This window comes from Alcaligenes faecalis, from assembly GCF_002443155.1.
Lineage (GTDB): Bacteria > Pseudomonadota > Gammaproteobacteria > Burkholderiales > Burkholderiaceae_B > Alcaligenes > Alcaligenes faecalis.
In genome coordinates this window covers 1,607,686-1,721,685 of sequence record NZ_CP023667.1, presented here as the reverse complement: position 1 = coordinate 1,721,685, position 114,000 = coordinate 1,607,686, and the positions used below count along the sequence as shown (strand labels likewise).

The 114,000-nt window shown below is 55.5% G+C and carries 111 protein-coding genes, 1 tRNA gene and 3 riboswitches (2 of these 115 cut by a window edge); of the genes, 38 read left to right on the top strand and 74 right to left on the bottom strand.

Annotated features, from left to right (window positions below):
• The 4 genes from CPY64_RS08050 to CPY64_RS08035 form a co-directional block, all read left to right on the top strand.
• On the top strand, positions 1–1,174 hold the 3' portion of the coding sequence (locus CPY64_RS08050; protein ID WP_096917382.1) for a TonB-dependent siderophore receptor. Its footprint begins 1,064 nt before the window's first position; only the last 1,174 of its 2,238 coding nucleotides appear in the window; the start codon falls outside the window, past its left edge; its stop codon occupies positions 1,172–1,174.
• Positions 1,175–1,382: 208 nt separating this feature from the next.
• Positions 1,383–2,141, top strand: a complete 759-nt coding sequence (dsrO, locus tag CPY64_RS08045) for a sulfate reduction electron transfer complex DsrMKJOP subunit DsrO (protein WP_042480510.1) — start codon at positions 1,383–1,385, stop codon at positions 2,139–2,141.
• A 9-nt stretch (positions 2,142–2,150) separates the two neighbouring features.
• Entirely contained in the window at positions 2,151–3,182 is a 1,032-nt protein-coding gene (gene nrfD / locus CPY64_RS08040) for an NrfD/PsrC family molybdoenzyme membrane anchor subunit (RefSeq protein WP_042480507.1), read from the top strand.
• A 36-nt stretch (positions 3,183–3,218) separates the two neighbouring features.
• Positions 3,219–6,344 (top strand): tetrathionate reductase subunit A, encoded by a 3,126-nt coding sequence (locus tag CPY64_RS08035; RefSeq protein WP_042480502.1) that lies wholly within the window; start codon positions 3,219–3,221, stop codon positions 6,342–6,344.
• A 200-nt stretch (positions 6,345–6,544) separates the two neighbouring features.
• Here CPY64_RS08035 and CPY64_RS08030 read toward each other — a convergent pair whose 3' ends face one another.
• The 4 genes from CPY64_RS08030 to CPY64_RS08015 all read right to left on the bottom strand — a co-directional run bounded on the left by CPY64_RS08030 (position 6,545) and on the right by CPY64_RS08015 (position 12,551).
• A complete protein-coding gene (locus CPY64_RS08030; protein WP_042480499.1) occupies positions 6,545–7,879 on the bottom strand; it encodes a sigma-54-dependent transcriptional regulator in 1,335 nt (444 codons plus the stop codon).
• Positions 7,864–9,597, bottom strand: a complete 1,734-nt coding sequence (locus tag CPY64_RS08025; protein ID WP_162178856.1) for a sensor histidine kinase — start codon at positions 9,595–9,597, stop codon at positions 7,864–7,866. Before CPY64_RS08025 ends, CPY64_RS08030 begins: the two co-directional genes overlap by 16 nt.
• Positions 9,598–9,744: 147 nt before the next feature.
• A complete protein-coding gene (locus CPY64_RS08020) occupies positions 9,745–11,064 on the bottom strand; it encodes a dicarboxylate/amino acid:cation symporter (RefSeq protein WP_042480493.1) in 1,320 nt (439 codons plus the stop codon).
• A gap of 47 nt (positions 11,065–11,111) precedes the next feature.
• On the bottom strand, positions 11,112–12,551 hold the full coding sequence (locus tag CPY64_RS08015) for an aspartate ammonia-lyase (protein ID WP_042480490.1): 1,440 nt from the start codon (positions 12,549–12,551) through the stop codon (positions 11,112–11,114).
• Positions 12,552–12,993: 442 nt separating this feature from the next.
• Here CPY64_RS08015 and CPY64_RS08010 point away from each other — a divergent pair, with 442 nt between their 5' ends.
• Positions 12,994–13,524, top strand: coding sequence for an AAA family ATPase (locus CPY64_RS08010; protein WP_042480487.1), 531 nt, complete (start codon positions 12,994–12,996; stop codon positions 13,522–13,524).
• Positions 13,525–13,713: 189 nt separating this feature from the next.
• Here CPY64_RS08010 and CPY64_RS08005 read toward each other — a convergent pair whose 3' ends face one another.
• The 5 genes from CPY64_RS08005 to CPY64_RS07990 form a co-directional block, all read right to left on the bottom strand.
• Positions 13,714–14,349 (bottom strand): riboflavin synthase, encoded by a 636-nt coding sequence (locus tag CPY64_RS08005; RefSeq protein ID WP_042480485.1) that lies wholly within the window; start codon positions 14,347–14,349, stop codon positions 13,714–13,716.
• Positions 14,349–14,516, bottom strand: coding sequence for a hypothetical protein (locus tag CPY64_RS18990; RefSeq protein ID WP_155274654.1), 168 nt, complete (start codon positions 14,514–14,516; stop codon positions 14,349–14,351). Before CPY64_RS18990 ends, CPY64_RS08005 begins: the two co-directional genes overlap by 1 nt.
• Positions 14,501–14,645: riboswitch (FMN riboswitch) on the bottom strand. Its footprint overlaps the gene before it by 16 nt.
• Positions 14,646–14,702: 57 nt before the next feature.
• Positions 14,703–15,452 carry an SDR family NAD(P)-dependent oxidoreductase gene (locus tag CPY64_RS08000; RefSeq protein ID WP_042480482.1) on the bottom strand — a complete coding sequence of 250 codons (750 nt, stop codon included), beginning with the start codon at positions 15,450–15,452 and terminating at the stop codon, positions 14,703–14,705.
• A gap of 152 nt (positions 15,453–15,604) precedes the next feature.
• Positions 15,605–16,897, bottom strand: coding sequence for an LLM class flavin-dependent oxidoreductase (locus CPY64_RS07995; RefSeq protein ID WP_042480479.1), 1,293 nt, complete (start codon positions 16,895–16,897; stop codon positions 15,605–15,607).
• A complete protein-coding gene (locus tag CPY64_RS07990) occupies positions 16,894–17,676 on the bottom strand; it encodes a 3-oxoacyl-ACP reductase (RefSeq protein WP_042480475.1) in 783 nt (260 codons plus the stop codon). The genes CPY64_RS07995 and CPY64_RS07990 overlap by 4 nt, the downstream gene beginning before the upstream one ends.
• A 50-nt stretch (positions 17,677–17,726) precedes the next feature.
• Positions 17,727–17,824, bottom strand: a riboswitch (TPP riboswitch).
• A gap of 66 nt (positions 17,825–17,890) precedes the next feature.
• Positions 17,891–17,998, top strand: a riboswitch (TPP riboswitch).
• A gap of 141 nt (positions 17,999–18,139) precedes the next feature.
• Here CPY64_RS07990 and CPY64_RS07985 point away from each other — a divergent pair.
• Entirely contained in the window at positions 18,140–19,579 is a 1,440-nt protein-coding gene (locus tag CPY64_RS07985) for a sodium:solute symporter family protein (protein ID WP_042482111.1), read from the top strand.
• A 78-nt stretch (positions 19,580–19,657) separates the two neighbouring features.
• On the opposite strand, the gene CPY64_RS07980 is transcribed toward CPY64_RS07985, so the two are convergent.
• The 3 genes from CPY64_RS07980 to CPY64_RS07970 all read right to left on the bottom strand — a co-directional run bounded on the left by CPY64_RS07980 (position 19,658) and on the right by CPY64_RS07970 (position 21,845).
• Positions 19,658–20,503, bottom strand: coding sequence for an OmpA/MotB family protein (locus tag CPY64_RS07980; protein WP_223254033.1), 846 nt, complete (start codon positions 20,501–20,503; stop codon positions 19,658–19,660).
• Between the two features lie 4 nt (positions 20,504–20,507).
• Positions 20,508–21,323, bottom strand: coding sequence for a motility protein A (locus CPY64_RS07975; protein WP_009454185.1), 816 nt, complete (start codon positions 21,321–21,323; stop codon positions 20,508–20,510).
• Between the two features lie 141 nt (positions 21,324–21,464).
• Complete coding sequence (locus tag CPY64_RS07970; protein ID WP_042480468.1) at positions 21,465–21,845, bottom strand: flagellar protein FlhE; 381 nt, start codon at positions 21,843–21,845, stop codon at positions 21,465–21,467.
• 247 nt (positions 21,846–22,092) lie between these two features.
• On the opposite strand from CPY64_RS07970, the gene pbpG reads away from it, so the two are divergent.
• The 6 genes from pbpG to CPY64_RS07940 all read left to right on the top strand — a co-directional run bounded on the left by pbpG (position 22,093) and on the right by CPY64_RS07940 (position 27,775).
• Positions 22,093–23,097, top strand: a complete 1,005-nt coding sequence (gene pbpG / locus CPY64_RS07965; protein ID WP_086060509.1) for a D-alanyl-D-alanine endopeptidase — start codon at positions 22,093–22,095, stop codon at positions 23,095–23,097.
• A 172-nt stretch (positions 23,098–23,269) separates the two neighbouring features.
• The gene (locus CPY64_RS07960; protein WP_042480466.1) at positions 23,270–24,184 is read left to right on the top strand and encodes a LysR family transcriptional regulator; all 915 of its coding nucleotides are present in this window, start codon (positions 23,270–23,272) and stop codon (positions 24,182–24,184) included.
• 157 nt (positions 24,185–24,341) lie between these two features.
• Positions 24,342–25,331: a Bug family tripartite tricarboxylate transporter substrate binding protein gene (locus CPY64_RS07955; RefSeq protein ID WP_042480463.1), complete on the top strand. Its 990-nt coding sequence runs from the start codon at positions 24,342–24,344 to the stop codon at positions 25,329–25,331.
• A 45-nt stretch (positions 25,332–25,376) separates the two neighbouring features.
• Entirely contained in the window at positions 25,377–26,324 is a 948-nt protein-coding gene (locus CPY64_RS07950; RefSeq protein WP_042480460.1) for a M14 family metallopeptidase, read from the top strand.
• A 141-nt stretch (positions 26,325–26,465) separates the two neighbouring features.
• Entirely contained in the window at positions 26,466–27,359 is an 894-nt protein-coding gene (locus tag CPY64_RS07945) for an NRDE family protein (protein ID WP_042480457.1), read from the top strand.
• Positions 27,356–27,775, top strand: coding sequence for a carboxypeptidase-like regulatory domain-containing protein (locus CPY64_RS07940; protein ID WP_042480454.1), 420 nt, complete (start codon positions 27,356–27,358; stop codon positions 27,773–27,775). Before CPY64_RS07945 ends, CPY64_RS07940 begins: the two co-directional genes overlap by 4 nt.
• On the opposite strand, the gene CPY64_RS07935 is transcribed toward CPY64_RS07940, so the two are convergent.
• Positions 27,762–28,376 carry a tRNA-uridine aminocarboxypropyltransferase gene (locus tag CPY64_RS07935; RefSeq protein ID WP_042480451.1) on the bottom strand — a complete coding sequence of 205 codons (615 nt, stop codon included), beginning with the start codon at positions 28,374–28,376 and terminating at the stop codon, positions 27,762–27,764. The genes CPY64_RS07940 and CPY64_RS07935 overlap by 14 nt on opposite strands.
• Positions 28,377–28,490: 114 nt before the next feature.
• Between CPY64_RS07935 and imuA the strand changes: the two genes are divergently transcribed.
• From imuA to CPY64_RS07910, 5 genes are all read left to right on the top strand, one after another.
• Entirely contained in the window at positions 28,491–29,228 is a 738-nt protein-coding gene (gene imuA, locus CPY64_RS07930; RefSeq protein WP_042480448.1) for a translesion DNA synthesis-associated protein ImuA, read from the top strand.
• On the top strand, positions 29,185–30,477 hold the full coding sequence (locus tag CPY64_RS07925) for a Y-family DNA polymerase (protein ID WP_042480445.1): 1,293 nt from the start codon (positions 29,185–29,187) through the stop codon (positions 30,475–30,477). Before imuA ends, CPY64_RS07925 begins: the two co-directional genes overlap by 44 nt.
• Positions 30,474–33,671, top strand: coding sequence for an error-prone DNA polymerase (locus CPY64_RS07920; protein WP_042480441.1), 3,198 nt, complete (start codon positions 30,474–30,476; stop codon positions 33,669–33,671). Before CPY64_RS07925 ends, CPY64_RS07920 begins: the two co-directional genes overlap by 4 nt.
• Before the next feature lie 64 nt (positions 33,672–33,735).
• The gene (locus CPY64_RS07915; RefSeq protein ID WP_042480438.1) at positions 33,736–34,197 is read left to right on the top strand and encodes a GatB/YqeY domain-containing protein; all 462 of its coding nucleotides are present in this window, start codon (positions 33,736–33,738) and stop codon (positions 34,195–34,197) included.
• Positions 34,194–34,613 carry a PaaI family thioesterase gene (locus CPY64_RS07910; protein WP_009454207.1) on the top strand — a complete coding sequence of 140 codons (420 nt, stop codon included), beginning with the start codon at positions 34,194–34,196 and terminating at the stop codon, positions 34,611–34,613. Before CPY64_RS07915 ends, CPY64_RS07910 begins: the two co-directional genes overlap by 4 nt.
• Before the next feature lie 180 nt (positions 34,614–34,793).
• Here the strand turns inward: CPY64_RS07910 and CPY64_RS07905 are convergent, their stop codons facing one another.
• Complete coding sequence (locus CPY64_RS07905; RefSeq protein WP_042480435.1) at positions 34,794–35,894, bottom strand: alkene reductase; 1,101 nt, start codon at positions 35,892–35,894, stop codon at positions 34,794–34,796.
• A gap of 156 nt (positions 35,895–36,050) precedes the next feature.
• Here CPY64_RS07905 and CPY64_RS07900 point away from each other — a divergent pair, with 156 nt between their 5' ends.
• The 5 genes from CPY64_RS07900 (at position 36,051) to CPY64_RS07880 (ending at position 40,174) form a co-directional block, all read left to right on the top strand.
• Entirely contained in the window at positions 36,051–36,704 is a 654-nt protein-coding gene (locus CPY64_RS07900) for a potassium channel family protein (protein WP_042480430.1), read from the top strand.
• Positions 36,705–36,707: 3 nt separating this feature from the next.
• Entirely contained in the window at positions 36,708–38,075 is a 1,368-nt protein-coding gene (locus CPY64_RS07895; RefSeq protein WP_042480428.1) for a TrkH family potassium uptake protein, read from the top strand.
• 132 nt (positions 38,076–38,207) lie between these two features.
• The gene (locus tag CPY64_RS07890; RefSeq protein ID WP_223254031.1) at positions 38,208–38,408 is read left to right on the top strand and encodes a hypothetical protein; all 201 of its coding nucleotides are present in this window, start codon (positions 38,208–38,210) and stop codon (positions 38,406–38,408) included.
• Positions 38,409–38,484: 76 nt separating this feature from the next.
• On the top strand, positions 38,485–39,096 hold the full coding sequence (locus CPY64_RS07885; RefSeq protein ID WP_042480424.1) for a hypothetical protein: 612 nt from the start codon (positions 38,485–38,487) through the stop codon (positions 39,094–39,096).
• Positions 39,097–39,250: 154 nt separating this feature from the next.
• Positions 39,251–40,174: a formylglycine-generating enzyme family protein gene (locus CPY64_RS07880; protein WP_042480422.1), complete on the top strand. Its 924-nt coding sequence runs from the start codon at positions 39,251–39,253 to the stop codon at positions 40,172–40,174.
• Between the two features lie 115 nt (positions 40,175–40,289).
• On the opposite strand, the gene CPY64_RS07875 is transcribed toward CPY64_RS07880, so the two are convergent.
• From CPY64_RS07875 to CPY64_RS07860, 4 genes are all read right to left on the bottom strand, one after another.
• Positions 40,290–40,892 (bottom strand): hypothetical protein, encoded by a 603-nt coding sequence (locus tag CPY64_RS07875; protein WP_226791353.1) that lies wholly within the window; start codon positions 40,890–40,892, stop codon positions 40,290–40,292.
• Positions 40,893–40,996: 104 nt separating this feature from the next.
• Positions 40,997–41,611: a helix-turn-helix domain-containing protein gene (locus CPY64_RS07870; RefSeq protein WP_042480416.1), complete on the bottom strand. Its 615-nt coding sequence runs from the start codon at positions 41,609–41,611 to the stop codon at positions 40,997–40,999.
• Positions 41,601–42,674, bottom strand: a complete 1,074-nt coding sequence (locus tag CPY64_RS07865; protein WP_042480414.1) for a YkvI family membrane protein — start codon at positions 42,672–42,674, stop codon at positions 41,601–41,603. The genes CPY64_RS07870 and CPY64_RS07865 overlap by 11 nt, the downstream gene beginning before the upstream one ends.
• A gap of 35 nt (positions 42,675–42,709) precedes the next feature.
• Positions 42,710–43,840: an NAD(P)/FAD-dependent oxidoreductase gene (locus tag CPY64_RS07860; protein WP_042480411.1), complete on the bottom strand. Its 1,131-nt coding sequence runs from the start codon at positions 43,838–43,840 to the stop codon at positions 42,710–42,712.
• Positions 43,841–44,296: 456 nt separating this feature from the next.
• Between CPY64_RS07860 and CPY64_RS07855 the strand changes: the two genes are divergently transcribed.
• From CPY64_RS07855 to CPY64_RS07830, 6 genes are all read left to right on the top strand, one after another.
• Complete coding sequence (locus CPY64_RS07855; protein ID WP_042480408.1) at positions 44,297–45,655, top strand: cytochrome c; 1,359 nt, start codon at positions 44,297–44,299, stop codon at positions 45,653–45,655.
• Entirely contained in the window at positions 45,648–46,562 is a 915-nt protein-coding gene (locus CPY64_RS07850; protein ID WP_042480405.1) for a c-type cytochrome, read from the top strand. Before CPY64_RS07855 ends, CPY64_RS07850 begins: the two co-directional genes overlap by 8 nt.
• A gap of 338 nt (positions 46,563–46,900) precedes the next feature.
• A complete protein-coding gene (locus tag CPY64_RS07845; protein WP_042480402.1) occupies positions 46,901–48,238 on the top strand; it encodes a D-serine ammonia-lyase in 1,338 nt (445 codons plus the stop codon).
• A 64-nt stretch (positions 48,239–48,302) separates the two neighbouring features.
• Positions 48,303–48,731 (top strand): DUF2946 family protein, encoded by a 429-nt coding sequence (locus tag CPY64_RS07840; protein ID WP_123794737.1) that lies wholly within the window; start codon positions 48,303–48,305, stop codon positions 48,729–48,731.
• A gap of 63 nt (positions 48,732–48,794) precedes the next feature.
• Positions 48,795–50,942: a TonB-dependent receptor family protein gene (locus CPY64_RS07835; protein WP_042480399.1), complete on the top strand. Its 2,148-nt coding sequence runs from the start codon at positions 48,795–48,797 to the stop codon at positions 50,940–50,942.
• Between the two features lie 171 nt (positions 50,943–51,113).
• The gene (locus tag CPY64_RS07830; RefSeq protein WP_052362855.1) at positions 51,114–51,590 is read left to right on the top strand and encodes a copper uptake system-associated protein; all 477 of its coding nucleotides are present in this window, start codon (positions 51,114–51,116) and stop codon (positions 51,588–51,590) included.
• A gap of 78 nt (positions 51,591–51,668) precedes the next feature.
• Here the strand turns inward: CPY64_RS07830 and CPY64_RS07825 are convergent, their stop codons facing one another.
• Positions 51,669–51,953, bottom strand: a complete 285-nt coding sequence (locus CPY64_RS07825) for a hypothetical protein (RefSeq protein WP_042480396.1) — start codon at positions 51,951–51,953, stop codon at positions 51,669–51,671.
• A gap of 242 nt (positions 51,954–52,195) precedes the next feature.
• On the opposite strand from CPY64_RS07825, the gene CPY64_RS07820 reads away from it, so the two are divergent.
• Positions 52,196–53,506 carry a ParB/Srx family N-terminal domain-containing protein gene (locus CPY64_RS07820; protein ID WP_042480394.1) on the top strand — a complete coding sequence of 437 codons (1,311 nt, stop codon included), beginning with the start codon at positions 52,196–52,198 and terminating at the stop codon, positions 53,504–53,506.
• 695 nt (positions 53,507–54,201) lie between these two features.
• Here CPY64_RS07820 and CPY64_RS07810 read toward each other — a convergent pair.
• Complete coding sequence (locus tag CPY64_RS07810) at positions 54,202–54,480, bottom strand: hypothetical protein (protein WP_042480388.1); 279 nt, start codon at positions 54,478–54,480, stop codon at positions 54,202–54,204.
• A 250-nt stretch (positions 54,481–54,730) separates the two neighbouring features.
• Here CPY64_RS07810 and CPY64_RS07805 point away from each other — a divergent pair, with 250 nt between their 5' ends.
• Positions 54,731–54,964: a hypothetical protein gene (locus CPY64_RS07805; RefSeq protein ID WP_042480384.1), complete on the top strand. Its 234-nt coding sequence runs from the start codon at positions 54,731–54,733 to the stop codon at positions 54,962–54,964.
• 1,082 nt (positions 54,965–56,046) lie between these two features.
• On the opposite strand, the gene CPY64_RS07800 is transcribed toward CPY64_RS07805, so the two are convergent.
• The 14 genes from CPY64_RS07800 to CPY64_RS07735 form a co-directional block, all read right to left on the bottom strand.
• Positions 56,047–56,123: transfer RNA gene (locus tag CPY64_RS07800), tRNA-Pro, on the bottom strand.
• Positions 56,124–56,336: 213 nt separating this feature from the next.
• Complete coding sequence (locus CPY64_RS07795) at positions 56,337–57,869, bottom strand: M81 family metallopeptidase (protein WP_042480380.1); 1,533 nt, start codon at positions 57,867–57,869, stop codon at positions 56,337–56,339.
• A gap of 19 nt (positions 57,870–57,888) precedes the next feature.
• On the bottom strand, positions 57,889–59,070 hold the full coding sequence (locus CPY64_RS07790; RefSeq protein ID WP_042480377.1) for a YgeY family selenium metabolism-linked hydrolase: 1,182 nt from the start codon (positions 59,068–59,070) through the stop codon (positions 57,889–57,891).
• Positions 59,061–59,996, bottom strand: a complete 936-nt coding sequence (locus tag CPY64_RS07785) for an N-carbamoyl-D-amino-acid hydrolase (protein WP_042480375.1) — start codon at positions 59,994–59,996, stop codon at positions 59,061–59,063. Before CPY64_RS07785 ends, CPY64_RS07790 begins: the two co-directional genes overlap by 10 nt.
• 119 nt (positions 59,997–60,115) lie before the next feature.
• On the bottom strand, positions 60,116–60,931 hold the full coding sequence (locus CPY64_RS07780; RefSeq protein WP_226791352.1) for an ABC transporter ATP-binding protein: 816 nt from the start codon (positions 60,929–60,931) through the stop codon (positions 60,116–60,118).
• Between the two features lie 622 nt (positions 60,932–61,553).
• Positions 61,554–62,114: a putative Fe-S cluster assembly protein SufT gene (gene sufT, locus CPY64_RS07775; protein WP_042480373.1), complete on the bottom strand. Its 561-nt coding sequence runs from the start codon at positions 62,112–62,114 to the stop codon at positions 61,554–61,556.
• Positions 62,115–62,129: 15 nt separating this feature from the next.
• Positions 62,130–62,582: a Fe-S cluster assembly sulfur transfer protein SufU gene (gene sufU, locus CPY64_RS07770; RefSeq protein ID WP_009454366.1), complete on the bottom strand. Its 453-nt coding sequence runs from the start codon at positions 62,580–62,582 to the stop codon at positions 62,130–62,132.
• Positions 62,583–63,830: a cysteine desulfurase gene (locus CPY64_RS07765; protein ID WP_042480370.1), complete on the bottom strand. Its 1,248-nt coding sequence runs from the start codon at positions 63,828–63,830 to the stop codon at positions 62,583–62,585.
• Positions 63,827–65,134, bottom strand: a complete 1,308-nt coding sequence (sufD, locus tag CPY64_RS07760; RefSeq protein WP_042480368.1) for a Fe-S cluster assembly protein SufD — start codon at positions 65,132–65,134, stop codon at positions 63,827–63,829. The genes CPY64_RS07765 and sufD overlap by 4 nt, the downstream gene beginning before the upstream one ends.
• Entirely contained in the window at positions 65,131–65,910 is a 780-nt protein-coding gene (gene sufC / locus CPY64_RS07755; RefSeq protein WP_009454372.1) for a Fe-S cluster assembly ATPase SufC, read from the bottom strand. Before sufC ends, sufD begins: the two co-directional genes overlap by 4 nt.
• Positions 65,911–65,923: 13 nt before the next feature.
• Positions 65,924–67,372, bottom strand: a complete 1,449-nt coding sequence (gene sufB, locus CPY64_RS07750; RefSeq protein ID WP_009454374.1) for a Fe-S cluster assembly protein SufB — start codon at positions 67,370–67,372, stop codon at positions 65,924–65,926.
• Complete coding sequence (locus CPY64_RS07745; RefSeq protein WP_003800349.1) at positions 67,369–67,863, bottom strand: SUF system Fe-S cluster assembly regulator; 495 nt, start codon at positions 67,861–67,863, stop codon at positions 67,369–67,371. The genes sufB and CPY64_RS07745 overlap by 4 nt, the downstream gene beginning before the upstream one ends.
• Positions 67,864–67,923: 60 nt before the next feature.
• Positions 67,924–69,720 (bottom strand): ABCB family ABC transporter ATP-binding protein/permease, encoded by a 1,797-nt coding sequence (locus tag CPY64_RS07740; RefSeq protein WP_165589467.1) that lies wholly within the window; start codon positions 69,718–69,720, stop codon positions 67,924–67,926.
• A gap of 181 nt (positions 69,721–69,901) precedes the next feature.
• Positions 69,902–70,120 carry a hypothetical protein gene (locus CPY64_RS07735; RefSeq protein ID WP_042480367.1) on the bottom strand — a complete coding sequence of 73 codons (219 nt, stop codon included), beginning with the start codon at positions 70,118–70,120 and terminating at the stop codon, positions 69,902–69,904.
• Positions 70,121–70,189: 69 nt separating this feature from the next.
• Between CPY64_RS07735 and CPY64_RS07730 the strand changes: the two genes are divergently transcribed.
• Complete coding sequence (locus tag CPY64_RS07730) at positions 70,190–71,899, top strand: anti-sigma factor domain-containing protein (RefSeq protein WP_052362854.1); 1,710 nt, start codon at positions 70,190–70,192, stop codon at positions 71,897–71,899.
• Here CPY64_RS07730 and CPY64_RS07725 read toward each other — a convergent pair.
• The 19 genes from CPY64_RS07725 to CPY64_RS07635 all read right to left on the bottom strand — a co-directional run bounded on the left by CPY64_RS07725 (position 71,874) and on the right by CPY64_RS07635 (position 89,434).
• Complete coding sequence (locus CPY64_RS07725) at positions 71,874–72,686, bottom strand: ferritin-like domain-containing protein (RefSeq protein ID WP_042480365.1); 813 nt, start codon at positions 72,684–72,686, stop codon at positions 71,874–71,876. The genes CPY64_RS07730 and CPY64_RS07725 overlap by 26 nt on opposite strands.
• A 68-nt stretch (positions 72,687–72,754) precedes the next feature.
• Positions 72,755–73,159, bottom strand: coding sequence for a MerR family transcriptional regulator (locus tag CPY64_RS07720; protein WP_003800357.1), 405 nt, complete (start codon positions 73,157–73,159; stop codon positions 72,755–72,757).
• Between the two features lie 77 nt (positions 73,160–73,236).
• Entirely contained in the window at positions 73,237–73,560 is a 324-nt protein-coding gene (locus tag CPY64_RS07715; RefSeq protein WP_009454385.1) for an integration host factor subunit alpha, read from the bottom strand.
• Positions 73,561–73,569: 9 nt separating this feature from the next.
• Entirely contained in the window at positions 73,570–75,975 is a 2,406-nt protein-coding gene (pheT, locus tag CPY64_RS07710; protein ID WP_042480360.1) for a phenylalanine--tRNA ligase subunit beta, read from the bottom strand.
• A 77-nt stretch (positions 75,976–76,052) separates the two neighbouring features.
• Positions 76,053–77,075, bottom strand: a complete 1,023-nt coding sequence (gene pheS / locus CPY64_RS07705; protein ID WP_003800363.1) for a phenylalanine--tRNA ligase subunit alpha — start codon at positions 77,073–77,075, stop codon at positions 76,053–76,055.
• A gap of 70 nt (positions 77,076–77,145) precedes the next feature.
• Entirely contained in the window at positions 77,146–77,505 is a 360-nt protein-coding gene (gene rplT / locus CPY64_RS07700; protein ID WP_009454390.1) for a 50S ribosomal protein L20, read from the bottom strand.
• 16 nt (positions 77,506–77,521) lie between these two features.
• Complete coding sequence (gene rpmI / locus CPY64_RS07695) at positions 77,522–77,719, bottom strand: 50S ribosomal protein L35 (protein ID WP_003800367.1); 198 nt, start codon at positions 77,717–77,719, stop codon at positions 77,522–77,524.
• A 329-nt stretch (positions 77,720–78,048) separates the two neighbouring features.
• Positions 78,049–79,569, bottom strand: coding sequence for a YifB family Mg chelatase-like AAA ATPase (locus tag CPY64_RS07690; protein ID WP_042480357.1), 1,521 nt, complete (start codon positions 79,567–79,569; stop codon positions 78,049–78,051).
• 107 nt (positions 79,570–79,676) lie between these two features.
• Positions 79,677–80,318, bottom strand: a complete 642-nt coding sequence (locus CPY64_RS07685) for a pentapeptide repeat-containing protein (protein WP_226791351.1) — start codon at positions 80,316–80,318, stop codon at positions 79,677–79,679.
• Between the two features lie 132 nt (positions 80,319–80,450).
• The gene (locus CPY64_RS07680) at positions 80,451–81,605 is read right to left on the bottom strand and encodes an MFS transporter (RefSeq protein ID WP_226348893.1); all 1,155 of its coding nucleotides are present in this window, start codon (positions 81,603–81,605) and stop codon (positions 80,451–80,453) included.
• Positions 81,606–81,692: 87 nt separating this feature from the next.
• Positions 81,693–81,980, bottom strand: a complete 288-nt coding sequence (locus CPY64_RS07675) for an accessory factor UbiK family protein (RefSeq protein ID WP_009454398.1) — start codon at positions 81,978–81,980, stop codon at positions 81,693–81,695.
• A gap of 106 nt (positions 81,981–82,086) precedes the next feature.
• On the bottom strand, positions 82,087–82,572 hold the full coding sequence (locus CPY64_RS07670) for a hypothetical protein (RefSeq protein WP_042480348.1): 486 nt from the start codon (positions 82,570–82,572) through the stop codon (positions 82,087–82,089).
• Between the two features lie 318 nt (positions 82,573–82,890).
• Complete coding sequence (ptsP, locus tag CPY64_RS07665; RefSeq protein ID WP_171902903.1) at positions 82,891–84,603, bottom strand: phosphoenolpyruvate--protein phosphotransferase; 1,713 nt, start codon at positions 84,601–84,603, stop codon at positions 82,891–82,893.
• A 60-nt stretch (positions 84,604–84,663) separates the two neighbouring features.
• Positions 84,664–84,933 carry an HPr family phosphocarrier protein gene (locus CPY64_RS07660; protein WP_003800381.1) on the bottom strand — a complete coding sequence of 90 codons (270 nt, stop codon included), beginning with the start codon at positions 84,931–84,933 and terminating at the stop codon, positions 84,664–84,666.
• A gap of 35 nt (positions 84,934–84,968) precedes the next feature.
• Complete coding sequence (locus tag CPY64_RS07655; RefSeq protein ID WP_009454402.1) at positions 84,969–85,376, bottom strand: PTS sugar transporter subunit IIA; 408 nt, start codon at positions 85,374–85,376, stop codon at positions 84,969–84,971.
• A complete protein-coding gene (gene gshB, locus CPY64_RS07650) occupies positions 85,373–86,335 on the bottom strand; it encodes a glutathione synthase (protein WP_042480343.1) in 963 nt (320 codons plus the stop codon). Before gshB ends, CPY64_RS07655 begins: the two co-directional genes overlap by 4 nt.
• Before the next feature lie 128 nt (positions 86,336–86,463).
• Entirely contained in the window at positions 86,464–86,988 is a 525-nt protein-coding gene (infC, locus tag CPY64_RS07645; protein WP_080584954.1) for a translation initiation factor IF-3, read from the bottom strand.
• A gap of 46 nt (positions 86,989–87,034) precedes the next feature.
• A complete protein-coding gene (gene thrS, locus CPY64_RS07640; protein WP_042480340.1) occupies positions 87,035–88,957 on the bottom strand; it encodes a threonine--tRNA ligase in 1,923 nt (640 codons plus the stop codon).
• Positions 88,958–89,188: 231 nt separating this feature from the next.
• Positions 89,189–89,434 carry a putative hemolysin gene (locus CPY64_RS07635; protein WP_042480338.1) on the bottom strand — a complete coding sequence of 82 codons (246 nt, stop codon included), beginning with the start codon at positions 89,432–89,434 and terminating at the stop codon, positions 89,189–89,191.
• 164 nt (positions 89,435–89,598) lie between these two features.
• Between CPY64_RS07635 and CPY64_RS18985 the strand changes: the two genes are divergently transcribed.
• Entirely contained in the window at positions 89,599–89,775 is a 177-nt protein-coding gene (locus CPY64_RS18985; protein ID WP_155274653.1) for a hypothetical protein, read from the top strand.
• A gap of 253 nt (positions 89,776–90,028) precedes the next feature.
• Here CPY64_RS18985 and CPY64_RS18980 read toward each other — a convergent pair whose 3' ends face one another.
• Positions 90,029–90,199: a hypothetical protein gene (locus tag CPY64_RS18980; protein WP_155274652.1), complete on the bottom strand. Its 171-nt coding sequence runs from the start codon at positions 90,197–90,199 to the stop codon at positions 90,029–90,031.
• 42 nt (positions 90,200–90,241) lie between these two features.
• A complete protein-coding gene (locus CPY64_RS07625) occupies positions 90,242–91,180 on the bottom strand; it encodes a carbohydrate kinase family protein (RefSeq protein WP_157766848.1) in 939 nt (312 codons plus the stop codon).
• A gap of 258 nt (positions 91,181–91,438) precedes the next feature.
• On the opposite strand from CPY64_RS07625, the gene CPY64_RS07620 reads away from it, so the two are divergent.
• The gene (locus CPY64_RS07620; RefSeq protein WP_042480326.1) at positions 91,439–91,732 is read left to right on the top strand and encodes a hypothetical protein; all 294 of its coding nucleotides are present in this window, start codon (positions 91,439–91,441) and stop codon (positions 91,730–91,732) included.
• 39 nt (positions 91,733–91,771) lie between these two features.
• Here the strand turns inward: CPY64_RS07620 and CPY64_RS07615 are convergent, their stop codons facing one another.
• From CPY64_RS07615 to CPY64_RS07585, 7 genes are all read right to left on the bottom strand, one after another.
• The gene (locus CPY64_RS07615; protein ID WP_042480323.1) at positions 91,772–92,011 is read right to left on the bottom strand and encodes a putative hemolysin; all 240 of its coding nucleotides are present in this window, start codon (positions 92,009–92,011) and stop codon (positions 91,772–91,774) included.
• Between the two features lie 45 nt (positions 92,012–92,056).
• The gene (locus tag CPY64_RS07610; protein WP_226791350.1) at positions 92,057–92,587 is read right to left on the bottom strand and encodes a WG repeat-containing protein; all 531 of its coding nucleotides are present in this window, start codon (positions 92,585–92,587) and stop codon (positions 92,057–92,059) included.
• Positions 92,588–92,666: 79 nt separating this feature from the next.
• Positions 92,667–93,425, bottom strand: a complete 759-nt coding sequence (locus CPY64_RS07605; protein WP_080723676.1) for a class I SAM-dependent methyltransferase — start codon at positions 93,423–93,425, stop codon at positions 92,667–92,669.
• 14 nt (positions 93,426–93,439) lie between these two features.
• Positions 93,440–93,901, bottom strand: a complete 462-nt coding sequence (locus CPY64_RS07600; RefSeq protein ID WP_042480320.1) for an NfeD family protein — start codon at positions 93,899–93,901, stop codon at positions 93,440–93,442.
• Positions 93,902–93,915: 14 nt separating this feature from the next.
• Positions 93,916–94,842, bottom strand: coding sequence for an SPFH domain-containing protein (locus CPY64_RS07595; RefSeq protein WP_009454414.1), 927 nt, complete (start codon positions 94,840–94,842; stop codon positions 93,916–93,918).
• A 224-nt stretch (positions 94,843–95,066) separates the two neighbouring features.
• Complete coding sequence (locus CPY64_RS07590) at positions 95,067–95,672, bottom strand: hypothetical protein (protein WP_052362853.1); 606 nt, start codon at positions 95,670–95,672, stop codon at positions 95,067–95,069.
• A 145-nt stretch (positions 95,673–95,817) separates the two neighbouring features.
• Positions 95,818–96,612 carry a hypothetical protein gene (locus CPY64_RS07585; RefSeq protein ID WP_042480316.1) on the bottom strand — a complete coding sequence of 265 codons (795 nt, stop codon included), beginning with the start codon at positions 96,610–96,612 and terminating at the stop codon, positions 95,818–95,820.
• Between the two features lie 195 nt (positions 96,613–96,807).
• Here CPY64_RS07585 and CPY64_RS07580 point away from each other — a divergent pair, with 195 nt between their 5' ends.
• The 4 genes from CPY64_RS07580 to CPY64_RS07565 all read left to right on the top strand — a co-directional run bounded on the left by CPY64_RS07580 (position 96,808) and on the right by CPY64_RS07565 (position 100,990).
• Positions 96,808–97,137, top strand: a complete 330-nt coding sequence (locus CPY64_RS07580; protein WP_042482096.1) for a DHCW motif cupin fold protein — start codon at positions 96,808–96,810, stop codon at positions 97,135–97,137.
• Between the two features lie 384 nt (positions 97,138–97,521).
• Positions 97,522–98,859, top strand: a complete 1,338-nt coding sequence (locus tag CPY64_RS07575; protein ID WP_042480313.1) for a uracil-xanthine permease family protein — start codon at positions 97,522–97,524, stop codon at positions 98,857–98,859.
• An 11-nt stretch (positions 98,860–98,870) separates the two neighbouring features.
• Positions 98,871–100,289 (top strand): amidohydrolase family protein, encoded by a 1,419-nt coding sequence (locus tag CPY64_RS07570; RefSeq protein ID WP_042482094.1) that lies wholly within the window; start codon positions 98,871–98,873, stop codon positions 100,287–100,289.
• Positions 100,286–100,990: a sulfite exporter TauE/SafE family protein gene (locus tag CPY64_RS07565; RefSeq protein WP_042480311.1), complete on the top strand. Its 705-nt coding sequence runs from the start codon at positions 100,286–100,288 to the stop codon at positions 100,988–100,990. Before CPY64_RS07570 ends, CPY64_RS07565 begins: the two co-directional genes overlap by 4 nt.
• On the opposite strand, the gene CPY64_RS07560 is transcribed toward CPY64_RS07565, so the two are convergent.
• The 8 genes from CPY64_RS07560 to CPY64_RS07525 all read right to left on the bottom strand — a co-directional run bounded on the left by CPY64_RS07560 (position 100,987) and on the right by CPY64_RS07525 (position 109,158).
• The gene (locus CPY64_RS07560; protein WP_042480309.1) at positions 100,987–102,024 is read right to left on the bottom strand and encodes a substrate-binding domain-containing protein; all 1,038 of its coding nucleotides are present in this window, start codon (positions 102,022–102,024) and stop codon (positions 100,987–100,989) included. The two genes, CPY64_RS07565 and CPY64_RS07560, sit on opposite strands and share 4 nt — an antisense overlap.
• Before the next feature lie 134 nt (positions 102,025–102,158).
• Positions 102,159–102,617 (bottom strand): PEGA domain-containing protein, encoded by a 459-nt coding sequence (locus CPY64_RS07555; RefSeq protein WP_042480308.1) that lies wholly within the window; start codon positions 102,615–102,617, stop codon positions 102,159–102,161.
• Positions 102,618–103,220: 603 nt separating this feature from the next.
• Entirely contained in the window at positions 103,221–103,841 is a 621-nt protein-coding gene (locus CPY64_RS07550) for a LysE family translocator (protein ID WP_042482092.1), read from the bottom strand.
• Between the two features lie 210 nt (positions 103,842–104,051).
• Positions 104,052–105,386 (bottom strand): MFS transporter, encoded by a 1,335-nt coding sequence (locus CPY64_RS07545; RefSeq protein WP_042480305.1) that lies wholly within the window; start codon positions 105,384–105,386, stop codon positions 104,052–104,054.
• Between the two features lie 71 nt (positions 105,387–105,457).
• Positions 105,458–106,228, bottom strand: a complete 771-nt coding sequence (locus tag CPY64_RS07540; RefSeq protein ID WP_042480302.1) for a 1,6-dihydroxycyclohexa-2,4-diene-1-carboxylate dehydrogenase — start codon at positions 106,226–106,228, stop codon at positions 105,458–105,460.
• A 64-nt stretch (positions 106,229–106,292) separates the two neighbouring features.
• The gene (gene benC / locus CPY64_RS07535; protein WP_042480299.1) at positions 106,293–107,300 is read right to left on the bottom strand and encodes a benzoate 1,2-dioxygenase electron transfer component BenC; all 1,008 of its coding nucleotides are present in this window, start codon (positions 107,298–107,300) and stop codon (positions 106,293–106,295) included.
• Between the two features lie 13 nt (positions 107,301–107,313).
• Positions 107,314–107,802, bottom strand: coding sequence for a benzoate 1,2-dioxygenase small subunit (gene benB, locus CPY64_RS07530; protein WP_042480296.1), 489 nt, complete (start codon positions 107,800–107,802; stop codon positions 107,314–107,316).
• A gap of 3 nt (positions 107,803–107,805) precedes the next feature.
• Positions 107,806–109,158: a Rieske 2Fe-2S domain-containing protein gene (locus CPY64_RS07525; protein WP_042480293.1), complete on the bottom strand. Its 1,353-nt coding sequence runs from the start codon at positions 109,156–109,158 to the stop codon at positions 107,806–107,808.
• Positions 109,159–109,610: 452 nt separating this feature from the next.
• On the opposite strand from CPY64_RS07525, the gene CPY64_RS07520 reads away from it, so the two are divergent.
• On the top strand, positions 109,611–110,549 hold the full coding sequence (locus CPY64_RS07520; RefSeq protein WP_042480292.1) for a LysR family transcriptional regulator: 939 nt from the start codon (positions 109,611–109,613) through the stop codon (positions 110,547–110,549).
• A gap of 230 nt (positions 110,550–110,779) precedes the next feature.
• On the opposite strand, the gene CPY64_RS07515 is transcribed toward CPY64_RS07520, so the two are convergent.
• The 4 genes from CPY64_RS07515 to CPY64_RS07500 form a co-directional block, all read right to left on the bottom strand.
• On the bottom strand, positions 110,780–111,841 hold the full coding sequence (locus CPY64_RS07515; RefSeq protein WP_042480290.1) for an NADH:ubiquinone reductase (Na(+)-transporting) subunit F: 1,062 nt from the start codon (positions 111,839–111,841) through the stop codon (positions 110,780–110,782).
• A gap of 15 nt (positions 111,842–111,856) precedes the next feature.
• Positions 111,857–112,219: a phenol hydroxylase subunit P4 gene (locus CPY64_RS07510; RefSeq protein WP_042480288.1), complete on the bottom strand. Its 363-nt coding sequence runs from the start codon at positions 112,217–112,219 to the stop codon at positions 111,857–111,859.
• Positions 112,220–112,284: 65 nt separating this feature from the next.
• Positions 112,285–113,790 (bottom strand): aromatic/alkene/methane monooxygenase hydroxylase/oxygenase subunit alpha, encoded by a 1,506-nt coding sequence (locus tag CPY64_RS07505; protein ID WP_021446663.1) that lies wholly within the window; start codon positions 113,788–113,790, stop codon positions 112,285–112,287.
• Positions 113,791–113,808: 18 nt separating this feature from the next.
• On the bottom strand, positions 113,809–114,000 hold the 3' portion of the coding sequence (locus tag CPY64_RS07500; RefSeq protein ID WP_003800437.1) for an MmoB/DmpM family protein. It continues 81 nt past the right edge of the window; only the last 192 of its 273 coding nucleotides appear in the window; its start codon lies beyond the right edge, outside the window — the gene reads right to left on this strand; its stop codon occupies positions 113,809–113,811.

Below are 114,000 nucleotides of genomic sequence, written 5' to 3'. Positions count from 1 at the left end.
TGGCACCGCAGACTTGACGACTCTTACGGCCCACGCCGAAGCCAGCCATCAATTCAAGACCGGCAGCGTTGAGCAGTACGCCACGATCGGCATGGAATGGGTAGGACAGGAGTTGAATGACCAGTCGTCAGATTTGGCACAGCGCAACCCGACTCGTATTCCAGGCGTCCCCAATAAATACAAACCCAAGTCACGGGCGAATATCTACTCTGTTTTTGCAGAAAACAATATTTATGCGACGGACAAGACGACCGTTACCCCCGGTCTGCGGTTTGACTATCACGACAAACACGGCAGCAATTGGAGCCCTTCGCTGAACCTGACGCATGCCGTGACGGATAACTGGTTGCTGAAAGCCGGTATTGCCCGCGCTTACAAGGCTCCCAACCTGTATCAAAGCAATGATGGCTACACCTTGTACAGCCTGGGTAACGGCTGCTGGGGCAATACCACGGGCAGCAGTACGGGTTGTTTCCTGCAAGGTAATTCGGACTTGAAGGCTGAAACCAGCATCAACAAAGAGCTGGGTGTCGAGTACGTGGGTGATAATGGCCTGGGTGCCAGCTTGACCTACTTCCACAACGATTACCGCAACAAAGTAGAAGCTGGTCGTTTTGCCGTGGATAGCTTTACGGCCTTGAACAATCAGCAATTGATCCTGCAATGGGAAAATATTCCCAAAGCCGTGGTTTCTGGTCTGGAAGGTAACTTGACCCTGCCTCTGGCTGAAAACTGGATGTGGTCCACCAACTTTACCTACATGATCGAGTCCAAAAACAAGACCACAGGTGAAGCGCTATCGACCATTCCCAAGTACACCATCAACACAACTTTGGACTGGAACGTGAATGCTGACTGGTCGCTGCGCGCCAAGGCAACCTTCTACGGCGAGCAAAAGCCACCGAAATATGATTACTACGGTCAGCCTTTGACGGGTTCTGCAACCGACAAGGTCTCCCCTTACGCCTTGTTTGGTTTGAGCACGCAGTACAAGATCAACAAGCATTTCCGGATCAATGCAGGGGTTGATAACCTCTTTGACAAGCGTCTGTTCCGCCGCGGCAACGCCATCGGGGTGAACCTGGGTACACCCAACTACATCTACGGTGCCGGCGCTCATACGTTCAACCAACCAGGTCGCACTTTCTTCCTGGGATTGAGCGGGACGTTCTAAGCGTCTTCGTCTGCAGGCAAGATACCTGTCGCCCCTCCCCAGAACGGAGGGGCGTTTTTTTATGCCTGACAAATACAGCCGTGCGTCAACATTTCAACCTTTAAATGTTCTTTTTGACGTTCATCAAGATTGGAACTTTGTATTCTTCATATGCTTATAACTACAAATAATGTAAATGGGTTCAACCCAAGCATAAAAAGGAAAACACATGATTCCAAGCGCCGAGCCCAAAAAGGGCAAGCGACGTTTTCTTAAGGAATTGCTGGGCCTGAGTGCCGGGGCCACGATTATTCCTATTCAGCCTGTTCAGGCCGCAATGAACAGCCAACCTTCACGACGTAGCGGTGGGAAAGATGGGGCCCGCTACGGCATGGTGGTTGATCTAAGAAAATGTATCGGTTGCCAGGCCTGTACGGTCAGCTGTTCTATCGAAAATGCACCGCCTATCGGGCAGTTCCGTACCACGGTTCTGCAATACGAGGTGCTCGATGAACAGCAGCAGGCGGCCATGCTGAGCCTGCCACGCCTCTGTAACCACTGCGACAACCCGCCCTGTGTGCCGGTCTGTCCTGTACAGGCGACGTTCCAGCGCGAAGATGGTGTGGTGCTGGTCGACAACGAGCGCTGTGTCGGCTGTGCCTACTGTGTTCAAGCCTGTCCTTACGATGCCCGTTTCATTAACCATGAAACACAAACCGCCGACAAATGCACCTTCTGCGAGCACCGCCTGGAAGTGGGCTTGCTGCCCGCCTGTGTGGAGAGCTGCGTTGGTGGCGCGCGCGTCATTGGCGATATGAACGATGAAACCAGCACGATTTCCCAGTTGCTCAAAGAGCACAAAGAGGAAATCCGCGTACTCAAACCCGGCATGAATACCAGCCCGCATGTGTTCTACATCGGTTTGCCGGACGAGTTCGTCGATGGTGTGGATGGCCAGGCCAGTGTGCGTCTGACCAATCAGTTCTAAGGGGCCGCTATGTCTATTATCGAAGTTCTGACCCCCGCCTATGAAGTTGCCTGGTTACCTTGGGCGGTCCAATATTTTTTCCTGGTCGGTATGGCCGCCACCAGCACTGTATGGGTGTGGCGTTGCGCCTGGTCCAGCGATAGTGCTTTGCGTCGTCTGGAGCCCGCTCTGATGATTGTGCTGCTGTGTAGCAGCATTGCCGCTCCTGTGTCCTTGCTGGCTGACTTGCACCAACCCGGCCGCTTCTGGCATTTCTACGCCCATTTCACTCCCTGGTCGTGGATGTCGCTGGGTGCCGTACTGCTGCCCCTGTTCGTCGGCCTGTCCATGGCCAACGTGCTGGCCTGGTGGTTGAACAAACGCGCCCTGTGGCGCTGGTTGAGCCTGGCCCTGCTGGTTTCGGCCTTGTCGATTCTGGTTTACAGCGGTTTTGAAGTGATGGTGCTGCGTTCACGTCCCTTGTGGAATACCGCATTCCTGCCCATCAACTTTGCCTTGACGGCTGCTCTGGCCAGTTTGGGTGCCATCCTGCTGGTGGCTCGCCTCTTGCCAGGTGGCGTAGCTAATTTACCGCTGGAATACGTACGCCGCTGGTCCCTGGGTGTCGTCCTGACCCTGATTGTGGTCGCCCTGCTCTGGGTTGGTTCGGGTCTGTTGGGCTATAGCCATTCCTTCGGCGCGGCCTGGGAACTGTTCCAGAGCTACCCCGTATGGCGTTTGGGCTTTCTGGGCTCTTCCGCGTTTGGCCTGCTGTTGCTGTATATGCTCAGCCGTCCAATCAGCACCTTGCAAGGCAATCTTTACAGCTTGTTCTGTGCAGCTTTCATGCTTGGCTCGGCCTGGGGGTTTCGCTGGATTATTTTCATGGCGGTACAGGGTGTGCCCAAATACGGTGCCGGTTTGTACCTCTACACCATGCCCTTAGGCAGCGATGGTCTGCTGGGGATGCTGGGTGTGCTGGGCTTGTGTATTGCCTTGCTCGCCGCCAGCACCACCCTGCTCTCTCTGTTCCCGGCCCGCCGTTCGTCTTTGACAGCCTAGGCCCACAGACTCACTAGCTTTCAGGTACTTATCGTCATGAGCAAGAAAAAAGAAACCCCTAACCTGTCGCGTCGACAGGTATTGACCCGCGGCGGCGCCGCTGTGGGTGGCCTGGCTGCTTTTGCGGCAGGTTATAGCGACACCGTGGTCAAGGCGGTGCAAGGTCTGGGCCAAGGTACCGCCGGTGTGCCGACCGCACACGCCACCCGTGGCAACTCCTTGCAAGCCGAATTCCGCATTGACCCGATTACGGGTTTGCTGGATACACAGCCCGGTCAGATCGTGAGCCCTTCCAGCTGTCTGGGCTGCTGGACACAGTGTGGCGTGCGTGTGCGCATTGATACGGAGAACAACAAGATTCTGCGTATTGCCGGCAACCCTTACCATCCTCTGGCAACCACGCAGTCCGCTCCTATGGAGCAGCCCGTACGCGAGGTTTACGCCATGCTGGGCGGTGAAAACGGCCTGGAAGGTCGTGCCAGCGCCTGTGCCCGTGGTGCTTCCATGCTGGAACAGCACAGCAGCCCTTACCGTGTTCTGTCGCCTCTGAAGCGCGTTGGCCCCCGTGGTTCGGGTCAATGGGAACGCATCAGCTTTGAGCAGCTGATTGAAGAAGTCTGCGAAGGCGGCGACCTGTTCAAGGAAGGTCATGTCGACGGTTTGCGTGCTATTTGGGATCACGAAACCCTGATTGATCCGCAAAACCCCGAGTTTGGACCGCTGGCCAACCAGTTGCTGTTCACGGATGCCGCTAACGAAGGCCGTACACCGCTGGTGAAACGCTTTGCCGAGCAAGCTTTTGGCACGATCAACGTCAGCAACCACGGTTCTTACTGTGGCCAAAGCTTCCGTGTCGGTACGGGTGCGGCCATGGGCGATATCAAAGGCATGCCACACGGCAAGCCTGACTGGAAAAACGCCCGTTTTGGTCTGTTTATTGGTGCCGCGCCGGCTCAATCCGGTAACCCTTTCCAGCGCCAAGGCCGTGAATTGGCAGAGGCCCGCTCGCGTCCTGAAAACACCTTTAAATACGTGGTGGTTTCCCCGATTCTGCCCACCTCGTCCAGCCTGGCTTCGGGCAGTGGCAACCGTTGGCAGCCTGTTCTGCCCGGCACTGACTTGTCGTTGGTCATGGGCATGTTGCGCTGGATTCTGGAACAAGAGCGATTTGATGCAGAGCACCTGTCCCTGCCCCACGCACCTGCCGAGCAGGACGAAAACACCGCTTCCTGGACTAACGCCAGCCACTTGCTGATCGCTGACCCTGAACACCCTGGCTTTGGCCGCTATTTGCGCGGTACAGACCTGGGTTGGGAAGTGGCCGAAGGCACTGAATCGCCCTTTATCGTCCAGGACGAACAAGGTGAACTGCGCGCCCACACCGATCTGGATCGCGCCACGCTATTTGTTGACCGTAGCGTTGAGCTGGAAGGCAAGGATGTGCGCGTTTGTACTGCGTTGAACATGCTGCGCGAGCGCAGTCAGGAAAAATCCATTGCCGACTACGCCAAGGGCTGCGGCATGGACGAAGAAACCCTGATCGAGCTGGCCCGTGAATTCACCAGCTACGGCCGCCAAGCTGTAGCCGATGCGCACGGCGGCACCATGAACGGTTCCGGCTTCTACACGGCTTACGCCATTGCCATGTTGAATACGCTGGTGGGCAACCTGAACCTGAGGGGTGGTTTGGTGCTGGACGCCGGCCCATTTGGTCCATTTGGCCCCGGCCCACGCTACAACTTCGCTCAATTCCCCGGCAAAGTGACGGCCAAAGGCGTGTCCTTGTCGCGTCATCGCTTCGCTTACGAAAAATCCAGCGAGTTCAAGCGTCGTCAGGCGAATGGTGAAGCCTTGTATCCGGCTCCTGCTCCCTGGTACCCCGCCGTGGGTGCCTTGAGCAGCGAAATGATTGCATCAGGCCTGAACGGCTACCCTTACACCAGCAAAGTGTGGATCAACCACATGAGCAACCCGGTCTACGCAATTGCAGGCTTTAAAAATGCCTTGCTGCACAAGCTGAAAGACCCTGCTGTGTTGCCTTTGTCGATTTCAGTCAACCCGTTCATCAACGAAACCAACGCCTACGCAGACTACATCGTGCCAGACACGGTAACTTACGAAAGCTGGGGTGTTTCAGCACCCTGGGCCGATGTGATCGCCAAGTCCTCGACTCTGCGTTGGCCTGTGGTACAGCCGCGTGTGGATCGCACGGCTGATGGTCAGCCCATTAATCTGGAAAGTTTCCTGTTTGCCGTAGCTTTGCGTCTGGAATTGCCAGGTTTTGGTAAAGGCGTTCTGAAAGACAAGGCGGGCAATGCCCATGATTTGCTGCGTGCCGAGGATTTTTATCTGCGTGGCATGGCCAATATCGCTTTTGGTGCTGGCCGCCCGGTTGGCGACGCATCCGACGACGATATGCGCATGACAGGTGTGGATCGCCTCTTCCCGGATCTGCAAGCGCGCCTGCATCCTGAAGAGCAGCGCAAAGTGGCGATGTTGCTGACTCGTGGCGGCCGGTTCGACCGCATTGAGAACGCCTGGAAAGGTAATCAGCTGAAGAACCGTTATGACAACGCTTTGCAGATCTGGAACGAGGACTTGGCCAAGATGCGTCACACCATGACGGGTGAGCGTCTGAGTGGCTGCCCAACCTGGTACCCTACCCGTCTGGCCGACGGCAGCCCAATGCGTGAGCATTTCTCGGAACAAGAGTGGCCATTGCTGATGAGCTCCTACAAATCCAATTTGATGAGTTCCATGTCTATCGGTATGTCCCGTCTGCGTCAGGTGCACCCGCACAACCCGATTTCATTGAATCTGGAGGATGCAAAGAATATGGGCATCCGTAACGGTGATCGCATTCGCGTCAGCACACCAGGTGGTGCGGTTGAAGGTGTGGCTTTGGTGCGTGGCGGTATCATGCGCGGGGCCATTGCTATCGAGCACGGTTTTGGTCATACCGAGCTGGGCGCACGTTCACACCAGATTGATGGTGAGGCTATGCCCCACTTGAACGATCTGGCTGCAGGTGTGAACCTGAACGAGTTGGGTTTTGCCGACCCAACCCGTGGTGATGGCCAGGACAACGTCTGGATTGACTGGGTTTCAGGGGCTGCCGTGCGACAAGGTTTGCCAGCCCGCGTGGAGAAGTTGTCGGCTTAGAAAAGACGACCCGGGTCTCCTAAGGCCGTGAAAGACAAAGAACGCCGACTCTACGTTGAAGAGTCTGGCGTTCTTGTTTGCCTCGTCAAACCGGCACGATCTGGCGCTTGTCCGTCCCAGCGCGTAGCGATTGCGTATTGCGGGCCTGTTCAGGCGACCTAACAGACAGGGTCGGCCACCCATGCCCAGACATCCCGGTTCTAGGACGCCAACAGGCCGTACTTGCGGATCTTGTCGTGCAAAGTACTTTTGGCTATGCCCAATTCCTGCCCGGCGCGAGTCAAGTTATGGTGATGTCGTTTCAAGGCTTCAACGATCAAGGCGCGCTCGACCGCTTCAACTGTGTGGACCAATGAGGTCGGCACGATTCCTGGAGCGGCTTGCTGACCGGGCAAAGCGCTGTTGAGCCCCAGCACGCAGCGGTCGGCGAAATTGCGTAGCTCGCGCACATTGCCCGGCCAACGCCAGCCCAGCATAGCCTGCAAGCGCTCGGAGTCTGGCTCCAGCGCCGGACGCTCATGCCGAGCCGCCGCCAACAAGGCAAAATGCTCAAACAACAGGCCAATATCCTCGCGGCGTTCGCGTAAGGGCGGCAAGGGCAAGATCGCCATATTCAAGCGGTAATACAAGTCGTGACGAAACAGGCCTTGATCGGCCAGGGCCAGTAAATCAACTTTCGTCGCCGCAATGACGCGGCAATTGATGGCGATGGATTGATTAGAGCCCAGACGCTCCAGCGTGCGCTCCTGTAAAACGCGCAATAGCTTGACCTGCATGGCCATCGGCATGCTTTCTATTTCGTCCAGAAACAAGGTGCCCTGGTGCGCATGTTCGATTTTACCGATCACCCGCTTGCCTGCACCCGTAAAGGCCCCCGCCTCATGACCAAACATCTGACTGTCGAACAGACTGTCGGACAGGGCGCCGCAATTGACTGCCACAAAATTACCGTCCCTGTTGGGCCCTAGATCGTGCAGACAACGCGCCACCAGCTCTTTGCCGGTGCCGGTTTCGCCAAAAATGAGTACATCGGCGGCACTATTGCCCAGATTGCAGATCAGTTCGCGCACCTTGGACATGAGACAGGAGTTGCCCAACACGCGAGCCTCAATGGACTGCTTGTCTTGTAATCGCCCCTGCAGTGCTTTGATCTCAAAGCTCATTTGACGTCTGTCTAAAGCGCGCGATACCACTTGCACAAAATGTTCGGGCGAAAACGGTTTCTCAATGAAATCATAAGCCCCCATTTTCATCGCCTGAACAGCCATCGACACATCGCCATGGCCAGTAATCAGCACCACAGGCAAGTCGCTGTCCAGCTGTTGCAGTTGCTGCAGCAAGCTCATGCCGCCGGCACCCGGCAAACGTACATCGGACACAACAATGCCTGGCCAGCCATTGTGCAGGAGGCGCAAGGCCTGTTCTGCGCTCTCGGCCTCCTCCACCCGAATGCCTTCAAGCTGCAAGGTTTGACTACAACCCAGACGTACATTGACATCGTCTTCAACGATGAGAACTATTAGCCCTTCGTACATTTTTCTGCTCCAGGAAAGGGAAGCACAATGGTGAACACGGCGCCACCACCTGGTAAGTTATCGGCTGTCAGACTGCCTTCGCAATGTTGAATAATACTCATCGAAATAGCCAAACCCAGCCCCAGTCCTGTACCACTTTCTTTAGTAGTGAAAAATGGCTCGAATAGATGCAGCCGAGCATCCTCGCTTAATCCTGGGCCATTGTCCTGAACCCGTACCGCCACCTGCTGACCTTGCCGCTGGCTGCTGAGCTGAACAACAGGGTGCGTGTTTCGTGAAGCGCCGGCATCAATCGCATTACTCAGTAAATTAACGATGACCTGTTCAAGACGGTTGGGATTGCACTGCACTAACCCTGCATCATCTGCCAATTGAATCTGAATTGTTGCACGATGTTGGCGAATCGCGGGCTCGAGAATCAACAGCGCCTGATCGATAATCGCGCTCAAATCTGTCAGTTCTGAATGGCCCGGCGACTTGCGGGCAAATTGCTTGAGCTGAGAGGTCAGCGCGCCCATGCTGTCGACCAGATCATTGATGCGCTTCAAGTTGGCACGCACGGTATCCAGATCACCGCGCTCCATGAAGCGGATGGTATTTCCTGACAAGGTACGCAAGGCAGTCAGGGGCTGGTTCAGTTCGTGGGCCAGGCCAGTAGACAATTGCCCGATGACCGCCAGTTTGCCAGCGTGAATCAGGCCCGCCTGGGTTTCTTCCAGCGAACGCGTACGTTCTTCTACTTTGCGTTCAAGCTGAGCATGTGCGCGCTCAAGCTGAACGCGAGCCAAGACACGGTCACGCTGTTGCTGCCGGCGCAAATACCAGCTGACCAGCATCACAAACAGGCATACAAGCCCCAAAGCGGCCAACACGGCGTACAGCCGTGCCATGGAATAGACCAGATCGGTGGGTAAAAACAGGGTCAAGGTCCAGCCGTTAGCACCAAACGGAATCGTCTGGGCCAGCAGGAGTCCGCGGGTGTCATCCTCGGCTCCCGACGCCCTGCCATCAGGAGGCAAGGACACCAGCTGCGCATCCTGGCTCAACACCTTCTGGGTCAGCAAATTCAGGGGAACAATGGGCAAACCGTTGTACTGGCGGGTCTGGCGCAGATGCAACTGTACATCTTCGGTCAGGGGCTGATTGGCAGTAAATTTCCAGGCGGGCACGGAAGACAGAATCGCCACACCATAGTGATCGGACACTATCGCTGGCGCTTGAGCGAGGGTCCAGGAATCCTGCAGGCGATCCAGATCCACCTTGATGACGGCCACACCGATCACCTGCCCTGCCTGGGTGATGGGTGAGGAAATGTAATAGCCGGCCTCACCCCGTGTAGTTCCAACTCCAAAAAAGAATCCGGGCCGTCCTTCACGCGCTTCGGTGAAATAATGGCGGTAGGAAAGATCTTCCCCCAGATAGCTATCGGCCTCTTGCCAGTTGCTGGTCGCCAGAACCTGACCCTGACGGCCGAGGATATAAATCACGCGGGTCCGGGCGCGCTCGTTCAAGCGCTCCAGATGACGGCTGACCTCGCGCGAGGACCGGGTGCTCCGCTCCAATAGCCCCACCACTTCTTGATCCAGCTCCAGCATCTTGGGCAGATACTCATACTTCTCGACTTCGTGGCGTAGTGTCAACGCATACAAATCCAGACGTTGCCGCCCCGACTCCTGCAAGCTGGACAGTCCGAATGATTCGCCAGCTCGGTAAGCCATCACGCCCGCCAAGGCTGACAGTGACGCAATCAATACCAGCAACAACAGGACTTTATGAAGACGAATAAATCGGGGCAGATGCATAAAACGTAGCGGCCACTTACGCAGAATATTTAGTAGACAGCCGCTATATCGACACGGAAGACGTCAGGCGACAGCGGGTGCTGAGTCTGGGCCTGCCTGCTCGGGCTGGGGCTGTGGTGAGCCTGTCGCCTTGCTGTCCGCCTGGTCAGGCGCATCGATGGCACCTTCCCATTTAGCGACAACGGCTGTGGCAATGCCGTTACCCAATACATTTGTCGCAGTGCGGCCCATGTCCAGAAAGTGATCAATGCCCATGATCAATAATACACCAGCCTCAGGCAGCCCAAACATAGGCAAAACTGCTGCCACGACGACCAGCGCTGAGCGTGGTACGCCGGCAATACCTTTACTGGAAATCATCAACACCAACAGCATGATAATTTGCTGTTGCATGGTGAGCGACACGTCATATGCCTGAGAGATAAACAGCGCCGCAAAAGCGGTATAGATCATGGAGCCATCCAGGTTAAAGGAATAACCCAGCGGGAGGACAAAACCGATAACTCGCTTGCGTACACCGAACACTTCCAGTTTTTCCATCAAACGAGGATAGGCGGCTTCGCTGGAGGCCGTAGAAAAGCCCAGTAACATCGGTTGGCGGATTTCTTTGAACAGGGTGAATACCCGGCCCTTGAGCACCAAAAATCCCGCGGCAAGCAAAATCGCCCACAGCACCACCAAGGTGGCATAAAAGCTGCCCAGAAACTTGCCATAGACGGCCAAAATACCCAGCCCTTCGGTCGTGATGATATTGGCAACAGCGGCAAACACGCCCAGTGGTGCAAAGTACATGACGTAGTTGGTGACGGTCAGCATCACTGGCACTGCGCCCTCAATCGTTTGCGCCAGGATGTTGGCCTGAGGATTGCCACGCACTTTGCCCAAGGCCAGTCCAAAAAATACCGAGAACACCAGGATCTGCAAAATCTCGTTCTTGGACATGGATTCAAAAAAGTTACGTGGCACAACATGCGTCAGAAACGTTTTCAGATTCAGCGCCGAGGTATCCACCCCCAAATGAGCCGATTCGGCAGGCAAGGGAATGCCAACATTCGCACCAGGTTGGAAAATATTGGCAAAAATCAGCCCTACCGTCAGCGATACCAGCGAGGCCAGCAAAAACCAACCCACAGCACGGCCCCCGATACGACCAACAGTTGCTGCATCATCCATGCTGGCCATACCAGCAACCAGCGTGGCGAAAATCAACGGAGCAATGATCATCTTGATCAAGCGCAGGAACATATCCGTCACCATGCCAAAGTAGCTGGCAATGGCATGCGCCTGTTCAGGGGTGTCGGCCATCTTGTGGCAGATATAACCCACTACCACGCCCAGTACCATGGCAATCAGAATCCATGTGGTTTGCTTATTCAGCTTCATGCGTTCATCTCCCGTATCGGCCCGTGCGCGGGCCTGTCGGTTTTTAATTAAAGAGTTTGTTCAGTGGTTTTGGAGGCGCGCGGCGCGATCAGTTGCTCAGGCTGTAAGGCCTGAGTCAGTTCGTCCGCGCTTAACAAACCTTGCTCCAGAATCAGCTCAGCCACCCCTTTACCGGTTTCATGCGCCTGCTTGGCAATAGCGGTGGCCGCGGTGTAGCCGATCAGCGGATTAAGCGCCGTGACCAAGCCGATGGAGTTGCTGACACTGTCTGCCAGACGCTGGGGATTGGCGGTAATCGCGTCCACGCAGTAGTCGGCCAAAATCATGCATCCACGTTGCAGATGACGCAGGCTCTTGTAAAGACTGTGGGCGATAATGGGCTCAAACGCGTTAAGTTGAAGCTGACCGGCTTCGGCCGCAAAGGAGACAGTCACATCATTACCAAAGACTTCAAAGGCAATCTGACTGACGGCCTCTGGGATAACAGGATTGACTTTGCCGGGCATGATGGAAGAGCCAGCCTGGCGAGGAGGCAAATTGATCTCACCAATGCCTGCACGTGGACCACTTGAGAGCAGACGCAAGTCGTTGCAAGTCTTGGACAAGGTGACGGCAATGCGTTTCAAGGCACCGGACAACTGTACGAACGCACTGCAGTCCTGCGTGGCCAGAATCAGATCCGATGCGCTACGCAGACTGATACCCGTGTTCGAGGACAACTGGCGCGTAACCAGTTCGGCATAGCGTGGCTCCGTATTGATCCCCGTCCCGATCGCCGTCGCGCCTAGATTGATTTCACACAGCTCTTGCATGGCCTCGGTCAGACACAGGCGATCTTTGGCAATCATGCCGGCGTAAACCGCAAACTCTTGCCCTAGGGTCATGGGGACTGCTTCCTGCAACTGCGTGCGCCCCATTTTCAACAAATCTTTGAAAGCGTGAGCTTTGCGATCAAAGGCTTGCTGCAAATACTCCAAGGCAGTCAGTAAACGGGTCGCACCCTGATAGGCAGCCAGTTTCAAGGCGGTGGGGTAGACATCATTGGTAGATTGCCCCAGGTTTACATCCTCATTAGGGTGAAGGAACGCGTACTGCCCGCGTTGGTGACCCAGAATTTCCAGAGCACGGTTAGCGATCACTTCATTCGCATTCATATTGGTAGAAGTTCCTGCACCTCCCTGAATCACATCCACCACAAAATGGTCGTGATGCTGGCCAGCCTCAATTTCCCGGCACGCCTGCACAATCGCTTCTTTCTTGGCGGCATTCAGCGCCCCCAGTGCATGGTTGGCCTGTGCGGCGGACGCTTTAATCTGTGCCAAGGCTCGAATCAAATCGGGGTAGTTGGCGATAGTTGTCGCCGTAATCCTGAAGTTTTCGACGGCTCGCAAGGTATGTACGCCAAAATACACCGAGTCAGGTACGGGGCGCGTACCCAGCAGGTCTTTCTCCAGACGAGTGTTAGCCGTTGCGGCGCAATCAGTCATGTCATCTCTCCGTTTTTATTAAGGGCCCCAATACTGGGGTTCTTGTACGGAGTTAAAAGCAACAACTGTGCCAAGACTCTTTACTGACATTAGACTATTGAAAAACAAGTCATTTTTTGTGTACTGATTGTATTAGCGCCAACAATACGCCCCCTTTCTGTTCGAATATCCGAACAGAACAAACTCTAAAAAGACGGAAATCCGAACAGAATGCATCAGACTGTACACGTGTGCCCATGCGTTGATCGGTAGCGAGCCGCGTCACCCTGCAGCTTCGTCACCAAAACCACCCTCATTTTGTTGAAGACGTTTTTTTCAATGCTTGTATTTCTTTTCCGTTAATTGCATTTTTTATTTATGAAAGATCTCTACTTACCAGCGCATTAGGAAGTTATGTACTCTAGTCGCCAAGCCTTTATCCTCTGTCAATCTGGATTTCTTTATGTCTACATTTGTCCTCATTTCCGGCTGCTCCGGCGGCGGCAAATCTACTCTGTTATCCGAGCTGCAAAATCGTGGCTATACGGTTATCCAGGAGCCTGGACGGCGTATCGTGCAGGAACAGTTGGTCAATGGTGGCTCTGCCCTCCCCTGGCAGGATATGGAAGCATTCCTGAAAGAAGCGATAAAGGTCGCGCAGACTGACTACTCAAACGCGCCCAAAGATGGCCCTTGGGTATTTTTTGATCGAGGATTGATTGATGCGGCAGCTGCTTTAGAGGAATTAACAGGCACTCCACTGCTGGACGAGCTCAACAACACTCACCCTTATCATTCACAGGTGTTTTTAACGCCTCCCTGGCCGGAAATATACGAAGCTGATCCAGAGCGTCGTCACGATATGGACGCGGCTTTGCATGAGTATGAGCGTCTGGAGCGTGTCTATCCCCTGTTGGAATACCAAGTACACCTGCTGCCAAAAACAAGCGTAGAAAACCGCGCTGATTTTGTCTTGGAAACACTAAATCAATAGCGGATCACGTCTTGGTACGCAGCTCATCAGGCCATTGGAAAATGGCTGATCGCCACTAGAGTGGCTATGTTCTCAAGCACCTGTACTGCATTTCATTCCGAGCTTTATGTGCGCCTAAAAAGCACCGGCACACAAAAAGGGCCGCCAGTTTTAGAACTAGCGGCCCTTTGCACTTAACTTACGCGTGACTCAGCCTTTAAAACCAGGCATCACGCGCGACAAGGTTCCCGCCACCGTACGCTCCAGCACATCGACCAGAACAACCGTCTGTTGATCCACTTCGATATTGAGCCTATCGCCCGCCTTGTAACGAGAAAATGTTGTCTGGCGCAATGTTTCGGGAATCAGATTGATAGTCACAACGCCATCTTCCACGTCCGCCACGGTCAGGCTACAGCCATTAACACCCAGGAAACCACGCGGGAACACATATTTCGCCCAGTCTTCCGGCATCTGAAACCGCAGACGGTTACCGGCCTCGGTAATGCTCAGTTCCAGCACTTCAGCAGTCGTTGCGATATGGCCAGCCATCACATGACCACCAATTTCCTCGTTCAGCTTGGCCGATCGTTCGATATTGACCAGATCACCCGTCTTGAGCGTGCCCAGGTTCGTCCGCTCCAGCGTGACGGGAATCGCATCAAAAGTGACTTTGGGGCCGGAAATACTGGTCACGCTCAGGCATGTGCCTTCCACGCTGACACTGGCGCCCAGTTGCAGATCCACCAGCAATTCGTCGGTGAACTCAATTTCAAACTCGGTACGGCCCAGCTCGGCCTTGACCGCAGTAAGAGGACGAACCGCTTTAACAATTCCGGTATACATCAGCACGCTCCTTCGCAGAACTCATGCAAAAGACCAACGGCTAATGCAGGGGAAATTTTCAGATTTTTCATTTGAACGCATCCTTGATTAAACAATGCGTCCTCCGGGCAGCAATAAAACACGTCGCTGCCTTGCTCACAAGGCAGCGATGCTTCATCTTCTTTCATCCGGACTCTCACCGTCGGCCCAGGTTTCTCACCTGATCTGCTGACCTTTCCCAAGGGGAAAGCGCTCGCGGGCTGGGGAATGGCTCCCTTACCGCCGGTGGGGAATTTCACCCCGCCCTGAAGACGTTTGCAGTGTAAGACCGGAGCCCAAGTCTAATCAAGCCAGACCAGGGCCAGTCACCAAGCTTAAGCCTTGCGATGCACGCTCAAGCCTGCAAAGCTTTGCGCCACAGGCATCAACTCGATGTAGTTGACGTTCATATGGGCAGGCGCGTTCATGATCCAGGCAATGGTGTTGGCGATATCCTCGGGCGTTAGCGCATCCACGTTCTGGTAAAGCGCAGCAGCTTTATCTTTATCGCCCAGACGAACGGTAGAGAAGTCCGTGCCGGAACAGAGGCCAGGAGCCACGGTAGACACACGAACTGCTGTACCCGACAGGTCGGCGCGCAGATTCATGCCCAGATGATGAACAAAAGCCTTGGTAGCGCCGTACACATTGCCACCCGCGTAAGCGTATTCGCCCGCGGTCGAGCCCAGATTGATGATGTGGCCCTTGTTCTGCTTGACCATACCTGGCAGCAAGGCGTGCGTAATGTGCAGCAACGCGCTGATATTGGTGGCCACCATGGTGTCCCACTGATCCATCCTGGCGTCTTGCGCCTTGTCCACGCCCAGCGCCAAGCCGGCGTTATTGATCAGTACGTCGATTTGGGGGTAACGAGCTGTCAGATCGGTCAAAACCGCCTCGGCACGCGCGCGATCAGTCAAATCCACGCTGACCGGTACAAAACGCTCGCCCAGCTCGGCCGCCAGAGCATCCAGCTTGTCCTGACGACGCGCCAGACCCAGCACAGTATGTCCTTCAGATACCAATTTACGGGCAAGCGCAGCCCCAAACCCTGAGGAGGCCCCGGTGACAACGGCGGTTTTCATAGTGCGATCCCTATACAGCTCGCTGCTCGTTAAGCAGGCGACAATTAAAGCATTAAGGATAGCAAACTTCAGGAACTTCGTAGCCCCTTCCCCCTAGGGAAAAAGCGGACAAATCCGTCCATGGAAATGTCCGCTATTTTCTGATCCGGGCATCAAGCCGCAGGACGCTCCAGACCCAGATGGCCACGCAAAGTGGCGTGCTCGTATTCCTGGCGGAACAGACCGCGTTTTTGCAGAACCGGAATCACCTGCTCAACAAAATCACGAATGCCATTGGGCAAGGAAGGTGGCATCAGGTTAAAACCATCCGCGCCTTCATTGCGCCACCATTGCTCAATCTGATCGGCAATGGATTCCGGCGTGCCGACCATGGTGCAATGACCACCACCGGCAGCGATCCGTCCCAGCAATTGACGTACTGTCGGTTTTTCCATCTCCACAATACGCAGCATGGTGGCATAGCGCCCTTTGGGACCTTTGAAGCTTTCCAAAGGCGGTAGCGGTGGCACAGGCGCATCCAGCTCCCAGTTCATGCAGTCCTGGCCGACAAACATGCCCAGCTGACGCAAGGAAGTCTCGGCTGGCAAAAGCTCATCCAGTTCCTGCTGCTTGCGGCGTGCCTCTTCCATGGTGGAACCCACATAAGTCACCAGACCTGGCATTACGGGCACATCCACGCCTCGACCCGTTTCACGCACGCGTCGTTTGATATCGCGGTAATAGGATTGAGCCGAAGGCAAGTCATACGCCACGGCATAAATAGCCTCGGCTTTGCGCGCGGCCAAATCCCGGCCTTGTTCAGAGGCACCCGCCTGAAACAGCACAGGCTGGCCTTGCGGCGAGCGCGGCAAGGTCAAGGGGCCATCAACCAAAAAGTGATCGCCCTTGTGCAGGATCTGGCGCACCTGATCCACTTTGGCGTAATCACCCTTTCGGTCCATGACCAAGGCGCTGTCGCTCCAGGAGTCGAACAGTTTCAGGGCCGTATTCACAAATTCTTCAGCCCGCGCGTAGCGCCAGGCATGGTCAGGCATGGCTTCGTAACCGTGATTACGTGCTTCCGAATCGAACATGGACGTGACCACATTCCAGCCCATGCGTCCTTTGGACACGTGATCCAAAGAGCACAACATGCGCGCTGCCACAAAGGGCGTATAGAAAGTGCTGGAAACGGTGCTGATCAGGCCGATACGCTCGGTGGCTCGCGCCAGCGCGGCCATCATGGTCAAGGGTTCCAGAAACCAGCGTGGGCCATCAGACACGTTATCGCTGGACTGACCATCGGCGAAGAAAATGGCATCCAGCTTGCCGCGTTCCGCGATCTGCGTCAGTTCTTCATAGAACCGCACATCGCCTAAACGCTCGACCTGCGAATCCGGGTGACGCCAGGCTGCTTTGTGATGTCCGCAGCCCATGATGAACAAATTGAAATGCAGCTGTCTCATCCGTTTTTCACCAATCCACCGTCAACAACCAGATTCTGTCCTGTTACGGCACGAGCCCACGGACCGGCAAAGAACAAGGCCGCATCGGCAAATTCTTCAGGCGTGGTCACGCGACGCAGCGGTGTGCTGGCCGCAATCAAATCAAACACCGCTTCAGGCGTGGCCGCAGACGCATCCGTTGTGCGCAGCAAGCCACCGGAAATCATGTTCACGGTAATCTGATCCGGTCCCAGATCGTGTGACAGGGTGCGTGTCATGGACAACAAGGCAGCCTTGGCGGCGGTGTAGTCGTGATAAGGCACCACGGGGTTCTGGAACAGGTTCGTACCAATATTGATGATGCGACCAAAGCCCGCTTGCTTCATACCGGGCAAAGCCGCTTGTGTGGTGTTCAAGGCACCGCCCACAATGCCTTCCAGCTGCTGGTTCAGTTGCGACCACTTCAGGGTATCCGCATGAGGACGGGCATCGCCGTTAAAAGAAAATTCAGGCAAGGCGTTATTGACGACCGTAGTGATGGCTTGGCCAAAATGCGCCTGGGCCTTGGCAAACAAGGCTTGCACAGAAGCGGCGTCCGTTACGTCGGCCTGCACGGCCAGACATTGCTGCGGAAACTCGGCCGCCAGCGCCTGGGCGGCTGCTTCACTTTTCAGGTAGTTGATGACAACCTTGGCGCCCTGACGTGCAAACGCACGTACCAGACAAGCCCCCAGGCCGCGTGCGCCGCCGGTGACCAGAACAAGTTGTTGGGAGAGTTCCGAGACGTGTTCCACAGACATGACATTCCTTGCAAAAATTCGGCGAGGATGTCGGCCCGGTTCGGACGCAGGGCTATGGCTTCGGACATCCCTTCGCCAGTATGAGCTGGATCAGGTTCGACGGGTTTTATCTCAGCCCTTTCCAAGAAGGACACCCCGTGCCGCAGGCAGACCATAGCATAAATTGGCCTCAACCGTATTATTGACATTTGAAAGAAGCTCTCCTACTCTTTCAGCCTGTTCCTGGGGGAGTCCTTAACGGGCTGAGATTCCGCATTCAAGCGGTAACCCTTAGAACCTGATCCGGATCATGCCGGCGAAGGGAAAGGAAACGCGGCCTGGCAGCCTGCCCGCTCTTGTCTGTGCGGCGCATTCACAAGCTCACACGCCCCATTTCAATCCCTCCATTTTTCTGCGCCCTGCTCTGGCATCCCGCCAGCTTGGCCGGTTTGTGCCTGTTCAATCAGGCTTTTGGGGAGATCTCATGCTGGACCAAACTGCCACCCTCCTGTGGCTGATCGTTTTTTCTGCTGCTTTTGCCCTGGCCGGAGTGCTGTACGCCCGCCACTATAAAAACTCGCTTGAAGACTTTGTGGTGGCCCGCAATAGCCAAAGCTCCGTCGCCACCATTCTGACTTTACTGGCCTCCTCGCTGGGCGCGTGGATTCTGTTCTCGCCCGCGCAGGCTGCTACCTGGGGAGGTCTGAGCGCTGTCATCGGCTATGCCATCGGTTCCATGTCGCCCCGTCTGGCCATGATTCCGCTGGGCAAACGCATGCGTGAACTGCTGCCACGCGGCCACAGCCTGAGCGAATTTGTGATTGCCCGCTACGGTCGCCCCATGTATGCGCTGACTTTGGTCATCATGCTGTTTTACATGTTCATCTCCATGACGGCTGAAATCACCGCCATGTCCAAGATGATCACCCTGATTGCCCCGATTCCTTTGTGGGTCACCGCCAGCATTGTGCTGCTGGCCACACTGATCTACACCTCTTACGGCGGGCTGCGCGCGTCCATCTTCACCGACAAGGTGCAGATGTTTGTCATCCTGCCCATGCTATTCCTGATCGTGATGTTTGGCTGGCAAGCCGTAGGCGGCCCGGTACAGCTGTTTGACAGCGTCAAGCTGGAAGCGCCCCGCCTGATCGAGCTCAGCGACCCGGTCGGTATCAAGGCCGGGCTGACCTTCTTTGTCGCCATCTTGTTAACCGGCCTGTTTCACCAGGGCAATTGGCAACGCATTTATGCTGCCAAAGATACCCAGTCCATGCGTCGCGGCTTTTTGCTGGGTGGCCTGTTTGTGGCTCCCTTCATTTTCCTGATGGGTTTGTTTGGCCTGGCTTTTGTCGGCCTGGGTTCATCCGGTGACAGCTCCGTGGCCTTGTTCAACGTTATTTTGCCGCATGTGCCGGTCTGGTTCCTGGTGTTGCTGATTCCTTTGGGCCTGTCTCTGGTGATGAGCAGTGCCGATACGGCCATCAGTGCTGTCTCCAGCCTGATTGCGGTGGACCTGGGCCGCATCATGCCCCATCGCAATACCGCGCAAATGATGAGTCTGGCACGCTCCCTGATCTGGGTTTGCTCCATCCCGGTGCTGTACGCTTCTTCGCAAGGTTTCAGCGTGCTGTACCTGTTCCTGCTGGCAGACTTGCTGTGCTCGGCAGCGGCGTTCCCTGTGTTCTTTGGTTTGTACAGCCGCCGCTACGATGGCTTTACGGCGACTATCAGCACCCTGGGCGGCCTGGTTGCCGGTCTGGCCGTGTTCCCGCGCCCTGATGGGCCAATGGATTACTTGCTGGAGTCCTTCTTGCTGGCCGCCATCGTGCCGGTGCTGATCAGCGTTCTGGTCATGCCCTTGCGTCGTCATCTGCCCAAGTTTGATTTGGGAACCTTGGCGTCCTCCACACGCGTACTGGACTGACGTCGAACGCGTTGAACGCAAGGCTCGAAACAAAAACCCCGGGTTGTATGTCGCAAACCGGGGTTTTGTTTTAAAGGCTTATTGCACGGGGGTTTCAGCTTGTGGCTGAGGGGTCTGCACAATGATTTCAACCCGTCGATTCGTTGCGCGTCCTTGCTGCGTGGCATTGTCACCTAAAGGACGGGTATCGGCATAACCGACCGCGCTCAGGCGTTGGCTGCCTATGCCATTGGCTTCCATATAACGCACCACGCTGCCTGCACGTGCACCGGACAGCTCCCAGTTGGAAGGATAGCGATAGCTGCGAATGGGCACCGAGTCCGTATGGCCTTCAATCACAATCGGATGGGTGGATTTTTGCAATACAGCCGCCAATTGACGCAAAACCGTCAAGCCTTCCAGCCCCAGATCCGCACCGCCCGAGTTGAACAGGATCTCGCTATTGATGCGAAAGCTCACGGACTGATCATTCATGACCACGTCAATATTGTCGCCCAGGCCATCCAGATCCAGACCGTGATTACCCCTGCCTTGACCTTCACCCAGGCCGGCATCAGGAAACAGACCCGCGCCTGCAGGCAGCACACCGGCTCCATCCTTGCCCGCTTGTGCAACAACCGTCGCCCCGCCCTGGCCTTGCCCTTGCGCAGCCGTTTGTGCCCGCTTGCCCGCAAAGGACAGCATCACAATCATCAAGACCAGCAACAAGGTCATCATGTCCAGGTAGGTGGTCAGCCAGGCCTCTTCCTCCTCGGGTACGGCCAGCCCCGGATCATTCCAGGGGCGGCTGCGACGGCGGCTGCCCAGATTGCTGGCCAGTTGCTGTTCAATTTTGGCTCCCCGGGCTTGCTCCAGTTCCTTTTGCACGGCTTTCTGGCGGTCAGCCAGTTCACCCAAGGTCAGGTCCTGCTCCATGTTTCCCATGGGATCAACCTCGCTCCGGAGCCGGGTCCGCGTCATCGTCGCGGCCACCCCGGTCATTGATCTCGTCCTGATACTGGGCCATGAAAGAGTTGAGTGTTTCGCGCATCAAGGCCGGGCCACGACGCTGGCTCATCATGGACACACCTTGCATGATCATGTTCATCAAGACCACGCGCTGCTCGGTACGGCGCTCCAGCTTCACGGCCACAGGCTTGAACACCAGATTGGAGAGCAGCACGCCATAGAACGTCGTCATCAAGGCCAGCGCCATTTGCTGACCAATCGAGGTAATGTCACCATCGCCCAGCAAGAACATCAGGTTGACCAAGCCAATCAGCGTGCCGACCATGCCGAAGGCGGGCGCAAAGCTGGCCATCAAACGAAACAGTTGCGCTTCTGCGTGTTCGCGAGCACGCAAACGGCTGATGCGCCATTGCAGAAGGTCTTCAATATCTTCCTGGGGAGCCCGGTCAATCACCAACTGAACGCCGGTTTTCAGAAACGGGTTGGCCACTTTTTCCAGTGCCTCTTCCACTGCACGGATATCCCCCATCATCCACAGTCGGGAGATATTGATCAGCTCATCCATGTCCTGCTGGGTGTACAAGCGCTCGTTGCGCAGCACGGTTCCGATCAGTCCAAAGATGCGGACCACTTCGCTTAAGGGATAGCTGATAAACGTGGCGGCCAAGGTGCCCACCAGCACCACGGCCAGACTGGGCAGGTCCACAAACAAGGCGGGGTTTTCTGCCGTAAAAAACAAGATTACGGCAAACAGCAGCACGCTGGCGACGATGCCGATCAGAGTAGAGGGGTTCATGCACAAGTCCTGGTTATGGCCCGATGGGCATCAGGACTACATATCGGCAGTAGCGCAGGTTTCTTTAGGCTTGTACTTTGAGGTGGATCAAATACAAGCAGAATTAAATCGTTTATGCAGAAACGGTCTCCGCATGTCGAGCTATCGCTGGTAATTCACCCGGATCGATGCCCGCACCCGAACCGCCTCGGTGCTTCCTGCCCAACTCCAGACTTCATGCTCCAGCACAAAGCCATGACGTGCATCCTGGCCGGCAAAGGCCCGCGTGCTTAATACCGAACCGTTCATGTCCACGCAAGAACCGCCTTGCAAGCACAGACGGCTTTTCAGCACGGCTCGGCCGTTATGGTCATAGCTGACCTCCACCTTCCCCAGTGTGCTCGCCTGCGAGCGTATCGCCTCTGGCGGCATGAAGCTTTGTTGCGTGCGAGGAGAGCTTGTGGTGATGGCATTGCTGAGCTGTTCGCCATCCCAGGCCAAGGATGCACTATGCCCTATTGCAGGGACACTTCCCAATGCCATAAAAACAAATAGGGGATTTAAAAAACTGTTTATAAAAACAGGCTTTTTATAATTCCGGGATTTCAATAAAGACATAAGCTGTGTTTTTATACAGATAAAAATAAGTTTCATGATGATACGGTACAAATATCTTAAATTTTTTTTAACTTTGAGCCGTAAGATACTAATATAAAGAGGATTTTTTCTGGTAGCATAAGCGCATAAATTCTATCCGCCCTTCTGTTTCTCGCCTACCGGGAACTGAAAAATGCCTCAGACCAGAACAAACAAATTCATTCGACGCGCGCTATGTGTTTTATTTCTAGCGCCTTTTTCGATTTCGTCCTTTGCGCAGACACTGGCGCTGGCCGAGCCATCCACACTGGATGAAGCCACAGCCGCCATCAGCTACAACGTGCCGCATCTGGTTTTTGAAAAAAACCTGCAGCCCATCAGTTACAGCGAAAACGACAGCCGCCGCGCTCTTAATGCCCTCAAACACGATGCCCTGATCCAGCATGCAGCCCTGCGTTCGGAAATTGCCTTTGTGCAGGATCTGGAATCGTCCACCGTGCTGTACCAGAAAAACAGCGACGCTGTGCGCCCCATTGCCTCCATCTCCAAGCTGATGACCGCCCTGGTCGTGGCCGAATCCGGCCTGCCCATGGATGAAATGCTGGAGATCATCGACGAAGATGTGGATCGCGTCAAACACTCCAGCTCGCGTCTTAGCGTTGGCTCCAAGCTGAGCCGTGCCGACATGATGCACCTGGCATTGATGTCCTCGGAAAACCGGGCTGCCCATGCACTGGGCCGCAGCTACCCCGGTGGCCTGCCTGCGTTTGTGCGCGCCATGAATGACAAGGCTCGCGCCTTGGGCATGCGCAATACGCGTTTTGTGGAACCCACCGGCTTGTCCAGTGACAACGTGGCCAGCCCGCGTGATCTGGTCAAGCTGTTGACTGCCACCAGTCAGCATGCCCGTATCCAGCAATACACCACGAACGATCAGTATTCGGTACAGCCTGTACGGGGTCGTCAGCTGGTGTTCAACAACACCAATCGTTTGGTGAAGAACGCCAACTGGGATATTCAGGTTTCCAAAACCGGCTTCATCAACGAGGCAGGCGAATGCCTGGTCATGCTGACCAAGATCGAAGATCGTGAAGTGGCGATTGTGCTGCTGAACTCTTCAGGCCGCTACTCGCGTATTGGTGACGCCGTACGCATTCGCGATCTGGTTGAGAAATCCAACGGTCTGGCCATGCTTTAAGACGTCTGTCGCGCCTGAATACCACCACCTCAAATTCAGCAGTCCCTAACGCCCCAAATCCTGGCTATTCAGCCAGTTTTGGGGCGTTTTTATCGGGCTTTGTTATTGTTCCCTCTTTACCCCTTGCCTGGGGTGTTGACCTGCCTTCCCTCTTGTAAGGAGCGCCCCTTTCGTGTCCCAGCTCAAATTGCTTGAAGACTTTGTGACCCTGGCTCGTGCGGGCAGTTTTGTCCGGGCGGCAGAACAGCGCCATGTCACGCATCCGGCATTTGGGCGCCGCATTCGGGCACTGGAAGCATGGGTAGGAACGCCTCTGGTGGATCGCAGCAGCTTGCCCATCACGCTGACGCCGGAAGGACAGGTGTTCTACAACACGGCCAATCAAGTGCTGGAGCAATTGAACCGCGTACGTCGACAATTGCAGGCCTCGGACCAGGCCGGACAAGGCAGCTTGCGCATTGCCACCGGCCGCAGTCTGGCGCGCACTCTAGTCACGGACTGGGTCAGCCGTCTGCAAAAAGGCAGTCATGCCCCCTTGTCGGCCCACGTCCCTATCGATATCAGCACGGGCATGATGGCCGATATGGCCAAGTTGCTCGCCCAGGGAAAGACAGACTTTTTATGCTGCTATGAACACCCAGCCTTGTCGATTGAACTCCTGGCCGAGCAAGTGACCTACATGACCATCGCCACTGACAAGCTGGTGCCCACCTGTCAGCGCCGCAAGAACGGTACGCCTTTATATGAGCTCAATGCCGATAGTGGGCGCAGCATTCCTTTGATCTCTTATTCAGGTGGTTTGGCCATGGCCCGTATTCTGGGCGACAAGCTGCACCACTTTCCTTACCCACTGGTCAGCACGGTACGTTGCGACTCGCTGGATACCGCAATGGGTTCGGTACTGAAAGGCATGGGCGTCGCCTGGTTACCCCTGTCCATGATTGCCAATGAATGTCGCCGTGGCACCTTGGTGCAACTGGGCGGCAAAGGCGATGAAATTGCCTTTGAGGTGCGCTTGTACCGCTCCCGGGCTCCACTCTCTGATCTGGCTGAATCTGTCTGGGCGTTCACCCAGCAGGGTCGTTAACTTCATCCCAACCGAAAAAGCACGGTCATGTGCTGTAACGGCACATTCAGATCCGTTGCAACGGACACAATACCCTTTCATAACTAAGGATATACAGGCCCGCAGCGCCAACCCTGGCCGCTGGTCGGAGACCTATCCATCGAACGGGGAGCACATCATGTCTTTTTCCTTCTCCAAGCGCAGCTTGGTTCTTGGTATTCTGGGCGCCTGTAGCCTGTTGCAAGCCTCGGTCAGCCACGCCGACACGTATCCCTCGCGCCCCCTGACTCTGGTCGTGGGCTACCCTGCCGGCGGCAGTGTGGACCTGACAGCGCGTTTGCTGGCTGAAGAGCTGAGCAGCCGTTTAGGCCAGAGCGTCGTGGTTGAAAATGCAGGCGGTGCCGGCGGCACCATTGGTGCCCAACGTGTACAGCGTGCCGCCGCCGACGGCTATACCCTGCTGCTGGGCTCCACCAACGAAATGATCATCGCCGGCATGATCAACAAAGCCGTGCGCTACGACGGGCAAAAAGACTTCACGCCCGTTGGCATGATTGCGTCCCAACCCTTGCTACTGGCCGCCTCCAAAGAATCCGGCATTCGCTCTGCTGCAGACTATGCTCAAAAGCTGCGTGCTGCCGAACCGGAAGCCTTCAGCTTTGGTTCCTCGGGCGTCGGCACAACGCTGCACCTGGCCGGTGAAATGGTAAATGCCTCTACCGGCACCACCGCCATGCACGTGCCCTACCGCGGCGTGCCGCCTTTAGTCTCGGACTTGATGAGCGGACAACTGGATACGGCCTATCTTGTCCTGTCCTCCGGACTGTCACAAGCGCGCGCCGGTGCGATTGTGCCTTTGGGTATTACCGAAACCAAGGCTTCTCCTGCCGCTCCGGAAATCCCGCCGCTGGCCGATACCCCCAGCTTTGAGAAGGTCGATATCAACGTCTGGTTTGGTTTGTATGGCCCCAAGGATTTGCCTGAGTCCGTCACCAACACCTTGCGCCAGGCTCTGGACAGCAGCCTGCAGTCCGCCACCCTGCAAGAGAAGATGCAATCCAATGGGGCCACGCTTTACGCCCCTGGCATGAACGCGGCAGAGTTCCAGGCCAAAGAGGTCGACAAATACGCCCGTCTGGTCGAGCTGGCCAAGCTGCAAGCCGAATAAAACACATGCGCCCCGACTGACTGCCGGGGCGCTGGAGTCTTCACCATGCAATTTTCTCTTTCTTTCCCTGACATTCACGAAGAACGTCGGGGCAATACCGGTGTTCCTGGCCTGTGGTGTCTGGATTCGGGTAAAGCAGGCCGTACCGTCATGATCAGCGCCCTGATCCATGGCAACGAGCTGTGCGGCGCCTGGGCCTTGAAAGCGGTACTCGCCAGCGGCTTGCAGCCCCGTCGCGGCAAACTGATTCTGGCCTTTTGCAATCTGGACGCCTTTGATCGCTTTGACCCTGCGCAGCACGACGCCAGCCGCTATGTGGACGAAGACATGAACCGTGTCTGGAGCGATCAAAAGCTGTCGCAAACACAGACACAAGAACAACGACGCGCGCGGGCCATCTTGCCTTGGCTGGAACAAGCCGACTGGTTGCTGGATCTGCACTCCATGCATGAACCCAGCGCCCCCTTGCTATTGACCGGCACCTTGGCGCGCAATATCGAACTGGCGCAAGCCTTGGCCGCCCCCGAGCATGTCATTGTGGATACGGGCCACAAGGATGGCGTACGCATGCGCGATTACGGTCGCTTTTCTGACCCGAATGCCCATGAGACCCGCTCCCTGTTGCTGGAGTGCGGCTTTCATGGCGATCCGGATACGCCAGCTATTGCACTGGACCTGATTGCCCGCTTTCTGCTCGCAGCCGACATTATCGACAAAGAAGATTTGCCCGCGGACTGGCGACGAGCCTCGCCTGATCAGCAGCGCATTTTGCAAGTCACCCATGCGATTGTTGCCCCTTCCATGCAAGTCAGTTTCAGCCAGAACTGGCAAGGTCTGGAAACCTTGACCAAGGCAGGCACATCGATTGGGCAAGCCGATGGCCAGCCCTTACTGACGCCTTACGATAATTGCACCTTGGTGATGCCTTCACTGCGCCAGCTACGCCCTGGTGTCACCATCGTTCGTCTGGCACAAAACTACGCCGCGCCCTGAGGCCCGTTCAAAGACCGTTTCACGCTGGCGTTCAAACCCTGAACGCCAAGCCCAAAGCGGCATTCTCAATACCGAGAAAAAAAGCAAAACTTGGCGGTACTTTGGCTACCAAAGCCTGCATAGCCATCCTACAATCGGCACATGTGCATCGCTTATATCGCCGTCGGAGTTAATGCAGATTGGCCGCTGATTATTGCCGCCAATCGCGACGAATATCATGCTCGCCCCAGCCAGCCGGCCCAGCCCTGGCAGGACGAACCCCAGATTCTGGCGGGTCGGGACCTGCAAGCCGGAGGCACGTGGTTGGGCCTGACACAACGCCGTGGACGGCTGGCCCTGCTGACCAATTACCGCGAAGCTCCCAGTAGCAAAAACAGCAAGCAACGCTCACGCGGCGAGTTGATTCCTCAGTTCCTGGTCGATGAGCGCAGTCCCGCCGAGTATCTTGAACAGTTGGCCAAAGAAGGGGCCGACTACGCAGGCTTCAATCTCTTTGTTCTGGAGTGGCCTGACACGCAACAGCCTGTGCGTCTGGGCTATTACAGCAATCGCCACCCCAGCGGCCGCCCGCAAAAACTGGAACCGGGCGTACATATTCTGAGCAATGCCTGGCTTAACACGCCTTGGCCCAAAAGCCTGTTCCTGAAAGAAACCTTGCAGGCACAACGGTTTGACGGCTCGCCACAAGCGGTAGAAGGCTTGTTCCAGGGATTGCGCAATCAGGAAGTTGCTGCCGATGCCGACTTGCCTCAGACCGGACTGAGCCTTGAGCACGAACGCTTGTTAAGCAGCCCATTTATTGTCAGCCCCGATTACGGCACCCGCTGCACCACCGTTATTACCATTAATCAGCATGGGCACGGAATGCTGCGTGAACGCAGCTTCAATCCCCAGGCGGAACCCGTTCGTCAGCATGACTGGCCTCTTTTGTGGCCCAGCTTTCATCCTGACAGCCCGCTCCCCCCCTCTCATAACAGCAACAGGGCCACTGATGGCCTGCTTAGCCACCCTACTTCAAGCAAGGAAACCTCATGAGACCTCATCTTTCTTTGATCGGCATTGCCATGTCGCTGGCCTTATTGAGCAGTCCCGTCGTGCACTCTCAGGAGTTGCCGCCCAGTCAGTACTACGGTTCAACCGAATACATTAGCGGCGGGATAGGCAGTGATGAAGCCCAACTGTTTCGCATGGTGCGCAACACCTTTCCCTTGTCCGTCAACTTTTCAGCCAACCAGGGCGAGCGCGTCGGCTATATCTCCGATGTGCAACTGGTTATCCGTAATAGTGGCGACCAAACTGTGCTGAACAGCCTGATCGATGGTCCCTACTGCCTGATTCGTCTTGCACCCGGCAATTACAAGGTGTTTGCGACTTACCAGGGCCAAACCCAGGAACGCCAGGCCAGTATTGTTGAAGGTCAGCCCCGCGAGCTGAACTTCACCTGGAAGTAGGATAGTTACGTTCATAGGTTTCCAGGCCCATGGCCTGGATCTGCTCTTCGATCAAATGCTCGAAAGGCCGTAGCAAAGGGCTGAAATCCCGCTCCGGCTCCATAATCTGCATCAGCCGGACAATTGCTTCCAAGGTAGATACGGCCTGAGGGTCGGGCGCTTTACGCAGTCGGTAGCGCGACGCCTCTCCTTCAGGCAGCACCCAATACGGCAGGGTGTGCAAGACCGGATTGCTGTGCAGGATCAGGCGTGCCTTGCGCCAGGTGCCATCCGGCACCACGATCAAATCCGGTTTCTCTTCCAGACCTGTTGAACCTGCCACCTTGGCCTGCGGCCCCGGAAACAGCAAGACAGGGCGATGCACCCGTGCCAAGCGGGCCTCCAGTTCATCAAACTGCTCTCCCACCCATAGCTCCGTCCCTCTCAATCCCAAATACGCCAGACGTGCGGTATTCAACGCATGCCGGGCTTCGGAATGATGCTGCAAGATCAGCACAGGACACGCCGCGTCTATTGAAGGAATCAAAGGACACAAGCAACGAGCCAAAGGCCGCTGGCATTGAGCGCAACGGCCTGGACGGGAGGAAGCGGAAGAATTCATGCGAGAGCGCCAAACAGAAGGCCACAGTATATAAAAGTTCTGCTTTGAAACAGATGCCTGGTTTGCTGGCAAACAGTTTTACTGTATATTTATACAGCAACCAGGAGCACACCTATGGCAAGCGCACTTCGTTCCCTTTTAGACCTTCATCCCTCCCTTTGGACGGGCAAGCATTATGCGCATGCCGCCGGCGCGTGCCTGCCCAGCGGGTTTGACGCCCTGGATGCCGAATTGCCGGGAGGCGGCTGGCCTGTAGGCAACCTGATCGAACTGCATGCACCTCAAGACAGCAGTGCCCTATCTTTATTGCTGCCAGCCCTGAACGCTCTGCAAGCAGAGCGCTTGCGGGTTTTGGTTGCCCCGCCCTATCAACCCATGCAACAGCTGTGGCACGGCACCCCTGCGACGACTGGGCAAAGTTCTTCTTCAGAAAACGCCTTGCTCTCCCGGATGATCTGGATACGCAGCCAACACCTGAACGACACCTTGTGGGCCAGTGCCCAGGCCCTGCGCCACGGCCATTGCGCTGCCGTGCTGAGCTGGTTGCCTGCTCATGTCCCTTTAGCGGCCTTGCGTCAGTTGCAACTATTAGCCAGCCAGAGCGACAGCCTGTTTTTTTGTTTGCGTCCGGCGCACAGCCAGGCCAATAGCCCGGCCCTGCTACGCCTGGAACTTCAGACTCGGCAAGACCAGCAAGGACAGCCTTGGCTGGATGTTCATATCCGTAAACGACGTGGGCCACCTTGCAAGAACAGCATTGCTTTAGCGCCCCATCACACCTTGATGCCGCCAGCGGCCATTCCGTCCCATGTACCTGTGCCTGCGACTGCCCCAGAGCCTGCTTACGCCTGAGGCCAGCCCCAAGCAGCAGGACGATGTTCAAGCGGTTTTGCTGCGCTACAGTCCCCAACTGGCCCAGGTTCAAGCGGATTTATGGGTACTGAATATCAGTGCCAGCATTCGGCTGTTTGGTGGTTTGCGCCGTCTGTATCACCAGGTTCAGGCTGATTTGCAGACTCTTGTTCCCCAGCCCTGTCTGGCCCTGGCCCCAACAGCACGCGCCGCCTGCTTGCTGGCTTTATCCAAACGCAAGCAGCGCCGTTGCGTCCGTCGTTTGCAAGCCTGCTTGAACCCGCTTCCTGTCCACTTGCTGTCCCCACCCGCCGACCAGTTGCAGTGGCTGCATAGTCTGGGCTGCCATACCCTGGGCCAGTTACATCAACTGCCCCGTGATGGTTTATCCCAGCGTGGATTGCGCGGTCTTTTATTGCAATTGGACCAGGCCTACGGCACACAAAGCTGGACGCTGGAATGGGTGCATGCCGCCCCGCAATTTACGCGCAGGCTGGAAATGGATACCCCGTCCAATAACAAACCCACCGTCTTGCGGGCCTTGAACCGCCTGTTGATCCTGCTGGAGGCCTGGTTGAATCAATATCAACTGGCTTGTGGACGCCTGGAACTGGTGCTTCACACGGAACGGTACAAGGACTATCCCATCGCCACCCGCCTGGAGTTGCAGATGGCCCGGTCCTGCTGGCGCAGCCAGGACTTTCTGCCTGTATGGCAAGAACAGTTCCAGCAGCTGCAATTACATGCCGCCGTACAAAGCATGGTGCTGCAAGCCCAACAGCTGCACCCGCGCCAAACCCATGCCAGCAGCCTGTTTCCCGATGCGCGTCATTGGCAAGAGCAAGATCAACAGCTTCTGGAGCGCTTGCAGGCCAGACTAGGGGCTGAACAGATATTGACGCCTGCCGCCCAGGCCAGCTATTTACCGGAACAAACGAATCAATGGCTGCCCCTGTCCAGCAGCCAGCCTAGCGCTCCTAGCAATGCCAGCTGCCCGGCCTTGCAACGTCCCTGCTGGATGCTGGACCCGGCTCAGCCTTTACACCACGATCAGCAATCCCCGCTTCTGGATAATCAGCGCTTGCGCCTGGTTCAAGGCCCGGAACGGATACAGACAGGCTGGTGGAGCGGTGCCGGGCATCAACAGCGGGACTACTTTATTGGCCTGTGTCCGCAAGGACGCTTGTACTGGGTTTACCGGGACTTGAGCCAGGAACACGCCTGGTATCTACACGGAGTCTTTGGATGAAACCCCACCTAGACCTCCTGTATTCCGAGCTGGACTGCCTGTCCAACTACAGCTTTCTGAATGGTGCATCCCACCCCGAGGAGCTGATCAGCCGCGCCGCCGAGCTGGGCTACAAGGCACTGGCCTTATGTGATTACGCTTCCATGGCCGGGGTGGTACGCGCCTATGCACAGGCCAAGCTGCATCCGGAGATCCGCTTGCTGGTCGGAAGCCGGTTCCGCTTTACGGGCGCGTGGAACAGTCCAAATCCACAAAGCACCAACCCCGAAGCCAGAGCCAGCAACGATGCTCAGGCTCATGAGCTGCTGATTTTGCCGCGCAACAAGGAGGGCTACGGCAATCTCTGCCAATTCATCTCGCACCTACATCAATCGCTGGACTTGAAGCAGGAGGCCTCCATAGACTGGTCTTTTTTGCAGCAAGCCCGCCAAGGTGCCCAACAGCAGGTTTTGCCGGACTGCCTGCTCATCTACAAGCCTGCGTATGGCCTGGATAGCGAGCACATCCAGCGTCAAACACAAAATCTGCTGGACTTGTTTGCAGGCCGCCTGTTTTTAGGGGTCAGTCTGCACAGGCGTGATCAGGATATGCAGCACTTACGTGCTGTCAGGCAGGCGGCGCAAACGTGTGGCGTGCGCTGTGCCGCTTTGGGAGGTGTTCATATGCATGTGCGCTCCCGCCAGCCCTTGCACGATACGTTGGCCGCCATACGCCTGAAAACGCCCGTGCAAGAATGCGGTTGGTCCCTGGCCAGCAATGCCGAGCATCACTTGCGCACTCGCTTTCAGCTGGCCAATCTCTACCCCGTCGAGCTGCGCGAAACCACCGAGTACATCCAGGAGCTGTGCCAGTTTTGTTTAAGCGAAATCAAGTATGAGTACCCGGTCGAGATTGTTCCGCCCGGTCTCAGTGGCATTGAGTATCTGCGGCAGGAAACCGAGCGCGGCGCGCAGAGGCGCTACCCCAAAGGAATCAGCGACAGCTTGCGTACTCGCCTGGAAGAGGAACTGAGCCTGATTGCGGACCTGGGCTACGAGTCCTACTTCCTGACCTTGCATGACATCGTCGGCTACGCGCGCAGTCAAGGGATTTTGTGCCAGGGTCGGGGCTCCGCCGCCAATTCGGCGGTGTGTTATTGCCTGGGTATTACCGAAGTTGACCCTGCCAGCAGCCACACCTTGTTTGCACGCTTCATCAGCCGGGCACGGGCGGAACCACCCGATATTGATGTGGACTTCGAACACCAGCGCCGCGAGGAAGTCATCCAATACATTTACCGCAAATATGGCCGCCAGCGAGCGGCCTTAACGGCGGTGATCACCACCTATAGACGCCGTAGTGCCTTGCGAGATACGGGCAAGGCACTGAGCATTCCTCAAGCTTTGATCGAGGCCTTGATTCAATGCGATCGAGCCTGGCTGAAAGACACCCATATTCAGGATGAAGTCCTGGCGCGTTTTCCTGAATGCCCGCCCGAGCAAGCGCATCAATGGCTGTCCTTGACCCGTCAGCTAATGGGTTTCCCTCGCCATCTGTCTCAGCATCCTGGCGGTTTTGTGATTTCACAAACGCCCTTGCACAGGCTGGTGCCCATTCAGAACGCCGCCATGCCGGGGCGCAGCGTTGTGCAATGGGACAAGGATGATCTGGATGTGCTGGGCCTGTTGAAGGTCGACATTCTGGCTTTGGGCATGTTGAGTGCCTTGCGCCGTTGTCTGGACAGTATCAGCCAGCAAAAAGGAAAACCGTTTCGCTTGCAGGACATTCCTTTGCAAAGCGCCAAAACCTTTCGCATGATACGGCGGGCCGACACCATAGGCGTATTCCAGATCGAATCCCGCGCCCAGATGAGCATGTTGCCGCGCCTGCGCCCCCAATGCTTTTATGACCTGGTGGTGCAAGTGGCCATTGTGCGCCCCGGCCCCATTCAAGGAGGCATGGTGCATCCTTATCTGGAACGTCGTCGCGACCACAGCAAAGTCGACTACCCCGCCCCCGAAATCCGCCATGTACTGGAACGCACCTTGGGCGTGCCGATTTTTCAGGAACAGGCCATGGAGCTGGCCATGGAAGCGGCGGGTTTTTCAGCCGACAAAGCAGATGCCTTGCGGCGAGCCATGGCCGCCTGGCGTCGTCGTGGTGGTTTGGGGCCTTTTGAGCAGGAGCTGCTGGATGGCATGGACGCCAAAGGCTATGCCCCCGAATTTGCTCAGCGCCTGTTCGATCAGATCAGCGGTTTTGGGGAATACGGTTTTCCTGAAAGCCACTCGGCCAGCTTCGCCAAACTGGCCTGGTTCAGCGCTTATCTGAAGGCACGTTATCCGGAGCACTTTCTGGCGGCCTTGCTGAACTCTCAACCCATGGGTTTTTACGGCCCCAGCCAACTGGTTCAGGACGCACGCCGGCATGGCGTTCAGGTCTTGCCCGTTGATGTGCAATACAGCCTGTACGACAGTCATGTGTGTTCCGCGCCAGGCAGCTCGCGTCAGGTACGGCTGGGCCTGCACATGGTCAAAGGCTTGAGCGAGCAAGGGGCACAGGCCATTGTCAGTTACCGGCAAAACCACCCGGAACGTAAGCTGAATCTGGCCTGCCTGCGCCAGGAGCTGGCCCTGTCGGCCCACGATCAACAAGCGCTGGCCCAGGCCCATGCCCTGCGCAGTGCTTATAGCCAGCGCCGTCACAGTGTCTGGGATGCCCGCCGCCCCAGTCAGACGGGATTGCTTAGCCATGCGGAAACGCCGGACCACACTCCAGATCTGCCGCGGGCCAGTGTGGGGCTGGAGGTATTAAGCGACTACCAGGCCGTGGGCCTGAGCCTGGATCGTCACCCCTTGTCCTTGTTACGCACACAGCTGGCCCCCTTGCGATTTTCAACGGCAGAGCAGCTGAACCAAGCCTGCCCGGATCGGCGTCTGGCACGGGCTTGCGGGCTGGTGACTACCCGTCAACGCCCCGGCACGGCAAAAGGCACTGTCTTTGTGACGCTGGAAGATGAAACCGGCAGTGTGAATGTGATCGTGCGTGAAGAGCTGGCACAGGCGCAATCCCAGGCCTTGCTTCAATCTCGCCTGCTGGGTGTCTATGGTGTCTGGCAACGTGATGGCAGCGTATGTCATTTGATTGCCCGCCGTCTGGTGTCCATGAATCATCTGGTTGGTGATCTGGCCGCTCGTAGCCGAGATTTTCAATAATCGGATTTTTCCCTACCCCGCCCTGCGTTAAACTAGGGCTTTGCCCGTTCAACCAGGAACCACCATGAGTCAAACACTCAAAACCCGTTTAGCTGAAGATATCAAAACGGCGATGCGCGCTCGCGATAGCGGACGCCTGGAGACCTTGCGTTTTCTGCAAGCCGCGATCAAACAACGCGAAGTGGATGAGCGTACCGAGCTGGGCGATGCTGAAGTAACCAGCATCATTGAAAAGCAAGTCAAGCAACGCCGCGAATCCATTCAGGCTTTTGAGTCTGCTGGTCGTACCGAAAGCGCCGAGAAAGAAAAATCCGAATTGCTGATTCTGCAGGAATATCTGCCTCAGCAAGCCGACAGCGCTGAAATTGATGCCGCCATTGCCGAGGCGATTACCCAGGCTCAGGCTGAAGGCGCTCAAGGCCCCGCTCTGATGGGCAAGGTCATGGGTTTGGTCAAAGCCAAGCTGGCCGGCCGTGCGGATATGTCCCAGGTTTCCGCTCAAGTGAAACAAAAGCTGAACCCATGAAGCATTTGCAGGCCGAACTGGCGCAGCCCAAACAGGATTTTTTCGGCACTCATATCCCCCTGATGCAGCACCTGGGCCTGCAAACTGTCAGCAGCACCGAGCAGGAAGTTATCACTTTTCTGCCCTGGCAAGCCTGTAATGCCAACTCCCGTGCCGATGTGCACGGGGGCACCTTGATGGCGATTCTGGACTTTACCCTTAGCGCGGCTGCACGAGCTCAACGCCCCGGCTCGGGCATGGCCACCATAGACATGAACTCTCAGTTCCTGCTGCCTGCGCGTGGCGATGTCTGGTTCAAGGCCCAATGTCTGTACCTGGAAGGCGATACCGCTTACTGCGAAGGGGGCGGGTACGATGAGAAAGAACGCTTGCTGGTTAAAGCAGCAGCCACATTTCGGGTAGTACGCGGCAGCTAAACGCCAAGGGCAATACGGCTTGGCATGAATGGGCCGCCACGAGCTTTCTTCACGTAAAGCACTCAGCCATCCAAGGCCAGCAGCGTGTTTCCAAGCGGCTATCGGATTGAAAAGAAGCGCATTAAAAAAGCCCGTTTGATACGGGCTTTTTTATTTCCGGCTACTTCACCGCAGACAGGATCAATGCGCCTGCAAATCCTCACCCACAGGCTGATCGCATTCAGGGCTGGACTTCAAGAAGGGATAATCCGTGTAGCCTTTGGGTCCCTGGGTATAGAAGGAACTTTGATCCCAAGCATTCAAGGGTGCACGCAATTGCAAACGCAAGGGCAAGTCCGGATTGGACAAAAAAGCCTTACCGAACGACACGGCATCTGCCATGCCTTTGGATAAAGTGGTCTGTGCCGTAGGCAAATCAAAATGTTCGTTGGCGATAATTGCACCACCAAACTGACATTTGATCATAGGCAACAAGCTGTCCGAAGCCGGGCTTTCACGCAGGAACAAGAAGGCAATATCACGTCGATCCAGCTCACAAGCCACATAAGAGAACAAACGGGCAGGATCAGAATCCTTCATGCCATGCAAACCACCACGCGGGGATAAATGCACGCCGACTCGGCCAGCCCCCCAAATGGCCACACAGGCATCCACAATCTCCAACAGGAAACGCGCCCGGTTTTCAATCGAACCGCCATACGCATCCGTGCGGGTATTGGAGCCATCATGCAGGAACTGGTCGATCAAATAACCATTGGCTCCATGGATCTCCACCCCGTCAAAACCGGCGCTGAGTGCATTTTGAGCCGCAACGGAAAAATCATCCACAATGTCGGCAATTTCTTCGCTACGTAAGGCACGCGGCACTACAAAAGGACGCTCGGGGCTTAAATGACTGACCATGCCCTCACAGGCAATTGCGCTGGGCGCCACCGGAATTTGGCCATTCAGAAACTCCGGATCAGAGACACGCCCCACATGCCACAACTGCAGCACGATACGGCCACCCTTGGCGTGTACGGCCTCGGTAATCGTGCGCCACGCATCCACTTGAGCACTACTCCAGATGCCCGGTGTGTGGGCATAGCCCACGCCTTGCGGCGATACCGAAGTGGCTTCGGCTACAATCAGCCCCGCACTGGCCCGCTGACAATAGTACATACGCATCAAATCATTGGGCATACGGCCCTCCGAGGCGCGCGCGCGTGTCATGGGCGCCATGATGATACGGTTCATGAGTTCAATATCACCCAGTTTGATTGGATCAAACAAACTAACCATTGTTTTACACTGTCCACTATTGATGTTTCCGCCAGGGCTTGAACGACACGCGCCCAAGGGAATACCCGATAAGGGTTTTTACCAGATATGTCTTTATACCATCAACGCTTAATTTGGCTTGAAATTGTTTCAAGCATCAAACGGATCAAATAAGCTATGGCACAGTTCGCCGTCATAGGATTAGGCCGCTTCGGTTCGGCCTGCGCCCTGGAACTCATGAAAATGGGCCACTCCGTACTGGGAGTGGATACCAATCCCAAATTGGTCAACAAATATGCGGACCAATTAAACCGTGCCGTCATTGCTGATGTCACTGACCGCCAGGCTTTGGAAGAGCTGGGGCTGGACAATTATGACGTAGTTCTGGTTGCAATTGGGGCTGATATTGAGGCTTGCCTGGTTTGCGTGGTTCACCTGAAAAGTTTCGGGGTTCCCACCATCTGGGCCAAAGCCATTTCCCACGCCCAGCATTTGATTCTGGCCAAAATCGGCGTAAACCGGATTATTCACCCCGAAGAAGAAATGGGCATACGAGTCGCCCAAATGCTGAGCTACCCCATGGTCAACGACTACATCACCCTGGGTAATGGCGATTACATTGTGGAAGTAACGGCCAGCGACAATATGAATGGCCAGACCATCAAAGACGTGTTGCGCGAGCAGATGGACGATGTGCAAGTGCTGCTGGTCAAGCGGCGTGGCCAAACCACCATCCAGCCCGATGCCGATTTTGCCCTGCATGCCAAAGACTTGCTGATTCTGCTTGGACAGCTGCAAGCACTTCGTACCGCCGCCCCCAAACTGGTTTGATGTATGCGCAACTGGCTGCCCAATAGTCTTACTCGCCGTCTTGAGGTCAATCCTCACGCCCGCACCCTGAGTGCCAGCCCGCCGCTGGTGTTGGCCCTGGGCTTTATGGCTCTGATTATCCTGGGCGCTATTTTGCTCAGCCTGCCGCAAGCGGCCGAACACCGCCTGGGTATTTTCCAGGCCTTGTTCATGGCCACCTCGGCCGTCACCGTCACGGGTCTGGCGGTGATTGACCCCGCCACAGATTTAACCCACTTTGGGCAAATTGTTCTGGCATTGCTGGTGCAAATTGGCGGCATGGGCTTTGTAACCTTTGCCGTGATCGCCGCCATCACCATGCACAAGCGCATCAGTGTCAGCCAACAAGCGCTGGCACTGGAAGCCTTTAATCAAACCAGTGTATCCCGCATTCGCAGCACGGCTTTTCAGGTATTCAAGATTGCCGCCCTGATTGAACTGACCGCCGCTGCGATTTTATTTCTGCGCTGGACGATTGATTATCCCTGGACCACGGCTTTGTATCGGGCCCTGTTCCATGCGGTGACCGCCTTCAATAACGCGGGCTTTTCCTTGTTCCATGACTCCCTGACCCCTATTTCCGGCGATTTTGTTTCGGTCATGACCTTATCGGGCCTGATTATTCTGGGTGGTATCGGTTTTACCGTTCTGGCCGATGTAGGACAAAAAAAGCGCTGGCAAACCCTGTTGCCCTATACCAAGCTGATTTTGCTGGGCACCCTGATTCTGAACCTGATCGGTTTTTTCAGCCTTTGGGCACTGGAATTCAATAACCCCAAAACCCTGGGCATGCTCGGCGTGGGCGACCAGGCACTGGCGGCCTGGATGCAAAACGCCGCCACGCGTACCGCCGGCTTTACCACCATGGACATTGCCAGCCTGCGCGACAGCACCCAACTGACGCTGATCGTGCTGATGCTGATTGGTGGCGGCTCGCTCAGTACCGCCAGCGGTATCAAAATAGGCACCTTGATTGTTTTGCTGGCTGCCGTACGCTCTTACATCCGTCAGCGAGAAGAGGTGGTCCTGATGGAGCGCAGCGTCGCCCCTGAAACCGTCCAGAAAGCCCTGGCCCTGTTTTTGATTACCGGCGCCCTGTGTTTCATCAGCGTCCTGCTCTTGACGCTGTTCGAGGACATGCCCATCACCAGCCTGCTGTTTGAAGCCGCCTCGGCCTTGAGCACCACCGGCATGAGCCACGGTATTACTCACAAACTGTCCACGCCCAGCCAGATCCTGATCATGGTGCTGATGTTCGCTGGTCGACTTGGCCCTCTGACCCTGATTTACTCGCTGGCCACACGCAAGCGCAGCCGTATTCGCTACCCGGAAGGCAACTTCCAGGTAGGTTAAGCCCCTCGCTAAACCACAGATATACAAGAAGTTTTAAGAAAAACGACTATTGTCATCGATTTTTGGTATGGTTAACGGATGTAAACATCGAACAACTACTGATCAGGACGCAGGCTTATGGATCACAGGAAGATGGCTACCTTAACCAAGCGCGCTGGAACCGGTCTTAGCGCGCTTTGTCGAGAACTGACCAGTCGTGGTATCAGTTACCACCCCCTGGTCGAGATGTATCAGAGTCAAATGGCCGTCATTGGTTTGCTCAGTGACGAAGTTGTCGCTCTGCGCAAAGAGCTGGACGATCTGAAAAAAGTAGTTAAGAAAAACGGCTCTTGAGCCGTTTATTTTTTGTCTGCCACTGTCGCATCTCCTCCCCCCAACTACACTCAATGAAGCGGCTCTGTTCAACCCCATGATTCTCACCCTGCCCCGTTTTTGGCTGTGCACCGCTTTAGCCTTGTGTTCTGCCACTGCCTACAGTCAAAACGATCGGGTGCTGTCTACTCAACAGCCAGCAGGCACCCCGCGCAGCATCCCCCCTATCCCTCCTGCCGCGCCCGTTCTGAATTACGGGACCGTCCTGTTCACGCCCGACTATCAGGGTGTACGCCTGCATACTTACCTGGATCAATGGCACAGCCAGACCCAGCTGGACTCCGGGGAGCTGGCCACGCCAGCGCGACAGGACAATCTGTTTATCGTCTTGCACTACCGCTATACCAACACGAGTCCACGTCCTCTGAACCCGCAAATCCACCGACCGCGCCTGTTTCTGATAGATCCTTCGGGACAGAAAATAGCCCCCAATCAGCGAGCCACACAGGACTATCGCTACGCTCACGATCTGGATACTGTTGGGTCAGACAAGATCAATCCATTGGTCAGCGTCTCGGATGTCGCGGTATTTGAAATCAGCCCCGCCTTATTTGACTCAAGCCGTTGGGGTTTTGTGATCCAGGAAGGCCAGCTCATCCGCATTCCTTTGAGCGTTGTTCCTGAAAAGTCGCCCGAAAACGCTGATTAAGCCTCTCCGAACCCCCTCTATTCCGATAAATCATTAAACTCTGCGCACAGACAAACCCGTCTTATGGGCAGGCATGGAATAATACGGGGCCATATAAGCGAAATTAATCAATAAAGCTCTCGCTTCGCCTGTCGTTCAGAGCAAGGAACCCAGATTGCGTCATACCCCCGTCCGGATCAGCGCCACCCTCATCGTTGCCAGCGTCCTGCTCTTGCTGGTCCTGAGATCGCTCCCCACGCGCCCCGAACCCGGCCCTGAAATGATTCCGGTAGAAGGCGGCTCTTTTATGGCCGGAAACTTCCAGGTCCCCATGCGCGTGCCCGGCGACGAACACTCCGTGCAATGGGTAGCGCAAGCCGATCAAGGCGCTCTGGACCCGTATCCGGTGGAAGTCAGCGCGTTTTCCATCATGAAAAAAGAGGCGAATAACGCCCTGTATGACCGCTTTCTGAAGCAAACCAAGCGCCCCGCCCGCTGGGAGCCAGTAAAAGGTGACGGCGAACAAGCCGCCAATATGCCCTACGACGAAGCCGAAGCCTTTTGTGCCTGGTTAGGGCAAAGCAATAGCCTGGACATGCGCTTGCCCACTGAAGCGGAATGGGAATACGCCGCCCGCAGCCGTGGCCAACTCTTTCCCTGGGCCACTGATAATGGTCAGTGGCAAGCAGGCCGTAATCTTCCCGAACACGGTAGCCAAGCGGATCGAAACAAGACGGGAGCCTTTCCGTCCAATCCGCTGGGCATCCAGGATATGGCTAACGGCCTGCATGAATGGGTCATCTCCGATCCGACCCGTGACCCGGCGCATGTGCGCATTTTCAAAGGCGGCAGCAATGAGGATGCCAGTTCACACAACACCATCCCCACACGCGGTATTGTCTTCCCCTTGTCGGAAGCGGCTATTGAGGCCAAACCCGAACTGGCCCGTTTGAAAGGCCGCCCCGTCGGCACTGTGTATTTTCAGAACGCCACTGCACGTTGTGTCGCGCCCTTGAAGTCCAACGTCACACCACCCGTATCGGCCACACAAAACACCATCCTGCCGCCGATTTTTGATGATGTGACGGACAAGCCCTGACTGAAGGCTCCATAAGCCATTAAAGCAATCGAGTACAAAAGACACCCGAGCGCTCAAGAAGTAGTAGCACCATAAAAAAAGCCCCTTCTAAAAGGGGCTTTTTCTCAAACTTAAATCAAGGTGTCGCGGCAGCTACCGTCTCGTTCGTTTTATTTGGCTCAACCACTTGATCCCCTTCCTTCATGGGAACACCCTCTTTATTTTTCATACGGTCATAGGTCAGGATTTTGCCAAATACCAGCTCTACCCAATCCGGATAGTTATACGCCGTGCCGCGATTATGATCGATGATGGCACCAATCCCACCACCAAAAATAATATTGCCAAACATACCGGCACCCGCGCGCGAAATTAAGGTACCAGTGGCTTCGTCAGTTCTATCAGTCGCCGTGCAGGTCACATTCAAGTTTTTACTGGATTTACCCACTCTGGCATGTTTACCTGCCTCGGTAACAAACTCGCCCTTGTCGTTAGTCAACGTACAACGGGCATCCGTGACCTTCTCTCCCGTTTCATCCACTGCATCCACTCGTACTAGCTGCATGGATTCCGACGTAATCGATGCGCAACCTGTGAGCAGCAAGGCTGCCACGAAAACAATAACCCTCATTCCTCTTCCTTTATTTTCCTTGCTTATAAAAGAGGGATTGTAACGAGAAATTAAAAAAATAAAACAAATAACAGATATAAAAAAGAAAGCAGCAAATAATTCCAGCAAAAAACCAGGAAAAACAAAAAATAGACAAGCAAACAATAAGCTGGTTTATTAACTAAAAAATCTTGATTTTAGTAAAACCGGGGTTGGCATTAGCACGACGAAATTTAAACAATCCCCGGCGGTAAACCGCTGGTACAGACCGCGACAACCTTAGCGTCGTCTTCGCTGGTGGACAGATAGATGTGCCCGATGCCGCTATCAAAATATGCCGACTCGTGGGCGTCCAGAAACAGGGTTTCGCCGGTTTCAAACTGGATCGCAATAGAGCCGGACAGCACAATCACAAACTCCTGCCCGGCGTGACGGATATAGTCGTCAAACTCGCTGGCATCGCGTGAATCGATGACAGCCAGAATCGGGTTCATGTGCTTGCCGCTCAGCTCGCCAAACAACAAGCCATATTCGTAGTTGCGAGTGGCATAGCCAGGGGTAGCGGTGGATTTGTGGCTGGAAATGCCCACTTCAGTCGTGGGCAAAGGCTGCGCGGTGTCCTCATCCGGTACGGCAAACAAGGACCCCACCTCAATATTCAGGGCGCGGGCCAGAACCACAAACTTTTCATAGCTTAAGGTGACCTGCCCCAGTTCTGCTTTGGAAATGGTAGAAAGCGCCAAGCCGGTTTTTTCAGACACCTGCTTGAGTGTCTGTTTTTGATTATGTCGGGCTTGGCGCAGGCGGGTTCCTACCTGTTCCTTGCTGAGCAGTTCATTACGTAGCATTCCTGGATTGTAAGCGGCGCAAACGGAACCAGGCAATCAGAATCCAGGCCATCAAAACAAAGCCCAGGTAGCCGAAAAACGGGTAGACCGTGCCGACCAGATTGATGAAGCCGATCTTGGCCCCCACCAACCCCAGCACCCCGGCAATCGCCGTACCAATATTGAATTTACGAGTATTGGGCGTAAAAATCCGGGCCGAAAAGGAATACAACACGCCGACCGAGGTGGTCAGAATCATGGCAAAGATCACCACGGACATGATGGTGCCCAGCAGCTTGGATTGCTCGGTTGCCAGCATCAGCATGGGCAAGGCAGCCGAGCCAATGGTGTCGATACGGCCAAACACGCCGGCGCTGATCAGCACAATCAAGAAGCCCAGCAGCAAACCACCCACCAAACCACCCAACAAGGCATTGCGACGTGATGTGGCCTGCGCCCCCGCAATCATCAGGAACGGCGCCCCCACCACCATGTTGTAGGACACGTACAGCAAAGAGCCCACTAGCCAATGTCCTGCACCCTGGGGTTTGGTATGCGCAATCACATCCAGTTCTTCCAAGGGCAAATCCCGGGTATTCCAGCTGTAAATACACAGGAAGATCATCATCAGAACCAGAAAGGGTGTGACACTGCCAATAAAGGCCATCACCCGATCCACGCGCAAGAACACAATCAGCACGGTAATCAGCATGACGGCAATACTGCCGTACTGCGCCGGTACGCCCCACTGTTGCTCCATCAGCGAGCCGCCACCGGCAAACATCACCACGGCAATGGCATACATGAAGAAGGTAATCATGATGTCGACCACTACACCCAGTCGCGGCCCGCAAATCAGATACAAACCCTCTTTGAACGAATGCGATACCGAAACCTGGCTAAGCTCCCCCACGGCCATGCCCAGTATCGTGAAACACAGACCACTGACCACCCCTCCCAGCAGCCCCCAATACCCAAAGCTGCTGAAAAACTGCAATATCTCTTGTCCTGATGCAAAGCCGGCCCCTACCACCACACCGACAAAGGCCATCGCAATGCCCAGGATATTTTTTATATTCGACATGCTTTCTCCTCCGGGAGATCAAAGTGCTGCTGTTTTTATGTTCTGAAACGAGCGGGTGACACCACAGCCGGATCAATCTTCAAGGCCTTCAAGGACTCGGGCAGATCCTGCTTTTGCAACACACTGGCCGCCAGCAAGGAAGCGCCGGCCGCAGTTTGAATCCCGTAACCACCTTGACCAGCCAGCCAGAAAAAGCCCGGACATTGCGCGTCCTGACCAATCACCAGCTCACCATCGGGAGCAAAGCTGCGCAGCCCCGCCCAGGTGTGGCTAGGACGGCGAATGCGAAGTTGGGTGCGTTCTTCAATCCGGTAAATGCCGGTGGCCACATCCAGCTCCTCGGCCACCACATCATGGGCATCCACGTCGTCGGCATTGGCTGGCGAACCCAGCAACATGCCTGCATCGGGCTTGAAGTAGAATTCTTCGCCAATATCAATGACGGCGGGCCATTCACGATGGTCCACACCTTCAGGCGGCGAAAACAGGAATGCAGAACGGCGCTTGGGTTGAATGCCTAACGCCTGCACGCCACAGCGCTCAGCCAAAGTATCAGCCCAGGCACCCGCCGCATTGACCAGAACGCGAGTGCGCAAGGGCGTGGGTTCGGAGTTGAGTTGCACTTCCCAGCATTCGCCATCCCACTTGGCCGACAGCACTTCCGTGTCCAGACGCAGCTTCACACCCTTGACTTGTGCGCCTTTCAAAAAACCCTGATGCAAGGCATGGACATCCATGTCCTGACCCTGGCCGTCATACAAGGCACCGGCCAATTGCGCTGGGTCCAGACATGGCACCATGGCTAAGGCTTCTTCGGCACTCAAGCGGCTAACATCCAGCCCTTGCTCATGCCAATCCTGATACTGGCTGTCCAGCAAACCCTGTTGCTCGGCGGTCCCCACATAGAGCACACCGCGTGGCAGCAAAATCGGCTGATCGCTAAAGCCCGCAGGCGGATGGCTGAAAAAATCGTTGCCTGCCACCGTCAAGGCTCGGATCGTTTCAGTACCGTAAGTTTCAACAAACATCGCGGCCGAGCGTCCCGTGGAGTGATACGCAGCATGGGACTCTCTTTCCAGAACCAGCACATGAGCTTCTTCGGGCAAACGGTAGGCCAAAGACACGCCAGCCATCCCGGCCCCAACGATTACGTAGTCATACACCATAAAATTCTCATATCCGATAATTGAGGGCTAATAGTAGGTCTTTCCAGAAAAAACATCCAAGAGGGTTTTTACTAGGCGGACACTTCTAACTGCCTTGCAAGCTTTGTATGACGCCAGTTCCGAAGCCATTTCGATTTAAAAACAGGCACTTGGGCTTGATACCGTTGTTGTCGCTTCGGAAAAGCAGAAGAACTCGGACAGCTGACAATTAATCGCCCCAGTGTCTGTTCAAGCCTCTCATTCTTTTTAGTTCTCAGTCTGCTATTCAGCCGCCATATAACTGACACTTTGAGCTTACAATCGCAACCCCGTTATGAGCTTATATATATAACCGTTGAGTTAGATCAATTTTGATCTGAACAAGGGTTTCTCCCCTTTTTGTCTCTCTATACCATCCGTCCTGAGTGTGACGTGAAGTTATTTGACGCATTGATTTAATAATTATGGGTAATGTCTATGAACGTCTTGTCCAAGACCCTGATCCTTGTACTAGTGGGGCTGGGAGCCGCCTATGGCGGTTCTCAGCTTATTTTGTCGCAACGCAGCATCGTCTCCTCCTCGGCACACACCATCAAGCTGGATGATGACGCCCTGATCAAGCAGGGAGCCTACGTCTCCCGCACTGGCGACTGCGTGGCCTGTCATACCGTTCCTGGTGGTCAAAAGTATGCAGGCGGCCTGGCCATGCAAACGCCGCTAGGAGCGATCTACTCCACCAACATCACGCCTGACAAGGAAACGGGCATAGGCAACTACACCCTGGACGAGTTCAAAACCGCCGTCCAGCATGGGGTACGCAAGGATGGCGCTGCGCTCTACCCCGCCATGCCCTACCCGTCCTACTCGGTCATGAGCGAGGAGGACATGAATGCCTTGTACGCCTACTTCATGAATGGCGTTCCGGCGGTCAAGCAACAAAATGCCGGGCCCACCTTGCCCAAGCTCTTCCAGATGCGCTGGACCATTGCTTTCTGGCAATGGATGTTTGCGCCCACGGATCAGTCGTTTGTGGCTGACGAAAGTCTGGATGATCTGAAAAACCGGGGTGCTTATCTGGTACAAGGTCCCGGCCACTGCGGCGCCTGTCACACGCCGCGCGGCTTGGCGTATCAGGAACTGGCGCTGAACCTGAAAGACGGCGACGACTACCTGTCCGGTGCCGTGATTGACGGTTGGCGTGCCAAGAGCCTGCGCGGCGAAGGTCGTGGTCTGGCCAGTTGGTCTGAAGAAGAACTGCTGGATTTCTTTGCTACCGGCCGTACCGATAAAGTGGCTGCTTTTGGTGCCATGACGGATGTGGTCGAACACAGCACCCAGTACATGAGCCCTCAGGACCAAAAGGCCATGGTGCAGTATCTGAAATCCTTGCCGCCCGTCAAAGGCCGCAATCCCGAGATTCCGCATCAAGCTGACACCACCACGCAAAAACAGCTGGATGGCCAGTACACCTCGCCCGGTGCCTGGTTGTATGCCGCTCATTGTGTGACCTGTCACCGGGCCGATGGAAAAGGCGTACCCCGCATTTTCCCGGCACTGGCTGGCAACTCGGCTGTTTTTGCCAACAACCCGCAATCGGTCATTCAAGTGACTTTGGAAGGTGGACGCATGCCTGAAAACAGCGTCGACAAAATGACCTTCACCATGCCTGCCTTCCGCCATTTGGGCGACCAGGACATTGCCGATCTTGTTAACTACATCCGCACCAGCTGGACCAACCAGGCCCCCACCGTGCAGGCGGCCGACGTTGCCCACATCCGCCAGTTTGTAGCCAATAAATCGCCCCATATCCAGCCTCAAGGAGCCAGCCATGAGTAAAGCCAAAACCCTGTCCGTTCTGGCTGTGGCCATTGCCGGTGTCGCAGCGGCAAGCTGGTATGCCTTTGCGGCCAGCCCCGTCCTGACAGGCCCGACTCCCGCCACCTATCCCATTATTAATGTGGAAAGCAAAGAGGTCGTGGGCCAGTACACCATTCCTTCGGACCTGCTGATCGAGAAAGACCCGGATGCCGAAGCCATTTTGTACGGCAAACGCCTCCTGAACGAAACGCGCCGTCTGCTGCCCGACAATGTGGGCGCCGCCATGAACTGCAATAGCTGTCACATTGATCAGGGCAAGGCCCCGCGTGGCGCGCACTACATCAACAGCTTTGTCAGCTACCCCAAAATCATGCCCCGCTCGGGCAAGATGGTGGACTTGGCAGGCCGCATCAACGGCTGTTTCATGCGTTCCATGAACGGCAAGGCCATCCCGGTGGACTCGCCCGAAATGCAAGGGATGCTGGCTTATATGAAGTGGTTGGCGCAAGGGGTGCAACCCGGTCAAAAAGTCCAGGTGCCTATCGATGGCCCGCTGGATCATGAGCTAATCCCCAATCCTGAACGCGGTAAAGCGCTCTATGCGGTCCAATGCGCCAGCTGTCACGGCGAGGAAGGCCAGGGCCTGAAAGACGAACGCGGCAATATCGTGTTCCCGCCATTGTGGGGTGATGAGTCCTTCAATATTGGTGCAGGCATGGCGCGTACTTTCAAGGCCGCGGTGTTCATCAAGTACAACATGCCCATGAGCGTGGCTTCCCACGGAGGCTGGGGCCAGGGTGGTGTGCTGAACGATCAGGACGCCGTGGACATTGCCGAGTACTTCACACATATGCCAAGACCTGACTTTGCCGGCAAAGTGAACGACTGGCCCAATGGTAAAAAGCCCAAGGATGCCCGATATTAAAAACCCGCATTTCCTGATTTGCGAAAGGCTTTTCTATAGTGTTTTTTGGGGGGTTAAGCCCCAAGACAGACGATCTTGAAGCAATTAACACTGCCCTCTTGATGAGGGCAGTTTTTCATTGACTCGCCGCACACCGACGCTCAATCGCAGACGGCTTCTACTACTTAGTCAGTACGGCCAAACCTGATCAGCCGCTTTCTCCATAGCCATCGCCATCTGCTCCGTTCCATCCTGATTCCCTATCGTCAGTCCAGTTAGACATCTTTGCTGCCCCTCTCGTTAAGCACAATCGTGTAGCATCTTTACCCTTGAAACCCAGTCACTCATCCGGTGAACACATGATCCATGGAAAAACCCTGGCGGCCTGGCAAGACAGCCACCCTCTCATCCGCGATCTGATCGCCCTGAAAGAAAGCACCTGGTTCAATCCGGCCATCGCCCCCACCGCCCAGGCCTTGGCGGATGTAGGACTGAACGCGCAAGATGTGCAGGCTGCCAGCGCCCGTCTGCAGCGCTTTGCCCCATATCTGAAAGCCGTCTTTCCCGATACAGCAGCCAGCAATGGCATCATCGAGTCCCCTCTCAAACCCTTGGATCAACTACGCCAAACGCTGATTCAAGAAAACGCGCTGGAGCATGTGGGGGCCTTGTGGCTGAAGGCTGATAGCGAACTACCCATTTCCGGTTCCATCAAAGCCCGTGGCGGCATCCATGAAGTCCTGAAACATGCAGAAGATCTGGCACTGGAAGCCGGTCTGATCACGCTGACGGACGACTACAGCCAGCTGGACAGCGAACAGGCCCGCGCCTTTTTCAGCCAATACTCCATCGCCGTCGGTTCCACCGGCAACTTGGGCTTATCGATTGGCATCATGAGCGCCAAGTTGGGCTTTAAAGTCAGCGTCCATATGTCTGCCGATGCCCGTCAATGGAAAAAAGACAAGCTGAGAGCCAACGGTGTGAATGTAGTCGAACACCAATCCGACTACAGCGTGGCGGTTGAGCAAGGCCGCGAACAAGCCTCCCAAGATCCGCGCTGCTACTTTGTGGATGATGAAAACTCCCTGGACCTTTTCCTGGGCTATGCCGTGGCGGCCGAACGATTGGCCGCGCAATTTCAGCAAGCGGACATTGTGGTGAATACAGCCCACCCCTTGTTCGTCTATCTGCCCTGCGGCGTAGGCGGTGGTCCTGGTGGTGTGGCCTTTGGCCTGAAACTGATTTTTGGCGATGCCGTGCATTGTCTCTTTGCCGAACCGACGCACTCCCCATGCATGCTGCTGGGCGTGTATACCGGCTTGCATGATGAGATCAGCGTGCAGGATTTCGGCATTGATAATGTCACCGCCGCCGATGGCCTGGCTGTAGGACGCCCTTCAGGGTTTGTGGGCAAGGCCATGCAGCGTCTGATCGACGGCTATTACACCGTCACGGACGAAGAACTGTACCGCTTGATGGTCATTGCCCACGAAAAAGACCAGGTCAAACTGGAGCCCTCCGCTCTGGCCGGTATACCCGGTATGGCAAGGGTATTGAACTCGCCAGAGTATTTGCAGCGCATGGGCTTTACGCAGGCTCAGCTGGAGAACGCTACCCATCTGGTCTGGGGAACCGGCGGGAGCATGGTGCCCGAGGTGGAGTTTCAAGCCTATCTGGATAAGGGGCGTAGTCTGTAATCTCTGAGTCCGGGCATTAGGTAAATCAAATCCAATTGAGAAGCAGTTGGAATACAATCGCGCCATGTCTGTCCAACGGCACTGCTCTCTCGCAAAGAATGGCGTAGCCTGGCAAATTCTTTTTTGCCTGGCGATCCTGTCATTTCTGTGCCGTTCGCTGGTTCCGGCGGGATACATGCCGGATCGCTCGGGCGAACGGGACGGCTTCTTTTCTGTCACGCTGTGTGCGCCCGGTGGAACGCCCAGCACGATCTGGATGAGCCTGACGGGACAGGCCGATCCGCCGCAATCCAATGAGCATGCCGATATACAGAAGTGCCCTTACGCACTGGTTCTGTCCCAGGTGGCCTTACCCAGCGCCGATATGGCAAGCCTGGGTGCTCCGGCGGTTCACCAGCCTTTGCTCTTGGTACACCGTAGTCAAAGCTTGCCGCCCCTGCCCGCCTTGGGGCCGCCGCTAGGGTCACGCGCTCCCCCTGCCAACCTTGCTTGATCTCTCGTAGCCGACTGCCGTCTATGCAGTCGCTTTTCAGCGAAGTCATTCAAGGTTTTTTTTATGTCCATTTTTTCTGTTTCTGCACAGGCATGCGCCGTGCAGGCCGCCCCCTTTCTGCCCTCTGTTCCATTGGCCCAAGGATCAGCACGCGCACGACTCAGCGTCCTGACTCTCGCCTTGCTGTTTTCCAGTTCCTGGGCCAGCCTTGTCCATGCACAGACGCCAACGCTGGCCCCCGTCGTCGTCACTCCAGAGCGTGGCAAAAGTCTGACTGTGCCGGACCTGCAAACTGCTCAAAAAAATATTGAACACACCGCGGGCGGCGTCGCTCTGGTGCCAGAGAGCGCCTGGCGTGATACCAAAGCCGCCACCGTCAAAGACATGCTGGACTACACACCGGGGGTGTTTGCACAGCCCAAATGGGGTGATGATGCACGCCTGTCCATACGTGGCTCGGGCCTGTCACGTTATTACCATCTGCGCGGCATCAGCCTGTACCAGGATGGCATTCCACTGAACGACCCGGACGGCAGCAGCAATTTTCATCGCATCGACCCTACGGCCTACCACTATACCGAGGTCTATAAAGGTGCCAATGCCTTGCAATACGGAGCCGCCACCTTGGGCGGAGCCATCAACTTCGTCACCCCTACCGGACATGATGCCGACGCCTTTCAAGGACGTCTGGATGCCGGTAGTTTTGGCCGGCGACGCGTGCAACTGAGCAGCGGCTTTGCGGGCGAAAAACTGGATGGTGTAGTTTCCGGCTCCTGGCAAACCCAGGATGGTTATAGAGAACAAAGTGCTGGCCATTCCTCGCGAGCCAGTGCGAACCTGGGCTGGCGTTTGTCAGACCGGGCAGAAACCCGTTTTTTCGTGAGCGGCTACCAGATTCACCAGGATATTCCCGGCTCCGTCAGCCGCGATCAGGCTCTGAATAATCCACGGCAAGCCGCCAAGGAAAACAAGGAGCAGGACTGGCAGCTCAACCTGGACGGCGGCCGCATTGCCAACCGCACAGTGCTGGTCATGGGCGAGACGCAGTACGAACTAGGTGGCTGGTTTGAACAAAGTTCGTTGCGACACCCTATTTATCAATTCGTTGATAGGGACACGAGCAGCTACGGCGTCTACGGTAGGTTGGTCAACACCAGCCCGCTTGCGGGCAGAGACAATCGCCTCACGCTGGGCCTGACCTGGTCGGCCGGCAAGATTGATGCCCAAAACTCGGTAAACGTGGGAGGTAAACGACTGGAAAAACTATCTGCCAGCAAAGACAGGTCCAACAACCTGAGTGCCTATGCCGAAAACGCCTGGAGTCTAGGCTCGGACTTGTCCCTGATCACCGGCCTGCAATACTTGCATGCTCAACGCAAACGCCAGGACCTGTACAACGGCGGCCTGCCCACCACCCGCTCCGGGGACAAGAGCTACCACTTCTTCAATCCCAAATTAGGGCTGTTGTGGGATGCAGGTCCGCAGTGGCAAATCTACGGCAATATTTCCCGCAGCGCCGAGCCGCCTACGTTTGACGATATGACGTTCTCGACCAGCAATGATCTGGATCGCCTGCAAGCTCAACGCGCCACCACCTTCGAAATTGGCACCCGAGGAGAAAGCGGGGACGTGGCCTGGGATGTCTCGCTGTACCATGCGCGCGTCAAAAATGAGCTGCAATGCATCAGCGCGCCCTGGAACATTTGCGACAAGACCGTCAACGCGGATCGCACCACTCACCAGGGTATAGAACTGGGTGTGCAATGGACAGCCGCCCGTGGCTTGTTGGTGCAAGGTCTGCAAAGTGACAGCCTGGACATCAAAGGCGCCTACACCTACAGCAACTTCAAGTTCGACAACGATCAGGACTGGAACAACAATCAAATGCCCGGTGTGCCCAAGCACTATCTGCGCGCAGAGATTATCTACAAGCACCCTTCAGGCTTTCACATTGGCCCCAATGTGGAATGGGTGCCGCAGGCCTATTACGTAGACAACGCCAACACCACCAAGACCAGTTCCTATGCCTTGCTGGGCTTGCGAGCTGGCTGGGAGCGCGGCCCCTACTCCTTCTATATAGACGGCCGTAACCTGACCGATCGTCGATACATCGCCAGCGCTAGCATTACGGACGACGCCACCGCCTCCTCACCCTTGTTCGAGCCGGGTACAGGGCGATCTGTCTTTGCCGGTGTGCAGATCCAGTATTGATCCCGTTTTTGTTGCATCTTTTCAAGGGGTTTGCCATGCACGTCACATCACAGCTGTTGATCCTTGCATGCCAGATCACGGCTCCCAGGCTGCCAAGCAGTCAGATGAGCACTCTGCTCGGAGCGAAAGCCCCACCCTGTCCTTTATTAGCTTGAGAAACAAGGAGTTTTCATGAAAACAGCTTCACAACATCACCAGACCTTCAAGGTGGCACGCCATGGTCTTTTCTTCGCCGTGGCTTTGCTCATCTTGCTCGCCATGATCACCGGCGTGGCTCGCGCTGCGCCTTCAGAGGCTGATCGCATCTCTCACGCCATGAAGGCAATTTGGGACAGCCCCGAAGCGCCTCTGGTGGTGGAGCCTGTCGTGATCGAAGGTGACTACGCCCTGGCCGGTTGGACACAACTGACGCGTGGTGGTCGTGCGTTATTAAAGAGTCGCCATGGGGCATGGAATGTTCATATGTGCGGCGGCGATGGCTTGAACGACGTCGAGACCCTGACCATGGCCGGCATGAGCACTGAAGCGGCAGAACGCCTGGTCAAGAACACCAGCGAGGCTGAAGCCAAACTGCCTGCCGAGGTCACCGCCAAATTCTCCACCTTTGGAGACAATATGGTGGTGGATCACAACCATCACCCGGACTAATCCAGGAAGGAAAACCCGCTGCGCAATGACTGAGTCAACAAGCGATCACCGCGCCGGATCGCCGGATCGCAGCTTGCCCTACTCAGTCTGAGTGTGGTCATGTCCGCATTGACCACACTTCTTGCGCGGAAACGGCGAATAGCTGGTGAACAGGCTCTGGCTACCCATGAACGGCGACAGGCCACACTTTGGGCAAGTAAAAACCGTCATGGCCACCAGGCCCTGACCCAGAATGTAAAAGCCAAACACCAAAAACCCCAATGTCCCCAACACACGGCCGAACACCGGCAGCCCAAAATACAAGGCCACCAGGAGCAAGATATTGAACAGGGTAAACAGCCAGGCTTTTTTGTAGAGCGACATTAATGACCTTTTAAAACCAGCTCCCACAGCCTGGAAGTGATTTATCAATTTAATTCAAGCGTGGACAGTTTACGGGATTCAGTCCGCCTGAGAGAGGACTGAGCGAGCTGGTCACAATTTCACCCCCCGCCGTGACAAGCAGCCCCCTCTCCAGCACAAGCGATGAATGTTTCTGAATGCAATGTTCCGGCAATACCCATCCCTCATGATCTAGGATCTTCCAACAAAATCCCCAACGGACCATGAACCTCGTTTCTTTGCACTCTCTTGTCCCCGCCCGACAACAGCTTCAGCGTGCCCTGGGTATCGCCCTGCTGCCCTTGGCCTTGGCAGCCTGCGACAGCGGCTCCAGCACAGGCGGCAGCCACTCCCCCGAAGCCCCCGTCGTTACGCCACCCGTCACTGAAGAGCCGGAACCTCCTCGCAACACCGCCTATCTGGACAGCAAAGCAGGCGATGTCATCAAAGTCCGCATCGAAGAGCTGCATCCCACCCAAGCGGCCATTGGCTACGATCAGGTCTACTACAAGCTCGGCCGCTGGCAAGGCGATCTGGATCGCCCTACCTGGGCTAACAATCCCAAGCAGCAACTGGACTACCTGAATCGCACCATCGGCAAGAAGTTTGACGACTACTGCGAGGATATGGGCGGTACCGAGCGTGCCCAGAAATTTCTGACCATCGCTGAGGCTCAAGCTGCCCGCCTGGACCAGCCCACCACGTATCTGTGTAAAGACCCGTTGGGCTCGCAAACAGAAAACCTTAAAACCGTGGTCGTAGGCTGGGACGGCAATCTGTACCTGACCGATGGCCACCACACTTTCTCCTCCCTGCGCGAGATCCCTGACGGCGGCCCCAAACTGCCCGTCTGGGTCAAAGTCAGCGCCAACTACAGCGATATCCGCGAGGCATCTGCCTTCTGGGAGCGCATGAGCAAGGAAAAACTGGTCTGGCTGCGTGATGGTGACAACCAGGCTATCACCGTCGAACAACTGCCTACCCGTGTTGGTCTGGCCAGTGAAAAAGAAGCCGATGGCATGCAGGAAGACCGCTATCGCTCCCTCGTGTACTTCACCCGCGACGTTGCCTATAAAAACGGCAACCTGCCTGAATACGCGGAGTTTCTGTGGGGCGACTGGCTGCGTCGCCAAGCTTCAGAGGGCCACTTGACTAAACTGGACGACTACCTGATGGCTCCACCCGCCACACCTACCCAGATTCTGGCCGTCAGCACTTTGAACAAGGCCTTGAAGCCCGGTGGTTCGGACGACAGCTACGCCGCTGCCGTGCGTGATGCTTCCCTGAAAATGACGGCGCTGAAAGACACGGATCTGGTCTTTGAAGACCGTGATGCGGCAGCTTTAGGCCGCATCATTCTTGAGGCCGACGCTGCTAGTGACTCCGTCACTAAAACAGCGCGTGACACCTTGGAAGAACTGCCACGCAACGACGTCAAATCTGACGGCAGCCCACGGGGCGCGGGAAAGCTGTGGTTTGCAGTGAACTACCGCAATTGCGGCAAGCCTGCGGCCGGAACTTGCTGGGGGTGGTAATAAAGCTAGTCAGGACCTGATCAAATAAAAAAATCCTGAAATCTCATGCTCCTATCAATCTTGAACATATAAACCGAACGAACAAGCAATGACAACATGAAAAACAAGGAGCCACCTGGCTCCTTGCCTTTAAAAGCAAATCGTCATTGGAGAGATTATGAAGATAAAAATAGCCTTGATCGGAACCACTGCTTTTTGCATGTCATCAACCGCTCATGCTGCTGAGCTACCCCGATACGATCCAAACTCCTACTGTGAAAGCGTCTCCGCCGTTTCAGGAGGTTCGGCAATAATCACAAACGAATGCATCAAAATGGAGCAGACTGCCTACAACCACTTAAAAAGAATGTGGGATTCTGTCCCCAGCAAGACAAGCACTTATTGCGACCGCGTGGCACGCACGACCGGCGGCAGTTATTCCATTTTAGAGAGCTGCATCGCAATGGAAATAAGCGAATCTGGGGCTCCCCAAAAGTTCCAGTTTTAAGGCAGATGACCAATCAAGCTCAAAACTCCCTCATCATTCTTCATGAATGCACCGTCCTGGGTGCTCCCGGAACTCCGTTTCTACCCAGCGATAGTGTCAAGCTAGTTTTTGAAGGTGACACGGTAAGCTGCAAGGTACATCTCCCACAAGTTCCCGGCACATAAAAACAAGCCCGCCATAGTGACCTGCATCCCAAGCTGACGACTAATTATTTTAATAGTTTGATATGTTCTTCCAGCCGCTGAATCCGAGTTTTGATTTCTGCTTTATCAAAAGCACTTTTGATAGTCTGACTGTTCAACAGCCTCTGTTGCTCATTGGCAGGCAAATCATCCCACAAGCTCAACAGCGATGCCCCCAAAAAACCAAGTATCAACTGATCATCTTCGTCTAGCTGATCCACTGCTCGTGCAACGGCCAAGGCTTTCAATTGAGATCCGCCATCATCATCCCATTGCCCACCTCCTGATGAGACTTCTGTATTCATGGCGCCCTCTCTAATCAGCGGTTAAATGAACGGTCAGTATAGCCCTCTCCAGCTTTTCAAACAGATCTAAAGCAGAGCGTACAGACTGAATTTCCCCTTAAAATACAATGATTTACAAATTATCATAGTGGGTATTTTCAGGATCAGCCTAGTATGAACTTAGACCTTCTCATTGACACCTTGAAGGCGCTACTGGCGCTGTTGCTCAGACTCTCTGAGAAATATCCCGCCAGTCATGGCAGGAGTGCCTATGACACACTATCTTCGGTCCATTGGAAGAAAAGTTAACTTGCTTCGCTTCCCCCTTCTCGCGGCCACCGACCCCGCCGAACCCACTGTCCCGGACCCCCGCGACAAACGCCCCGTCGAAATCGAACGGATCCACGAAGACGATCAGACGCTACCTGCAAACGATGAGCCCATCGGCGACAAGAAACCTCGCCACCCTCCTCCAGCGCAAAACGATCAATCCATTTTTAACTAACTATCCGTGCATCAAGGCGCAAAGCAGTACCCTCAACACGTCTGATTTGCTGCAATGATTCACCTATTGGAGTCTCTCATGACACAAACAACGGGCTCTCCCAACAAACCCCAAGCCCCTCCCCAAAACCCATCACCTTCTCCTGATCGAAAAGCGGCCATGCATCCTGACGACAAGAAAGATGGCAAAGCTCCGCAGGACCAACCGAAAGGCAAATAAGTAGCTTTCGCAGACTCGCCCCAACGAGTCTGCAATACGGGACCGCCAAAGATTACGGCGACAGCCCTCCCCCTGACGACTCCAATAACAATAAAAACTTTTCCCCGCTCTGACCAACGTCTGGAGCACAGCCCTTCAGGAGCGTAAAGGGGCCTATCAACGCCCCGGTAATCTGTGCACCCGGTGTCATTTTTTTAACCTTATCCTCTGCACTCAGCCTCAAGCACGAGTTTATGGCTGTTGTTGGCCCCTGTTCGCAAGCCCCTGGAGAAGCTAAAAAAATCCTCATGCCAACGCTCAAAGTGCAAAACATTGTGATTATATGAGTGTGTCCGTTGGAGCTCTTGCCTGGGCTCCAAGCTATCACCGGCTATGTCGCAGAATCTTCAGCACTAGCACGCAGTGCAAATGCCAATCAAAAAGGCCTGCAATGTTGACATTGCAGGCCTTTTCTTTGACACAGGCTAAAAAGAGTCATTCAAGTCTCGAGGGGTTATCTGCCCCGCACTGCGCCTCTTCCTGTAGGTTTATGATCATGAGCAGCACTGGCTCGCTTGATCCCCTCGTTGGGAGCCTGAGCTGGCCACCCCGTTTGCGGCGGGGCGAGCTCAGACTTGCGTGTACTTGCCTTCTTAGGCGGTTTACCTCTCTTGTCCATTGTGACCTCCATTGGTCAATGGCTACCCCAACAAATGTCAGGGCGGTACTACAGGATAGGCCATAAACCGATAAATAGCTTGTCTATCTACGTCCGGGTCTGGCGATCAATACACAAGGAACGTCAGCAAGCCCCAAGCACGAGCTCCAACCCCCGCCGCAATGAAAAAGGCCTACAGCAAAAATGCTGTAGGCCTTTTTAAATTTGGTCGGAACGGAAGGATTTGAACCTTCGACCCCTTGCACCCCATGCAAGTGCGCTACCAGGCTGCGCTACGCCCCGAAAGAATTAAACTATAACCCTGTTCTTCCTTTCTTGCAAGTGTTTTTTAGGTTTTTTCTTTCGATTCGAGATTATTGATAGTTAATCTCGGTGCCGATTGAAATCCACACTTGTCTGAACAGGCGGCCTGATTTTCAAAGCTCATTTTACCGAGCTAATCCGCATCAAAACCGTGAAGGCAGGAGTATACCTACTTGGGTAAAAAATGCAAAGCTATTGTGAACAGGCCCGCCCTTCTGATTGCATGACTCGCCATTGAGACAGGCTGGGGCCACCGGGATACAGCAGGCGTTCTGCCGGTAAACGCTCCCACGGCAAGTCGGTCGTGCGCATGGAAACTCCTCCCGGTGCTGCTCCGACAATGATGCGGTCACTGATGCTGCCAAAGTCCGCTCTGAAGTGCACGGCGCTTTTCAGGACCAGTATCTTCATCTGCTCTGGCTCTATCCCAACAAAACGGAACATGCTTTGATCTGCCATCTGCGACTTGTAGGAGGCCAGAACGATACGCACGCCTTCTATGCGCAAACAGGCACTGGGCCCCAGGTTCATGGCACAGCCTGCGTAGTACGGGCCGGTGGCGCGGAACTGGCCATCGGATACGGACTCGATATAAAAGCGAGCATGCAAGGGCATATCGCCGGGGACACCGGATTTACCGCCCAGGGACAGTTCGATGGTTTTACCGGCACCTGCCTGGTGCACCAGAGCAGCGCTTTCCGGGTCCACGATCAAGCCTAAAGCGGCATCCGATACCTTGGCTTTCAGCAAGGCGCGCAAGAGGCCACAGGTATCGGAGCTGGCGCCGCCACCGGGGTTGTCGTGAGCATCGGCAATGATCACCGGGCCTTTACCAGGGTGACTCAGCGCCCATTGCACGGCTTCGTCCGGTTCATAAAGCTTGCCTTGGAAGCCTTGGGCTTTATCGAGCACCTCGTCCAGAAAGGCTGCCAAACGGCTATCGGCTTCTTCCTGTGTCTGGGCGTAGGCCCACAAGACCGCTCCGCATTCCGGCACGTCCGCGGCAGGAAAGCCCATGGCGAACGACACGCTCCCCTCGCCTTCTATTTCTTCCAGCGATGACAAGTGACGGTACAGGCTGGCCGCCGGTTCCATCTCGGTGCTTTGCCAGATCGCCGGGATCAGGAAAGGCAATCGATGCCAGGCCAATTCAGGGCGACGACCGCTTTGCAAACAGCGCATCAGCGCCTGGAAAGCACGCTCGCCCGTTTGCCCCATATCCACATGCGGGTAGGTTTTGTAAGCCACCAGCATATCGGCCTGCGCCAGCATGGTGTCGCTGACATTGGCATGCAAGTCCAGACTGGCGACCACAGGCACATCCGGTCCCACCATCTCGCGCACCAGAACCAGCAAATGCCCTTCCCCATCATCGCGATGCTCGGCCACCATGGCGCCATGTAAATCCAGATACACCGCATCCACAGGCAGAACTTGCTCCAGGCGGTACAGAATCTCCGCCACGATCGCCTCGTAAGTCATTGCCTCGACGGGAGCGGAGGGACTGGCAGCGGCCCACAGTAGCGGGACGCACTCGACCCCGGCTTGTGCGGCGGCGGCCATGAACCCGGCTGCCGGGATATTGGCCCCACGCAAGGCAGGCTCGATGGCCTCGGCCCGGCACATACCTGGCCAGCCGCCCCCATGCTCAAAGTCCGCCATTGTTGCCATGGCCGGGCCAAAGGTATTGGTCTCGTGCTGAAAACCCGCTACTGCAATACGCATCACTTGTCTCCGATTGCTCTTACGCTTGTCCCGCCAGTTGGATACACAGCTGTTCGTAAATGTCCTTGGCCCCCAGAACATCGTCGATCGCGACCGACTCATCAGCCGTATGTGCCTGTGCTTCCTCGCCTGGCCCCAGACCGATAGTGGGAATGCCACGTCGCCCGGCGGACTCGGAGCCATTGGTGCAAAACCACCAGGTATCCATTTCCACCACACGCCCGGCTTGCTGAACCGCTTGCACCATGGCTTGGGCCAACGGTGCCGACTCATCCAGCCGCCAGGCGGGCAAGTCCCGCTCCGGGCTGGCCTGCTGACCTGTATAGGTTTGTACCTGACTGTCCACCAGTTCCAGCGAAAAGCCCTCCACACCGGCACCCTGCACGCATTGCTCCATTTCTTTCAGCACCGATTCGCTGCTTTCTCCGACCAAAGTACGGCGATCAAAACGCACCGTAACGGACGAAGGAATCAGGGAAATGGAAGGATGCGGGTCGGAAATAATGTCAGTGGGCACCAGCAAGGCTTGGCCCACTTGCGCATCCCTGGGCAAATCCAGCGTTTGCAAAGCAGAAATCGCCTTGACAGCCGCCTGAATGGGATTCACCCCCAGATGAGGCAAGGCCGCATGGGCTGGACGGCCTTGCAAGCGCAACAGAATCTCCTGTCGCCCTTTCTGGCCCACCATGATGCGCAAACGCGATGGCTCACAAATCACCACAGCAGCCGGCGTGCATTGCTCCAGAGCGTGTGACAAGGCATAGCCTTCAATCACTTCCTCCATCACGCTGGCAGACACGGCAATACGCTGTTTCAAGGTTCCACTACGAGCCGCTGCCGCCGCGCCACACAGAGCGGCGGCCAAACCTGCTTTCATATCACTGGTGCCGCGCCCATACATGCGGCCATCCTTGATCTGCGCCCCAAAAGGCTCAACCGTCCAGGTTCCGGCGATAGGCACCACATCCATATGAGCATCAAACAGCAGGGCCAGCGGAGCCTGGGCCGGGCCGACAAAGCCCAGCACCGACCCCTTATCGTCCACGCTGATCTGGTCAAAGCCCAACTCCCGCATGACTTGTTGCACAAAGTCCGCCATGACCTGCTCTTGCCCGGACAGGCTGGGGATACGCACAAAGGCTTGCGTCAGGCTGACCACATCCCAGGCCAGGTCCATTTTTGTATGTTCGTTCAAGCCCATGGCACCACCGCTCCACGTTGCGAGCTGATCAGGCCATACGCTTCTGGCCGACGATGACGCTCAAAGTTGAAGGTCGTACTCTTGTAGGAATGGCACAGATCCAGATCGCAGCGGGCAATGGCCAACTCGTCACCCTTGGTGGAGCAAGCCGCGACAATCTCGCCAGACGGTGCAATGATGGCACTGCCGCCAATCATCTCGATGCCCTCTTCACTCCCCGCCTTGGCCACCCCCACCACCCAGGTGCCGTTCTGATAAGCCCCGGCCTGCATCACCAGATGGTTATGGAACATGGACAGATCGTCGTGCTCCGGCGCGGGCGGATTATGAACCGGCGTGTTGTAGCCCAGCATGACCATTTCAACGCCCTTCAAACCCATGACGCGGTAGGTTTCCGACCAGCGACGGTCATTGCACAAGGCCATGCCCATCACGCCCCCGAAGGCCGACCACACACCAAACTCGTGTCCGGGCTCGAAATAGTATTTCTCCAGATGCTGGAAAGCACGCCAGGGCTCGTCCTGGCCGTGACCGGGCAAATGCACCTTGCGGTACTTGCCCACAATCGTGCCGGTTTTATCGACCAGAATGGACACGTTGAAGCGACGCTTTACGCCGTTTTCAATGACCAGCTCGGCATAGCCCAGGTAGAAACCAATCTGCAATCTGGCAGCAGCATCAAACAGGGGCTGGGTGTCCGGCCCTGGCATCTGGGTTTCATAAAAACAATCAAAATCGGAAATATCCTCACTGAACCAGCGCGGGAAAAACGTGGTCAGTGCCAGCTCGGGAAATACCACCACATCAACATCCATTTTCTTGGCCTGATGCAAATGGGCCAGCAAGCGGTCAACCACCTGTTTTTTAGTTTCGTTGCGTGCGATAGGGCCCAACTGAGCCGCTGCTACATTGACAAACCTGGACATGAGATTTGAACTCCATCAACAATTAAGATCCGCCTTGGGCGGGATTCGATACGCCCTGCCGCGTTCCAGCAGCAGGATTTAGCTCTGCACAATCAACACAGCCCCAACAGCCGTGTCGATCAGGCATAAGCACAAAAATTCTGAAAATCCCAATGCACACCGGGTGCGGATTCCACCAGTTCACGGGTGTAAGCCTGGCTAGGCTGGCTAATGACACGCCCTGGGTCTCCGGCCTCCACAATCCGACCCTTTTGCATCACCACGATGCGGTCAGAAATCTGCGCGGCAACACGCAAGTCATGGGTAATGAACAGGATGGCGACACCGGTTTTGCGCTTGATATCCACCAGCAACTTGAGCACCTGCTCTTGCACCAGCACATCCAGCGCCGACACGGATTCGTCCGCAATCAGCACATCCGGCTCCATCACAATGGCGCGGGCCAGACAAAGCCGTTGCCGCTGACCACCCGAGAACTGATGCGGATAGCGCTCCAGCACATCGGCGTCCAGGCCCACAATGGACAAAACTTCGGTCACGCGTTCAATAGCGACTTTGGGATCGACGCCGATGTTGTGCATGCCTTCTGTCAAAGACTGGCCAATCGTCACGCGAGGATTCAGCGAGCGATACGGGTCCTGAAACACGATCTGCACTTTGCGCCGCTGCGCCAGGCTGCGGTCCTTGCAGGCGGCGGGCAAGGTTTCACCGTTCAGGGTGATCTGCCCGGAGCTGGCCTCGACCAGACCAATAATGCAGCGCGCCAAAGTGGATTTGCCCGAGCCGGACTCCCCCACGACACCCAGCACTTCATCACGACGTATATCCAGATTGATGTCGCTGAGCGCGTGCATCTTACGCCCCTTGGAGAACCAGCAGTCCGAGCCATAGACCTTGCCCAAACCACGGGCGCTCAGCACGACCTCGTTTTGCACCTCCTCTTTTGCAGGCGGGTGCCCATTCGTCTTCTATTGATTCAACCCCAAGTCTTCCTGTATTGGCGGGCGTTTAACCTGCCCGCCCTGCAAGATCCTGCTTTAAAAAAGCATCGTTATGTTCTATCTGTATCAAATTCTATTCTCCGTTCGCCACATGAGTTCTTATTTATATAAGCCTGAAGGTTTCAGGTTTGAATGAAAGAAACTTAAGCTTAATAAGCGAAATTCATACAAATCTCTCTAGTGGGAGATAAGCATAAACCCTAGGAAAAGTTATAGGCTTCAGTTTTATCCGAGCAGAAAATTGAAGTATCAGGCATCTGATGAGATGCAGAAAAGGAAAGATGAGACTTAATGAAAACCTGCCTTTAAACGCCTTAGCCATTATTTTTATGTATAGATAACAGGCGGAAATCGAGTCATTTTTTTTGAGCAGTTTAGTGTAGTCAGAGAGCGGACCCAGACCGGGCGCCCAACGACACATAAGGGATTGAGCTAAAGCTTACTGTCCAGTGTTAAACGACATTGCAAACAGGCCCCAGCCCCCTTAGACACACGTTTCCAGATACTTCGCATCTGCAGATACAAAAAAGCCTGCAGAATATGCAGGCTTTTTCTATTACAGCATCCCTAGTTGCAAGCGGGCTGATTCGCTCATGCGCTCCCGGCTCCATGGCGGGTCCCAAACCAGGTCCACCACCGCCTTTTCCACGCCCTGGATGGTCTCCAGCTTGTAGCGGGCCTCGTCGGCAATCATCGTACCCATACCGCAACCCGGAGCCGTCAGCGTCATTTCCATGGTGATGGAAAAGGTTTCAGGCCCGGTCTGGTTCACGTGACAGGCATACACCAGCCCCAGGTTCACGATGTCCACCGGAATTTCCGGATCGTAAACGCTGGAGAGCACAATCCAGGCAGCATCTTCAATGGTTTTTTCGCTCAGGGGCAGCTCGGGCACAAACACTTCGGGCTTGTCCTGGGACTCAAAACCCAGCGCATCGGCATCGACACCTTCAATCCGGTACAGGTTGCCCTCTACCATCACGGTATAGCTGCCACCCAGCTTCTGGGTAATCGTTGCTGTACAACCCGCCTCGATCGTAACGGGAGCACCGTAAGGGATACTGACAGCCGGACAATCCCGGCTGACCAGCACATCATGTCGTTCAAAATAGCTCATGGCTTGCTTGCGCCTTTATTCGGTTTGCGCGGTTTCTTTGGCCTGATTGATGGCGTTGTGCAGGGTATGCCAGGCCAGAGTGGCACATTTAACCCGTGCGGGAAATTCACGCACACCAGATAACACTTCCAGCTTGCCCAGATCTCGATCGGGATGGGCCTCTGTCAGCATGGCGTGCATATCTTGAAAGAGAGACTCAAACTCGGCCAGACTCAGGCCCTTCACGGCTTCGGTCATCAAGGATGCCGACGCTTTGGAAATAGCACAGCCATGCCCCACAAAGCTGACTTTCTGCACAATGCCGTCTTCAACTACGGCGTATACAGCCAGTTGATCCCCGCACAGAGGATTGTGGCCATTGGCAAAATGGCTGGCGTTTTCTATTACTTCAAAGTTACGCGGGCTACGGTTGTGGTCAAAAATGACCTCTTGGTAGAGCTCGCGCAGCCCGTTGAAATCCTGGCTCATTTAGCCAACTCCAAATAGTTTTTGAGCTTTGCGCAGGCTGCCCAGCAAAGCGTCAATATCAGCGTAATCGTTGTACAAGGCAAAAGAGGCACGAGCCGTACCAGGAATGCCAAAGCGCGTCATCAAGGGCATGGCACAGTGGTGGCCGGCACGCACGGCAACGCCGTCCATATCCAGGATGGTGCCCAGATCGTGTGGATGAATGCCGTCGACCAGGAAAGACACGATGCCTGCCTTGTGTGCGGCCGTACCGATAATACGAATGCCAGGCATGGCCAGCAAGGCCTCGGTGGCGTAATCCAGCAGCAGCGCTTCGTGATCAGCAATACGCTGCATGCCTATGCCCATCACATAATCGATGGCGGCAGCCATGGTAATGGCACCCGCGATATTGGGTGTACCTGCCTCAAAACGCTGTGGCACGGGCGCGTAATTGCTTTGCTCGAAACTGACTGTGGTGATCATGTCACCGCCGCCCATCCAGGGCGCCATGCTGTCCAGAATCTCATAACGCACGTACAGAGCACCCATACCGGTGGGGCCGTACAGCTTGTGCGCCGAGAACGTGTAGAAGTCAGCATCCAGAGCCTGCACGTCCACCACACCGTGGGGAACGGATTGGGCCCCGTCTACCAGCACCTTGGCGCCGACGGCATGCGCCTGACGGGTCATTTCAGCAACGGGGTTGATCGTGCCCAGGGCATTGGATACATGGACCAAGCCCAGTAAACGGGTTTTCTCGTTCAGCAGTTGCTTGAACGCTTCCTGATCCAGCTCGCCGTTGTCCAGCACAGGCACCACGCGAATGACCGCGCCCGTGCGTTGAGCCACAAGCTGCCAAGGCACGATATTGGAGTGATGCTCCAGGCCTGTCAGCAGGATTTCATCACCCACCTTCAGGTTGTCCATGCCCCAGCTATAGGCCACCAGGTTGATGGATTCTGTGGTGCCACGCGTAAATACAATTTCTTCATCGCGCGCAGCATTCAGAAATGCCCGCACTGTACTTCTGGCCTGATCGTACAGCTCAGTAGCATGCTGAGACAGCCAATGCACACCACGATGGATATTCGCATTGGACTGCTCATAGAATCGCGCCTCGGCTTCAATAACCGAGCGCGGCTTTTGCGTCGTCGCCCCGTTGTCCAGATAGGACAGGCGTTGGCCCCGAATGGGACGAGCCAGGATAGGAAAATCCTCGCGGTGATTCAGCAAACCAGCAGCAGTTACGGGCATAGGCGCATTCATGCAAGATCTCCAAGGGCAAGACCGCCAGGCAACAAAGCGTTGATACCGACAGTGGCACGGCTACGCAGGCTCTCGGAAGCAATACGTTCCAGGGACTGGGCCGCAAATGCGTAGATCAGCATATTGCGTGCATCTTCCATGGTCATGCCGCGCGAACGCAGATAGAACAGGCTGTCTGCATCCAGCTGACCCACCGTGGCGCCGTGTGCACACTTGACGTCATCAGCGTAGATTTCCAGCTCGGGGCGGGAGTCCGCACGGGCCATCTTGGACAAGAGCAGGCTGTCCGAGCGCTGTACCGAATCCGTACCATCCGCGCCCTTGCCGACCAATACACGACCGCTGAATACACCACGGGCGGTGTCGGCCAGAATACCGCGGTAAAACTCACGGCTTTGGCAGTTGGGCTGAGCGTGATCAATGATGGTGTTGTGGTCGACGTGACGGCGGCCGTCTACAAAATACAAACCATTGAACAAGGTTTCGCAACGCTCGCCATTGAAGACGGTAGCAATATCGTTGCGGGCAATACGGGCACCGAAGGACAGGGAGTGCGAATTGAATACCGAACCACGACCTTGCTGCACATCGATTGCAGCCAGGTGGAAGTCTTGCAGCGCTTCCTGCTGCAACTTCATATGCGTCAGGTTGGCATCAGGCGCCACGTTCAGGCGAGTCACGACGCTGCTCAAGGAAGCATCCGTTCCTTCCTGACCTACATAGTGTTCAACCACCGTTGCGCTGGCACCGGACTCCAGAGAAATCAGGTTACGTGTGAAGCTGGCGCTGCCACCTTGGGTGCGCACAAAAACCAGATGAACAGGCTGCTCCAGGTGCTTGCCCGCAGCGATGTGCAGGGCCGCGCCATCCTGGGCCAAAGCCAGGTTCAAGGCGGCGGTCGAGGCGCCCAGGGACTCGTCCCCGTAAGCCTGCTGCAACCAGTCTGCATCCTGTTCCAGACAGGTGCTAAGCGAGGACAAACGCACGCCCGCTGGCAACTCATTCAGGTGCGACAAGGCCGCATCGTAGTGACCATCTACAAAGACCAGGAAATACCCGTCTTCTTGCTGGCGCACCGACGCCACCAGTTCTGCAGCCGAAGCCGACTTCTGAGGCGCAAAGCTTTGTTGTTCCAACAAAGCCAAGGAGGTGTGATGCCAGGCTTCAATACGCGTAGTTGGCCAGCCCTCTTGTGCGAAACGATCCAGCGCGCGCTGACGCACAGCGCTTAGCCATGGCAGGCCGGCTCCAGGTGCTTGTGCAGCCTGAGCGGCAAAGCTGTTGACCCAATCCGGCAGACTCATACCGCAGCTCCCTTGGCTTTCTGTTCGGCGGCTGCTTGTTCCAGCACCCAGCCGTAGCCACGCTCTTCCAGTTCCAGAGCCAATTCACGGCCGCCGGAACGAATGATCTTGCCGCCGGCCAAAACGTGCACAAAGTCAGGCACGATGTAGTCCAGCAGACGTTGGTAGTGAGTGATCACCAGCAAGGAACGCTCGGGGGAACGCAGACGGTTCACGCCGTCGGCAACCACGCGCAAAGCGTCAATATCCAGACCGGAGTCGGTTTCGTCCAGAATGGCCAGCTTGGGCTCCAGCAGGCTCATTTGCAGAACTTCGTTGCGTTTCTTTTCGCCGCCGGAAAAGCCTTCGTTCACGGAGCGGTACAGAAACTCTTCACGCATGCCAACCGTCTTCATTTCCTCTTTGACACGCTTGAGGAAGTCCATGGCGTCCAGCTCGGGCAAGCCCTGATGACGACGCACGGCGTTCACGGAAGCACGCAGGAAGTAGGCGTTGGACACACCGGGAATTTCGATGGGGTACTGGAATGCCAGGAACAGACCGGAACGGGCGCGGTCTTCAATCTTCATTTCCAGCAGGTCCTGCCCCAGCCAATCAACCGAACCACCTTCCACGGTGTAGTCTTCACGACCAGCCAGAACCTGGGACAAGGTGCTCTTGCCCGAGCCGTTCGGGCCCATGATGGCGTGGACTTCACCGGGTTTGATTTCCAGGTTCAGGCCTTTAAGGATAGGTTTATCTTCAACCGAAGCGCGCAAATCTTTAATCGTCAGCATTTCATTATTCTCCTTAACCTACACTGCCTTCCAAGCTGACGCCGAGCAAATTCTGTGCTTCGACCGCAAACTCCATGGGCAATTCTTTAATCACTTCTTTACAAAAGCCGTTCACGATCATGGAGACGGCATCCTCGGCAGTCAGACCGCGCTGCATGGCGTAAAAGAGCTGGTCCTCGCCAATGCGCGAAGCAGTTGCTTCGTGTTCCACACTGGCGCTGGGGTTCTGCACTTCCATCGTGGGGAAGGTGTGTGCAGCGCAGCGCTTGCCAATCAGCAGCGAATCACACTGGGTGTAATTGCGGGCGTTTTCTGCCTTGGGGGTAATACGAACCAGGCCGCGATAGGTGTTAATACCTTGGCCAGCCGAAATCCCCTTGGAGATAATCGTGCTGCGGGTATTGCGACCCATATGAATCATTTTGGTGCCGGTATCGGCTTGCTGGCGGTGGTTGCTCAGGGCAACCGAGTAGAACTCGCCTTGGGAGTCGTCGCCGCGCAGCACCACACTGGGGTATTTCCAGGTAATGGCCGAGCCGGTTTCAACCTGCGTCCAGGAGATGTGCGAACGTGCGCCACGGCATTCGCCGCGCTTGGTGACGAAGTTGTAAATACCGCCTACGCCGTCCTTGTCGCCGGGGTACCAGTTTTGTACGGTGGAGTACTTGATTTTGGCGTCGTCCAACGCGACCAGTTCCACGACCGCTGCGTGCAATTGGTTCTCATCGCGCATCGGCGCCGTACAGCCTTCCAGGTAGCTGACCGAAGCGCCCTCTTCCGCAATGATCAAGGTGCGCTCGAACTGGCCGGTGTCACGGGCGTTGATACGGAAGTAAGTGGACAGCTCCATCGGGCAGCGTACGCCTTTGGGGATGAACACAAAGGAGCCATCGGAGAACACGGCCGAGTTCAGTGCTGCGTAGAAGTTGTCGCTAGGCGGAACCACCGTACCCAGGTACTTTTTGACCAGTTCCGGGTATTCACGCACTGCTTCGGAAAAGGAACAGAAGATCACGCCCACTTCTTCGAGCTCTTTGCGGAAGGTGGTGGCAACCGAGACCGAGTCAAACACGGCGTCAACGGCCACACCGGCCAGACGAGCGCGTTCGTGCAAGGGCACACCCAGTTTTTCATAGGTGCGCAGCAACTCGGGATCCACCTCGTCCAGGCTCTTGGGGCCGTCGGCCTTGCTCTTGGGCGCAGAGTAGTAGCTGATGTCCTGGAAGTCGATAGGCGGATATTCCACAATCGACCACTTGGGATATTTCATGGTCAGCCACTGCCGGTAAGCAGCCAGGCGCCATTCCAGCATGAACTCCGGTTCGCGTTTTTTCGCGGACAGGAAACGGATGACGTCTTCGTTCAGACCTTTCGGTATGGTTTCAGACTCGATGTCGGTGACAAAGCCTGCCTCGTAATCACGATCGAGGAAGGTGTCCAGATGTTCGTTGACGGTACTCATTCGGTTAACTCCACGTTGGAGGTGTTCGCCTTGTTTCTGTTTTTCAATTCGGGACCCGGCTTGTGTGTCAGGGGAAATTCGTTAACGGGCACGCGTATCATGTCTGCAACACTGACCTCTTCGAGGGTGCGCCGGACAATATCGTTGATACGCTGCCAATTACTGCGTATATGGCAATCTGACTCCACGGAACAGGCTCCAGGAGTAGCTACACATTCAGTCAAGCCAAAGGGTTGATCTTCCAGTGCATCAATAATCTGCGCTACACTAATCTGTTTGGCGGGGCGGCCCAACACATACCCTCCGCGTGCGCCTCGGCTGCTGATTACCAGCTCGTGCTGGCCCAGCAGTTTAAGCACCTTGCTGACAGTTGGTTGGCCCAAACCCAGGATGGCGGCCAAGTCAGACGCACTGAACACACGGTCTGGATCGCCAGCCATGTGTGTCAGCACCAAAGTGCCGTAATCAATGATTTTACTGATTCGCAGCATTCCTTCTCTCTGAACAGGTCGTAGAGCCATATAGTACCGCTTTGGTACTATATGGTCAAATTATCCCTCCAGACTTTGCTGGATATTCCACATACGGGCATAGGCGCCATCCAGGGCTAAAAGCTCGCTGTGTGTGCCCTGCTCCACGATCTGTCCGCGCTCCAGAACCAGAATCAAATCCGCGTCCGTAATCGTGGAAAGACGGTGAGCAATGATCAAGGTGGTGCGGTCACGGGCAATCTCGTTCAACTCCGCCTGAATCGCCCGTTCCGTGCGCGTATCCAGCGCACTGGTGGCTTCATCCAGAATCAGCACCGGCGGGTTCTTCAGCAAGGTACGGGCAATGGCCACACGCTGCTTTTCGCCCCCGGACAATTTCAAGCCACGTTCTCCCACAACGGTTTCGTAACCATCAGGCAGGCTTTCAATGAAGTCATGAATACTGGCGGCACGAGCCGCAGCCACGATTTGCTCTTTGCTGGCCTCAGGACGGCCATAGGCAATATTGTGCAAAATCGTATCGTTGAACAGGACGGTGTCCTGGGGAACGATACCGATATGACGGCGCAAGCTCTCCTGCGTCCATTCGCGCAGCTCACGGTCATTGAACAGGATGCGGCCTTCCGTCACATCGTAGAAACGGAACAAAAGGCGCGACAAGGTGGACTTACCCGCGCCCGACGAGCCCACAACCGCTACAGTCTTGCCTGCGGGAATCTCGAAACTCAGGTTCTGGATGACCTTGCGGCGGCTGTCGTAGGCAAAGCTGACGTTCTCGAAACGAACACCCGCCTGTTCACAGGACAAGACCTGGGCATTCGGCGCATCCTTCACCTCTTGCTTGCGACGCAGCAAGGAGAACAGGCGCTCCATATCGGCCAGGGAGTTCTTGATCTCGCGGTACACAAAGCCCAAAAAGTTCAAAGGCGCATAAAGCTGGGTCAGGAAGGCAGACACCAGCACAACGTCCCCCACGGTCATGGTCCCGGCCAGCACACCTTGCGCCGACATGAACAGCAAGGCCGTCACCCCGACACTGATAATCGAAGCCTGACCAATATTGAGCAGATTCAAGGAGACCTGATTACGCACGGCAGCCTGAACCCATTGGCCCATATTCTGGTCGTAGCGATTGATCTCGTAATCCTCATTACCGAAGTATTTGACTGTCTCGTAGTTGAGCAAGGCATCAATCGCGCGGGAATTGGCGCGGCTGTCCAGGTCATTCATGGCACGCCGATAGCGCATGCGCCGCTCGGTCACCAGCAAGGTAAACACAATATAGGCAGCAATCGTCCCCAAGGTCACCGCAGCGAAGGCCCAGTCGTAACGCCAGAGCAAGATGCCACAGACCAGTGCGATTTCCAGCAAGGTAGGCAGGATATTAAAGACCAGGAAATTCAGCAGAAAGCTGACACCTTTGGTGCCCCGTTCAATATCCCGGCTCAAACCACCCGTCTGCCGTTCGGTATGAAAGCGCAAGGACAGATCCAGCAAGTGCCGAAAGACGTGGTTCGCAATCAGGCGCACCGAGCCTTGCGTGACTCGGGCAAACAAGGCATCTCGTATTTCCCCAAAAGCGCTGGAGGCCAGACGTACGGCACCATAGCCCAACAAGGCCGCCACCGGCAGCATCAGCGCGGTAGCGGGCAGGCTCAGCGCATCGATTACCTGCTTCAGGTAGATCGGCATCATCACTGTGGCGACTTTTGCCAGCAGCAAACAGGACAAGGCCAAGACCACGCGAGTCTTGAATCGCCAAACGTAAGGAAATAAGGATTTCAGGGTGCTCAGACCACCGGAGACACCATCAAGCACTTCAGGACGAGGAGGCACACGCAATAGGTCCGTGTCCATCAGCACAAAGCCGAAGAACCACGGACAGCTTAAAAATAAGTTGCAGCACAACGCTGAAATCAAGGCAGGACAAGCGCAAACGCTTTCCACTGGCAGGCAGGCCCCTGCTATGTCCTTGATGCGAATACAGAAATGAGGCTCTTTGCCTAAGTAAGATCAACAACACTCAGGCAGCACATAACTAATAAGTATAGCCTTTTGCACTGCTCATCCCTGCCAAGACCCTGCCGTCGGCGTGCTTGTTTGGCTGATTATTGGCCTGCAAACCACAGTCGTGAAAGCAATGGCCCCGACCACCAAGCATTCCGTGCTGAAAATCAGGAAATTCACGTCTAGCCACTGCAAAGAAAATGCTGGCAATCCAGCACTTTGTTACCTTCAAGCCTTCAGCGAAAGGCATACAATACCTGCTTGTCTGAAACAGGCGCGGACAGAATGAAAACAGCGCCTGATACCGGACATCTGGCTCATGAATCCCTTTACCGTGCAAAATCCATCCATGCCGTCTTCTTCTTTTTCGTATTCTTCTTCCCTGGATCAGTTAGCCGCACAAGACAGCCAGGCGCTGGATGTGCTGTACGATCAGGAAGCACCCTTGATGCTGGCTTTGGGCCAGGCCGTATTGGGCCGCCGCATCGATGCCGAAGAGGTTCTGCGCGATAGCTTTGTCTTGCTGTGGAAGAACGCTGCCGGCTATGACCCCGATTTGGGCGAGGGGCGCGCCTGGATTTACAGCATTCTGCGCTTCAGGCTGCTGGCTCGCCTGCGCCAACGCACGCAAAGCGGCGACAACAATTACGCCCTTCCCGCCATCCAACCGCAAGCCGGTCAGCGTTTCATCCCTGCCCTGGGCAAGCTGGATGGCACCAGCCAACGCGCCATGATCCATGCTTATCTGCATGGCAATAGCTACGAGCAGCTAGGCCCTCAACTGAACCGCTCCCCCGCCCAATTGCGCGCGGTGGTTCAGCATGGCTTGCAGCAGCTCACCCCCCTGATCAATGAAGGCAATGCCAACGATCCGCGCCATGCAGTGATGATTGGCGAATACACTTTGGGCCTGCTCAGTCAGCACGAACTGGCTCAAGCCCATACTCTGATGCAGCAGAACGATCAGGCTGCGCGTCTGGCCCTGGCTTGGGAACAAGCCTGGCTGGAACTGGTGGATTGCCTGACCCCGACATTGCCTGCGCCCACTAGCCTGGCTCACATTCACCATACCTTGGGCTTGCCGCCACCCGCTGCACGCCGACAGGCTGGCAGCACAGCCGCTACCACGGACGCAACATCCAAACCGGAAAGCACCAGCCCCAATGCGAATGCTCCCGCCAGCAAGCCGGAACGCCAGGAACCGAGCATCAAGACCAGCGCTCCTGCAGACAGCACGACTAAAGTAGAAGCTGCCACCCGCACGGAACCTCGCTGGTCCGCCAACAGCTCGAACGACAAGGCCGACGATCACACGCCGCCCTTCCCCACCTTGCTACGAGCAGACTCCGACCCAGCCACGAAGGCCGCTGCTCTCACCCCCGAGCCAGCGCCGGCTGCCCCGAGCAAAGTGGCCGACAAGAAAAAACCCACTAAAAGCGAGCCTGAACCTGTCGCGGTAGAGAAGAAACGCAAACCCGAAGCTGTCGAAGGAGAACGCCAGTCTCGTGGTTTTGCCATGCCCCTGCCGATTTTATTGGGCGGTTTGGCAGCGGTCGTGATTCTGGGTCTGGTGATTGCCTTGCTCATGAACATGAATTCAGAGCCACCCATCAACGTCATAGAGATGAAGCCCCGTCAGGCGGCCATCCTGCAAGCCCCTGGCCAATCCTCTACTCCGGCCTGGATTGCGACGGTGGACCCACAAGGCAATGTCCTGCTGGTGCCCAAGGTCAGCACTGAAGTCAAAGCAACTCAGTCGGTACAGCTGTGGACACATACCCCACGCAGCACACAAATCCGTTCATTGGGTTTGATTGATCCCAATCGCCCCATCACCGTTCCTGCGGCCTTGATAGGCACCGTGGAAGATGAGCAGATTTTTGAGATGACACTGGAAACGGAAGGTGGCTCCAATAGCGGTGCACCGGAAGGCCCCGTTCTGTATATTGGCCGCATCGTCAGCTTCGGGCAGTTGGATAACCTGCCCAAGCCCAATACCGAAGTTAACTCGTCGGCAACCCGCTCTTGAAAGCGGCATCCAGCCGTTCCAGCTCGTCGATTTCCTCGACAGTGAAGCCCGCCTCCAGGCGGGCTTCGCGATTAAAGGGGCCGCGCAAACGCGGTGCACGATAGCGCTGTGCCAACTCGCCATAGGTGTCAAAATCAGGCAGACCTTGCTCCTGACACACTTTGCGATACCAGTAATTTCCCAAGGCCACGTGCCCGACTTCATCGCGCAAGATGATGGCAATAATCGCAGCGGCTTTTTCATCACCAGCGTCCAGCAGCTTCCGGTGCACCAGGGGGCAAGCATCCAGGCCTCGCGCCTCCAGAGTACGGGGCACCAAAGCCATACGCGCCAGCAGATCAAAGCGCGTTCGCTCTGCCATCTCCCACAAGCCATCATGGACAGGCAAGTCCCCATAACGGACACCCAGCGTTTGAAGATGGTTGCCAAGCAGTTCGAAATGCAACGCCTCCTCCACCGCCACCTGCAACCAACCCGCATAGAATGGGTCGGGTAAACCGGGATAACGCCACAGCACATCCAAAGCCAGATTGATGGCATTGAATTCAATATGCGCCAAGGAATGCAATAAGGCTGCTCGCCCCTGGATAGTCCGCACCGAACGTTTAGGCACCTGCTGAGGGCTCACAAAACGCAAGCCCTCGGGCCGTCCAGGCACGCCTGGCGGCTCCTCCAAATGTTCATCCGCCCCTACGGGCAAGCCATGTGCAATCGCTCGTACCGCTGCCAGCTTGGCAGCCGGTTCTTGCACTAACAAAGCCTTTAAAGCCTGACGACGCAAGTTCACTGCTTATCCCTTCCATGAAAAAAGGCCGGCCCCAAGGCCGACCTTCATTCCTGCTGAACAATCCCGGTTTACTGGGCCGAGCCCGGATCCGTCATTGCCAAGGCTTGATCCAGCATCGCCTGGATCTGGCCCAGATTGGTGCGCAAGGCCTGCATCTCCTGACCAGTCAGTCGCACAGCGGCTTCCTGATCAAAAGGCATATCCGGACCATCGCCCAGACGATTGCGCGCACCACTGATCGTAAAGCCTTCGTCGTACAGCAAGCCGCGAATCCGGCGTATCAGCAACACTTCGTGGTGCTGGTAATAACGTCGGTTACCGCGTCGCTTGACGGGCTTTAACTGCGTAAACTCCTGCTCCCAATAACGCAGGACGTGGGGCTTGACCAAGCAAAGTTCACTGACTTCACCGATTGTGAAATAACGCTTGGCAGGGATAGGTGGCAAGGTCGCCGTCTTTTCGTTTGTGCTCATGGCCACTGATGCTCATCGACAATAGGAGTGATTTTACACGTTCAGTCAGGCAAAACTGTACGCAAACGTACCAGGGCTCAGTCCTGGTCATCCTCAGGCGCCACCGGCGCCCCTTCGACTACACTTTTGAGCTTCTGACTGGCATGGAAAGTCACCACTCGGCGGGCCGAGATAGGGATCACTTCGCCAGTCTTGGGATTACGGCCAGGACGCGGGGGTTTGTCCCGTACCTGGAAATTACCGAAACCGGACAACTTGACCTCTACGCCATCGGCCAGAGAATCGCGGATCTCGGCAAAGAAGGTATCCACAATATCTTTGGCTTCACGTTTATTCAAGCCAACACGCTCAAACAAGAGTTCGGCCAAATCCGCCTTGGTCAAAGTACGCTCTACGTTCATTGTGTCTCCTTATGCCCTTGCCCGTGCGCCATGCGCGGATACCAGTGCCGCCAACAATACCTCCAGGCATTGCTCGACGCGTTCATCATCCAGCGTGCTTGCGCTGTCTTGCAGCCAGAAACGAATCGCCAGACTCTTTTCCGATGCATCGTTCTTGTCGCGCCAGACGTCAAACAACTGAATGTCCTTGACGATGGCTGCTTGTGCTGCCGTGCTGCGCACCTGGTTCAATGTATCCAGCACAGCTTGATAGGATACGTCCTTATCCAGCCAAACCGCCAGATCTCGTTGCACCACAGGCTGCTTGGATACTTCCTGAGCATGCACTACGTCGTCGTGAGAGATGGCATCTACATCCACCTCAAAGACCACGGGCGCCTGATTCAGGCCAAATTCGCTCAACCACTGAGGATGGATTTCACCAATCCAGCCTATGGTTTTACCATCCAGCTTCACACTGGCGCTACGGCCTGGATGCAAGGCGGGGTGAGCTTCAGGCTCGAAACGAACTTGAGCAGCACGTTGGCCCAGCAAGGTTTCCAGATCGCGCTTGACGTCAAAAAAGTCAACCAGACGATCAGGCTGACCCCACTGCTCGGTCACAACAGGCCCCCAGGCAGCGGCTGCAATGCGGTTGGGCTGATGGATGCCCGCCACAGTCAAAGGACCGTTTTCTTGGGAAGCATCACGCATGAAGACACGGCCGAACTCGAACACACGCACGCGCGACTGACGACGGTTGGCGTTACGTTCAATATTGGCCAGCAGACCCGGAATCAGGCTGCTACGCATCACCGCCAACTGGCTGGCAATGGGGTTCAGCAAACGGATAGGATCAGCCTGCCCGTTAATGTCTTTTTCCCAGGACTCCTGCACAAAGGAAAAGTTGATCACTTCCTGGTAGTCCTGGGCAGCCAGCACAGCGCGCAAGGCGTGCGGGCCACGCAAGGACTCGACCGGCACACGCATTTGCGCGGCAGCGACCGGAGGCAGATCAGGAATATTTTCAAAACCGTAAATACGGGCAACTTCCTCGATCAGGTCTTCCTCGATCGTCAAATCGAAACGGAAGCTGGGAGGGTTGACCGTAAAGACACCGTCAGCCACCGAGAAGTCCAGGCCCAGCAAGGTGAAGATGCTTTCAACCTGCTTTTGATCCAGAGGAATACCCAGAACACGGCGGCAGCGATCCAGGCGCATGGCCACTGGCTTGCGCTCGGGCAAGGCCACAACCTGATCATCCATAGGACCGGCCTTGCCACCGCAGATTTCCAGAATCAATGCTGTGGTGCGTTCCAGATGCTGGGTAATGGAGTCGAAGTCCACGCCACGCTCGAAGCGGTGGCTGGCATCGGAAGAAAACTTGTAGCGACGGGCACGGCCCATGATGGCTTCTGGCCACCAGAAAGCCCCTTCCAGATACACATCCGTCGTGTCCAGCGTGACGGCACTTTGTTCGCCGCCCATGATACCGGCCATGCTTTGCGGTACATCGTTAACCGCGATCACGCCAACATCGGTATCCAGCTCGACGTTCAAACCGCTCAGCAGCTCCAGTTGTTCGCCTTTACGTGCCCAACGCACTTCCAGACCAGACTGTACGTGCTGCAAATCGAACACGTGCGTAGGACGGCCCAGTTCCAGCATGACGTAATTGGAGATGTCCACCAAAGCAGAGATCGAACGCTGGCCGCTGCGCTCCAGACGGGTTTTCATCCAGTCCGGGGTTTTCGCACGCGCATTGACGCCACGAATCACACGGCCGGCAAAACGGCCGCACAGATCAGCGTCTTTCACGGTCACGGAAACGCGATCTTCAATCGTGACAGGAACAGGTGTGAAATCTGGCAGTGTCAATGGCTCGCCCGTCAGAGCGGCCACTTCACGCGCCACGCCCAGCACGGACAGGCAGTCCGCACGGTTAGGCGTCAATTTCAATTCGATAATCTGGTCGTCCAGATCCAGCAGTTCACGCAGGCTTTGACCCACTGGCGCGTCTGCATCCAGTACCAGCAAACCATCGTGATCTTGCGACAGCCCCAGTTCGCGACCCGAGCACAACATGCCGGCGGACTCCACGCCACGCATTTTGACCGGGCCAATTTTCATGCCACCGGGCAGTTCTGCACCAACACGGGCGACCGGAATCTTGATGCCTTGAGCCGCATTGGGCGCACCGCACACAATCTGCAGCAGCTTGCCCGAGCCGTCATCGACCTGGCATACGCGCAGGCGGTCAGCGTCGGGATGAGGGGCAATCTCGGCAATAAAGCCAACGACAACATTCTCGAACGCTGGCGCGGCGGCTTGAATTTCTTCAACCTCCAGGCCAGCCATCGTCAATTGATGACCCAGTTCTTCAGTTCCCAGTTTGGGATTCACAAAGCGGCGCAGCCACGATTCGGAAAATAACATGATGCAAAGATGGAGACGTAAAACGGCGTATACCGGAACCGACCGGGCCTAAGAAGCCCAGCGGCGCGAAGTAGGAATCAACGATTGAACTGCTTCAGAAAGCGCAGATCGCCTTCAAAGAACTGGCGCAAATCGTTAACACCATAGCGCAACATAGTCAGGCGCTCCAGTCCGGAACCGAAGGCGAAACCGATGTAACGCTCTGGGTCCAAACCGAAATTGCGCACCACTTGCGGGTGAACCTGCCCGGAACCGGAGATTTCCAGCCAACGGCCCTTGTTGGGACCGGAGGAGAACATCATGTCAATCTCGGCGGATGGTTCGGTAAAGGGGAAGAAAGAAGGTCGAAAGCGTACGACCAGATCGTCGCTTTCAAAGAAGGCACGCAAAAAGTTCGTGTAAACGCCTTTCAGATCGGCAAAGGAAATATCCTCGGCAATCCACAGCCCTTCCACCTGGTGGAACATGGGCGAGTGGGTGGCATCACTATCGACACGATAGGTGCGGCCGGGGGCAATAACCTTGATAGGTGCCTGATTCATGCGGGCGTAACGCACCTGCATGGGGCTAGTGTGCGTGCGCAGCAAATAGGGCAAACCTTGCTCGTCGTTCATATCGATATAGAACGTGTCTTGCATCGAACGAGCGGGGTGATTCTCCGGATTATTCAGAGCGGTAAAATTTGTCCAGTCATTTTCGATTTCGGGGCCGTCAGCCACATCGAAACCGATAGAGCGGAAAATGGCTTCGACACGCTGCCAGGTCTGGATCACCGGGTGAATGCCGCCGGTGCCACGACCACGGCCGGGCAAAGTCACATCAATCTGTTCTTGAGCCAGTCGCTGGTTCAATTGTTCTGCCGCCAGGGCAGCACGACGATCGTTCAGCAGATCTTCAATTTCGCGCTTGAGCACATTGATGCTGGCACCTGCTGCTTTTTTCTGCTCCGGCTCCATCTGGGCAAGGCCTTTCATCAAGGCAGTGATGGCACCTTGTTTACCCAAAAATCGAGCTTTAGCGTTTTCCAGCGAGGCGGCGTCCTGAGACTGCTCAAATAAGGCCCGAGCCTGGGCAATCAGATCGTCGTGAGAGGAAGTCATGGCGTGTTACTTTCCAAAAACAAACGGAGCCCCAAAGGCCCCGTTTGTGAACTATACAGTCAGATACCGCTTAAGCAGCCAGAGCGTTCTTAGCCTGTGCAACAACAGCAGCAAAACCTGCCTTGTCTTTAACAGCCAAGTCAGCCAGAACCTTACGGTCCAAAGCGATGGAGGCTTTGTTCAGGCCGGCGATAAACTGGCTGTAGCTCATATCCAGTTCGCGGCAAGCTGCGTTGATACGGGTAATCCACAGCGAGCGGAATACGCGTTTCTTGTTACGGCGGTCACGGTAGGCGTACTGACCTGCCTTCATGACAGCCTGTTTGGCTATACGGAATACATTACCGCGACGGCCGCGAAAACCTTTGGCCTGGGCAATTACTTTCTTGTGGCGTGCGCGTGCGTTAACACCGCGTTTTACTCGTGACATGTTCGATTCTCCCTAATCAAGCGAAAGGCATCATTGCTTTTACGGAAGCGACGTCGGCTTTATGAACCTCGACGGCACCGCGCAACTGACGTTTGTTCTTGGTCGTCTTCTTGGTCAGAATGTGACGCTTGAACGCTTGGCCCCGCTTGATGGAACCGCTACCACGAACCACAAAGCGCTTGGAAGCGCTTTTTTTGGTTTTCATTTTAGGCATGAAATTACTCGACTAATTTGTGTCTGCGGGTGGTCGCCTAGGAAGCTGGCTGACACTTGTATGACCCAAAACAGGCACTTATTTTTTTCTTTGCCCGCCGCCAGAACAGATCCAAACAGGGGAAAAGCTCTTGATTATAGGGCGATTCTTGAAGGATTGTCCAGATATCAAAGGGATTTTTTGCAGTTGAACCGTTGTTGGCAGGCCATCAAGGAAAACAAGAAACGGAGCCCTCGGCCCGATGTGTGTCGGCGTCATGGCGCCTGTCGGCCCTTAGCTTGTCCGATCCTGCCACACCTGGCGACGTCCGCCTTCCTGTTGGCTCGGATTCACGGCAACTCAGGCCTGAACTGCAATGCTTCGGCAATATGCGGTCTGGCAATCTGATCTACTCCGGCCAGATCCGCAATTGTCCGCGCCACCCGCAAGACTCTACCCTGCACGCGCTCAGACCAATGCCAGCGTTTGCGTGCACTGGCCAGCAGTTGCAAGGCCTCCGCAGACAAACGCCCATACTCCTTCAAACTCGCTACCGATAGACGAGCGTTACGTACCGTCTGGCGTGCCAACTGCCTCTCGATCGCCTCCTGTACCCGCAACCTGACCTGGCTGGATGCCTGAGCGGCCTGATCACGTTCCGGATCGGACTCGCTTAAGGTCACCAAAAGATCAATTCTGTCCAGCATCGGCCCAGATAGGCGCTGCCGATACAGCTCTCTTTGAGCAGGAGAACATCGACACGCCCGATGGCGACTTGCCGCCCAGCCACAGGGACATGGATTCATGGCAGCCACAAATTGAAATTGTGCCGGGAAGACTGCTTGCTTCTGCGCACGAGAAATATGTACGCAGCCCTGCTCCAGAGGCTCTCGCAAGGCCTCCAGAGAGCGCCGGCTGAACTCGGGCAGCTCATCCAGAAACAGCACTCCATGATGCGCCAGCGAAACCTCCCCTGGCCTTGGGCGGCTTCCCCCGCCAATCAAGGCAGGAGTCGACACACTATGATGCGGGGCGCGAAAAGGCGGTCGCCTGCTGAAAAAGTCCTGCTCTTGCACAAAGGAATACAAGGCGGCCACTTCCAGCTGAGCGTACCGATCCAGATCAGGCAATAAACCCGGCAGGCGTTGAGCGAGCATGGTTTTACCTACACCCGGGGAGCCATTCAACAAAAGGCTATGCCCTCCAGCCGCAGCGACTTCCAAGGCACGACACGCCAAAGCTTGTCCCTGCACGTCCGACAAACAAAGCTGTTGAACCTCATTCGGCTCTGACCAAGGCTTGGCAAGCGCAGGTTCCAGTTCCTTGTCCCCTCGCAGATACCCCGCCGCCTCGGCCAGACTGGCAACCCCGCAGACCTGCAGATCAGGAACATGAGCGGCAATTTCTGCACTCTGCGCGGGCAAAAGCAAACAAAGTTCCGGATGCCGACGCGCCATGCCCAAGGCTATCGTCAAGGCGCTTTGAACCGGAACCACTGCTCCGGTCAACGACAACTCCCCGGCCATGACATAACGATCCAGGCCTGTAATAGCCTGCTCACGCTGCTTGTCGTCTGGACGACTGAGTTGGCCGCTGGCCAGCAAGATTGCCAAAGCCACGGGCAAATCAAAGCGCCCCGAATCCTTGGGCAAATCAGCAGGCGCCAGATTGATGGTCAGTCGGGCTGCAGGGAAGTCAAAACCACTGGCTTGCAAGGCGGCCCGTATGCGCTCCCGGCTTTCGCGAATACCGGCATCGGGCAAACCAACAATATGGAAGGCGGGTAATCCTGGAGCGACATGCGCCTCGACACGCACGTCGATAAAATCCAGGCCCGACAAAGCGCAGCTATTTAAAACGGCCAAGGACATATGCCCTTCTCCCTTTCCAAGGCAAACATTCAGTCTGCCTGTCAGGAAAAAGAAGCTCCAGATATCTGCCTTAAAACATCACTGCGTATTTGTACGGCACGCAGGTCTTACTGAACCTGCACGCCCATGGAGCTGACCAGCTGGACGGCCTGTTCTACGGACAAACATGCGCCTTGGAAAGAGTTATTCAAGTCGTACAAGGTGATGCTGCCCAGTTCCACACTGCGAAGGTCTGCTCCCTTGAAGCTCACCCCTCTCAAGCTGGCGCCCCTCAAACTGCCGCCTTCAAATACGGCATCCTGAAAATTGCAGCCACCCAAGTCGGCATCGGAGAAATCCAGTTGCACCAGATTTTGTTTACGAAAGTTAATCGCGCGCAAGGTGGCACCGACCAGCTTGCATTCACGCAGACTCAAATCCAGACCGCGGGTTTCGTTGAAGATGGCCCCACTTAGTTTGGAGTCCTCGATCTGCAAGGAGGCAATCTGGGCACGCACCCACTTGCTCAAGTGCAGATCACAAACCCGAAAGCGTGCCGAGCTTAAATCAGCCAGGCTGAAATCCACTTGCCCCAGCTTGCAGCGTTGCCAGACTGTGTCTTGCAGATGCGCCCGTGCAAAGCGGGTATTCAAAAAGCTACAGCCCGAAAACTGCACACCGTCCAGTTCCAGACCCGACAGATCCTCATCATCAAAGTTGCAGTTCTCGAAATTCAAAGACTCATGCGAGGCGGCCAAAAAATCGACCACCTTATCTCTTGTGACCTGGACATTACTGACGAGCATCTTGCTGCTTTCCCCTCAAAAAAAACAGAGCCAGCATTATCGAGCTGGCTCCTTCATGATCTGATTCAGACGATCCGGCTCCGATCAGAGCAACGTTTAACGGCCATTTGGCAGAACCAATCGAGACAAGCACCAGGCAATGATCAAGCCCAAAACAGCAAAACCAACTGTCGCGATCCAGGCCCACTGCCATCCGCCCAAAACATGTACAACCGATGCCACAACAGGCGGCCCTACAAACTGTCCCAATGAAGAACATTGTTGCACCCAGCCCACCGAGGTTGAGGTGGTCTCTGGCGAGGGTGCTGCCGTGACTGCCAGGAAGAACAAAGTAGCGGGAATTAAGCCACCCACAATCGAAAACAGCAGGATGGCGACAAACTGAACCACCAAACTTTGTGTCAGCCCGAACGCAACGATGGCACACGCGATCATACCCAAATAGCCTGCTTGCAGCAGCCTATGGGGCGGAATACCCGCATGCAGACAACGCCCTGCGCCCAGATTTCCCACGACATTCCCGGCCGCAATCAGGGCCGTCAGCAAACCGGCGGTGCCGACTGCTATCTCTGCCTGGTTATAAATAGTGGGCATAAAACCGACGACCGCCGCCCACTGTGCGGCATACACACCGAAGGCCAAGGCCAGCAACCAAACCCGGCCGGAACTTAAAGTGGTGCGCAGCAGACTGGACCAGCGATGAGCGGAGGCATGCTGTGCTGCACTTCTGGTTTGAGTCTGAGAGTCTGGCGGCACCAGCAGAAAGGTCAGGACCATGAAAATGACCGTCAATATGCCCAGAACCACCCACAAGGTACGCCAGGAACCAACTGCCAACCAGGCAGCGCCAGCCCACAGCATCAAGACTGCCCCGGCAGGCATGTAACAGCCCCACAAGCCCATGACTCGGCTCAACCGCGCCGCATCAGTAATACGCTTGATCAAGGCCGGAATGGGCAGCACCACCATCAGAAAGCCACAGCCTTCTATCATGCGGCCCAGTAAAACCAGAGAACTGTGCTCAAACACGGAGCCAATCAGCGAGGCTAGGCTCAATATACCCAGCCCGATCAAGATACAGCGGCGCAGGCCGATTTTCTCGGAAATCAGGCCTATGCATAAGCCCAGCAACATGCCAGCCATCTGTACGCTGGCCAGCAGGAACCCGGATTGCACCAGGTCCATGCCTAATTCCCGCTGCATAAAAGGCAAAGCCGGGGGTACCTTCCACACATGCAGTGCGGCGCACACCCCAGTCAAGACAAGAAAAACAGCAATGAAAAAGGGGCTGGCCGATTGTGTGCCCCCAGGCCTGGCGACCGTATTCAAATGAAGTGATCAGCCTTGGCTGCCCTCTTGAGCAGAAGTATCGCCATCTTGAGGAACAGGAGTTTGACGCCCTTCCAGGGCTTGCAAACGTGTTTCCAGAGCCGCCACACGAGCCAGTGCGCGTTCCAGCATCAGCTTGTAGGTATCAAACTCTTCACGGGTGACCAGGTCCATACGGTTGAAGGCCTGGCCCATAAAGGCTTTTACATTGCGCTCAATATCGGCAGCCGGACTTTTGGCGATCAGCTCCGAGACGTTTTTTTGCAAATCTTCCAGCCACTCGCTACGATTAATCATGGTCCTCTCCTGAAAATATTGACACTACCAGCAGTATAGAAAAAGCGGGTGCCAAAGGCACCCGCTTTTTGCATCTGGCCAGACAATCAGCCGAATTATTCAAACCTCAAGGTTTGGATTGCTCAGAAGGAACCGAAGATGGCGAGGAATCTACACCATTACCCAGCTTGTCCTGGATGGCTTTGTCCGCTTTGGCTGCACCATCTTTAATGGCATCACCAGTACGGCTGGCCGCATTGGCCACAGCGTCCTTGGCTTCACCTGCTTTTTCAGAGACTTTGTCGCCGGCAGCCTTGGCATCTTCCTTCAAGGAATTGGTATTTTCCTTGGCGTTTTCTTTCTGTTCCTCTGCTTCTTTTTTGACGTCGTCAGCAACTTTAGCGGCGTCCTGCTTCAGTTCTTCCGTTTTTTGCTCCAGGGCCTTGTCAGCCTCAGGTGCGGGTGGAGTGGCAGGTGCTGTCGATTGTGGAGCAGCGACAGGAGCAGGTGGCGCGCTCGTAGCGGCTTTATCGTCCTCTTTGGAACACGCAGCCAAAAGAGTCATCGAAGCAGCAGCGGCCATGACAGCAAAATGAGCACGAGTCAGTTTCATAAGATTTCCTTCCTACTATTCCAAGGTCGCTAGATAGAATGGGCCGATGCCTGGTGCGACTTCCGGCTCGGCCTTGGGTCTGTTACAACTCCCCTAAAAGCCATTCTATCGGTGCTGGGCACGCAGACCAATCTATTAGTGTAAATCCTGATTTCAATTATTCTGACGATATAGCTCAAGCTTCATGACAAACCCTTTAACAACAAGCACCTAGCGGGAAGCCCGGTTCAGGTGCGTTGTTACAAATGGAATCCCTCATAGGTTTACAGCCGGGGTTTGTTACAAATTTGCCAAATTAAATTGACTATTTTCAACCACTTAGGCAGCTAATGTGGCCAGATCGATGCGCTCGGCCCGGTTCAAGGCACTGGCAACCTTTACGCGCAAGGCATTGGAATGCGATAGACGCACTTCCTTTTTCACATCCAGCAATTGCTGCGGATGCATGGAGAATTCTTTCAGGCCCAGCCCCAGCAACATGCGAGTGACCGAGGCATCCCCTGCCATTTCCCCACAGATCGCCACGGGTTTGCCGGCCCGGTCTGCCGCGTTGATTGTGTGTGCAATCAAACGCAGGACCGCCGGGTGCATGGGGTCGTACAGGCTGGCAACCTCGGCATCACCCCGATCTACCGCCAGGACGTACTGGATCAAATCATTGGTGCCGATGGACAGAAAATCCAGTTCCTGCACAAAGGGCTCGATGGCTATGGCGATAGCGGGCACTTCCACCATCGCACCCAATAAATAATTGCGCGCAAACGGTGTACCCGATTTTTCCAGCTCCCGGGCTGCCGACTCAATAGCCTGACGACTGGCATGGACCTCGTTCATGGAAGAGATCATGGGAATCAAAATACGGATTTGCCCATGCTGACTGGCGCGCAACAAGGCACGCAGCTGTGTGGCAAACATTTCAGGCTTGTCCAGACAGTAGCGAATTGCGCGTAAGCCCAGCGCCGGATTGGTAGCGACCGTTGCGTCGCCATCCAGTGTTTTGTCAGCGCCAATATCCAGTGTACGGATAGTGACGACCTTGCCTTTCATGGCCTTCACCACACGGGAATACGCTTCGTACTGTTCCTGCTCGGAAGGCAGATCCGTGCGCCCCATGAAGAGAAATTCGCTGCGAAACAGGCCAATACCGTCGGCGCCCGCCTTCAAGGCCAGCTCAGCTTCTTCAGGAAGCTCGATATTGGCTTCCAGGCGAACGTTAATGCCATCCAGTGTCACTGCAGGCGCATCCAGCAAGGCTTCCAGCTCGGCTCGCTCACGACGATAGGCTTCCTGACGCTCCCGGTATTCAGCCAGAACCAGCTCGGACGGATTAACAATAACCGCACCTGAAAAGCCATCCACGATCAGAAAATCGCCATCGCGAATCAGACTGCGGAAGCTACCCAAACCCACTACGGCTGGAACACTCAAGCTGCGAGCCACAATGGCCGTGTGCGAAGTGGGCCCGCCCAAATCTGTCAAAAAACCGGCGAAATGACCACCGCGCAAGCGCAGCATATCTGCTGGGGAGATATCACGTGCCACCACGATCAGCGGCTCTTCCTGGGCTGCTGAAAAACCGGGAAGCAATGCTGGCTTACCGGCCAGAACACGCAATACGCGCTCGATGACCTGGCGCACATCAGCGCCACGCTCGCGCAGGTATTCGTCTTCCATTTGGGAGAACTGCTCGACCAGCATCTGACCTTGCGAGGTCAGAGCCCACTCCGCGTTGTAGTGACGCTCGGCAATGATGGCACAGGTTTGCTGCGTCAGCATGGGATCATCCAGCAGCAGGCTGTGCACCGTCAAAATAGGTGCCAGCTCGCGTGGCGCATCCACAGGCAACTGATCAACCATGGCTCGAAGTTCGTCGCGAGTGCTAGCCATGGCACTTAACAAGCGCTGGCTTTCAGAATCGACGTCTTCGGCGGCAATCCGGTAATGAGGAACTTCCAGTGCTGCTGCGCTCATCACCACGGCTTTGGCGATGGCATACCCCTTACCGACTGCTTGGCCTTGAGCGGTGAACATCGCGGGCAAATCAGAGGCCGGGGTTCGAGCTGCAGCACTATTCATGACCAGATTTCTTCCTTATTCGTTTTCACCAAACTTGGCGTCAAACAACGCCTGAATGTCATTAAGGGCCTGATCGGCATCATCGCCCTGGGCGTCCACAACCACGGTGACCCCCATTCCGGCGGCCAGCATCATGACACCCATAATACTTTTTGCATTCACGCGCTGAGAGCCACGCGCGATAAAAATCTCACTGCTATAACGGCCGGCCAACTGTGTAAGCTTGGCTGCTGCCCGTGCATGAAGACCTAATTTATTACTGATCGTGATGGATACGCTAGGCATAAGGGCAACTGGAAAAATGAAAGTGAAAATTCAAATTAGCAATGGCAGTCGGCGTGGACAATGCCACGCAACGCGCCTGCCATGACATCCTGAGCGAACTGCTCAGGATTGTCACGTCGCTCGGTCAAGGCTTTCAACACCATGCACATATTGGTGCCGGTCAATAAATAAGCGCCCTGCCCTTGATCTTGCAAAGCTTGCTGGACTCGACGGGCCACGTTAAAGGGCGTGGCACCGTAAAGATCACACAGTATCAGTGTGGCGGGCGAGTCCGGCGCTTGCGTTTGCAGTTGCCCCAGCAAGCGGTCCACCGCCGTATCCGTGCATTCGTCGGCCTGAATGTCAAAGACAAACAGATCAGGCTTTTCGCCCAGGACGTGCTCGGCACAGCTGGCAAACGCACTGGCCAGAGGCTCGTGCATGATCAAGGCAAGGCGTATCACGCGCGTCCCGTCGCTTGTTCGACGGCCTCGGCAAAACGCTGTGCAACGTCAAAACCTGTCTGCTCAGTAATTTCAACGAAACAAGTTGGGCTGGTCACATTGATTTCGGTAACGTAGTCACCAATCACATCCAGACCAATCAGCAGCAAGCCACGTGCGGCCAGCACAGGGCCCAGGGTACGGGCAATATGCCAATCGTGTTCGGACAAGGGTTGGGCAACCCCGCGACCACCGGCTGCCAGATTGCCGCGAGTCTCGCCCGCCAAGGGAATACGAGCCAAAGCATAAGGCACAGGTTCGCCGTCAATAATCAGGATGCGCTTGTCACCCTTGACGATTTCAGGGATGTAGCGCTGCGCCATAATGGTTTGCGTCCCATTGGCCGTCAACGTTTCCAGGATCGCGCCCAGATTGGGCTCGGGATCTTGCAGACGGAAAATACCCATGCCACCCATGCCGTCCAGCGGCTTGACGATCACATCCTTGTGTTCCTGGTGAAAGGCACGCAAGCGGGCCATGTCACGGGTAACCAAGGTGGGAGGGGTAAATTCCGGAAATTCGGTAATAGCGAGTTTTTCAGGGTGATTGCGAATGGCCGCACCCGAATTGAATACCTTGGCCCCCTGCTCCTGTGCAAAGCTGAGCAAGTGTGTGGAATAGGAATATTCCATATCAAAGGGCGGGTCCTTGCGCATGATGACTGCGTCAAAGACATTCAATTCCTGCTCGGTAGCAGCTTCGGGATAAGTCCACCACGACGGCGCACGCAAATCAGCATCAGCGGCAATGCTGACAGCCTGACTGCGCGTACGAACCCGGCTTTGGGAAATGTACAAATCAGACTGCAAGGTCACGCTGACGCGATGACCACGCGCCAGGAATGCACGCATCATGGCAACGGAGGAATCCTTGTAAGCCGACAGGCTGGGCAAGGGATCAATGATGAATAAAACGTGCATATCACACCTAGAGAAAAACGCCTTTGCAGACGGGCTGCAAAGGCGATTGTGCCCGACTCGCTACTTGGGAGCGAATCGGGCGACGCATAATGCTCCTGGGCGGACCCAGGCAGTATCGTGCAAGAGTATCAGGACGCTTTCTTGCGAGGCGCCAAGACCATGACCATTTGACGGCCTTCCAGCTTGGGCATGGCTTCAACCTGACAGATTTCGCTGACTTCGTCGCGAATCCGTTCCAGCACACGCATCCCCAATTCCTGGTGAGCCATTTCACGACCACGGAAACGCAAAGTCACTTTGACCTTGTCGCCATCATCGATGAAACGCTTCACATTACGCAGCTTGACCTGGTAGTCGCCTTCATCCGTACCGGGACGGAATTTGACTTCCTTGATCTGAATGATTTTCTGCTTGGCCTTGGCTTCTTGTTGGCGCTTCTGTTCCTGATAGCGGAATTTGCCGTAATCCATCAAACGGCACACCGGTGGCACAGCCGCAGGGGCGATTTCCACCAGGTCCACATCATGCTGTTCTGCCATAGCCAAGGCGTCAGGCACCTTGACGATACCTAGCTGCTCACCCTCGACTCCAATGAGTCGCACCTCTGGAATACGAATTTCACCATTGATGCGATGTTTTTTCTCGGTTGCGATGTCGAAAACTCCTAAAAATGTCGATAAAAACGATAGCGTTCCTGTTTTACTGACGGCTATCGATCTCTTGCTTCAATCGTGCTGAAAAATCGGCTACTGGCATGACGCCCAAGTCCACGCCACCACGCGCACGTACGGCAACTGCGCCGTTTTCACGCTCTTTCTCGCCCACGACCAGAATATAGGGCACTTTTTGCATACTGTGCTCACGGATTTTACGAGTGATTTTTTCACCACGCAAATCAGAGGAGGCACGGAATCCCATTTTCTTCAGGTTTTGCGCCACGGATTGGGCATAATCCGCTGAACTTTCGGAAATGCAGCATACCACCACGTGCTCCGGCGCCAACCAGGCAGGCAAGGCGCCGGCGTGGTTTTCAATCAGCATGCCGATAAAGCGCTCGAAGGAGCCCAAAATAGCACGGTGCAACATCACGGGCACGCGACGTTGATCCTGAGCATCCACATACTCGGCACCCAAACGGGCCGGCATGGAGAAGTCCACCTGGATGGTGCCGCACTGCCAATGACGACCAATGGCATCTTTCAGTGTGTATTCAATCTTCGGGCCATAGAAAGCGCCCTCGCCTTCCGAGATCTCGAACTCGCAGCCGGTACGGCGCAAGCTTTCGATCAGGGCTTGTTCAGCCTTGTCCCAGACAGCATCGTCACCGATACGCTTTTCTGGGCGAGTAGCCACTTTGTACAGAATTTCGGTAAAGCCGAAGTCCGCATACACGGCTTGCAACTGAGCCGTAAAGGCAGCGCATTCGTCTTGCAGTTGATCTTCGGTACAGAAAATGTGACCGTCGTCTTGCGTAAAGCCGCGCACACGCATCATGCCGTGCAAGGCACCCGAAGGTTCGTTGCGATGGCACTGACCGAACTCGCCGTAACGAATAGGCAGTTCACGGTAGGAATGCAGGCCGGAGTTGAAGATTTGCACGTGGCCGGGGCAGTTCATGGGCTTCAAGCCATAAACACGGTTCTCCGACTCGGTCGTGAACATGTTTTCAGCGTAGTTGTCCCAGTGGCCGGTTTTCTTCCACAGCGACAAATCCAGAATTTGTGGCGCTTTCACTTCCTGGTAGCCATTGTCCTGATAGACACGGCGAATGTATTGCTCGACCTGTTGCCAGATCACCCAACCTTTGGGGTGCCAGAAAATCAGGCCGGGAGCCTCTTCCTGGAAGTGGAACAGATCCAGCTCACGGCCCAGCTTGCGGTGGTCGCGGCGCTCGGCCTCTTCCAGCATGGTCAGGTACGCTTGCTGATCTTCCTTGGTCGCCCAGGCAGTGCCGTAAATGCGTTGCAGCATTTCATTGTTGCTGTCGCCACGCCAGTAAGCGCCGGCCACTTTCATCAGCTTGAACACTTTCAACTTGCCGGTGGATGGCACGTGAGGACCACGGCACAAATCGATGAAGTCCCCTTCACGGTACAGGCTGATTGGCTCGTTGGAAGGAATGGAGGCAATGATCTCTGCCTTGTAGTCCTCGCCAATGCTCTTGAAGAACTCGACCGCATCGTCGCGCAGCCACTCTTCACGAGTCACCACTTCGTCTTTCTTGGCCAGTTCTGCCATTTTCTTTTCAATGGCTTCCAGATCCTCGGGCGTAAAGGCGCGCTTGTAGGAAAAGTCGTAGTAAAAGCCGTTGTCGATGACCGGGCCAATGGTGACCTGGGCATCCGGGAACAGACTCTTGACCGCGTAAGCCAGCAAGTGGGCAGTAGAGTGACGGATCAAATCCAGACCGTCCGCGTCTTTGGCGGTGATGATGGCCAAATTGCTGTCCTGGTCGATCACATACGAGGTATCCACCAGACGCGACTCGGTACCGGGCGTGCCGACACGGCCTGCCAGGGCGGCGCGGCCCAGGCCTGTGCCAATCGAGTTCGCCACTTCGCTGACGGAAACCGGGCCCTGAAACTCTCGCTGGGAGCCATCGGGCAGTGTGATTCGGACCATAACACTTCCTGAAATAAAAAACGCGGCCTTGAAAAAGCCGCGCTTTTGAATTGAACGTTCTTGGAAAGCAAACGAAACGCTACGCGGCCACGGCTAGATTTGCCGACGGGTAGTTCGCGTTGAGTTCATAAGATTCTGCTTCCCAAATAACACATTTGATTGGATAAGTTTATCACCTTCGCCCGCTATCGCGGCGCTGTATCGCCACAAAAACCACATTTGGCAAAGAATTCAGTCCATCCGGGGATACCAGCTACGATAAAAGGCCCATTCTTCGGACTCCGAGCCATCTTTCATCAAACAGGTTCCATAGGCGCCACGTCCACTTTCATGAACAATGGTTTGCCCACCCATGCGCTGACAAAAAGTGGAGGCCAGATTGGCTTGCCCCGCGGGTTTGGTGGCCGTTTGGGTAGAGCTGGCGCATGCCGTCAACATCAAAGAGCCTGCGCAGGCAGAAACTAAGCGGAAAAACATGATTTCCTTCTCCTTGACCTGAAGTTTGCTGATGCCCGGCGAATCGTTCGAGATGAAGACTGCCCAGGCCGCGTCTGCTGTTAGCACAAGGTAGAAAAAACCATCAAGCGCTGGTCGCGAAACAGATCGTGGAAATAGCTTACTACACTTGTCTGATATGAGAAGTGAGCGAAGGCAAGCGTGCAGCAAAAGCAACACGTCAGGTAAAAGATGGCGCTGAAATCAAGCGTAAATATAGGTGCTTTATTGCAAAGCACTACAAGGCCGGGCGTAGATCAAGAGCGATGCAGCCAGAAAGACAACAAAATAAAACCCAAAATACCGCAGCCAGCCAGCATTAATACCATAGGTACATAATCAATCAGATTCGAGGCATTAATCATGGCGTACATCCCAAAGTCCCAACTCAACAAGCTTGAGACTATGGTAACGGGCCACCTTCAGAACATGAAGTCAACGATTGTCAAGATCCGACACAGAGGCGACACAAAGACTAGGATTGGGCTACATGAGCTTACCTTTACGGCAGAAATCTTTGCAAAAGCTCATAACACGCAATAAAAGACCAGGAAAAGGCGTTTTGTGCCGGAACCCTTATCCATTGAACATCGTAAAAATGGCGTAAACCACGGGGACAGCCAGGGGAGTAATCATTAATAAAGCCGTATCGCGCTTCCACGTCCTGGGACGGGTATAACAGAGTGTGACACCCAGCAGAACCGTCACCAACAGATACAAGCCCACAATAATGATAGTGGCTGCCATATCCTCTCCCCCTTGCGATTTGTTTTGCTGCGCTTTTTGTATTTACAACGTCAGGACTTCCGCCGCATCTTGCCCGAACATGGGCGGAAAAGTATTGGCCGCCCACTGCCCTAATCGTGCCGCCGCGGCCTGGCTGGCCAGCTTCAAGGCGTCTGACGGCTCCAGGCCCCGTTTCCAGGCTAGGGCAAAGCTGGACAGAAACGCATCCCCTGCCCCCACCGTTGAGCACACCGCCACCTTGCACGCTGGTTCCGCATACTGCTGCCCATTGAAAGCCAACACCGCCCCCTGCACACCCAGGGTGATCAACAAGGCTTGTTGGGGGTGATGTTGCAGACGCGCAGCCAGCTCGCACGCTTCCTGAATCGACAATTCCAGCTGAATATCGGCATCCTGAACACCTGCCAACATCTGGGCCTCTACCGCATTCAAGCCCAGCACATCGGCTTGTGCGTAAACCTGCTTGAATCCCTCACCTTGATGCTGCAAACACGCCACACTGGGATTTACCACCAGGCAGGCCGAGGTATCACTTCTTTCCGCCAAGGCTTGCGCCAAACTTTCCATAGGCTGCAAGGCCAAGGGGGCCACATAAATCAGGTCTGCTTGCAGGTCTTGAGCCTGAACACGCAGGCAGGCATTTGCACCGCGCCGGGCCAGTACCGAGGCACTTCCGGATGGCTCTACCAGAACGATGGCTTTCCCTGTGGGTTGATCGGGGCAAGTCTGCACACTGCTGACATCAATACCCAGTTGCTCGATATGCGCGCGCAAACGATCACCCAGGCCATCCTGACCCAGCGCCCCCAGAAGTCGTACCGATTCACCTTGCTCCATAAAACTGGCTGTGGCATTGAGTGCACCACCACCAGGGTACAAATCAATCGAGCCCACTTCCTGCTTGTCGCCACGCGCCAGCTCGGCTGGCATGCCTGAGACCACAATATCAACGGTAATACTGCCTATCGCTACAAGCTGCACCCTGAACCTCGGCCAAGAAAAAAGAGAGCGTGAATCTGCTTGCAGCAGTATACCCACGGGCTGGAGCACGTAGTCTATGGTGGAAAATCAGGACTGGGTGAGCCGCGTAAAGCCGAGCAAAAGTGCAGGCCTGTTCAAGCCGTTTGTGGATGCAACAGAAGCCGGCTAATAGTTGATGCAACAGACATCACAAAAATCTGGCTCAAGATAAAAAGACATGCTAAATTACTGTTTATCCATACAGCAAAAAGAAGCATCATGTCCTATAACATCACTTTGCACGACGCTCCTTCCGATATCACCGAACGCGGCCGCCGCGAGGCTGAGGAGCGTTTTCGCCGCAGCTTAGAAAAAGTCATGCAAGGCCCGGAGGCCGTGGTCCAGGCATATCGAGCGTGGCAACTGGCTGAAGAAACAGCAGAGACAGAATTGTCCGGGGAGGACATTGCCCTGGCCAAGAAATGGATTGCCGCCGCCACGCGCGCCATGAGCGACGGCTTTCGTGATCTGGGCGAGTCCGAAGCCTACTTTGAAGTCCGTATCGAACGCTAATATAAAAGCCAGCGAATAGCTGGCTTTTATTATCTGGCATCAGGACTTTGCCGAAGGGTGGTCGCGGCGCATCAGTTCCCACTCTTCAATCACCGTGCCATCCGGCAAAGTGCACATGCCCACCTGCCCTGTCGGTGTATTTACAATGTCCAAACGCCCGCCCTTCTCCACGCAATAAGCCGAAGCCGGATTGGCAATACCCACGGGTGGTTGTGTCGAGGGCTGATTGGCACAAGCAGACAAGACGCCGACCAATCCCAGGATTCCCCATTTCTTCATCGTGTTCTCCGGATAAGTTCTGTACTGCAGTGTACTGTGTGCGGACTAGTTTTCGGGCCGATCTTTTGATGCTGTCAAAGGATTGGAAATATTTTCCCAATGCTGGCAATGAACCGAACGGTGTTCGCCGTGCGGAATGAGCTTGCAATCCATGCCGACCTTGGCTTTACCATCTACAAAGGGAAAGGCGAAATCATAACGGGCCGGAATCCAGATTTTCAGTGACTGGTCGTGAAAGCCCATCTTCCCCTTGGCGACGAAACGGGCCAGACCTTCTTCAAAATAATCAGGGCCATTGTCGTAAATGAAAGGGCGCAGAACGGCTTTGCCCTTTTCATTCACGTACACCCAGCCTTGTTCATCCTGTATCAGGCTTTGCCCTTGAGCGACGGGGACAAATACAGGCAGTAGCGCCAACATCAAAGCGGACAGGGTTGAAACAATCCGACGCCCAGATCCCAGTCCAGCAGCTTGCAATCCTGCAATTGCTGTTGCTGTTGCTGTTGCTGTTGCTGTTGCTGTTGCTGTTGCTGTTGCCGCACCAGTATCCATGTACGAACCTATGTCATTGCTCATATCGCGTACAGTTTCCGCCTTAGCCACCACACTAATACGATGACTGGCACCAAGCCCAGTCCCAGTCCCAGTCCCAGTCTTACAGCTTGCGCGCTTCAAACGAAATAATTCCGTCAGTGTCCTGCGGTGTCTTGCCGTACTGATACCCGCCGGAGATAACAATCTCGCCAAAACCCACTTGCTCCAGCGCCATGCGCAGTTCCTGAACACCCCACCAGCGCAGCGAGAATTGTTCCAGCTGGGTTTCCAGCAAGACACCATGCTCCCACAACTCGTAGCGATGCATTTCACAGCTTACCTGAGCGCAATAGTCCTTGTCCAAGGCGGTGGCATTGAGAGTAATAAGTCCATGCGGAGCGGCCGACCAGGTCCGCATGCCTGGATGCACACTCAAAATCGCCGCCACCGGGTCCAGATCCAGCAACAGCCGTCCACCTGGCTTCAGGCTGGCATGAAAACGGCTTAGCGCGGCCATGCCTTGCTCAAACGAATCCAGCAACTGGAAAGAGCCGGCTGGCACCACAATCGCCTCCAAGGGGCGGCCTGCTGTGAAGTCCGTAAAACCGGCCAGTTGAAGCTGCGTCGTCAAAGAGCGCAGTTCCAATTCACGGTGGCAATAATCCAGCATTTCCTGCGACAGATCGAAGCCGCTGATATCCAGCCCCGCCTGCAGCAAGGGAATCAGAATGCGCCCTGTGCCTACTGCAGGCTCCAGAATCGGCCCGCTTGTGCCGTGCAAGCGCTCCAGGTAGTACTCCACATCCCCAAAAGAGCGTCCTACTGGCTTGTCCAGGTGATACACCAAAGAAGCCAGCTTGCCGTAGCGATTGTTCATCATTGTTCTACATCCTGCTATTTGTCTTGCTCAACAGCCTGAACACGCATTTCGGCGCCTTCCACCGCCAAGACCACAACCGCAGCGCCCTGCTCCAGATTTTGGGTCGCTGTGGCACTGTAATAACTATCGTTAAGCCGAATACGTCCACGACCATTCACAAAGCTTTCACTGACCTGCGCACGAGCACCCACATAGGCGCTCAAGCCGGTATTCAGAATGTCGGGCTGATTGGCCCGGCTGCGCCGTTGCCAACGCACACCGACAACCACCCACCCCAACATGGCAACAGCCAGAATCAGCCACTGAAGCCAGTTGGGCGCGTCAGGCCAGGCGGCAGCAAACAAGCCCACCGTCAGGGCTCCCAGGCCCAGCCACAGCAGATAAACGCCGGAGATGACAACCTCGGCAGCGATCAGCACAAGGCCAGACACCAGCCAATACCAGAAGGAATCAAAAATGAATGACAAGATCAGCACCTCCAGCTGTCCGCTTAGCCTTGTCCCAGCTTGCTGCCGGTGGTCTTGAGCAGCTCGGTCACACCCGCCACGGCACCGGTAATGCCGCTGGCTTCCAAAGGCATCAGCACCAGCTTGCTGTTAGGACCCGTGCCCACATCTCGCAAGGCTTCCACATACTTCAAACCCACAAAGTACTGCAGGGCCTGCACGTCACCGCTCTTGATGGCTTCGGACACTTCGCGGGTTGCACGGGCTTCAGCCTCGGCTTCACGCTCACGCGCTTCGGCACGCAAGATAGCGGATTGTTTTTCACCCTCGGCACGCAATACGGCCGCTTGCTTCTCTCCTTCGGCTTGCAGCACCTCGGCTTCTTTCTGGCCGCTGGCCTTGGTCACGGCAGCACGACGATGGCGCTCTGCCGTCATTTGCAGGTTCATGGCTTCCTGCAACTCGGGCGCCATATTCAAATCACGGATCTCCACTCGGGTAACTTTTACCCCCCAAGGCGTGGTGGCCGCATCCACCGCCGCCAGCAGGCGATCGTTAATGACCTCGCGGTTGGACAGCATGTGGTCCAGTTCCATCGAACCCAGAACCGAACGCAGGTTGGTAGTGGTCAGGTTCACAATGGCCATTTCCAGGTGATCAATTTCGTAGGCCGCCTGGGCAGCATTGTCGATGCGATAAAACACCACACCGTCTGCTGTCACGGCCACGTTGTCGCGGGAAATCACATTTTGCGAGGGCACATCCAGCACGGACTCCATCATTTTGAGCTTGCGGCCCACGCGATCCATAAAAGGCACCAGCAAGGACAAGCCCGGCGTCAGGGTACGGGTATAGCGACCAAAACGCTCGACCGTCCATTGCTGGCCCTGAGGCACGACTTTGACCCCAGCCATCACCACGACCACAGCCAAAAACGCCAACATCACCACAAAAGTAAAGGAGCCACTCATGTCGATACCCTCTCCAAGAACACAACTGAAAAAGCGATTTTAGCCCAGCCTTAATGACAGATCCGCTAAAGAGGATGTTTGACCGCCCTATAGCCTATAGCTGAACGATCAGGCTTGGAGCGCGGTGAACGGCGGGTTCGTAAAAATCAAATGCAGGGGGCTCAACAGCAGACAGGCCTTATGCCTTCAAGGGCAGATCAGCAGCAGAAAAATGACCGGCGGATTCAATTCAGAATGTCGTACAGACGGAAAATCCACAGCCCTTTATAAACGATCGTCAACACCACCAAGGCCGCCTGATAAGGCTTGCTGGGCACCACCATGGCAATCAAGCCCATGACAATGAACACGGCCTGCTGCACGGGATACTCCAAACCCAGACTCAAGAAATAATCTTTCCCTTTAATGGCGGTGTCGATTACATCCATGAGCTGAATCAGCACAAAAAAGCCGTAAAGCGAACGCCGCCGGGTCTGGAAATAATCTTCGAACCCCCGGTATTCCTCCATATTGGATGGAAACAGCAAGGACGCCATAATGGCAAAAACACAGGTATACAGAATCAGGAAAAAATACAGCTGAAAGGACCAGACCTGCACTTTCACCAGACTGAACTCGTACCACCAGAAATGAATAATCGTCAGGAACAGATACAACACCCATCCCAGATGAATGGGATAGATACGCTTGGCTTTGGGGTGCTGGATGAATTCAGAGACGCCTACGATCAGCCTGGAAATACTGATCCCCAGCACCATGCCGATGATGATGCGTACGTGGACAAAATGCTCTGGATGGATCAACTCTGGCGGCACGGGACGTCCTTGCAAAATGGCTAATCCTGGCACACCTTAGCAGAGTCACAGCAGGGCTCCAAGCGCGTACTTTCCCCTTCAAAGCCCTGACTTGATTGCTAACGTTTATTGGCCACTCAGCAAAACCTGACCGCCATATTGATGAGTGGCCCTTCAAGCCTTAGTAACGAGGCGGTGGCGCGTATTGGCCATTTCCCTTATCCGCAGGAAAAGGATTGGGCGACTGTACGGCAGGTTGAGCCGGAGTCACCGGGCGCACTTCGTAAAGTACCGTACCGATCACACCGATATTGCGGGTATCGCCAGCCAAGCTGTTCGCGGCATACGCTTTGTCCCTGCCTGAGAAACGGAAGGCAGCCACTTCATCCGCGCTCTTGCGAAAACCTTCGATACGCAAGACAGCGCCAGCCTGCAAGAGATAGCCGTTATGGCTACGACTACCTGCTTTGCCCGACAAGACATCCAGGCCATCTACTGTCGTGATGATTTCATAAGGCGTGGAACTGCGATTGGTGTAGACCAGCACGTAACGCTCGCCTGATTTGCCGGCCAATTGATAGTTCCGCTGCCCAATGCTGCTGAAAATAGTCAAAGGTGTGTCGCGTCCATCATGAACAGACAGCTCCACCTTGCCTTGATCCAGCAAGATGCTGCGCTGGGCATCCAGATTTTGGCCCAAAGCCTGGCGAATGCTGCGCTCATCGGAATAGGCTAATTGCAGCTCATCGCGCTGCGGCTCGATGCGCTGAGCCTGGACAGAATAGGCTCGTGACTCACGCCCTTCCCCCCACTGCGTCCCCAAGGTCGAGGCTGTTTGCGGCGCTGCAGTCGATACTGCCTCACGCTGTGCCGACTGTTGAGGCAAACTGCTGCAGGCAGACAGCAAGAACGCCGCGGCCAGTATGCTCCAGCGACCACGGTGCCGTGCAGATAAGAATGATTGAGACAGACTCATGCGCTTCCCCTTTTATCAGTACAAGTGCCATGAAGAGCCCCTGTTGAACGCGAGTATTCCTGATCTCCGCGCATTTGTGACGTCAGTAAATTTCTAAATTGAAATCGCCTGTATCAAGGAAAAATAGTAAGGAGACAAACCAGGTTGGCCAAACAGGCCTACTATGAAACCCATCCCTTCAAACGAGCCACAAACATGGATATTCAGAACCTACCCTTTTGCACCGTCAACTGGTCCGACATCACTCCCACTGAACATAAAGGCGAAACAGGCATGGCCCTGTGGCGCACCCAGCAATTTGGCCCTATCCGGGTACGCATGGTGGAATACAGCCCCGGCTATCTGGCCGATCACTGGTGTGTAAAGGGCCATATGTTGCTATGCCTGGAAGGCAAGCTGGATACCGAGCTGGAAGACGGACGCCGCTTCACCCTGGAGCCGGGACAGTCCTACCATGTGGCCGACAATGCCGAGCCACATCGTTCCTCCACCCAGACGGGTGCCAAGCTCTACATCGTGGATTAAAGCCTGTTACGTAAAAACGCCCTTTAGGCGGTCGGGACTGACTGCCTGGGGGGCGAAAAATGCGGGGCACCCTTCCGACGTCTATTCTTGCCGTCGACACTTTCCAGCAGTCGCGTGACTACCTCCTCTGCCTCCTCTGCCTCCTCTGCCTCCTCTGCCTCCTCTGCCTCCTCTGCCTCCTCTGCCTCCAACAGGCTATTTCAGTCTAACGAAATAATCCTTATTCGATTTCCACATCGACTTTTCAGAAAAGCATAAATACACTACCAAAACGTTTTGGTTGATTATAAAATCGCAACCAAATCGTTTTACTCATAACGCAACAAAAACCAAAGGACTGCGGCAGGCTCTTGAAAGCCTGACCACGCAGCACAGGAGACACTGATGAAAGACACCCCCACTGCGCAAGTGGATGAGCTGTATTCCCCTCAGCGCATGATCGCCTTCGGGCTGCAACACGTACTGGTCATGGCCGCCTCCCCCATCGCGGCTGTGTTCTTGATGAGCAAGGCCCTGGGTTTTGATGCGGCCCTGACCACTCAACTACTCAGCGCCACCTTTCTGGTCTGTGGTATAGGCACCTTGATCCAATCTTTCGGCCCGGCCGGTATAGGCGCCAAACTGCCTTTTGTGATGCTGCCCGGTGGTGCACCCATCATCCTGTTCATTCTGATCGCGCAACAAACCGATCTGCCCACGGCCTCCGGGGCGGTGATTCTGTCCGCCCTGCTGTACTTTCTGATCGTCCCTATCTTCAAACGCTTTTTGCGTTACTTCCCATCGCTGGTGATCGGCATCATGCTCTTGCTGGTTGCCATCAATCTGGCGCAAATCTCCGGTAAGCTGATTGCCGGCACACCGGGCTCGGCCAATTTCGGCAATACCGACAATTTGTTGCTGGCCCTGATCACCATTGTGTCTACCGTGCTGTTTGCCCGGCTGCTCAAGGGCATGTGCCGCCAGCTGGCTATCTTGCTGGGCTTGATTGTGGGTGCCTTGTCCGCTGCCTTGATGGGCGACATCAGCTTGAGCGGCGTGGGCAGCGGCCCACTGCTGGCCCTGCCGTCACCTTTCCCCTTTGGCCCGCCCAACTTTGATCTGATTGCCGCTTTGCCGCTGCTGCTGTTCACCTTGATTTCCATGGTTGAAGCCACTGGCCAGACCATTGCCTTGAATGAAGTCCTAGGCAAAGAAGACGAGGCCGAGCAACAGGCACAAGTCCCCAATACGATCCGAGGCGACGGGCTGGCTTCTTTGCTGGGCGGGATTTTCGGGACCTCGCTGATCATTACCAGTGGCGAGAACATCGGCATCATCCGCGCCACCCAAGTGCGTTCCCGCTATGTCACCGCCGTCGGTGGACTGTTCCTGATTCTGTTTGGCGTGTTCTCGCCCCTGTCTGCCCTGATCAGCGTCATCCCTGCCTCTGTCATTGGAGCAACCGGCCTGGTGGTCTTTGCCATCGTGGGCACCATGGGCATAGACATGTTGCGCAAGGTAGACCTGCGTGGCCACGCCGCCATGTATGTCGTTGCCACGGCCCTGGCAGTCGGCTTGCTGCCCATCGTCGTTCCCGGTATCTACGACCAACTTCCCTCCCAACTGCGTTTGCTCTTGTCCAACGGCGTTGCCATGGGTGCGCTGACGGCGGCTGTCCTGAACTATCTGTTCATTCACGTCGGCCAGCGCTCCCCCAAAACCGCCCCCCTTCAACATTCTTGATGAGCTGTGCCATGAATCACGCTTCTTTATTCCAATCCCACGACCTGGCTCAGGCCCGCATTCTGGAACCTGAACACCTTTTGCTGCCGCAAGGACCCGTCAGCGGACACGCTGTACTGATTGAAGAAGGTCGCTTCAGCGATATTGGCACGGTAGAGGAAATGGCTGCCCGTCACCCAGGGCTGCCGCGCCTGAGCTTGCCCGGCCATTTGCTGATGCCCGGCTTTGTGGATGCACACCATCACGTCACCCAGTCTTATGGGAAATCGCTGGTGTATGGCGAACCCTCGGAGATTTTCCGCCGGGTCTGGGTGCCGCTGGAAAGCACCTTGAATGCCCGCCATCTGTATGCCTCCAGCAAGCTGTCGGCACTGGAAGCCTTGCGAGGCGGATTCACCACGGTTTGCGACGCGGGCACCCGATCGTCTGAGGATCTGGATGCCATTGTGCAAGCCACCACAGACGTAGGCATACGCTGCGTTCTGGGCCTGATCTGCAATGACAAGCACGGCGCGGTACTATTGGACGCCGAGCCTATTGTGGCTCGCGCCCAGGCCCACCTCCAGCAATGGGAGCACCATGCTTTGATCAGCCCCTCACTGGCTATCTCTATCCCCGAAGCCGCCAGTGATGCGATGTTGCATCGTATCTATTCCATGAGTGAAGAAGCTGGCCGTGTGTTCCAGACCCACGCCAACGAGCATCTGGTTGCCGTGGAGCGTTCCCTGAATGCTCATGGCCGCCGCCCGATCGAGCATCTGGCCCATATTGGTGCCCTGGGCTCGGCTTCCTTGCTGGCCCATGCCACCTTGGTCACCCCCAGCGAAATCCGTCTGCTGGCCGATTTGAATGCCGCCGTTTCCTACAACCCGGTTGCCAGCGCCTGGAAAGGCAATGCGGTCGCTCCGGCAGAAGCCATGCGTGTTCAAGGCATACGTCTGGGCATGGGGACGGACGGCACTCGCAGCGATGCCTTTCGCATGATGGATTATGGCGAGGCCGCACAACGCTTTGCCTTCGGCATGATGGTGGGCGACTCCTCTTGCGGCGCGGGTTGGACCTGGCTGGACATGGCGACCCGAGGCGGTGCCGAAGTCGTGGGCCTGGGTGCTCAAACCGGACAGATTCGAGTGGGTGCTCAAGCCGACTTCCTGGTCGTTGACCTGCAAGTGCCCGAGATGACGCCTTCCTGGGATCTGCCTTGGGAGCTGGTCCGGATTGCCGCCCGCGATCAGATCCGGGCTGTGGTGGTCCAAGGCAAGCTGCGTCTCTGGGAAGGCCAGCCTGTGGATTGGGATCCCCTGCCCTTACTGGAAGAAGTGCGTGAATTGGCTCGTCATGCTGTCGCGCAATCGGACATCCGCAAGCTGCATGCCCCGTCTACCGAGCACCTGGCTCGTCACGCAGAGCAAGAAAAGGCCTTGGCATGACCGCTGGTTTGCTGATTGCTTTTGCCGCCGTGCTGGCGGGTGCCTTCATTCAGGGTGCCAGCGGGATGGGTTTTGCCCTGATCGTGGTTCCGGTACTGGCTTTGGTTCATCCCGAGGCCATACCAGGAGCATTGTTGTTCCTGATGCTGCCGCTGAATGCCTATGTTGCCTGGCGTGAACGCGAGGGAATTGATCGCACCGGTGCGGGCTGGATCACCGTCGGACGTTTTGCGGGGACTTTTGCCGGTTTGGGGATTTTGCTGGTGCTGTCAACTTACTGGTTAAACCAATTCGTGGGCATCAGCACCTTGCTGGCTGTGCTGGCGTCGGTGCTGGCCCCCAGCTTCACGCCCGGCAAAAAGGCGTTTATCGCCACAGGTCTGGTGACTGGCATCACTGAAACCGCCACCGGTATTGGCGGCCCGCCTCTGGCTCTGGTCTACCAGCACGCGCCCGTGGCTACCCTGCGTTCGACAGTCGCCTTGTGCTTTCTGGTGGGGGAAGTAATCTCGCTGGTCGTGCTGGGCATCTCCGGTGCACTGAAGTGGTCCCACCTGAGCTATGCCGTCTTGTGCCTGCCCGCATTGGTGCTGGGTATGGGCCTGAGCAGCCTGGTTCATCACAGGCTGGATCAACGCCGTCTGCGTATTGGGGTTCTGGTGTTTGCGACCGTCTCCGGTCTTGCCGTCATGCTGACTTAATCATCCAGCTGTGTAGAGGCACGGGCCCGAAGCTCCGGCTTTGGGCCCAAAGCCGACTGGCGGCTTTTATCGCCCGACAAATGTTCGAACAGCAGCTCGACGGCCAGGGTTGCCACTTGTTCCAGATGCAAATCCACCGCGGTCAGAGCCGGTTCTGCGGTACGAGCACGCAGGCCATCGTAACGGGTCGCAATCATCACATCCTGCGGGACACGCAAACCGGCTTGCTGAACGGCGGCCAAAGCGCCCACCGCAAAGGCATCCACGGGCACACATAGAGCATCAGTATCGGGGTACTGCGCCAAAAGCCGGGTGCAGGCATCAAACCCACCCGCTTCACCCAAGCTTTCCTCTACCTGCATATAGCGCACTGGCATGGCGTGAGCCGCCGCGAAGTTCTCGTAGGCTTTCTTGTGACTGGCGTAGGAGTCACGCGCGGCACTGCTTTGCACCAGAGCAATACGTCGCCGTCCTTGCTCCCACAAATGATTTAAAAGCAGATGCGCAGTTGCGGTGGACTGCAGATCAATAAAGGGAATGCTGTCTGCAACGCCCCCCTGACGGCCAATCGACACCAAAGCTACGCCACGTTCCTGCAACAAGCGCACATTGGGATCATCTGTCATGGGTTCCAGCAATATCGCCCCGTCAATATCCAGGCCTTCCAGAAAGGCCTGGGCATTTTCCAATGGAGGTACAAACACCAGAGCCAGGCCGCGCCTCATGGCCGCTTCCGCCGCAATGCCCGCCACTTCCATCATGAAGCCTAAACGCGACACACCACCCGACACGGCAAAAGGCATGGACGATACCAGTGCGATGCTATTGGCCGCACCGGAGCGCAAACGCTGTGCTCGTACATTGGGCCGGTAGCCCATATCAACCGCGATCTGCTTGACCTTGGCACGCGTTAGCGGGTCCACCACACCTCTGTCATTCAAGGCGTGTGAAACCGTAGTCAATGACACCCCTGCCGCTTTGGCGACATCGCGGATGGTGATACGACGAGAGGAGGTAGCAGAGGAACGTGGCAAGGCTGGATCAGTCAGAAAAGGGAAAGAGAGGAAAATAGCATAGCCCTGGTCACTTGTTTAAGTGAAACAAAACTGTGAATCAGCCAAGATCAGTCAGGGGCCATCTTACAAGTTAATACCTGCTCAAGGGGACACTAACATTTTGACTTCCCCTCCAGCAGGCAATTGGTTTTACGCTGCTCTCGCAGTTGGGCTTGCATCAATCTGCGGTTTTCTTCTTGCTGTTCCCGCATCTGGCGCAGAGTCTGCACGCGCAAACCGTAATCCGCGTCCTGCGCATAGCCATCCCCCAGGGGCCGTTTGGCCATTTGATAGCCGAAAACCGGAATCGGGGGCAGATGTACCCGATTGGTATACGAGACCCGGTATCCGCTAAGCCACTGCGCATAACAAGGGTCTGTGTAAAGAATGCCCAGACGCTTATCCACATCCCGAAGCTTGTAGTTAATAGTCAGTGGTGTCTCGCCATAGACACTGCCATTGCAGACGACAGTAGCTCCTTCGGGATCGCTATGATAAGTAACGGCAATACTGGAGCAGGCGCCAAGAAACAGGGAAAAACACAAAACCAGCAAGACCTTGATGCAATTCATTCTTTTTCCGCTCCGTATTTTTCCACGCCACCCAATGCATTAAAACGAAATAAAACTTAATTTAAAGTAGTCGTATGAAATTTTCCAGTCTTGCACGCTTCAGAATTTGAATATTATCAATAAATTCTCAGCTTATTCTCAGGGCACACTGATATAAAAACCAGAACAATCAGACGCCCATGAAAAAGCCGCCCATAGGGCGGCCAGACTGGTTAATGGTCTCCGTCTTTCTTGGAAGTTTTATATTGAATCGTGTTTGCTCGGAAAATCACTGGGCCAGTTCATGGGCGTTTCATTCATATCCAAACCTCCTGCTATTTATTTAATCAAGAAAGCCTAGAACGAGTTTTTATCCTAGCAAAAAAAATACAAACTTCAAGCGTTAAATAGCCTATTCAGTGTTAACCCTGTACAAATAGAAACATCAAAAAGACAGAGACTCTCTCTCAACCCAATGGGGGTTTATTCAGTTCTGCACATTGAACGTGAAAACATCATTAAAAACAGCGGGCTCAGGCTGGCCGAATACATGACAGGCATAAAAAAGCTCTCGCAAGGAGAGCTTTTTGCAGTGTGGCTTGAACCGCCAAATCAGGCGTCCGATCAGGAGCGTCGCGCCATGGCCAATATCACGCCAAAGCCTATCATCATGCTGCCGCTAATGCGGTTCACCCAGCGCAGACCACGCGCATTTTGCATCACGCCGGACAGCCTGGTCCCCACATAGGCATACGCCGCAATCGCGATCACTTCCAGCAGCAGGAAAATCACACCCTGTGTCATGAAGCTGGCCCAATAGTTATTCATATCCACAAATTGCGGGAAGAAAGCGGTGAAAATCAGAATGGCCTTAGGATTACCAATCGCCACGAAGAACTCCTGACGCACCAGGCCCCAGATATCTTTTTTGCTCACCTCAGTCTGCTCTGCTGACGTTTTACCACTGGCACGCAGTACCTTGATGCCCAGCCAGATCAGATACGCCGCCCCCGCGAGCTTGACCACGGTAAAGGCCGTTTCCGAGACCATCAACAAGGTTCCCATTCCCAAGGCCGCCACCACAATCATGATGGCAAAAGCGACCAGACGCCCCATGGCCGCCACCAGGGCAGTCGACACGCCTTGCTTGGCCCCTACCGTCATGGACAGCAGGTTGTTAGGGCCGAAGGCCATATTCAGAGCAAAACAGGCGGGTAAAAATAACAAAAGACTGCTGGCGGTCATGATTTTGGCTAGCTCCATAGACAATGCCAGCCATTCAATTTGAAAGGCTGGCATGCGTCGATTGAAAACGGTGTAGATGAACCTTGCTTCTGGCAGCCCCACAATCAGGAAGCTGCCGGAAGGCACAAGTATAACGATCTGGAGCCTGTTGGCACGACTCAAGCCCGTTGTGAACTTGGTATGACCATTTCTCCACCTGTCCTTGTATTTTCAACCCACCACAGCATTGAAAGCCACTTTAGGTGATGAACGCGAGGATGCCATAAACACCAGAAACGCGAGCATGGCGATAAGTCCCGGCACGGCAAAGGCCATGAAATTCATCTGCAAGGGCAACTTGGCCGCCATCAGGGTACCGCCCAGGAAAGGCCCGGCAATGGCACCGATGCGCCCCACGCCTGACGCCCAGCCCAAGCCCGAGGAACGCATGGACAAGGGGTAGAACTGCGCCGTATTGGCGTACAGCAGGATCTGCGTGCCAATGGTGGTGGCACCGGCAATCACGATCAACACGTACAACACCAGAGTCGGGCTCTTGAAACCCAGCAAGGTAATGGACACCGCCGACACCAGAAAGAACCAGGCAACCACTTTAGGCAAGCTGAAACGATCCCCCAGCCAACCACCCAGAATCGCACCAAACATGCCGCCCAGGTTCAAGGCCACCAGGAAGGACAGGCTGGAACCCAGGCTATAGCCCGCATTGGCCATCAGTTTAGGCAACCAGGAACCCAGGGCATAGACCATCAAGAGGCAGCAGAAAAATGCCACCCAGATCATCAAGGTGCCCAGCAAGCGTCCTTCCTTGACCAGATCCAGCATGGGCACGCCTGCCTTTTTCTGCTCATGCAAGGTCAAGACGGTATCTTGGGACACGCCCAATTCAGGAGCCAAGGTCTGCACAATGCGGCGTGCTTTTTCCTCTTGCCCCTGACGCATCAGAAACGCCAGCGACTCGGGCAGTTTCCAGACAATAAAAGGCAGCAACAACAGCGGAATGGCCGCGCAGAAAAACATGGACTGCCAGCCAAAGCGCGGCAGCATGTAGATGCCGATCGCCGCCGACAGCAAACCGCCCAATGAATAGCCACTGAACATGATCGCCACCAAAGTGCTGCGCGAGCGCTTGGGCGAATACTCATTCATCAAGGCCACGGCATTAGGCATCAAGCCACCGCAACCCAAACCTGCCAGAAAGCGATACACACCAAACTCGGTCGGTGAGCTTGCAAAGCCATTCAGGAACGTGGCCAGGCTGAACAAGGCAAAACAGATCGTCACGCCCTTCTTACGGCCAATCTTGTCTGCCAGCGGCCCGAACACAAAAGCACCAAACATCATGCCAAACAGGGCGTAGCTCCCCAAGGCCCCGGCTTGCACCGGCGTCAAACTCCACTCGTCCATCAGCACCGGCAAGACCACACCGTAAATAAACAGGTCATAGCCATCGAATATCAGCAACAAGGCACACAGGCTCATCACCATCCAGTGAAAGCGCCCGAAGCGCGCCTGCTCAATCACTTCATTAACGTCTAGTGTTTTCATGATTTGTCTCCCCCAAATGGAGTTTTTTTGTCTTGATGCCCTTCGCTCTACCAGCCGCGCGCATCGATTGATCAGCCCTGGTCGCCGCCTCCTACTGGCAAGACAGTGCCGGTGATATACGAAGCCTCGTCGGAGGCCAAAAACAAAATGCTGGCGGCCTGTTCATCCAGGCTGCCGTAACGCTTCATCAAACTGCTGGCCACGGTCTGATCGACAATCTGCTGATACCAGATCGCTTCCTGGGGATCTTCCTGGTTCTGGGTATTGCGAGGAATGCGCCGTGGCGGTGCCTCGGTCCCGCCGGGTGAAACAGCATTGACCCGAATGCCGCGCTGGGCATTCTCGAAAGCCAACGAGGCGGTCAAGGCATTGACGCCGCCTTTGGCCGCGGCATAAGGCACACGATTGATGCTGCGAGTGGCAATCGAGGACACATTCACAATGGCCCCACTGCCCTGAGCCTGCATGCTGGGCAACACGGCATGACAGGACCACAGGGTTGGAAACAGGGAGCGGCGTATCTCGGCCTCGATCTGCGTCGGCGTGTAGTGCTCGTAAGGACGCGTCCAGATCGTGCCCCCGACGTTATTGATCAAAACATCAATACGCCCCCACTTATCCAGCGCCGCCTGGGCTGCGGCCTGAGCGCCTTCAACGGTTTCCAGATCTACTTCCAGTGTCAGGACCGTATCACTGGCCAGTTCCCGCACCAGTTCAGAGCGGTCTACCGCCAACACCCAGGCCCCTTCAGCCTGCAAGCGCTCGGTAACACGACGGCCAATGCCTTGGGCCGCGCCCGTCACAATGGCCACTTTTTGATGAAAACGCACAGGCGTAGTCATGATCTTTCCTTGTAGGAGTCATCCAGCACAGGACGCCCCACAAAGGGGCGTTGCTTGAATGCATTTACTGGCTAGTGATGAATTTTTCGTAGTAGAAATTCGCGGGAGCATGGGCTTGCGCATCAATGAACTGGCTGACGGCATCCACCATGGGTGGCGGCCCGCACAGGTACACATCCACCTGCCCGTCATGCCAATGCGCCGGATCCAAGTGCTGGGTGACGTAGCCTTTGCGTTCGTGGCTGGATTCCGGGTCCACCACGCAGGTGGTGTAGCTGAATCCGGGCAAACGCTGAGTAAAGGACTCCAGCTCTGCCAGCATCACCAGATCCTGATCACGGGTGACGCCATAGACCAGATGCACAGGCTGCGTACAGCCTTGCTTGACCAGCACTTCCAGCATCGACAAGAACGGCGCCAGACCCGTTCCACCGGCCAGGAACAGCAAGGGGCGCGTTACCTGACGCAGATAAAAACTACCCAAAGGCCCGGTGATTTCTACCTGCTGGCCTAGCGGCTGCGCCGCCAGCCAGGAACTCATCAGGCCTCCCGGCACTTGCTTGATCAGGAAACTCAAACACGGCTCGCCCGGCGCAGAACTGAAGGAATAGGAGCGATGCGCCTGCCCGCCGGGCACCGTGATATTCACGTACTGCCCAGGCAGGAAAGGCAAGGCCTCATCGGCCGCATCAATCTTCAACTCGTAAGCCGCATCCTCATACTGACGGCATTCCGATACCTGCCCCTGCCACTTGGCCACGGCAGTTTTGCACACACCCGATGAAATCGGCACAGCAATCACGCAGTCCGACTTGGGGATCATCTGGCAGGTCAGAACCAAACCCTTGTCCGCTTCCTCTTGCGTCAGGGCATCCTCGATATAGTCATCGCCCTGCTCATACTGACCACTTTCGGCCTGACATTTACAAGTGCCGCACACCCCGTCCGAGCAATCCATAGGCAGATTGATCTGATGGCGATACGCGGCATCCAGCACTTTTTCGTGTTCCCCACAGTCCACGAAACGGGTGACGCCGTCCTCAAAATTCAGCGCAATACGATAGCTGTTCACGACTAACCCCGCTTTAAATGTGATACACATCAATCACTTGACGGATGTAGTCGTTCTTGAGCACTACCTTCTTTTGCTCGATCAACCAGCCCTGCTCCTGAGACGACAAAGTCAGGTAAATCGTGCCAAAGAACTGATCCGTCACCCGGTAGCGATGGTTCAGCGTCAGAAAGTTGTAGCGAACATCCACCTGCCCATCGCGCTCGGCCAGAATCTCGATATTGCTGAGCATGTGAGCGGTACGCGGCTCGGGCGTGGATGCACCAGAGCGCTCGGTCTTGATGCGGAACACCCTATCTTCCAGACCGTTGCGGTTGGGATAAAAGATCAAGGAAATCTCGCTATGCGGATCCTCGGTCAGCTGATCATCATCGTCCCAGCAAGGCATCCAGTATTGGGCGTTGGGGCTATAGCACTCCAGCCATTCATCCCACTGACGGTCATCCAGCAAACGGGCTTCCCGATACAGGAAAGCGCAAATAGAGTGATAGGTTGCGTTCATGGCTTAGGCCTCCCCGCTTTCTGCTTTCAGTGCCTGGCTCATGGTCTTGGCCCAGTACTCGTGCTGGCAGACAAACAAGCCTTCATCTTCACTACGCCCACCACTGATCAAGGGCTTCATGCCCATGGCGGTCGCGTTCTCGTCCGGGCCTTGGACCCACAGGGGGGCGCCTCGGCTCAAGTCATTCCAGGGGGCGGCAATACCGGCATAGCCTTCCTGACAAGCACGGAACTCTTCCAGATCGTCTGCCGTTCCCATGCCAGACACGTTGAAAAAGTCTTCGTATTGACGGATGCGGATGGCACGCTGCTCGGCGCTCTCACCCTTGGGGCCAAAGCAGTAAATCGTGACTTCCGTCTTGTCCACGCTGATAGGACGCGTTACCCGAATCTGGGTAGAGAACTGGTCCATCAAATACACGTTCGGGTACAGGCACAGATTGCGGGTCTGATTCACGATGAACTCGGCACGGTCCTCGCCCAGACGCTGCTTCAGCTCCTCGCGATGCTCGTAGACCGGCCGCACGGTTGGATTCATGGTCTTGGTCCAGAGCAAGATATGGCCATAATCAAAGCCATACACACCGCCCAGGCTTTTGCTCCAGCCGTTCGCATCCACCGCTTGCGTGCCGCCCTCTTTGCGACGACCCATCGTGGCGGAATAGTTCCAGTGCACGCTGCTGACGTGGTAGCCGTCGGCCCCGTTTTCCATCTGCAGCTTCCAGTTGCCGTCGTAGATATAGGAAGAATTGCCGCGCAGCACTTCCAGGCCTTCAGGGGCTTGGTCCACGATCTGGTCGATGATGACCTTGGTTTCACCCAGATATTCATCCAGAGACACCACATCCGGATTCAGACTGCCAAACAGAAAGCCGCGATAGTTCTCAAAGCGCGCGACACGCTTCAAGTCGTGCGAGCCTTCGGTATTGAACTGCTCGGGGTATTGGGTGTTTTTCTCGTCCTTGACCTTGAGCAGCTTGCCGGCGTTATTGAAGGTCCAGCCATGAAAAGGACAGGTAAAACTGCCTTTATTGCCATGCTTGCGGCGGCACAGCATGGCGCCCCGGTGGGCACAGGCATTGATAAAGGCATTCAAGCCGCCGTCTTTGCCGCGTGTCAGAAACACGGGCTGGCGGCCAATATAGGTAGTGAAGTAATCATTCACATTGGGCAACTGGCTTTCATGCGCCAAGTAGACCCAATTGCCTTCAAAAATATGCTTCATCTCCAGCTCGAACAGATCCGGATTCGTGAAGATGTCACGACGGCAGCGATACACGCCTGTTTCTTGGTTTTCTTCCAGGGCAGTATCAAGCAAGTGCCTGATATCGTTGGTTTTATCCATAAGGACTGACATGATGTGGCCTTTATGAGAGTTGCAGCCGTCCCTGCCCATGTCCATGAAGACATAGCAAGTACGTGTGATAGAAAAGAAAAATCGCTCCGGATTGATACCGGACTGGCTCGTGGCAGCGGGTTGCTGGCTTGGCCTTGAGCCTGATTCAAGCCCGACAGGGACAGCATCGGGCTGATCTTGCCCAGCCCGTTTTATCTAACATCCTGGGGCTGTTCTGCATGGCTTTCATTACAGTCTTTGAATGGACAAGCTTCCAATACCATATCGGTCCCGCTCCATAGCAAAATGCTATAGTTTGTTCTTTTATGAATAAAATCAGGTACTTAAATCATCATAAAAACAAAACCTATCGTTAACCCTAGAGCTTGTCGGGTATATGCTTGAAGCTTGGATGGTCGAGATAGGTGATATATTGATCCGGATTTTCTGGACCTGGACCACGGGCAAAGCATATGGACTTGAAACAAATCCGCTACTTTGTTGCGGTCGCCAAAGAGCGTAATTTCACTCGCGCGGCCGAGCAGCTGCACATTGCCCAACCTGCACTCAGCAGACAGATCCAGTTGCTGGAACAAGAGCTCAATGTCCTCTTGCTGTCACGCGAAAGCCGCCCTCTGCAACTGACCGAGGCGGGCCGCATCTTTTACGAGCAATCCCTGCAGTTGCTCAATCGTGTGGAGGTCATGAAGGCGGCAACCACTGAAGTCGGTCTGCACCAGCGCCCGCAATTGTCGATTGGCTTTGTGGCCTCCACCTTGTACGGTGGTCTGCCCATCCTGATCCAGAAGTTCCGCCACGCCTACCCGGATATCCGCTTTCACCTTCTGGAGCTGACCTCCAGCCAGCAAATTGCCGCCTTGCGCGCCGGACGTATTGATATTGCTTTTGGGCGTGTGCGTATTCATGACAGCGCGGTGTGCCGCACTGTCTTGCGTGAAGAACGCCTGGTGCTGGCAATCCCGCCCAAGATTGATCTGGCCAAGGACCGGGGGCCGGTATCCTTGCAGGTCATCGCTGATCACGCCTTTATTGTGTATCCCAAGTCCCCTCGCCCCAGCTTTGCTGATCATGTGCTGAATATTCTGCACGACAACGCCATCTTCCCCACCGAAGTGCACGAGGTACTGGAACTGCAAACGGCCATGGGGCTAGTCGCCGGCGGCGTGGGTTTATGCCTGATCCCTTCAGCCGCACAGATACGCAGTGATCTGGTCTACCGGCTGATTGACGATGAGAAAGTGACTTCACCCATTATTTTCAGCCACAGGAAAAACGACAACTCCTGGTACATCGCCCAGATGCATGCCTTTATTGAGGAAATGTATGCGGAGAAACCGCCCTGGCTGATTCCGGGACACAGTGCCTTGAGTAACGGGCCGCCACCCTGTTGATGGCTGCAAGCCTATGAGCAACTGGCCTGCTCTGGCTTGCAGCGAAACCTGCTGCCTCACCTGCTTGCGCTGATACGGTCAGACGGCAAAGCTGCCACCATCTAATACAAAAAGGCCCTGCAAAGCGTCGTTAACGCTTCTTGCAAGGCCAGAAAGCTGCGGCGTTCACGGCCACCAGTCGCAGACCTTTTCACTGAAAAAAGGTCTGGTCGGCAGTCAGTTAAAACCGCTTAGATACGCTTGAACAGCGCTGAGCGTACCTTGCCGGTTGCACCATCCGCCGCTGTCAGGAACTGCTCCATGTGAATGTCACGCTCGAAGAGGCGGCTTTGCATCAGGGTGGAGATCGCCGCTTCAATCATGGGGGGCGGGCCACACAAGTAGGCCTTGTTACCCGAGCAACGCTGCTCAAAGAACTGCCCCACGGCTTCATGCACAAAGCCCACAAAGCCTTCCCAGGCATCATCCGGTAAAGGCGCATTCAAGGCCGGAATGTAGTGGAAATTGTCGTGCTTTTCGGCCAGTTGATAGAAATGATCCGCGTGATACAACTCGGCTTTATTGCGCGCACCCTGGAACAGATAAATAGGACGGGTATCGCCCTCTTCCAGCAAATCCATAATCATGGATTCGGGGCTGGACAGGCCCGAGCCGCCGGCGATGAAAATCGCGCCTTGCGGGTCGGACTTGCGCACAAAGAACTGACCATAAGGGCCGGACACATCCAGAGACTGCCCCACTTGCAGTTCCTCATGAAGCCAGGTCGTGCCTGCGCCCCCTTCTACCTTGCGTACGTGCAAATCAATAATGCCGCTCATGGACGGCGGATTCGCAATGGAGAAAGCACGGGTGCTGTCAATGGACGGCACATGCAGGTTGATGTACTGCCCGGCCTGAAACGCCATCGGGCGATCCAGTTCCAGACGAATGTGCTTGATCGTGGGCGACAAGTCTTCAATCAGGATGACCTTGCCCTGATAGTCCTCCACCGGCAGGCCCTGGAAATCCGGGTCCACATCGATATCGGCCTCGATGACCATATCGGATTCGGGCAGGCAACAGCAAGCCAGCAGCTTGCCTTCGTCCCGCTCCGAATCCATCAAGGCAAAGCTGGACGCATCGCCTGCGTCTGCATAGCCTTCCAGCACCTGCACCTTGCAGGTGCCACACGTGCCATGTCCACAGGCAAAAGGCAACCAAACCCCTTGTCGCAACGCAGCGTCCAACAAGGTTTGTCCATCTTCCACCTCTACCACATCACCTGTGGGTTCTACGGTTACCTGATACGTCATTGCTGCCTCCGCTTCTTATACGCCCGTACCCTTGTAGCCATTCAGGCCCGGGGTCTTGAAACGCAACAAGGATTTGTGATCGAAGCCCTTGGCACCCAAGGTGTCGTCCGGGTTCAACTCAACGGCCTCGCCATTCAGATTCCATTGCACCTTGCTCCATTCGATCTGCTCAAAGTCAGGGTGCTGGGCAAAGCCGGCAGGCAACAGTTGCTGGATCATCTGGGACACGGTCATCTCGGGCTGAACCAGAAAAGCCTTGGCCGAGCAGAACAAGAGGTGCTCGTCCCAGCCTACATACAGCAACATGCTGTCGCCATAGTGCGACTGCTGGTCGCGCGCATAGCCTTGGTAGTCCGGGGTAATTGCAGTAACTGCCATATTGATCTCCAATTTTTATAGGTAGTGGCAGTGCCCACCGAGGCACTGCCCTTTTTCTCGTGTGACTAGGCCGTCACTCCTTTCCATTCGTTCCAGCGTGCCTCGTCCACCGAACCCTTGAAGTCCATATTGTCGACACCCACGTTCAGTTGGTAATAGTCGCTCAGGATCTTCTCCAGTTCGGGGCCACCGCAGCCACCTTGCAGGATCTGGTTCACTGGCAGCCAGGCCTGGATATACTTTTCAGGCTCGTGCTCGAAAATGTCGCGGCAGCCGTCCGAGCAGGTGTGGTAGCGCTCGCCCTTGTACTGGCTTTGGCGATAGGTAATTTCATCGGGTTTTTCCATGTCGGTAAAAGTCATGGGCACCTGACATACCTGGCACAGCTGGGGCAGACCACTGGAATAGAAACGCTTGCCTTCGGCTTCCATCTTCTTGGCCATTTCCCAGCGTGGGCGGTAGTACTTGTCGAAGGTATCGGGGTACTTGGCGCTGAGCCAATCCAGTTCCTCGTCGCTGGGGATCCAGGTGTGGAAACCGGCTGCGTGGCCGAAGTTGTAGAAGATCCACCAGGCCTGGTGCGAGATGTGCTCTTTCTCTTTCTCGATCACTTCGCTGTACTTGGGCATGCGAATGCCGTAGCGGGCCAGATCCTTGAACAGAGCGCCACCGGCCTGCTCGAAATAGACTTCCCAGGCCTCTTTCCAGGACATGACCTTGTTGGGCAGCATGTAGTCCATCATCATGCCAACCACGGACAGCAGACGGGTGCCGCGCCAGAACCATTTGTCGATCCACTGCTGAACGATAGGCACGTTGTCTTCGTGCTGCTCCAGCAGGAACTTGATCACTTCCAGGCCCAGCGTCATGTGGCGTGCTTCGTCAGACTGCGAGCTGAAACCGAAAGTCACCGTGGCCATATCGCCGTTGTAAGCCGCGCCCGACATGAAGGGCACGAACAGCAGGTTGGTCAGCACGTACTCGAAGGAGAAGCTGATCGCCAGCAGGAATTCGAAGGGGCCAGCAGCGCGGGCATCTTCAAAGAAGGACTTGGGCACGGACAGGTACCAGACACGGTCGTGCATATGGCTCCAGTCCTGGAAGCCATTGAAAAACTTGTTGTAGTGGCTCATGGCGTGAACCTGCGTCTGGACGTGACGCAGCTCGTCAATCGACTGCATCTGGCACGCAATACGTGCACCGATGCCGCTGAATTGACGTCCCACATGGGAGTAGCCCTGGTAAGCCTGGTATTCCAGCGGGGTCACCGCGGTCAGGAACACCTTGATCGCGTTCAGGTAACGCGGATCGGAAATATTCATCTGGCCATTGTTCTGTGCGAAAGCATCAAAAATGGCGTACAGCTTCTTTTCTTTTTCGGCCTGGTACTTCCAGTACGCGTCCATTGTCAGACGGAACGGGTCTTCCCATTTGGACCAATCAGTAATCTTGATGCCCTCGAACTCCTCGTAGGGGAAGGCATCCTTGCGATCCTGGTAGCTGAATTCCCAGTCCAGATCACGAGTCAGATAGCGATATTTGTCTTTGATATTTAGTTTTTTCGTGGCCATATTGCCCCCTTTTCTGATTTAGCTGTTCCAGTGCAAAAACAAGCGGTCTTCATCTTCATCCACGTTGCCACCCAAGGTGATCAGATTCAGATGCAGTTCCTGCATGTCCCACTGCTGCCCATACTTTTCTTCCACGGTCTCGCGCTTGACGGTCAGCTGGCCCACGCACTCAATGCGAATCATGGCTGGCTGATAAATCACCGTGGCGTC

Excerpts from the sequence above, each read along its gene's own strand:
- CPY64_RS07620 (WP_042480326.1), top strand. The coding sequence starts at position 91,439 with ATGTCCTATAACATCACTTTGCACGACGCTCCTTCCGATATCACCGAA.
- CPY64_RS07975 (WP_009454185.1), bottom strand. The coding sequence starts at position 21,323 with ATGAACCCCTCTACTCTGATCGGCATCGTCGCCAGCGTGCTGCTGTTT.
- CPY64_RS07895 (WP_042480428.1), top strand. The coding sequence starts at position 36,708 with ATGCGCAACTGGCTGCCCAATAGTCTTACTCGCCGTCTTGAGGTCAAT.
- CPY64_RS07570 (WP_042482094.1), top strand. The coding sequence starts at position 98,871 with ATGAATCACGCTTCTTTATTCCAATCCCACGACCTGGCTCAGGCCCGC.
- CPY64_RS07545 (WP_042480305.1), bottom strand. The coding sequence starts at position 105,386 with ATGAAAACACTAGACGTTAATGAAGTGATTGAGCAGGCGCGCTTCGGG.
- CPY64_RS07990 (WP_042480475.1), bottom strand. The coding sequence starts at position 17,676 with ATGTCTGTGGAACACGTCTCGGAACTCTCCCAACAACTTGTTCTGGTC.
- CPY64_RS07605 (WP_080723676.1), bottom strand. The coding sequence starts at position 93,425 with ATGATGAACAATCGCTACGGCAAGCTGGCTTCTTTGGTGTATCACCTG.
- CPY64_RS07820 (WP_042480394.1), top strand. The coding sequence starts at position 52,196 with ATGAACCTCGTTTCTTTGCACTCTCTTGTCCCCGCCCGACAACAGCTT.
- CPY64_RS07740 (WP_165589467.1), bottom strand. The coding sequence starts at position 69,720 with ATGGACACGGACCTATTGCGTGTGCCTCCTCGTCCTGAAGTGCTTGAT.
- sufB (WP_009454374.1), bottom strand. The coding sequence starts at position 67,372 with ATGAGTACCGTCAACGAACATCTGGACACCTTCCTCGATCGTGATTAC.
- CPY64_RS07845 (WP_042480402.1), top strand. The coding sequence starts at position 46,901 with ATGATCCATGGAAAAACCCTGGCGGCCTGGCAAGACAGCCACCCTCTC.
- sufC (WP_009454372.1), bottom strand. The coding sequence starts at position 65,910 with ATGCTGACGATTAAAGATTTGCGCGCTTCGGTTGAAGATAAACCTATC.
- rpmI (WP_003800367.1), bottom strand. The coding sequence starts at position 77,719 with ATGCCTAAAATGAAAACCAAAAAAAGCGCTTCCAAGCGCTTTGTGGTT.
- sufU (WP_009454366.1), bottom strand. The coding sequence starts at position 62,582 with ATGAGCCAGGATTTCAACGGGCTGCGCGAGCTCTACCAAGAGGTCATT.
- CPY64_RS07575 (WP_042480313.1), top strand. The coding sequence starts at position 97,522 with ATGAAAGACACCCCCACTGCGCAAGTGGATGAGCTGTATTCCCCTCAG.
- CPY64_RS07835 (WP_042480399.1), top strand. The coding sequence starts at position 48,795 with ATGTCCATTTTTTCTGTTTCTGCACAGGCATGCGCCGTGCAGGCCGCC.
- CPY64_RS07525 (WP_042480293.1), bottom strand. The coding sequence starts at position 109,158 with ATGTCAGTCCTTATGGATAAAACCAACGATATCAGGCACTTGCTTGAT.
- CPY64_RS07905 (WP_042480435.1), bottom strand. The coding sequence starts at position 35,894 with ATGGTTAGTTTGTTTGATCCAATCAAACTGGGTGATATTGAACTCATG.
- pbpG (WP_086060509.1), top strand. The coding sequence starts at position 22,093 with ATGCCTCAGACCAGAACAAACAAATTCATTCGACGCGCGCTATGTGTT.
- CPY64_RS07615 (WP_042480323.1), bottom strand. The coding sequence starts at position 92,011 with ATGAAGAAATGGGGAATCCTGGGATTGGTCGGCGTCTTGTCTGCTTGT.
- nrfD (WP_042480507.1), top strand. The coding sequence starts at position 2,151 with ATGTCTATTATCGAAGTTCTGACCCCCGCCTATGAAGTTGCCTGGTTA.
- CPY64_RS07985 (WP_042482111.1), top strand. The coding sequence starts at position 18,140 with ATGCTGGACCAAACTGCCACCCTCCTGTGGCTGATCGTTTTTTCTGCT.
- CPY64_RS07995 (WP_042480479.1), bottom strand. The coding sequence starts at position 16,897 with ATGAGACAGCTGCATTTCAATTTGTTCATCATGGGCTGCGGACATCAC.
- CPY64_RS07520 (WP_042480292.1), top strand. The coding sequence starts at position 109,611 with ATGGACTTGAAACAAATCCGCTACTTTGTTGCGGTCGCCAAAGAGCGT.
- CPY64_RS07865 (WP_042480414.1), bottom strand. The coding sequence starts at position 42,674 with ATGTCGAATATAAAAAATATCCTGGGCATTGCGATGGCCTTTGTCGGT.
- CPY64_RS07915 (WP_042480438.1), top strand. The coding sequence starts at position 33,736 with ATGAGTCAAACACTCAAAACCCGTTTAGCTGAAGATATCAAAACGGCG.
- CPY64_RS07720 (WP_003800357.1), bottom strand. The coding sequence starts at position 73,159 with ATGAGCACAAACGAAAAGACGGCGACCTTGCCACCTATCCCTGCCAAG.
- CPY64_RS07745 (WP_003800349.1), bottom strand. The coding sequence starts at position 67,863 with ATGCTGCGAATCAGTAAAATCATTGATTACGGCACTTTGGTGCTGACA.
- CPY64_RS07935 (WP_042480451.1), bottom strand. The coding sequence starts at position 28,376 with ATGAATTCTTCCGCTTCCTCCCGTCCAGGCCGTTGCGCTCAATGCCAG.
- pheT (WP_042480360.1), bottom strand. The coding sequence starts at position 75,975 with ATGTTATTTTCCGAATCGTGGCTGCGCCGCTTTGTGAATCCCAAACTG.
- CPY64_RS07805 (WP_042480384.1), top strand. The coding sequence starts at position 54,731 with ATGACACACTATCTTCGGTCCATTGGAAGAAAAGTTAACTTGCTTCGC.
- CPY64_RS07670 (WP_042480348.1), bottom strand. The coding sequence starts at position 82,572 with ATGAAACTGACTCGTGCTCATTTTGCTGTCATGGCCGCTGCTGCTTCG.
- CPY64_RS07580 (WP_042482096.1), top strand. The coding sequence starts at position 96,808 with ATGGATATTCAGAACCTACCCTTTTGCACCGTCAACTGGTCCGACATC.
- CPY64_RS07610 (WP_226791350.1), bottom strand. The coding sequence starts at position 92,587 with ATGAGCAATGACATAGGTTCGTACATGGATACTGGTGCGGCAACAGCA.
- CPY64_RS07715 (WP_009454385.1), bottom strand. The coding sequence starts at position 73,560 with ATGAACGTAGAGCGTACTTTGACCAAGGCGGATTTGGCCGAACTCTTG.
- CPY64_RS07730 (WP_052362854.1), top strand. The coding sequence starts at position 70,190 with ATGAATCCCTTTACCGTGCAAAATCCATCCATGCCGTCTTCTTCTTTT.
- CPY64_RS07565 (WP_042480311.1), top strand. The coding sequence starts at position 100,286 with ATGACCGCTGGTTTGCTGATTGCTTTTGCCGCCGTGCTGGCGGGTGCC.
- gshB (WP_042480343.1), bottom strand. The coding sequence starts at position 86,335 with ATGCACGTTTTATTCATCATTGATCCCTTGCCCAGCCTGTCGGCTTAC.
- imuA (WP_042480448.1), top strand. The coding sequence starts at position 28,491 with ATGGCAAGCGCACTTCGTTCCCTTTTAGACCTTCATCCCTCCCTTTGG.
- CPY64_RS07945 (WP_042480457.1), top strand. The coding sequence starts at position 26,466 with ATGTGCATCGCTTATATCGCCGTCGGAGTTAATGCAGATTGGCCGCTG.
- CPY64_RS07675 (WP_009454398.1), bottom strand. The coding sequence starts at position 81,980 with ATGATTAATCGTAGCGAGTGGCTGGAAGATTTGCAAAAAAACGTCTCG.
- CPY64_RS07900 (WP_042480430.1), top strand. The coding sequence starts at position 36,051 with ATGGCACAGTTCGCCGTCATAGGATTAGGCCGCTTCGGTTCGGCCTGC.
- CPY64_RS07735 (WP_042480367.1), bottom strand. The coding sequence starts at position 70,120 with ATGCCTTTCGCTGAAGGCTTGAAGGTAACAAAGTGCTGGATTGCCAGC.
- CPY64_RS07790 (WP_042480377.1), bottom strand. The coding sequence starts at position 59,070 with ATGGGCTTGAACGAACATACAAAAATGGACCTGGCCTGGGATGTGGTC.
- CPY64_RS07810 (WP_042480388.1), bottom strand. The coding sequence starts at position 54,480 with ATGAATACAGAAGTCTCATCAGGAGGTGGGCAATGGGATGATGATGGC.
- CPY64_RS07910 (WP_009454207.1), top strand. The coding sequence starts at position 34,194 with ATGAAGCATTTGCAGGCCGAACTGGCGCAGCCCAAACAGGATTTTTTC.
- CPY64_RS08015 (WP_042480490.1), bottom strand. The coding sequence starts at position 12,551 with ATGACTGATTGCGCCGCAACGGCTAACACTCGTCTGGAGAAAGACCTG.
- CPY64_RS18980 (WP_155274652.1), bottom strand. The coding sequence starts at position 90,199 with ATGGCAGCCACTATCATTATTGTGGGCTTGTATCTGTTGGTGACGGTT.
- CPY64_RS07870 (WP_042480416.1), bottom strand. The coding sequence starts at position 41,611 with ATGCTACGTAATGAACTGCTCAGCAAGGAACAGGTAGGAACCCGCCTG.
- CPY64_RS07925 (WP_042480445.1), top strand. The coding sequence starts at position 29,185 with ATGTACCTGTGCCTGCGACTGCCCCAGAGCCTGCTTACGCCTGAGGCC.
- CPY64_RS07505 (WP_021446663.1), bottom strand. The coding sequence starts at position 113,790 with ATGGCCACGAAAAAACTAAATATCAAAGACAAATATCGCTATCTGACT.
- CPY64_RS07690 (WP_042480357.1), bottom strand. The coding sequence starts at position 79,569 with ATGTCCTTGGCCGTTTTAAATAGCTGCGCTTTGTCGGGCCTGGATTTT.
- sufD (WP_042480368.1), bottom strand. The coding sequence starts at position 65,134 with ATGAGTCTGCCGGATTGGGTCAACAGCTTTGCCGCTCAGGCTGCACAA.
- CPY64_RS07635 (WP_042480338.1), bottom strand. The coding sequence starts at position 89,434 with ATGTTTTTCCGCTTAGTTTCTGCCTGCGCAGGCTCTTTGATGTTGACG.
- CPY64_RS08005 (WP_042480485.1), bottom strand. The coding sequence starts at position 14,349 with ATGTATACCGGAATTGTTAAAGCGGTTCGTCCTCTTACTGCGGTCAAG.
- CPY64_RS07955 (WP_042480463.1), top strand. The coding sequence starts at position 24,342 with ATGTCTTTTTCCTTCTCCAAGCGCAGCTTGGTTCTTGGTATTCTGGGC.
- CPY64_RS18990 (WP_155274654.1), bottom strand. The coding sequence starts at position 14,516 with ATGAAAGAAGATGAAGCATCGCTGCCTTGTGAGCAAGGCAGCGACGTG.
- CPY64_RS07765 (WP_042480370.1), bottom strand. The coding sequence starts at position 63,830 with ATGAATGCGCCTATGCCCGTAACTGCTGCTGGTTTGCTGAATCACCGC.
- CPY64_RS07885 (WP_042480424.1), top strand. The coding sequence starts at position 38,485 with ATGATTCTCACCCTGCCCCGTTTTTGGCTGTGCACCGCTTTAGCCTTG.
- CPY64_RS07890 (WP_223254031.1), top strand. The coding sequence starts at position 38,208 with ATGGCTACCTTAACCAAGCGCGCTGGAACCGGTCTTAGCGCGCTTTGT.
- dsrO (WP_042480510.1), top strand. The coding sequence starts at position 1,383 with ATGATTCCAAGCGCCGAGCCCAAAAAGGGCAAGCGACGTTTTCTTAAG.
- CPY64_RS07660 (WP_003800381.1), bottom strand. The coding sequence starts at position 84,933 with ATGCCTAGCGTATCCATCACGATCAGTAATAAATTAGGTCTTCATGCA.
- CPY64_RS08030 (WP_042480499.1), bottom strand. The coding sequence starts at position 7,879 with ATGTACGAAGGGCTAATAGTTCTCATCGTTGAAGACGATGTCAATGTA.
- pheS (WP_003800363.1), bottom strand. The coding sequence starts at position 77,075 with ATGACTTCCTCTCACGACGATCTGATTGCCCAGGCTCGGGCCTTATTT.
- benB (WP_042480296.1), bottom strand. The coding sequence starts at position 107,802 with ATGAACGCAACCTATCACTCTATTTGCGCTTTCCTGTATCGGGAAGCC.
- CPY64_RS07510 (WP_042480288.1), bottom strand. The coding sequence starts at position 112,219 with ATGGCAGTTACTGCAATTACCCCGGACTACCAAGGCTATGCGCGCGAC.
- CPY64_RS08035 (WP_042480502.1), top strand. The coding sequence starts at position 3,219 with ATGAGCAAGAAAAAAGAAACCCCTAACCTGTCGCGTCGACAGGTATTG.
- CPY64_RS07830 (WP_052362855.1), top strand. The coding sequence starts at position 51,114 with ATGAAAACAGCTTCACAACATCACCAGACCTTCAAGGTGGCACGCCAT.
- CPY64_RS07970 (WP_042480468.1), bottom strand. The coding sequence starts at position 21,845 with ATGGCATTGGGAAGTGTCCCTGCAATAGGGCATAGTGCATCCTTGGCC.
- CPY64_RS07550 (WP_042482092.1), bottom strand. The coding sequence starts at position 103,841 with ATGACCGCCAGCAGTCTTTTGTTATTTTTACCCGCCTGTTTTGCTCTG.
- thrS (WP_042480340.1), bottom strand. The coding sequence starts at position 88,957 with ATGGTCCGAATCACACTGCCCGATGGCTCCCAGCGAGAGTTTCAGGGC.
- CPY64_RS07795 (WP_042480380.1), bottom strand. The coding sequence starts at position 57,869 with ATGCGTATTGCAGTAGCGGGTTTTCAGCACGAGACCAATACCTTTGGC.
- CPY64_RS07850 (WP_042480405.1), top strand. The coding sequence starts at position 45,648 with ATGAGTAAAGCCAAAACCCTGTCCGTTCTGGCTGTGGCCATTGCCGGT.
- CPY64_RS07840 (WP_123794737.1), top strand. The coding sequence starts at position 48,303 with ATGTCTGTCCAACGGCACTGCTCTCTCGCAAAGAATGGCGTAGCCTGG.
- sufT (WP_042480373.1), bottom strand. The coding sequence starts at position 62,114 with ATGAGCTATTTTGAACGACATGATGTGCTGGTCAGCCGGGATTGTCCG.
- CPY64_RS07825 (WP_042480396.1), bottom strand. The coding sequence starts at position 51,953 with ATGTCGCTCTACAAAAAAGCCTGGCTGTTTACCCTGTTCAATATCTTG.
- CPY64_RS07585 (WP_042480316.1), bottom strand. The coding sequence starts at position 96,612 with ATGAGTCTGTCTCAATCATTCTTATCTGCACGGCACCGTGGTCGCTGG.
- CPY64_RS07515 (WP_042480290.1), bottom strand. The coding sequence starts at position 111,841 with ATGACGTATCAGGTAACCGTAGAACCCACAGGTGATGTGGTAGAGGTG.
- CPY64_RS07540 (WP_042480302.1), bottom strand. The coding sequence starts at position 106,228 with ATGACTACGCCTGTGCGTTTTCATCAAAAAGTGGCCATTGTGACGGGC.
- CPY64_RS07860 (WP_042480411.1), bottom strand. The coding sequence starts at position 43,840 with ATGGTGTATGACTACGTAATCGTTGGGGCCGGGATGGCTGGCGTGTCT.
- rplT (WP_009454390.1), bottom strand. The coding sequence starts at position 77,505 with ATGTCACGAGTAAAACGCGGTGTTAACGCACGCGCACGCCACAAGAAA.
- CPY64_RS08000 (WP_042480482.1), bottom strand. The coding sequence starts at position 15,452 with ATGAAAACCGCCGTTGTCACCGGGGCCTCCTCAGGGTTTGGGGCTGCG.
- CPY64_RS08025 (WP_162178856.1), bottom strand. The coding sequence starts at position 9,597 with ATGGCTTACCGAGCTGGCGAATCATTCGGACTGTCCAGCTTGCAGGAG.
- CPY64_RS07940 (WP_042480454.1), top strand. The coding sequence starts at position 27,356 with ATGAGACCTCATCTTTCTTTGATCGGCATTGCCATGTCGCTGGCCTTA.
- CPY64_RS07855 (WP_042480408.1), top strand. The coding sequence starts at position 44,297 with ATGAACGTCTTGTCCAAGACCCTGATCCTTGTACTAGTGGGGCTGGGA.
- CPY64_RS07920 (WP_042480441.1), top strand. The coding sequence starts at position 30,474 with ATGAAACCCCACCTAGACCTCCTGTATTCCGAGCTGGACTGCCTGTCC.
- CPY64_RS08010 (WP_042480487.1), top strand. The coding sequence starts at position 12,994 with ATGTCTACATTTGTCCTCATTTCCGGCTGCTCCGGCGGCGGCAAATCT.
- CPY64_RS08020 (WP_042480493.1), bottom strand. The coding sequence starts at position 11,064 with ATGAAGCTGAATAAGCAAACCACATGGATTCTGATTGCCATGGTACTG.
- CPY64_RS07785 (WP_042480375.1), bottom strand. The coding sequence starts at position 59,996 with ATGTCCAGGTTTGTCAATGTAGCAGCGGCTCAGTTGGGCCCTATCGCA.
- CPY64_RS07555 (WP_042480308.1), bottom strand. The coding sequence starts at position 102,617 with ATGAATTGCATCAAGGTCTTGCTGGTTTTGTGTTTTTCCCTGTTTCTT.
- ptsP (WP_171902903.1), bottom strand. The coding sequence starts at position 84,603 with ATGTTCACCGCTCAAGGCCAAGCAGTCGGTAAGGGGTATGCCATCGCC.
- CPY64_RS07980 (WP_223254033.1), bottom strand. The coding sequence starts at position 20,503 with ATGGGAAACATGGAGCAGGACCTGACCTTGGGTGAACTGGCTGACCGC.
- CPY64_RS07950 (WP_042480460.1), top strand. The coding sequence starts at position 25,377 with ATGCAATTTTCTCTTTCTTTCCCTGACATTCACGAAGAACGTCGGGGC.
- CPY64_RS07595 (WP_009454414.1), bottom strand. The coding sequence starts at position 94,842 with ATGAGTGGCTCCTTTACTTTTGTGGTGATGTTGGCGTTTTTGGCTGTG.